Origin of the sequence: Microbacterium sp. LCT-H2, assembly GCF_001866135.1 — a bacterium.
Lineage (GTDB): Bacteria > Actinomycetota > Actinomycetes > Actinomycetales > Microbacteriaceae > Microbacterium.
Window position 1 is genome coordinate 623,175 of the sequence record NZ_MODW01000002.1, and the last position, 112,190, is coordinate 735,364.

Consider the following 112,190-nt stretch of genomic DNA (forward strand, 5'->3'; position numbering starts at 1 on the left):
ATGGCGGTGAGGGTGCGCAGCCAGGCGTCCACGTCTTCGCGGCGCACCAGAACGTCGCGGGAGACGCGGGCGTCCTCATCGGTCACCTCGGCGTCCGGATCGAACACCTGCAGCGACGCGCGCATCGTGCGGGCGTCGTGCAGGCGGCGATCGAGGAGATCCGCGCGGGTGGCCGACGCGAAGGCGACCGAAGCATCGTCGTCGTCCGGGTAGGCGTTCGGGGTGAGCCGTGCCACCCCGGGGTCATCCTGTTCGGTATCCCGGAGCAGTTCCATGAAGTCATCGACGAGCCGGGCCAGATGCATCCCCTCGATCGTGGCGACGGAGAGGGTGATCGGTGGGGTGTTCATACGGCCTTCCTGACGGTGGCCCAGAGCCCGTAGTCGTGCATCGCCTGCGCGTGCACCTCCATGGTCTCGCGGGGTCCGGTGGCCACGATCGCGTGTCCGTCGTGGTGGACGGCGAGCATGAGGCGGGTGGCATGCTCGCGGGTATAGCCGAAGTAGGTGCGGAAGACGCGGACGACGTAGCTCATCAGATTCACCGGATCGTTCCACACGACGACCTCCCAGGGCTCCAGGGGCGCAGCGGAGAGATCGGTGGCTTCATCGATCTCGGGAAGAGCGGTCGACACGGTCAGGCCCATCCGAGCTCGTGCAGGTGGGCGTCGTCGATGCCATGGAAGTGCGCGATCTCGTGGACGAGGGTGGTGTGGATCTCGTCGCGGAGTTCGTCGATGTCCTCGCATTGCGCGAGGTGCGGCTCCCGGTAGACGATGATGCGGTCGGGCAGCTCACCCATCCCGTACTGCGTGCGTTCCGGCAACGCGAGGCCGTCGTAGAGGCCGAGGAGATCCAGGCTCCCGTCCTCAGGACGGTCCTCCACGACGAACACGACGTTCTCGAGCTGCTCGACCATCTCGTCGGGCAGCTGGTCGAGCTCGTCGATCACGAGGGCCTCGAAGGCCGCGGCGTCCATGTCCATCCCCTCCAGCCTACGGGGGTGCGATGGGATCCTCAGTGCAGGAGGACGAGCAGCGCCGCGACGCCGATGAAGAGGCTTCCGAACACGGTGTTGAGGATCCGCTGGCCGCGCGGGGAGCGGGTGAGGCGCCGGAACGGGCGCGCCGCCGTGGCGAAGAACCCCCACATCACCAGGACGTCGACGACCACGACGGTGGCGACAAGAGCCAGATACTGGGGAAGCGGAGGCTGATCGAGCCGGATGAACTGCGGGATGAAGGCGAGGAAGAAGACGATCGCCTTGGGATTCAGCAGGTTCACCCAGAACCCGCGGCGCATCATCGACCAGTGGCTCTCCCGGGCATCCACCGGATCCGGCGCGTCGTCGAGCGCCGGAGCGGGGCGGGTCAGGATCAACCGGATGCCGAGGTACACGAGGTAGGCGGCTCCGGCGTATCGGATGAGGTTGAACAACACGTCCGAGCGCGAGACGAGGAGCCCGACGCCCGCGGCGACGATCACGACATGCACGATGAGCGCGATCTGCTGGCCGATGATGCCCCAGATCGATCGTTTCCAGCCCTGCGTGAGGGAGTTGGACATCGTGTTGATCGCGCCGGCCCCCGGCGTGAAGCTGATCACCACGGATGCGGTGAGAAGAGAGAACCAGACCGCCAGTGACACCAGGACAGTCTAGGGCCGCGGGAGAGGCGAAGAGGCTCGGACCAAACCGGTCCGAGCCTCTTCGAGCTGGGGTGAGTAACGGGGCTTGAACCCGCGACCTCCTGGACCACAACCAGGCGCTCTACCAACTGAGCTATACCCACCATGCGCCCGCCGAAACAGGCAACCCCACGAGTCTATTACATGTTGGAGGCGAACTCCGACACGGTGCGCGCGGCGATCTCCTTGGCGTCGTCGCTGGAAGGCCCCGGCTCGTCCACGAAGACAGCGTCCCGGTAGTACCGGAGCTCGCGGATGGACTCCAGGATGTCGGCCAGCGCGCGGTGGCCGCCGTCTTTCGCCGGAGCCTGGAAGAACACCCGGGGGTACCAGCGACGGGAGAGCTCCTTGATGCTGGACACGTCGACGTTCCGGTAGTGCAACCACTGGTCGACCTGCGGCATGTACTTCGCGAGGAACATCCGGTCGGTACCGATCGTGTTGCCGGCGAGAGGTGCGCGGCGCTCGAGCGGGACGAAGCGGCGGATGTAAGCCAGCGTCTGCTCCTCGGCCTCCTGGAGGGTGACTCCGTGCGGGATCTCGTCGATGAGCCCCGAGGTCTCGTGCATGGCGGTGACGAAGTCGTTCATGTGCGCGAGCGCGTCCGCGCTCGGACGGATGACGACCTGGAAGCCGGGGTCGAGCGGACGGAGCTCGAAGTCGGTCACCACCACGGCGATCTCGACGAGTTCGTCGACCGCGAGATCGAGACCCGTCATCTCGCAGTCGATCCAGACGAGGCGGTCGTTCTCCGAAGCAGTCACCATGTCGCCATCCTATCGACGGCCCCGACATCCAGCGGGGGAGCGCGGTACGGTAGAGACGTCCGCCTCCGTAGCTCAGGGGATAGAGCAGGAGCCTTCTAATCTCTTGGTCGCAGGTTCGAATCCTGCCGGGGGCGCAGGGAAATCCGGTCAAGACGACCGCTGTCAGCAGTGCCGCAGCGCGTCGACGGCGTCATCCGCGCGCCAGAACTCGCCGATCAGCCGGAAGCCGCCCGTCGCCAGGTGCAGCCGCTCCGCGCGGTAACGGAGGCCCAGAGGGTCGGCCACCACCCGCAGATGGCCGAGGACGTGATCGCGGCTGTCCTGGACACGCCACAGGTGATCGGCGGCACGGACGAGATGTTCTCGGCGCGATGCGAGCGGCGGTGCGGCGAGGGGCACTCCGGGAGCGGGTATCGAAGCGGTGGTGGCGGTCATGGTCTCTCCTTCCATGGTTCGAACGTACGACCGACCACCGACATTTGCCCGGGCCCCGGTATCCGCGGATGACCTGGCCTCTTCTGCACAATGCACCGCCGCTCGAGCCCGTCCACGGATCACGGGATCGCGTCCCCGCCACCTGCTCTGCGCGGTGCACGCTGGAGGGCATCCGGCCGCCGAGCCGGCAGCGAGAGGACGAACAGATGATCGACACCGTGACCGTCGTCGGGAGAGTCGCGACGGAGCCCACACCCGGGCGGACGAGCGCAGGAGTGCCTGTCACGAACTTCCGGCTGGCGAGCACGCACCGGCGCTTCGACGCTGCGAGCGGTTCGTGGGTGGACGCAGGGACCAACTGGTTCTCGATCGCGGCTTTCCGTCAGCTGGCGGAGCACGCGCGGGCATCGCTGCGGGTCGGGGACAGCGTCATCGTCTCCGGACGGCTCCGGGTGCGCCCGTGGGAGAGCAACGGGAAGCAGGGGACGAGCGTCGACATCGACGCGGACACGATCGGGCATGACCTCCGGTGGGGGACCACGGCATATCGGCCGAGCGCCAGGCCCTCACCGGCGGAGGAGGGGGAGAGCGGTGACCTCTCGACGGCGGATGATGAGGTGCGCGGCGCGTGGGATCAGCCAGCAGAGAGCGAGGCGGCTTAGACTCTGCTCGTGCTCCGATCGGTCCTCCCGCCCCGCGCTGCGGCGCTCGTGCTCGTCGCCGGTGTCTCGGCCGCCGTCCTCGCCGGATGCGCGCCGGAGCCCGCGGCCACGCCGACTCCCACGGTGACGGCCACCGCCGATCCGACGCCGTCCGCCGCTCCGGCTCTGGTGCCGGACGGGAGCGCCGAGGACAACCTCCCCGTCTTCACGGCGGTGGCGGAGCAGGTCTGGGGGACGGAGCAACGCGGGGAGGGGCGCGCGTACGTCGACGGTCTCGTCGCGGCGGGATTCGATCGGGACGCAATGCAGCTCACGCCGGACCAGTCCACGGTCGGGAATCCGGCGGAGAGCATCCAGTTCTCGGTCCGCTGGGGCGAGGAGGAGTGCCTCATCGGACAGGTCGGCCCCTCCACCGGTGCCGTCGTGACCACGGTCATGCCCCAGCTCGCCGGCGGGCGGTGCCTGGTGGGCGCGACGCGGCCGATCGACTGGTGACTCGCGTACACAGATAAGCCCACTCGCGGCCGGTAGGCTGGAGTGTCGATCTTCGACGCCAACAGAAGGAGCGGTTTTCGGTGGCTGAGTACATCTACTCCATGGTTCGTGCGCGCAAGGCGGTGGGCGAGAAGCTCATCCTGGACGACGTCACGATGGCGTTCCTGCCGGGCGCGAAGATCGGCATGGTCGGCCCCAACGGCGCCGGAAAGTCGACGATCCTCAAGATCATGGCCGGGCTCGACACCCCGTCCAACGGTGAGGCCAAGCTCTCGCCGGGGTACTCCGTCGGCATCCTCATGCAGGAGCCGGAACTCGACGAGTCGAAGACGGTCCTCGAGAACATCCAGGACGGCATCGCCATCAAGGCCAAGGTCGACCGGTTCAACGAGATCTCCGCGCTGATGGCCGATCCGGACGCCGACTTCGACGCACTCCTCGCGGAGATGGGGACGCTGCAGGAGGAGATCGACGCGGCGGACGGCTGGGACCTCGATTCCCAGCTCGAGCAGGCGATGGACGCCCTCCGCACCCCGCCCGGCGACGCGGCCATCGCTCCGCTCTCCGGTGGCGAGAAGCGCCGCGTGGCGCTGGCCAAGCTGCTGCTGCAGAAGCCCGACCTGCTGCTCCTCGACGAGCCCACCAACCACCTCGACGCGGAGAGCGTGCTCTGGCTCGAGCAGCACCTCCAGTCGTACAAGGGCGCCGTGATCGCCATCACCCACGACCGGTATTTCCTCGACCACGTGGCCGAGTGGATCGCCGAGGTCGACCGCGGACGCCTCATCGGCTACGAGGGCAACTACTCCACGTACCTGGAGAAGAAGGCCGAGCGCCTCGACATCCAGGGCAAGAAGGACGCCAAGCTCGCCAAGCGCCTGAAGGATGAGCTGGACTGGGTCCGCTCCAGCGCGAAGGGGCGGCAGACGAAGTCGAAGGCGCGTCTGGCACGGTACGAGGAGATGGCGGCCGAGGCGGAGCGGACGAGGAAGCTGGACTTCGAGGAGATCCAGATCCCCGCCGGTCCTCGACTCGGCAACGTGGTCATCGAGGCCAAGAACCTCAAAAAGGGCTTCGACGGCCGGTCGCTCATCGACGGTCTGAGCTTCAGCCTTCCGCCGAACGGCATCGTCGGCGTCATCGGCCCGAACGGCGTCGGAAAGACGACCCTGTTCAAGACCATCGTCGGGCTGGAGCCCCTGGACGGCGGCGATCTGAAGATCGGCGAGACCGTCAAGATCAGCTACGTCGACCAGTCGCGGTCGTCGATCGACCCGAACAAGACCCTGTGGGAGGTCGTCTCCGACGGCCTGGACTTCATCACGGTCGGCAAGACCGAGATCCCGTCCCGTGCCTACGTCTCGAAGTTCGGGTTCAAGGGCCCGGACCAGCAGAAGAAGGCCGGCGTGCTCTCCGGTGGTGAGCGCAACCGTCTGAACCTCGCGCTCACCCTCAAGGAGGGCGGCAACCTGCTCCTCCTCGATGAGCCGACCAACGACCTCGACGTCGAGACGCTGAGCTCCCTGGAGAACGCGCTGCTCGAGTTCCCCGGCTGCGCGGTGGTCATCACCCACGACCGGTGGTTCCTCGACCGGATCGCGACGCACATCCTCGCCTACGAGGGCACGGACGAGAAGCCCGACCAGTGGTACTGGTTCGAGGGCAACTTCGAGGCCTACGAGCAGAACAAGATCGAGCGTCTCGGCCCGGACGCGGCGAAGCCCCACCGGTCGACGCACCGCAAGCTCACCCGCGACTGAGGCGGCCATGAGCACCGACTCGCCGGGTTCCCGCCTGCACATCCCGATCCACCTCCGTTGGGGCGATCTGGATGCATTCAACCACGTCAACAACACCTCGATGCTCAAACTGCTCGAGGAGGCGCGCGTCCGCGCGTTCTGGCGTGCGGGGCCCGGCGAGGAAGCGCCGTCCACCGCTGTCCTCGACTCCGGGATCGAGGAAGGGATCCTGACGCTCATCGCGCGGCAGGAGATCGAGTACCTCGCTCCGGTTCCGTACCAGCGGCGCCCACTCGAGGTGCAGATGTGGTTCGGGAAGCTCGGCGGGTCCAGCGTCGAGGTCTGCTACGAGGTGCACAACGACCCCGCCGCCGAGCCGCGTGAGCTCTACGCGCGATCCACCGCGATCATCGTGCTCGTCGACGCGGGCACGGGACGGCCGACACGCCTGACGGCGGAGATGCGCGAGGCGTGGGAGCCGTACGTCGGCCCCTCCATCGAGTACGCACACCGCTGAGCACAGCGTCAGCGATCCTCAGGAACCCGGATCATGATCTCCTGAGCGACGCTCGCCACGAGCGTGCTCTCTCGGGTGTACACGCGCCCCGTCGCCAGACCGCGACCGCCGCGGGCGCTCGGCGACTCCTGCACGTAGAGGAGCCATTCGTCCACGCGCGCCGGACGGTGCCACCACATCGCGTGGTCCAGACTCGCGACCTTCAGCCCAGGGAGCGACCAGGACACCCCGTGGGCGCGCAGGATCGACTCCTGGATCGTCATGTCACTGAGGTAGGCGAGTGCGGCACGATGCAGCCGCTGGTCATCGGGGAGCGGGGCCCGAAGTCGCATCCACACCGCCTGCCGCGGAACCCTCTCGTCGTCGTTCGGCAGATAAAGCGGGGAGTCGACGTGCCGGATGTCGGCGGCACGCTCGCTCAGCATGCGCCGTGCGCCGCCGGCGAGGCCGGGCACACGGTCCTCATCGGGAGCGAGATCTTCCGGGACGGGCACACCGGCGGGCATCGGCTCGGCATGCTCCACCCCGGGGTCGGCATCCTGGAACGAGGCGATCATCGAGAAAATCGGCACCCCGTTCTGATACGCCTGGGTGCGGCGGGTGGAGAACGAACGTCCGTCGTGGATGCGGTCGACGGCGATGGTGATGCCCTGGCTCGCATCGCCGGGGCGGAGGAAGTAGCCGTGCATCGAGTGGACGGCGCGGTCCTCCGGGAGCGTGCGCTCCGCGGCCACGAGGGTCTGCGCGAGCACCTGTCCGCCGTAGATACGACCGCTCGGCATCGGGTGCGATGAGCCGGTGAAGATGTCCTCGGTGGTCCGCGCCTGGGTGGCGTCGAGGTCGAGGACGTCGAGAAGACGCTCCACGGTCTGGATGGCGTGCTCGTCGGCGCTCATGTGTTCCCCTCCGCGGCCCCGGGTCGCCGCTCGTTGGTAGTTTAGAACGCGTGACCCCTCAGCTCCTGCTCGCCGATCCGGACACGGCGAAGGATGTCCTCACGTTCACGGGCCGCGCGGCCCGGGTGTCCGACGAGGGTGTGCGTCTCCAGGCTCATCAGGGCGTCCTGGCGCTCACCACGGCGGTCCTCGCGCCTCAGGGGCTCTTCGATCAGACGCCGACGATCCTTGCCATGCGCATCGTCCGTGCCGACCCGGAGCTCGAGTGCGACCTCGTGATCGACGCCCTGAGCCCGACGGACGACCCGCAGCGCCTCGGGCTGCCGGAGACCGCTCTCTCGCCTGCGTGGGCCGGTGTCGCGCCGCCACGACAGGGATGGGCGCTGGAGTCGACGCTTCCCGCCTCCGTCGTCGCACAGCGCGCACAGTGGGGCATCTCCGCGGTCGCGCACGGCGCAGGACCGGGATCCGGCGAAGAGGCGGTGCGCGCGCTCCGCGCGGCGATCTGGGGAGAGCCGGACGACGACCTCGCCGGCCTGCCGCGAGGCGTCGCGTTCGCCGCAGACGCGCTCGGCTTCATCTCCGGCGAAGAGGATGTGCCCGTCACGCGTTCCGGTCGTTGGACGCGGCTCGCGTTCCGCCGCGGCCATGTGCTCGCGCGCGGTCCCGTGGCCTCCGGGCTGACCGGCGTGCGAGCCACCGGCACCCGGGCCTGACGCGGGCACGGGACCGGCGGGCAGCTCGGGATCAGCCGAGGGCAGCCGCTGCGCGTCCGGCCTGACGGCCGGAGAACAGGCACCCGCCGAGGAACGTGCCCTCCAGGGCTCGGTAGCCGTGCGCGCCTCCGCCGCCGAAGCCGCTGGCCTCGCCCGCGGCGAAGAGACCGGGAATCGGCGCGCCGCTTCCATCCAGGGCGCGACCGTCGAGATCCGTGTTGATCCCCCCGAGGGACTTCCTGGTGAGCACGTGCAGCTTGACGGCGATCAGCGGCCCGGCGGAGGGGTCCTGGAGCCGATGCGGGGCCGCGGTGCGGATGAGCTTGTCGCCGCGGTAGGCCCGCATCGAGCGCAGCATGCCGATCTGCGGGTCCTTGCTGAACTCGTTGACCATCTCCCGGTCGCGGGCGACCACCTCGCGGCGTACGGCGTCGATGTCCAGGAGCTCGCCCTCGGGGTGGGCCGCCATCTGCTCCAGCAGCGACTCCAGGTCGTTCTCGACGATGAAGTCCTCGCCCTCGTCGAGGAACGACTGCACGGGCCCCGTCGGCCCTTTCGCGAGGCGGGATTTGAGGAGCAGGGCCACGTCCTTCCCCGTGAGGTCCGGGTTCTGCTCGCTGCCGGACAGTGCGAACTCCTTCTCCACGATCTGCCGCGAGGTCACGAACCAGGAGTGGTCGTGGCCCGTCCGCCGCAGGTGCTCGAGCGTGCCGAGGGTATCGAAGCCGGGGAAGAGCGGCACCGGGAGCCGGTGTCCGGTCGCGTCGAGCCACAGTGACGAGGGCCCGGGCAGGATGCGGATGCCGTGCTGCGGCCACACCGGGTCCCAGTTCGTGATGCCTTCCACGTAGTGCCACATCCGGTCGCCGTTGATGAGGCGGGCTCCGGCGGCGGCGCTCACGCTCTGCATCGAGCCGTCGACATAGGCCGGCACGCCGGAGAGCATGTGCGCCGGGGGAGTGCCGAGGCGCGAGGGCCAGGCCGCGCGGACGAGGTCATGGTTTCCGCCGATGCCCCCGGAGGCCACGATCGTCGCCGTCGCGTCGATCTCGAACGCGCCGATCACGTCTCGGGACGAGGGGACGCCCCGGGCGGAGCCGTCCGACGCCAGCACGCTCCCGCGCGCACCGGTCACGCGTCCATCGGTGAGGATGAGTTCCTCGACGCGGTGTCGGGCGAGGACGGTGAGCCGTCCCTCGCGCTCTCCCTGCTCGACGGCGGCCGCGAACGGCGCGACGATCCCCGGCCCGGTGCCCCACGTGATGTGGAAGCGAGGGACCGAGTTCCCCGGACCGAGGGCGCCGTAGCCGCCGCGCTCGGCCCAGCCGACCACCGGGAAGAAGCCGACACCGCGGGCGCGGAGCCACGAGCGCTTCTCGCCGGCCGCGAACTCCAGGTAGGCCTCGGCCCAGCGCCGTGGCCACTCGTCCTCGGGGCGGTCGAATCCGGCGGTGCCGAACCAGTCCTGGGTCGCGAGCTCGAGCGAGTCGGTGATGCCGAGGCGGCGCTGTTCCGGAGAATCCACGAGGAACAGCCCGCCGAAGGACCACCACGCCTGCCCGCCCAGGTTCGTCCGCGGTTCCTGGTCCACGATGACGACCCGACGCCCGGCCTCGAGGGCCTCCGCGGCGGCGACGAGACCCGCCAACCCCCAACCGATCACCAGGACGTCTGCGGTCGGGGGTGTGGTCGTCATGGGGTCTCCGTTGATTCCTGACGTGAGCGGGTCTCCAGGGTCGTGCGCCCCTGGGGTGCCGTGCCGATGCCGGACGGCTCGAATGTGTTCACCATGGCATAGGCGGCGCGCTCCAGGTAGTCCCAGAGAGTGGTTTCGTGCAACGGGGACAACTGCGCCTCGTCCACGGCGGTGCGCATATGACGAAGCCAACGATCCCGGGCGTCGGGGTCGACCCGGAAGGGCATGTGACGCATCCGCAGGCGGGGATGACCGCGGGTCTCGCCGTAGGTGCTCGGGCCGCCCCAGTACTGCTCGAGGAACAGGAGCAGGCGCTCCTCGGCCGGACCGAGGTCCTCCTCCGGGTACATCGGCTTGAGCACGGGGTCGAGGGCCACCTCGCGATAGAACACCGAGACGATCCTCGCGAACGTCTCGCGCCCGCCGACCTCGTCGTAGAACGTCACTTGTCTGCACTCCCGTCGCCGCCGGTGTTCTTCTTGCGCCGCCAGATGCCGCGATCCGGGATGACGGGCACCCCGGTGACGGCGTTGGGGCGCGTCTTCGGCGGGTTGGCGCCCCGGACGCGGCGCGCACCCTCCAGTCCGGTGGGCACGACGTCCGCGAGACGCGGCACGTCGATCTCCTTCTCCAGCAGAGCGGCCCGGAGACGGCGTCGGAGCTCCTGCGCCACGTCGTCGCGCGCGTTCGCCCTGGTCTTGATGACGGCGCGCACCACGAGGGCGTCCCCGTCCACCGACTCCAGGCCCCACAGTTCCGGCTTCTCCACGATGCGGGTGCGCCACTTCGGGTCTTTCGCCAGGCCCTGCGCCGTCTCCAGCAGGATGTGCTCGACCTGTTCGAGGTCGGAATCCGGCGCCACACCGATGTCGACGATGGCACGTGCCCAGCCCTGCGACATGTTCCCGATCCGGGTCACTTCGCCGTTGCGCACGTACCAGAGGGTCCCGTTCACGTCCCGCACCTGGGTCACGCGCACACTGACGTACTCGACGACGCCGCTCGCCAGCCCGAGGTCGACGACGTCGCCGATGCCGATCTGGTCCTCGGCGACGAGGAAGATGCCGTTCAGCACGTCTTTGACGATGTTCTGGGCACCGAAACCGAGGCCGGCACCGACCGCCGCCGTGAGAAGGGTGAGCGATCCGAGGAGAGCATTGTCGATCGCGTTGACGATGAGGATGATCGCGATGATCACGAGCATCACGTTGACGATGTTCTGCAGGATGGTGCCGAGTGTGCGTGTGCGCTGGACCAGTCGCATGTCGGCCAACGGGGAGCGTTCCAGCGCCTGCGTGTCGTCGACGGCGGCCCTGTTCTTGGCGGTGTCGACGATGCGGTGCACGACCCGCCTGATCACCCGGCGCAGCACGAGCGCGATGAGGACGCAGGCGCCGATGATCAGGGCGATCTGGAGGAGCTTGCCGCCGACCTTGGTCAGCAGCGCGAGCATGTCCACCACCCACGGGGGGAGTTCGGCGGGCGTCGGCGTGGGGGTCGTCTCAGCGGATATCAGCATCGTCTCGATGGTACCGAGAGGGCCTCTGCGCCGGCTGGAAGAGCGGCGGCAGAGGCCCGTGTCGGTGGTGGAGGGTCAGTCCTCGGCGTCGCGGGACTGCGCGGCGAGGGCACGCTCCACGTCCGCGAGGTTCTCCAGCACGAGACGGCGCAGGGCGGGCGGCGCGTCCTGGTGCTCGGAGAGCCAGCCCCGCGTCGCGTCGCGCAGCGCGACGTCGGCGAGAGCGGTGGGGAAGAGCCCGACGATCAGGTACTGCGCGATCTGGTAGGTCCGCGACTCCCACACCGGCAGGAGCATGTCGAAGTACTGCGGCACGAAGGCGCCGAGCACCTCCGCACCCGCCGGATGGACGAAGCCGAGGGCAGCCGAGCGGACGATCGTGTTCGGGGCGTCGTCGCGCGCGATCAGCGCGTCCCAGGCCTCCTGCTTCGCGGCAGCGTCCGGAAGAGCGGCCCGCGCCTGCGCGGCGAACTCCGCACCCTTGGCGGTGTTGTCGGCGGCGAGCGCGGCGTCGATGGCACCGGCGTCGGTCGCGCCGATCGTCGCGAGGCCGACGAGGAGCTGCCAGCTCAGATCGGCGTCCACGTCGAGTCCGGGGAGCGTCTCTTCGCCCGAGCGCAGACGCCCGACGATTCCGGCGTGCTCCGGCGTCACCAGGTTGTTCGCGAAGGCGGTGACGAACTGGAGCTGGCTGTCGCTGCCGGCCTCCGCCGACTCGGCGAGTGCCCAGAGGCCATCCGCCACCTTCAGCCGTGCCGCTCCGCGCTCCGCCGGGGCGACGTACAGGGTCGCGGCCGTGCGCAGCTGCGCGAGGGTGGTGCGGACCGTGGTGGACTCGGTCTCCCGGCCGATGTTGCCGAGAACGAGGTCGATGTAGTCGGACGCCGCCGTCTCCGCGTCGCGGGTCTGGTCCCAGGCTGCTCCCCAGACGAGCGAGCGGGCGAGGGGATCGTGGATGTCGGCGAGGTGGGCGATCGCGGTCGCGAGCGACTTCTCGTCGAGACGGATCTTCGCGTACGCGAGGTCGTCGTCGTTGAGGAGGATGAGGTCGGGACGGTCGAGGCCCTGGAGCTCGGGGACCTCGGTGCGGTCGCCGTCCACGTCGACCTCGATGTGATGGGTGCGCGTGAGCGCGCCGTCCTGCAGCGAGTAGAAGCCGATGCCGAGACGGTGCGGACGGATGGTCGGGTAGTCGGCCGGAGCCGTCTGGGTGATGGCGAAGCGCGAGATCCTGCCGTTGTCGTCCTCGGCCACGACGGGCTCGAGGGTGTTCACACCGGCCGTCTCCAGCCACTTCTTCGACCACGTGCCGAGATCGCGGCCGCTCGTGGCCTCCAGCTCCGTCAGGAGGTCGCTGAGCTCGGTGTTGCCCCAGGAGTGTTTCTGGAAGTACTGCGAGACACCGGCGAAGAACGCCTCGATGCCGACCCACGCGGCGAGCTGTTTGAGGACCGAGCCGCCCTTGGCGTAGGTGATGCCGTCGAAGTTGACCTGCACGTCTTCGAGGTCGTTGATCTCGGCGACGATCGGGTGCGTGGAGGGGAGCTGGTCCTGGCGGTAGGCCCAGGTCTTCTCCATCGCGTTGAAGGTGGTCCAGGCCTCGGTCCACTCGGTCGCCTCGGCCGTCGCGATGGTGGACGCCCACTCCGCGAACGACTCGTTGAGCCAGAGGTCGTTCCACCACTTCATGGTGACGAGATCGCCGAACCACATGTGGGCGAGCTCGTGCAGGATCGTCACGACGCGACGCTCCTTGACGGCGTCGGTCACCTTGCTGCGGAAGACGTACGTCTCGGTGAACGTCACCGCTCCCGCGTTCTCCATCGCGCCGGCGTTGAACTCGGGGACGAAGAGCTGGTCGTACTTGGCGAACGGGTACGGCACGCCGAACTTGGACTCGAAGTAGGCGAAGCCCTCACGGGTCTTGTCGAAGATGTAGTCGGCGTCCAGGTGCTGCCAGAGGCTCTTGCGTCCGTAGACGCCGAGCGGGATCACGCGGCCCGAGGCGCTGGTGAGCTCCGAGAAGGTGGCCTCGTACGGTCCGGCGACGAGAGCCGTGATGTAGGAGGAGATCCGGGGCGTGGGCTCGAAGCCCCAGGTGGCCGAGACCCCATCGTCGTGGACGATGGGCTCCGGGGTGGGGGAGTTGGAGACGACCTTCCACTCCGCGGGGGCGGTCACCGTGAACTGGAAGGTGGCCTTGAGGTCGGGCTGCTCGAAGACGGCGAACACACGACGGGAGTCGGGCACCTCGAACTGCGAGTAGAGGTACACCTCGCCGTCCACCGGGTCGACGAAGCGGTGCAGGCCCTCGCCGGTGTTGGTGTAGAGGCAGTCGGCGTCGACGACGAGGACGTTCTCCTCCTGCAGCCCGGCGAGTGCGATCCGGGAGTCGGCGAAGACCTCGCGGGGGTCGAGCTGCTCTCCGTTGAGCGAGATCTCGCGCACGTCGCGGGCGATGAGGTCGATGAAGGTGAAGCTGTCGGGGGACGCGGAGAAGCGCACGACGCTCCGGGAGCCGAAGACCTCGGCGCCCTTGGTCAGATCGAGGGCGACCTCATAGGAGTGCGTGTCGACGACGTCGCGGCGCGCCTGCGCTTCGATTCGGGTGAGGTTCTCTCCAGGCAAAGCTGTACTCCCAGGGGTGAGGGGATGTAACCGGGGGTCGGCGCAGTTGGCGCCGACGGCAACCATGACAGCCTACGCCAGAGCGACGCGCGCGCCGTCGATCCTCACGAACCGGGGATAGTCACGGTCGTGCGGACGCTCGTCGTCCGCGGAGGTGGGAAGATGGAGGGGTGACCGCGATCGAGCCGAATGTCGTTCCCTTTGCCTCGCCCGCCGCTGCCGGCGGCGACCCCTATGTGACCACGCCCGTCGCCTACGACGCCATCCTCTTGGCGAGCTTCGGCGGCCCGGAGGGCCAGGAGGACGTGATCCCCTTCCTCCGGAACGTGACGCGCGGTCGCGGCATCCCGGACGAGCGGCTGGAGGAGGTCGCGCACCACTACCGTCACTTCGGCGGCGTGAGCCCGATCAACGGCCAGAACCGCGTGCTCAAGGAGGCGCTGGAGAAGGCGCTCGCGGCCCGGGGGATCGACCTCCCGGTGTACTGGGGCAACCGCAACTGGGGTCCGTACCTCGAGGACGTGCTGCCCGAGGCATCCGCCAACGGTCACACCACCCTCCTCGCGTTCGCCACGAGCGCGTACAGCTCGTTCTCGAGCTGCCGCCAGTACCGCGAGGACTTCGCCCGCGTACTGACCGACACCGGCCTCGGCGAGACGGTGACCATCGACAAGATCCGCCCCTTCTACGACCACCCCGGCTTCGTCGAGGCCTTCGAGGCGGGCGTGCGGGAGTCGGTGCAGGGTTACCTCGACCAGGGTTTCGCGCCGACCGAGATCCAGGTCCTCTTCTCCACGCACAGCATCCCGACCGCCGACGCCGAGCGCTCCGGCGCCCGCGACATCGACTGGGGCGAGGGCGGGGCCTACGCCGCGCAGCACCTCGCCGTGTCGGAGTGGACGATGGAGCAGGTGCGGGCGGCCGTCCCGGGAGCCGCCGGCGTGCCCTGGGAGCTCGTCTACCAGTCCCGTTCGGGCCCCGCGTCGCAGCCCTGGCTGGAGCCCGACGTCTGCGACGTGATCGCGGAGCTCCCGGCGCGCGGTCGCAAGGCGGTCATCGTGGTCCCCGTCGGCTTCATGAGCGACCATATGGAGGTCCTCTGGGATCTCGACACCGAGGCCGCCGAGGCCGCGGAGGAGGCGGGCCTCGCCTTCGTCCGCACGCCGACGCCCGGTGTCCGCGAGGCTTTCGTGGAGGGCATCGTCGACCTCATCGAGGAGCGCCTGCAGGGTCGCCCGAACGCGGAACGTCCGCACGTCACCGATCTGCCCGGCGCGTTCGACGTCTGCCGTCCCGGGTGCTGCGAGAACGTGCGCGCGGGGTTCAAGCCCGCGGCAGCCGGCATCGCCCCCTGAATCGCGGACAGAGCGGATCCTAGGATGGAGACCATGCGCATCCACATCGCCACCGATCACGCCGGACTCGAGTTCTCGACGCGGCTGCAGGAGCACCTCCGCACCGCAGGGCACGAGGTGATCGACCACGGTCCGGTGGAGTACGACGCGCTCGACGACTACCCGGCCTTCTGCATCCGGGCGGCGCAGGCCGTCGTCGTCGATCAGGCGACCGGGGTGCCGGCGCTCGGCGTCGTCTTCGGCGGCTCGGGCAACGGCGAGCAGATCGCGGCGAACAAGGTCGCCGGGGTCCGCGCGGCTCTCGTCTGGAACCTCTCGACGGCTGAGCTCGCGCGGGAGCACAACGATGCGAACGTCATCTCCATCGGCGCGCGTCAGCACACCTACGACGAGGTGACGGCATTCATCGACCGGTTCATCGCCACGCCGTTCTCCGGCGACGAGCGGCACGTCCGGCGCATCGGACAGATCGCCGATTTCGAGCGCGACGGCTCGCTCCTCCCGGACCCCCGGGCCTGACATGCCCGAGGGACATTCCGTCCACCGCATCGCGCGGCAGTTCGATCGCAACTTCGTCGGCAAGACGATGAGCGCCTCCAGCCCGCAGGGACGATTCGCCGAGGGCGCTGCCGTGCTCGACGGACGCCAGGCCGTGAGCGTGCAGGCCGTGGGCAAGCAGATGTTCCTCGAAGCGGAGGGCGACCTCTGGCTGCGCGTGCACCTCGGACTCTACGGTGCCTGGGACTTCGCGGGGGAGATCCTCGTCGACCCCACCATCGCGTCGGCCAACGGCCGGATGGGCCAGACCAATCAGCGCGGCACCGCTCTCGACGAGGCGATCCTCGACGACGCGGGGGAGAACTCCCTCGCCTCGATCGGGGCGCCGCGGCGCGCCAGGGTCCACGTGCGGATGTCCGAGCAGACCAAGGGGCTGACCGACGAGGTCGACGAATGGCCGCCGCCCGTGGTGGGTCAGGTGCGGCTGCGCCTCATGACCGACATCACGGTTGCCGACCTGCGCGGTCCCACCGCCTGCGTGTTGCAGACTCCCGAGGAGATGCTGGCGACGGTGGCCAAGCTCGGTCCCGATCCGCTCGTCGGCGATCCGGCGGAGAACGAAGAGCGGTTCGTCCGCGCCGTGCGGAAAAAGCCGACCCCGATCGCGCTGTTGCTGATGGACCAGGCGGTCGTCAGCGGCATCGGCAACGTGTACCGCGCCGAGATGCTCTACCGGCAGCGGCTGAACCCGCACACGCCCGGCCGCGACGTCCCGGAGGATGTCGTCAGGGCGCTCTGGCATGACTGGGTGCGATTGCTGGCCATCGGCGTGGAGACGGGTCAGATGATGACCATGGACGGGCTGTCTCCCGAGCAGTACCGCGCAGCGATGGCGAGCCGCGACGATCGTCACTGGGTCTACCACCGGGCCGGCCTGCCGTGCCGGGTCTGCAGGACAGAGATCGCGCTGGAGGAGATCGGCGCCCGCAAGCTGTACTGGTGCCCGCGCTGTCAGGCCTGAGGGCGGGATCCCCGGGGCTCCCGCCGCTCTAGGCTGGGATCCATGCGACAGAATCCGAGCTTCACGCTCGCCGATGTGGCCGAGATCCGCCGCGTCATCGACGCCAACCCGTGGGCGACGGTGGTGAGTGCGCCTGAGGACGGTCTGGTCGCCTCGCACTATGCCGTCCTCCTCGACGACGACCGCGATGATCTGACGGTCGTGGGGCACGTGGGCCGCCCGGACGACGCCATCCACGGCCTGGGGGAGCGGGAGATCCTGCTCGCCTTCCAGGGGCCGCACGGGTACGTCTCCCCGGGCTGGTACGGCGACGTTCCCGCGGTCCCGACCTGGAACTACACCGCGGTGCACCTGTCGGGCGTTCCCGAGATCCTCAGCACCGCGGAGAACCTCCGTGTGCTCGATGCCCTGGTCGCGCGGTTCGAGTCGCGGCTGCCCGACCCGCGCCTGATGTGGGAGCGTCCGAACGACGCGGCCTTCATCGAGAGACTCGAATCCGGAACGGTCGGCTTCCGCCTCACCCCGACGAAGGTCGTCGCCAAGCGGAGGCTGAGCCAGAACAAGCCCGCGGAGACCATCGAGGCGGTGATCGCGGCGCTGCGCGCCGAAGGGCCGTATGCGAACGCCGCCCTCGCCGCGGAGATGCGTCGTGCACAGGACGCACGGACGGGCGGAAGGGCGTGAGCGCCCTGGGAGTCGAGGTCGGAACGGTCCGTGCCGTCCGCCCCGTCGGTCCGGGGCGCGAGTTCCTGCTGGATGATGAGCCGGTCGACCTCCACCTCGCCGACGGACGCATCGTCGACATCGCGCCGACCGGGGCCCTGCCGGCGCGGGGCGAGGTCATCGAGGCCGACGGTGCCTGGGCGGTGCCCGGGCTCTGGGACAACCATGTGCACACTGTGCAGTGGGCCCTCGCCGCGGAGCGCGTGCCGCTCGGCGCGGCGGACTCGGCCGTCGGGGCCGCGAGGTTGATGCGCGACGCGCCCGTGCTGCCGGACGGCCGACGGATCGGCACGGGGTTCCGGGACGCGCTGTGGCCGGATCGGCCATCCGTGGCCGCGCTCGATGCCGAGACCGGCGTCGTGCCCACCTACCTGATCAATGCGGACGTGCACAGCGTCTGGCTGAACTCGGCGGCCCTGGCGCGCGAAGGCTTCCGCGGAGACGACGGTCTGCTCCGCGAGGAGGACGCGTTCGAGATCTCCCGGCGGCTCAATGCCGTCGATCCTGCCCACAGCGATGAGGCGGTCATCCGCGCGGGGGCGGCTGCCGCGGCACGGGGCGTGACCGGTCTGGTCGACTTCGACATGGCGTGGAACGCCGATGCCTGGCCGCGACGGATCCTCGCGGGCTTCGCCGCGCACCGTGTCGAGTTCGCGTTCTATCCGGTGGATCTCGATCGGGCCATCGCCGCGGGCCTCCGCACGGGGGAGCACCTCGCGGTATCGGATCCGACCGGGCTGGTCGGATCCCTCGTGCGGGTCGGGTCGCTCAAGGTCATCAGCGACGGCTCGCTCGGCACCCGTACCGCGGCGTGCTCACACTCCTACCCTGGCGACCCCGCGAACTACGGGGTGCTGACGGTGCCTCCGGAGGAGCTCACGGCGCTGCTGATCACGGCGGCGGGTGCGGGGATCGAGGTCGCCGTGCACGCGATCGGCGATCGCGCCGTGACGGCGGCCCTCGACGCGTTCGGCGCTTCCGGTTCCACGGGGTCGATGGAGCATGCGCAACTGGTGCGGCACGCCGACCTCGCCCGATTCGCCCGGCTCGGGGTACGCGCGAGCGTCCAGCCCCAGCATGCGGTGGACGACCGCGACCTCGTCGAGCACCACTGGGCGGAGCAGACCGCGATCGGCTACCCCCTCGCCTCGCTGCTGTCGGCGGGGGCGGAGGTGCGCTTCGGCTCCGATGCGCCGGTCGCCCCGCTCGACCCCTGGCACGCGATCTCCGCGGCGGTCTGGCGCACCGACGACGACCGGGCCGCCTGGCATCCCGAGGAGCGGCTGACGCTGGATCAGGCCCTCGACGCGAGTGTCCGCACGTCGCTCCGTCCCGGTCAGAGCGCGGACATCGTGATCCTCGGGAGTGATCCTCGCACTGCTGACGCGCCGGGGCTCCGGACGATGCCGGTCGCCACGACGCTGCTCGGCGGTCGCCTCACGCACGTCGCCTGAGGCGGCGCGCACACGACGAAGGGCGGCCCCGGACCGGAGCCGCCCTTCGTCGTGAACGTGGTGTCAGGCCGCGATGTGCGACACGAGGAACCAGCGGTCCTTCTCCAGCCCGCGCTGGATTTCGATCGCCACGTCCTGGCTCGTGAGGTCGACGTCGTCGAGGCCTTCCACGGCCGCCTTCACATCGACGAGGATCGCGTCGATGTCGGCGATCACGGCACGGATCAGCTCGTCCGACTGCGCGAAACCGGCGGGAACGCCGGTGGCGCCGGCCTTCTCGGCGACGGCGTTCACGCGCGCGTCGATCGGCAGGCCCAGAGCGACGATGCGCTCGGCCGCGGTGTCGGCGAAGTCACCCGCGTGGGCGACGATCGTGTCGAGCAGCTCGTGCACGCCGACGAAGTTGGCGCCGCGGACGTGCCAGTGCGCCTGCTTGCCGTTGACGGTCAGCGCCTGGAGGCCGAGGACGACGGGGGAGAGGAACTGCGCCGCACCGGCGGCCACAGTCGGGTCGATGGCGGTGGTGGAAACGGTCTGGGCCTTGCTCATCTTCTTGCTCCTCCGAATGAAGTTCTCTGTCTGACGAGTACAACGTTACTCAGGCTCAGGCATTCCGCAAGGAAGCTGAGGCTCCACTCACTTCCGCGTGATTCCGGGGGAGTGAGGGTAGTCTCGCCTCATGAGCATCGCTGCCGGAGCCTCCGTCCTCGCCCTCCCGGATCGCACCCCCGAGCTCGACGACACAGCCTTCGTCGCGGATGGCGCCCGCATCGTCGGCGCGGTGTCGCTCGGAGCCGGCGCCAGCGTCTGGTACAACGCGGTGCTTCGCGGAGACTCCTCGCCGATCGTCATCGGTGCTGGCAGCAACGTGCAGGACAACGTGTCGATCCACGTCGACGCCGGGCATCCCGTCCTCGTCGGGTCACGGGTGTCGATCGGGCACAACGCTGTCGTGCACGGCTGCACGATCGGTGACGGCTCTCTCATCGGGATGGGGGCCGTCGTCCTCAGCGGCGCCGTGATCGGAGAAGGCTGCCTGATCGCCGGCGGTGCGGTCGTGCTCGGTGGGACCGAGGTGCCGCCGGGGTCCCTGGTGGCAGGCGTTCCTGCGAAGGTGCGCAGGTCGCTCTCGGACGACGAACGCGCCTCACTACTGGCGAATGCCGCGATCTACCTGGAGCATGCGGCCACGCACACGCAGGCGAGCGAGGCGTGAGCCCTCGCCCCGCTAGGCTGGGGCGGTACGGGGCGGTGGCCAAGCTGGTTAAGGCAGTGGGCTCATAACCCAACGATCGTCGGTTCAAGTCCGACCCGCCCTACTACCCGTCGCGTCTGTCGTAATCGTCGCGGCGCTCTCCTGTCTCTCCTCTGGAGGTCTCGACGCCCGTCAGCCTCCGGATCGGAGCAAGAGCCATGACGACCACGAGTGGGCCGAACGCGGAGACGCGTCGTCGGATCGAGGACGTGGGGCAGCTCGCGGTGCGTCTCGCGGTCGCGGCGAGTTTCGCCCTCGCCGTCGCCGATCGGTTCGGGCTCCTCGGCGGCCCGGGGGCAGATGGTGTGTCGTGGGGATCGTGGACGATCTTCCGTGCGTACACGGCCCAGCTCATCCCGATCCCCGTCGACGTGGTGGTGGACACGGCGGCCGTGTCGGCGACGGCTCTGGAGACCGCCCTCGCTCTGTTGCTGGCCGTCGGGCTGTGGACCCGGATCGCGGCGGGAGTCGCCGCGCTGCTCACGGTGACGTTCGGCGTGACGATGCTCCTCTTCCTCGGACCGCTTGCACCGTTCCGATACCCGGTCTTCGTCTTCACGTCCGCCGCGATCCTGCTCGCCGGGCTGAAGCGCTACCGGTGGAGCATCGACGCGCTGCGAAAGGAGGTGCCGGGAGCGGGGAGAGACAACGATGCCCCCGGCACCAGGTAGACGGCGAATGCCTCTACAGACGGACGGACGCGTCGGAAGGGGAAGCGATCCGTCACAGGAGAGATGACGAGGTGACCGTTTCATGACGCCGTTTTCCGCAGGATCACGGCATATTGCGTGTGCCGCGAAGAACTCGTTCGGCCGAACCGCGTAACAGAATGCGCCGTTCTGCATCCCTTCCTGGGGACATCACTCGCGCGGAAGAAGCCATCCGCGCGAGTTCATCGATCATCTGGGGAGTCGAAAGTGCCAGTCATTCAGCATGCAATCAGATCGGGCGCGCGGGGAACGCGCCTGACGACGGTCGTGGGTGCTCTGCTCGCGATCTGTCTGGCGGCCCTTGCGGCCGTCATCGCGACGCCGGCTACGGCCCGCGCTGCGGAGGTGGCGGGGATCACCTCGTTGACCATCACCGAACCCACTGACCAGATCAAGGTCTGGGACCGGATCGCGTTCGAAGCGACCTGGGCGGTGCCGGACACGGCGACCGCGGGGGACACGTTCCGCCTCGCGTTTCCGACGAGCCCGAGCCTGACCGGGGTGCGGGATTCCTTCGCCCTGACGGCGCCGGACGGCCAGACCGTCGGAACCTGCGAGGTGTCGACCGGTGAGCTCGTGTGCACGCTCACGGACTACGTCGACAGCCACACCGACGTCAGCGGCACCCTGCACTTCCGTGCCAGGGCAGACGAGGAGACCACGCTGACGGAGATCCCGTTCACGACGGGCGGCGGGACCGTCGTTCCGGTCGACGTTCCCGGCGGGATCGGGCCGGTCCCGGAGTTCCCGGCGCCGACGACCCCGACCAAGTGGGGCGACGTGACGCTCAACGGTCGGAACATCGCGTGGGGTGTGAACATCCCGTCCTCCGCGTTGGCCGGGGAGACTCCGACGCTCACCGACACGTTCACGGCTGGCCTCGTGCTCGATCCCGCGTCCGTCACCGTGGCGTACGTACTCGCGAAGGACTGGGCGGGAGGCAAGTACACCGTGTCCACGGCGCTGCAGTCGGGCAGCGATTTCACCGTCACGGAGGTCAGCTCCGAGTCGTTCACGGTGACGGTGGACGCGCCGATCGTCGCCGACGCGATCTACGTGCTCCGTTACAAGACGGCTCTGCCCGCCGACGTCCGTCCCGGTGATGCGTTCCACAACACCGTGGCCGGCTCCCGGTGGGTCACCGAGAGCACACCGGTCATCTACTCCCAGGGCGGGGGAGATGGCGAAGGGGTGCTCCCGGTCGGCGGGTTCACCGTGACCAAGGAGGTCAAGGGTTCCGGCGCGGCTCTGGTCCCCGACGGTCGCGAGTTCCGGGTGGCCTACTCGTATCAGCGCGCAGGACAGACGGTGGAGGGCGAGCTCGCCTTGCGGTCTGGGGAGACCGATGGTCTGAAGGATCTGCCGGCGGGAACGGTCGTCACCTTGTCGGAGATCACACCGGAGGACGTCGACGGCGTGAGCTGGCAGGCGCCGGTCTTCTCCGGCGCGGGCGTGGCGATCACCGATGGCGGTGCCACCGTCACGATCGCACGGGGCACGACGGTCGCGGTGACGCTCACCAACCCGACGACGGTCACGCCGCCGCCGGTCGGGGGCTTCACGGTGACCAAGAAGGTCACGGGTCCGGGGACGTCCCTGGTTCCTGCGGACCAGACGTTCACCGTGGAGTACTCGTACGAGCTCGCGGAGCAGACCGTCACCGGTGAACTCACGCTCCGCGCCGGGAAGAGCGAGGGACTCGCGGATCTGCCGGCGGGAACAGTCGTCACGCTCCGCGAGAAGGCGCCAAGCGCCGTGGAGGACGTCACGTGGAAGAGCCCGCGCTTCAGCGGCGAAGGAGTCGACGTCCGCGACGGCGGCGCGACGCTCACGGTCGCCGAAGACGCGACGGTCGCGGTGGTCCTCACCAATGGGACCGCCGTCACTCCTCCCTCCCCTCCGGGTGGCGCTCTCGCCCTCACTGGATCCGAGGGACCCGCCGGCCCGCTCGCCCTGGGAGCGCTGCTGCTGCTTGTGGGACTGACAGCGCTCGGCGTTCGCCATCGGATGGCAGGTTCGCGCGCCGGTGATTGAGAGCTAGGAGAGGCCAGGCAGATCGATCACGCGACGATTTCTTCGTCGTCGCGTGATCGATCGTGCCATTCGGCGTCTCATGGTCATCGAGGAGTCTCCCTCGATGACCACGCCGACGCCGCAGCGCGTCGGAGAAAGGCATCTCTCATGAACAAGACGCTCATTGCCCGTGCCTCTGCCGCCTTCGGCGTCGCGGCCGCTCTCTCGCTCGGTGGAGCGGCGCTCGCTCCCGCCGCCCACGCGGAGGCGACCCCTGCGGACCCGGCCGTGTCGAAGCCGTTGAGCACGGGCGTGCTCGCGCAGCGCGTCGGGCCCGCCTGTCTCTTCTTCCAGTACACGTTCAACATGAGTCCGACCGATCCCCAGGTGGGGGACACCGTGACGTACACCATGCAGTTCCTCAACAACGGCGAGGTGGACTCCACGAAGAGCGCGCTCGCGTTCCGCCTGGACGGACTCCTCGACGACTCGACCTGGGCGGCGTCGACGCTGGAAGCGACCTCGGGCCGCCCTTCCGCGGCGGAGAACACCGTCACGTGGAACGGGCCGCTCGACGCCGGAGACGATGTCGAGCTGCGCTTCACCGGCGTGTGGACCGGCGAAGGCGATGGGCTCGCGTTCCCGCGGGTCGAGTCCTACGGCTACGCGAGGTGAGCGCGGGTCGGAGTCCTGTTTTCCACGGTATCCGCGGCGACGTGGCGCGCTCGTCGTCGAGAGGCTGAACAGACACCGACCGAAAGGCAGCCATGCAGCTCTCCACGGATTCCGAAGCGATCGTCCGCGCCACCGCCGACGTCGTCGCCACCCACGCCGACGAGATCACGACCTTGTTCTATCGGCGGATGTTCGAGGCGCATCCGGAACTGCTGAACGTCTTCAATCGCGCGCATCAGGCTCAGGGGGATCAGCCGAAGGCGCTGGCGGCGTCCGTCGTGGCGTTCGCCGTCCACCTCATCGATCCGGACGCGCCGGACTTCTCCCCGGTGATGCGACGTATCGCCCACCGCCACGTCTCGCTGGGGGTGTCGGCCCGGCAGTACACGATAGTGGGCCGCTACCTCCTGGCTGCTGTCGACGAGGTCCTCGGCGAGGCGGTCACCCCGGCTGTGCGCGCAGCCTGGGATGAGGTGTACTGGCTCTTCGGATGCTCGCTCATCGCGGAGGAGGCCCGCCTCTACGCGGAGGCGGGCACGGATACGGACCACCCGTGGCGGCCGCACCGCGTCGTGGAACGCGTGGAGGAGGCCCGCGACGCGATCTCCCTCGTGCTGGAGCCGGTCGACGGTCACATACTGCCCCATCGCACCGGGCAGTATGTGGCCGTGGCCGTCGACCTCCCGGACGGCACCCGCCAGCCCCGCCAGTACACGATCTCTTCCGCGAGCGGCAGTGCGGCGCTGCGCGTCACAGTGAAGCGCGTGCGTGGCTCGGACGGCGCACCGGACGGTCAGGTCTCCACCTGGCTACATGAGAACGCCCACGTGGGGACGGTGCTCGACGTCTCCCAGCCCGCCGGGGATCTGCTCCTCGACGATTCTGATGACGCGCTGGTCCTGATCTCGGCCGGAATCGGCATCACGCCGGTCGCAGCGATCGTGGACGATCTCGCGCAGCGGCGTCCCGATCGGCCGGTGCACCTGTTCCACGTGGACCGGGAGCCGGAGACCCACGCTCTCGTCGCCGACGTGCGCGACCGTGCGCAGCGATTGAACGACGTGCGCGCGCTGACCTGGTACTCGGCGAGCGAAGCGGAGGGCTCGGCGGTGCGCTCCGGCCGGATGGACCTGGCCGACGTCGAACTCCCGCAGACGGCGCGGGTGTTCCTGTGCGGGCCGCTGCCGTTCATGCAGGCGATTCGAGGTGCCCTCGTGGCACGAGGCATCGCGCCGGAGCGCATCGAGTACGAGGTCTTCGGTCCGGATCGCTGGGCTCGTCAGCCGAAGTCCGGCGCTGCGTGAGCCTGCGTCGAAAGCTCTGAGTGCGGCCGTGTCAAGCCCCTCCTCGAGCCCGCGGGGAACTGGCATGCTCCCCGAGAGCGGCACCGCGCCGCGGGAACGGGAGAGACTATGAGCATCGGCAGCGGAATCGCGCTCTTCGTCATCGGAGCGATCCTCGTGTTCGCGATCAACGTCGACGTGCCGTGGGTCGACCTGGACATGGTCGGCTACATCCTCATGGGGGCCGGCGTGATCATCTTCCTCATCGGCATCGTGCTGCTCGCCCGTCGGCGCCGCACGGAGACGGTGTCGCGGACGTACGTCGACCCGGCGACCGGGGAGCCCACGACCCGGCGGTCCGTCAGCTCGAGCTCCGACGAAGGGCTCTGAACGGACGCAGACGGAAAGGAGAAGGGCCGCGGGAGAACCCGCGGCCCTTCTCGTCAGACGACGTCCGCGCCTTCGAGATGTTCCTCGACGAGGGTGATACCCCCGCTCGAGTTCGCGGAATGCGCGAGCTCCTCGATCCAGCGACGGCTCAGCTCGGGCGTCTCGGCCTCGTCGAAGACGAACCGGAGCGGGATCGACGGGTGCAGCCACAGGGTGGAACGGCCGGGAGCGTCGCCCTCCGGATGGCGCCAGGAGAGCGTGAAGCTCTCGTTCCGCCGCAGCTTCGTGGCGATGACGACCTTGAGGTGCGCGAGCGCGCGGTCTTCGATCTGGATCGGCGTCTGGGTGTCGCCGTAGTACAGGCTGCCCATCGTCAGCCGACCTTCGCGGCGGGGGCTGCGGGAATGTTCATGGCGCTCCTTGGGAACGTGGGGGGAAGACGGCAGACCGCTCCCGGGGATACTTGGACTCTAGCCAATTTGCGCACGACATCGTGCGCATCAGGACGACGCGCCGTCCGGTGCGAACAGAGTATGCGCGCGGTGTCAGTCGGTCGTCACAGGGCGGTCAACACGGGCGGATTCCCGTACGCCTCGCGATACGCCACGGCGAAGCGGGAGACGTTGCTGAAACCCCACCGGCGCGCGACCGCGGACACCGACGCGCCCTTGCCGTGTCGCAGATCGCGGTGTGCGCCGTCGAGTCGGGCACGCCGCAGGGCCTCGTTCGGTGTCATGTCGAGCGCGCGGCGGAACGCGTATTGCAGGCCTCGGGTGGAGATGAAGGCCGCCGCCGCGATATCGTCCACCGTGATGGGCAGGTGCGCATTGTCCTCGATGAAGGCGAGAGCACGGCGCACCGAGGCCGGCGCCGCGGAGCGTTGGGCCGGACGGTGCAGCGACTCGCTGAACGTGGTGGGGAACGCCGACATGGTCAGCAGCAGGGCGTGGCGCTCGAGCTCGGCGGCGATGAGGGGGTCGGCGCCGTCCGGTCCGAACGAGCCGTCGATGTAGGAGAACATCCGCTCCCACCGTGCCCCGTCCTCCCGCGTGTGCGGAGCGAGCCCGGTGGCACGGAGCTCGAGGCGGTCGTCGCCAGTGATCTGCCTGATCGAGTCGCGGGCCGCCGCGCGATCGAACACGAGAGCACGGACGCGGGCGACCTGGTTCCACTTCGCCTCGACCCGGACGCCGTCCGTGAGCCACGGCTGACCGGCGTCGAGTCCTTGCCGGCCCGACCAGATCCGGGCGTCGGCGGCATCGACGCGACACACCAGCAGCTGATCCTCCGGCTCGGCACGGGAGTGCACCTGGGCCGCGAGTTGATAGCGGACGAGCGACATGGACGACGCCTCCACCGAGCGCCAGTCGAAGCGGAACCGGCGGGGGTCCACGTCCTGGAGGGTCGCCGAGGGCACGAACTGCTGCCAGGTGGACTCCACCTGCTCGATGTCCGTGGATGTGAACTGCACCGACATACTCCTTGCTGCGCCTCGTTCGGGGGTCCGGGGCTTCTTGGACACTAACCCACGCCACTGACAAGACGGTGGGGACGCCCCGGGGGTATCCACCGACCAGGCGGGAACGCCGAGGCCTCGTAGACTCGGACCATGAGTGTGCCTTCCCCCTATGCGGAGCGATTGAGCCGGATTCCGGTGCAGCGCCAGGAGGTGGAGGTGCGCGGCGGAACGACGGCGTACTGGGTCTACGGTCCGGACGACGCTGAGACGACCGTCATCGCGGTTCACGGCTTCCGGGGTGAGCACCACGGACTCGAGTCGGTCATCGCCTTCCTTCCGGAGCTCCGCGTGCTCGCGCCCGATCTGCCCGGATTCGGGGAGTCCGCGCCGCTGCCCGGTCGTCGTCACGACCTGCAGGAGTACGCGGGGTGGTTGACCGACTTCGCCGCAGCCACGGCGCCGGGTGCCGTCATCCTCGGCCATTCCTTCGGCTCCATCGTGAGCGCGGCCGCCGTCGCCGGGGGACTGGAGACGCCGCGGCTGATCCTCGTGAACCCCATCGGCGCGCCGGCGCTCGAGGGTCCGAAGGGGATCATGACCCGGCTCGCCGTGCTGTACTACGCACTCGGCGCCCAGCTCCCGCCGCGGATCGGGACTGCGCTCCTGCGGAATCGGGTGATCGTCCGCGTGATGAGCATGACCATGGCAAAGACGCGGGACCCGGAGCTGCGCCGGTTCATCCACGACCAGCACGACACCTACTTCTCGCGGTTCTCCGATCGTGACGTACTGCACGACGCCTTCGTCGCGAGCGTCTCGCACGACGTCAGGGAGTTCGCCCCGGCAATCGACGTGCCCACACTCCTCATCGCCGCCCAGCGCGACGACATCACCCCGATCGAGGCGGAGCGGAAGCTGGTGACGCTCTTCCCCGACGCGTCTCTTGTCGAGATCGCCCAGGTGGGTCACCTGATCCACTACGAGACCCCGGCCGAAGCGGCCGGGGCGATCCGTCGGTTCCTCAGGATTCCCGTCGCGCGAGGCCGATGAGCCCGGCCACCCGGAACGGGATCACCTCACCCATGGCGAGCGAAGTCTCGGTCCGCTCCACACCTTCGATCGAGAGGATCCGGGCGTCCGTGTCGAACAGATGACGGGCGTCGCGGCACGCGACACGCGCCAGCAGATCGATGGAGCCGCTCAGGCCGTGCGCCTGGACGACCTCCGGAATGCGCGCCAGCTCGTTGATGATGCGGGGGAGTTCGGTCTGCCGGACGCCGATGCTGACGAACGCCTGCAGCGGGAACCCCAGGACGTCGGGGGAGAAGGCGCGCTCGTAGGAGAGGAAGACGCCGCTCTGCTCCAGCCGGGCCATCCGCGCCTGGATGGTGTTGCGCGACAGGCCCATGCGCTCGGCGAGAGCGACGATCGTCACGCGCGGGTCGTCGGCGAGGGCGGCGAGAAGCTCGAGGTCGATCCGGTCCAGTCCAGGCATAGTGCCAAACCCTAGCAGCACGGCAGTGGAGAAAAATGAGCAACATGCTCAATCAGTATTGAGTTGCTTGAGCGAGGTGCTGACCGGACGTACCCTCAGACCATGCCGGTGATGACGCCGGCTCCATTGTGCGTCGCCCCACGAGGGCAGCCAGGGACGAGGAGGACGATGATGTCGCCGCAGACCACCCCCATCGCAGACACCGCCCAGGATCTGGAGCTCTCGGAGCGGATCCTCGATCCGGACGGGACGCGTGTCTCGAACGCCCGCCTCGACCCGTTCGTCGCCGATGTCGACGCCGCGCAGCTGCGCGCCCTCCATCGCGACATGGTCATCCTCCGCCGCATCGACGCCGAGGGCGTCGCGCTGCAGCGCCAGGGGCAGCTCGGGCTCTGGGCACCCTGCCAGGGCCAGGAGGCCACGCAGATCGGCACCGCCCGGGCCCTCGATCCCCAGGACTACGTCTTCCCGAGCTACCGCGAGACCGGCGTGATCTACGCCCGGGGCGCCGAGCCGGGCGACTACGTGCGCATGTGGCGCGGCGAGGAGGGGGCAGCGTACGATCCTGCAGCCCTACGGGTCGCTCCGCTGCAGATCATCATCGGCGCCCAGACCCTGCACGCGGTCGGCTACGCCCTCGGCATCCGGCACGAGAACGCGCCGGAGGTCGCCGTGACCTACTTCGGGGACGGGGCGACCAGTCAGGGGGACGTGAACGAGGCGATGATCTTCGCCGCGTCGTACCAGGCGCCGGTCGTGTTCGTCTGTCAGAACAACCACTGGGCCATCTCCGAGCCGGTCACGGTGCAGTCGCAGTATCCGATCGCGGGGCGTGCCCCCGGATTCGGGATCCCGAGCCTGCGCGTGGACGGCAACGACGTGCTCGCCTGCCTGGCCGCGATGCGCTGGGCGCTGGAGCACGCGCGCTCCGGAAAGGGGCCGGCGTACATCGAGGCGGTGACGTACCGGATGGGTCCGCACACCACCGCGGACGACCCCACCCGGTACCGGGACGAGGCCGAGCTGGAGTCCTGGCGGCGCCGCGACCCCATCGCACGCCTCGAGGCCTACCTCCGCGCCACCGGCGGCCTCACCGCAGAGCACGTCGCCGAGACGCAGGCGGCAGCGGACGCCGTCGCCAAGGAGATGCGGGCGACCTGCCTCGGCATGGTCACCCGTCCGCCCCTGGCGGTCTTCGACGGCGTCTACGCCGAGCCGCACACGGGGCTGGAGCGGCAGCGCGACGAGTACGCCGCCTATCTCGCGTCGTTCGAGGGCGAGGCGTGACCATGACCGAACTCACTCTCGGCAAGGCGCTCGGCGCCGGTCTCCGCCAGGCGATGCGCGACGACGAGAAGGTCGTGCTCCTGGGAGAGGACATCGGCAAGCTCGGCGGCGTCTTCCGGATCACGGACGGCCTCCTCGACGAGTTCGGGGCGGCCAGGGTCATCGACACCCCCCTCGCGGAGTCCGGGATCGTCGGCACGGCCGTCGGCCTCGCCTTCCGCGGCTACCGCCCGGTCGTCGAGATCCAGTTCGACGGGTTCGTCTACCCGGCCTTCGACCAGATCGTCTCCCAGGTCGCGAAGCTCCACTACCGCACCCAGGGGCGCGTGAAGATGCCGATCACCATACGGATCCCGTGGGCCGGTGGCATCGGTGCCGCGGAGCATCACTCCGAGTCTCCGGAGGCATACTTCGCGCACACCGCCGGCCTGCGGGTCGTCGCCGTCTCGAACCCGGAAGACGCCTATCGGAGCCTCCGGCAGGCGATCGCCTCGGACGACCCCGTCGTGTTCTTCGAGCCCAAGCGGCTCTATCACCACAAGGGCGAGGTCGATCTCGAAGCTCCGCTCGCGGACGCGCCGCCGATGGGACTCGCGCGGGTCGTGCGCTCCGGGACGGACGTCACGGTCCTCACCTACGGGGCCATGGTGAGCACCGCGCTGCAGGCGGCGGAGGCGGCGGAAGACGAGGGCGTCGCCCTGGAGGTCATCGACCTTCGTTCCCTCTCGCCGGTGGACTACGACTCGGTCGCCGCCTCGGTGCGGAAGACCGGCCGTGTGGTCGTGGCGCACGAGGCCTCCCGGGAAGCCGGACTCGCGGCGGAGGTCATCGCGAGCGTGACCGAACGCTGCTTCGAGTACCTGGAGTCCGCCCCGCTGCGGGTCACCGGCCACGACGTGCCCTACCCGCCGGCGAAGCTCGAGAAGTACCATCTGCCCGACCTCGACCGGATCCTCGATGCAGTCGACCGCGTGATGGATCGCCCGCACAGCCTGACGGGAGCAGACGCATGATCGCCGAATTCCGCCTTCCGGACCTCGGTGAAGGTCTCACCGAGGCCGAGGTCGTGCACTGGCTCGTCGCGCCCGGCGACAGCGTCACGCTGAACCAGACCCTCGCCGAGGTCGAGACCGCCAAGGCGGTCGTCGAGCTGCCGTCGCCCTATGAAGGCACGGTGTCGACCCTGCACGCGGACGCGGGAGAGACCGTCGCCGTGGGAGCACCGCTGATCGCCTTCGACATCGAGGGGGAGGATCCGCCCCCGACGCCGTCCGGTGGCGAGCAGGAGGCTTCCCCGGAGAAGGCGCAGCCGAACCTCGTGGGCTACGGAGCCGCCCCGACATCGAGTGGACGCCCCGCGCGCCGGGCGCGGCGCCGGAGTGCCGCCCAGGTGGCCTCGGCGGCCGACACCGCCGTTCTCGAGGCGGCCCCGCACGACGCGACGCCGTCGGTCGCGGTCGAGCCCATTCTGGAGCGACCACGGTCCACCCCTCCGGTGCGCGCCTACGCGAAACGACGGGGCGTCGACCTCGTCCTCGTCGCCGCGGAGATCGGTGACCGCGTGATCACGAGGGCAGACGTGGATGCGTACGCGGAGCGCATCGGAGCGGATCCGTCGCGGCCCGCCCGGGCGCCCGAGCGCGTGACCACCGCGGCATCCGGAACCCTTCCGCCCGCGGAGGGGAGGCCGCGGGAGACGCGCATCCCGATCCGCGGGGTCCGCAAGCACACGGCGGCGGCGATGGTGCAGAGCGCGTTCACCGCGCCGCACGTCACCGTCTTCCACACGGTCGATGTGACCGCGACCATGGAGATGCTGGCACGCCTCCGCGACGACCGAGCGCTCGCGGCGCATCGGATCGGCCCGCTCGCCGTCGTCGCGAAGGCGGTCTGCCTCGCCCTGCGCCGTGCTCCGGGCCTGAACGCGCGGTGGGATGAAGAGTCCGGGGAGATCGTCGAGTACGGCTTCGTCGACCTCGGCATCGCCGCCGCGACCGAGCGTGGTCTCATCGTGCCGATGATCCGGGACGCGGAGCGGATGAACCTGGTGGAGCTGTCCGCAGCGATCCGTGCGCTCGCAGAGACCGCGCGTGCGGGGAAGACCTCGCCGGCCGAACTGGCCGGAGGTACGTTCTCGCTGTCGAACATCGGGGTGTTCGGGGTGGATGCCGGAACACCGATCCTCCCGCCGGGGCAGTCCGGCATCCTCGCGGTCGGCGCCGTGCGTCGGCAGCCGTGGGAGTACCGCGGGGAGATCGCGCTGCGTCAGCTCATGACGCTGAGCCTGTCCTTCGACCACCGCCTCGTGGACGGGGCCGAGGGTGCGACGTTCCTCAAGGACGTGGCCGACATCCTCGAGGATCCGGGGCGGGCGATGCTGCTCAGCTAGCGGCGCGCAGCGCGGCCTCGGCCATCGCGACCAGCACGGTCGCGGTGGCCGTGTGTCGTCTCGTCGCGGCTCGTGTGCTGTGCGGGGTCGAGTTGATGAGACCGAAGCACGCCTGCACGCGCAGCCGCAGCTCGTCGCGGTCCAGGGGTTCCGGACGATCGAGGGCGGCGAGCGCATCCATCCAGAGCTCGATGTAGGCGCGCTGCAGGCGACGGACCTCGGCGCGGTCGTCGGCGTCGAGGAAGGCGAGGTCCCGGTCCTGCACCTGGATCACCTCGGCGTTGCCGAGCGCGAACTCGACGTGGAAGCGGATGAGTCCGCGCATCCGCTCGTCGGCTGCCGTCGTCTCCGCGGATACGCGTCGTCCGCCCGCGACGAGGTCCTGACTGACCTTGACGAGGACCGCACCGAGAAGGGCCTGCTTCCCGGCGAAGTGGCGGTACACCGCGGGCCCGGACACGCCGACGGCGGCACCGATGTCCTCCAGGCTCACGCCGCTGTACCCGCGCGCGGCGAAGAGTCGTGCCGCGGCATGCAGAAGCGCGTCGGAGCGTTCCGCCTTGGCGCGGTCGCGGGCGGTGGCGGGGCTTGTCATCTCAGTTAATCCTCGCTAACCTGAATCAACGGGTTAGTGAACACTAACCGAGAATGCATGCAGCGCGCCAGGTTCCCTCCCGGCGCGACGTGGGTCGAGGAGGACGTCACGATGCCGGCAACCCAGGAAGCGCTCGCCCAGCAACTCCGCGACCGTCTCGCCGCGGCAGCGCAGGGCGGGCCGTCCGCCTCCCGTGAGCGCCACGTCGCCCGCGGCAAGCTGCTGCCGCGCGACCGGGTGGCGCGCCTCCTCGACGAGGACAGTCCGTTCCTCGAGGTCGCGCCGCTCGCGGCCGACGGCCTGTACGACGGCGAGGCACCCGGGGCCGGTGTCATCGCCGGCATCGGCCTGGTCCACGGCCGGCACGTGATGGTGGTCTGCAACGACGCCACCGTGAAGGGCGGGACCTACTATCCGCTCACCGTGAAGAAGCATCTGCGGGCGCAGGAGATCGCCCTCGAGAACCGCCTGCCCTGCCTCTACCTCGTCGACTCGGGTGGCGCCTTCCTTCCCCGCCAGGATGAGGTGTTCCCGGATCGGGAGCACTTCGGACGCATCTTCTTCAACCAGGCGCGGCTGTCCGCGCAGGGCATCCCGCAGCTCGCGGCGGTCCTCGGCTCGTGCACGGCCGGAGGCGCCTACGTTCCGGCGATGAGCGACGAGACCGTCATCGTCCGTGGACAGGGCACGATCTTCCTGGGCGGGCCGCCGCTGGTGAAGGCGGCGATCGGCGAGGTGGTCACGGCGGAGGAGCTCGGGGGAGGGGAGCTGCATGCCCGTCGCAGCGGCGTCGTGGATCACCTGGCCGACGACGACGAGCACGCCCTAGAGATCCTCCGCGACATCGTCGCCACGCTGCCGCCGCCGCTCGCCCCGGCCTGGGACGTCGGGGAGACTCGCGCTCCGGCGGAGCTCGGCTCCCTGTACGACGTGGTCCCCGTGGACGTCAACGCCGCGTACGACGTGCGCGAGGTCATCTCACGCCTTGTCGACAGCGACACCTTCCATGAGTTCAAGGCCGAGTACGGCACCACACTGGTGACGGGTTTCGCGCGGCTGCACGGCCACCCCGTGGGCATCGTCGCGAACAACGGCGTGCTGTTCAGCGAGTCGGCGCTCAAGGGCGCGCACTTCATCGAGCTCTGCGATCAGCGGGGCATCCCCCTGCTCTTCCTGCAGAACATCACCGGGTTCATGGTCGGGTCCGACGCGGAAGCCGGCGGCATCGCGAAGGACGGGGCGAAGATGGTCACGGCCGTCGCGACCACCCGCGTCCCGAAGCTGACCGTCATCATCGGCGGCTCCTTCGGAGCAGGCAACTACTCGATGTGCGGACGTGCCTACTCTCCGCGGTTCCTCTGGACCTGGCCCGCGAGTCGGATCTCGGTCATGGGCGGAGCACAGGCCGCCTCGGTACTCGCCACCGTGAAGGACGACCAACTGTCGGCGCGCGGCGAGTCCTGGACCCCGGAGGAGCGGATGGCGTTCGAGGAGCCGATCCGGGCGCAGTACGAGGAGCAGGGCGAGCCGTACTACGCGACCGCGCGGCTGTGGGACGACGGCATCGTCGACCCGGAGCAGACCCGCGACCTCCTGGGCCTCGCTCTGGACGTCGTCGCCCGCAGCCCCCTGCCCGAGCCGCGCTTCGGCGTCTTCCGGATGTGAGCCCCATGTCGTACTCGCCTTCCTTCTCGTTCTCCTCGGTCCTCGTCGCGAACCGAGGGGAGATCGCCCGCCGGATCATCCGAACCCTCCGCGACCTCGGCATCCGCAGCATCGCGGTCTACAGTGACGCGGACGCGGACGCGCCGCACGTCCGCGAGGCGGATGCCGCCGTGCGGATCGGTCCGGCACCGGCGGGGGAGTCCTACCTCGACATCGACGCCGTCATCACGGCGGCTCGCGCCTCGGGGGCGGAGGCCGTCCACCCCGGGTACGGATTCCTCTCCGAGAGCGTCGGGCTCGCACAGGCGTGTGCGGAGAGCGGCATCGTCTTCATCGGCCCCACCGTGGAGGCCCTGCAGATCATGGGCGACAAGGCGCGAGCCCGTGAGCACGTGAGCCGCAGCGGCGTACCCGTGGTGCCGGGCTTCGACGCGCGCGGGCTGTCCGACGCGGAGATCCGTGAGGAGGCCGAGGCGGTCGGATTCCCCCTCCTCGTGAAGCCGAGCGCTGGCGGGGGCGGGAAGGGCATGGAGGTCGTCGCCGACAGCGCCGGTCTTCCCGGCGCCCTCGGATCCGCCCGACGCGTCGCGGCATCCGCCTTCGGCGACGATGCGCTCATCCTGGAGCGTCTCATCCGCCGACCGCGTCACATCGAGGTGCAGGTGTTCGGCGATGCGCACGGCACCGTCGTGGCGCTCGGGGAGCGCGAGTGCACGCTCCAGCGTCGTCACCAGAAGGTGATCGAGGAGGCGCCGTCCGCCGGGATCCCGCCCGCGACCCGCGACCGGCTGCTCGCGGCGGCCGTGCGCGCCGCGGAGAGCGTCGCCTACGTCGGAGCCGGCACCGTGGAGTTCCTCGTCGACGCGGACGCCCCGGAGGATGCCTTCTTCATCGAGATGAACACCCGGCTGCAGGTGGAGCATCCGGTGACCGAGGAGGTCACCGGACTCGACCTCGTCGCGCTGCAGCTCCGCATGGCCGATGGACAGCCGCTCGACGTCGAGCCCCGGACGACCGGCCATGCCGTGGAGGCGCGGGTGTACGCCGAGTCGCCGGAACGCGGGTTCCTCCCCTCGACGGGGACCGTGCTGCTCTTCGAGGCGCCTCCGGGCGTCCGGGTGGATGCGGCCGTCGAGTCCGGGAGCGTGGTGAGCGGGTTCTACGACCCCATGATCGCGAAGGTCATCGCGTGGGCGGAAGACAGGGAGACGGCCTTGCAGCGCCTGGACGACGCTCTCGCCCGCACCGTGGTGCTCGGCGTGGAGACCAACATCGCGTTCCTGCGCGGGCTCCTCCAGGATCGCCGGGTGCGCGAGGGAGACCTCGACACCGGCCTCATCGAGACCCTGCTCCCGCTCACACCGACGCCCCCGTCGGCAGCGCAGGTCGCTGCGGCCGCCCGCGTGGTGCAGAACCGCCCCGAGGCGTTCACCGCGCGCGCGGGAGCCGGCCCGCTGTGGTGGAGCCTCCCGGGATGGCGTCTCGGGGCCGCGCCGCACGCCCCCGAACCCGCCGCCCTGCTCACCGACGACGACGAGATCGTGCGCGCGACGCCGCCCCTGATGCGCTCCGAGCGGGTGCACGCGGCCCGCGACGCGGAGGGCGCGGTATGGGTCAGCGAGGGAGGACGGACGCTGCGGCTGCGCCCCCTGGACCGCCGCGGCCGGATGCGCAGGCGCCTCGCCGCTGCGGAACGCGAGGCCAGGGCCACGGAACCCGAGGCTCGCGCGCCCATGCCCGGCGGCGTCGTGGCCGTTCACGTCGAGGACGGGGCGGCGGTCCGGGCGGGAGCGCCCCTCGTCGCGATCGAGGCGATGAAGATGGAGCACCCCGTGCTCGCGCCGCACGACGGCGTGGTGCGGCTGCTGGTCGCGGTCGGCGACCAGGTGCGGCGCGACCAACCGGTCGCCCGCGTGACGATGGCGGAGGAGGACCGATGATGCACGATCTCACCGAGGAGGAGCGCGAGCTCGCCGCGATGGTACGCGAGTTCGCCGACACGGTCGTCGCGCCGCAGTCGTACGAGGCCGATCGCACACACACGCTCTCCATGGACGTCGTGCGGCAGATGGGAGAGCTCGGCCTCTTCGGACTGCCCTTCCCCGAGGAGTACGGCGGGCAGGGCGGCGACTACATGGCGCTCGGCCTCGCCATCGAAGCCCTGGGGCGCGTCGACCAGTCGATCGCGATCACCCTGGAGGCGGGGGTGAGCCTCGGAGCCATGCCCGTCTTCCGCTTCGGCACCGAGGAGCAGAAGCGCGAGCTGCTGCCGGATCTCCTCGCCGGTCGCGCCCTGGCAGGGTTCGGGCTCACGGAACCCGAGGCGGGAAGCGATGCGGGGGCGACGCGGACGACCGCGCGGCTCGACGGCGACGAGTGGGTGATCGACGGCTCCAAGCAGTTCATCACCAACTCGGGCACTCCGATCACCCGGTTCGTGACGGTCACCGCGGTCACCGGCCAGAGCGAGGGGCGCAAGGAGATCTCGACCATCATCGTCCCGAACGGAACCCCGGGATTCACGGTCGAACCGCCCTACGACAAGGTGGGGTGGAACGCGTCGGACACCCATCCGCTGACGTTCGACGGAGTGCGGGTGCCGGCGAGCAATCTCCTCGGCGAGCGGGGGAGCGGGTTCCGCAACTTCCTCAGCATCCTGGACGAGGGCCGCATCGCGATCGCCGCTCTGTCGACCGGCGCGGCGGAGGGGTGCCTGGAGGCGGCGGTCGAGTATGCCAAGAGCCGCACCATCTTCGGCAGCGCCCTCAGCACGCGGCAGAACGCCCAGTTCACGCTGGCGCGGATGAGGGCGCGCGTGCATACCGCGCGGCTCGCGTGGCACCATGCCGCGCGTCTCCGTGACGCCGGAGAGGCGTTCGCCGAGCAGGCGGCGATCGCCAAGCTCGTCGCGGGCGAGGCAGCGATGGACAACGCCCGTGACGCGACGCAGATCTTCGGCGGCAACGGGTTCATGAACGAGTTCCCGGTGGCGCGCCACTACCGTGACTCCAAGATCCTCGAGATCGGCGAGGGGACTACGGAGGTCCAGCTCCTCGTGATCGCCAGGGCGCTCGGGCTCGCCCGGTAGCGTGGAGGCATGACCATGCGCGAGATCGTGCAGCGCGGACTGTACTACGAGGAGTTCGAGACCGACGTCCGGTACGTGCACCGCCCCGGTCGCACGGCTACGGAGGCGGATAACGTCCTCTTTACGACGCTGACGATGAACACCCAGGCGCTGCATCTGGACGCCGCGTTCGCGGATGCCCAGGAGCCCTTCCACGCGCGCCTCATGAACTCCCTGTGGACGCTGTCGACGATGGTGGGCTCCTCCGTCGCCCAGCTCACGCAGGGAACGCTGGTGGCGCAGCTCGGCCTCGGCGACATCGCCTTCCCGCATCCGTTGTTCGCCGGGGACACGCTCACGACCGAGAGCGTCGTCGTCGACAAGCGGCTCTCGTCGTCCCGCCCCGGCCAGGGCATCGTGCAGATCGCGCACACCGGACGCAATCAGGACGGCACCGTGGTCGCGACCGCCGTCCGCACGGTGCTGGTGCGCTGCCGGCCGGAGGAGGACGCCGCATGACCTTCGACCTCGGCCCTGCCCTGCTGTTCTGCCCGGCGGACCGCCCGGAGCGCTTCGCGAAGGCCCAGGAACGGGCGGATGCCGTGATCCTCGATCTGGAGGACGCCGTGCTGCCGGAGGCGAAGAACGAGGCCCGCGAGAACATCGTCGCCGCGGACCTCGACCCCGCGCGCGTCATCGTACGGGTGAACGCCCCGGACTCCGCTGCCTTCGCGGACGATCTCGAGGCCCTGGCGCGGTCACCCTTCCGGACCGTGATGGTCGCGAAGACGGAGAGCGCGGTGAGCCTGGACGCCTTCGACACAGGCTTTACCCTGCTCGCGCTGTGCGAGACGGCGCGCGGGATCCATGCGGCGCCCGACATCGCCGCGCATCCGGCGGTCGCCGGACTGATGTGGGGCGCGGAGGATCTGGTGGCCTCCCTCGGCGGCACCTCGTCGCGGAACGCGGAGGGCGGCTACCGCGACATCGCGCGCTACGCCCGTTCCCGGGTGCTGCTGGAAGCCGGTGCGCACGGGAAGGCGGCGATCGACGCCGTGCACGTCGACATCGGCGATACCGCGGGGCTGGAGCGGGAGGCGGAGGATGCGGCGGCGTCGGGGTTCCGCGCGACGGCATGCATCCATCCGAGTCAGGTCGCGGTCATCCGGGCGGCATATGCCCCGGACGCCGAGACCGTGGCATGGGCGCGCGAGGTGCTCGCCGCTGCGGCGCAGGAGCGCGGTGTGTTCCGCTTCCGGGGACGCATGGTGGACGAGCCCGTTCTGCGGCACGCGCGCGCCGTGGTCTCCCGCGCCCGCTGAGGTCCGGTCAGAGGACGGGCGTCTCCTCCAGCAGCCGGAGGTAGCCGGGCGCGGCGACGAACCGGTGCGCGGAGCCGTTGCGCAGCACTTCGCCGTCCCGGGGGAGCGTGCCGCCGGAGACGTGGTCGATGACGGCGCGGATGACGCCGCCGTGGGTCACGACGAGCACCGACTCCGCCTGCGGCGCCGACCTCCGCCGGGCGTCCCGCGCGATCCGGTGCAGCGCGGCGATGGCGCGCACGCCGACCTCGTGCAGCGACTCCGCGCCCGGGACCTCCGCGTGCCAGTCGCCGTAGGTGGAGATGTAGTCGGGGACGAGCATGCCCTCCCCGTCGCCGAACTCCCGCTCCCGGATGTCGGGGACCACGCCGGCGATCTCCAGACCCAGGCGCTCGGCGATGATGCCGGCGGTCTCGCTCGCCCGCACGAGCGGGCTCGTGTAGACGGCATGGTGCGTCGTGCCGGCTAGCTTCTCTGCCGCCCATCGGGCGTCCTCGCGGCCCGTCTCGTTCAAGGGGATGTCGGTCGACCCTTGGATGCGACGGGCGAGGTTCCAGTCGGTCTGACCGTGGCGGATGAGGGTGAGATAGGTCACGAGAGCATCTCCTGGAGGGCGGGGAGCACGTCGCTGGTGCCGGCGGCGATGGTGACATCGGCCCAGGCGTCCGCGCGGGTCGGCTCGCGATTGACGATGATCAGAGGGATGCCGCGCCGACGCGCACGGTTCACGAGGCGCACGCCGGAGTTCACGACGAGAGAGGAGCCGGCCACGATGAGCGCCTCGCTGGAGCGCAGCAACGACTCCGCGGCACGGAAGCGGTCCTGCGGCACATACTCTCCGAAGAACACCACGTCCGGCTTGAGCATGCCCTCGCAGACGGTGCAGGTCGGGACGAGGAAGCCCTCGGTGCTCTCCGGGAGGACGTCGCCGTCCGGCGCCAGCGCCACGTTCTCCGGGACGGTGATCCAGGGGTTGCGCTCCTCGATCTGCACGGCGATGTCGCGACGGTCGAACACCTGGCCGCAGTGCAGGCAGAGCACGCGGCGCATGGTCCCGTGCACCTCGATGACGTGCGAGCTGCCCGCGCGGAGGTGCAGCCCGTCGACGTTCTGCGTGATGACGCCCGAGACCACGCCTCTGGACTCCATCTCCGCCAGGGCGTGGTGGCCGGGATTGGGCGCGGCCTGCGCGAACGCCCGCCAGCCGAGATGCCCGCCGACCCAGTAGCGGCGCCGCGCGGCCTCGTCTCCGAGGTAGGTCTGGATCGTCATGGGGTTGCTGCGCGTGCGCGCCCCCTCGCCCCGGTAGGCGGGGATGCCCGAGTCGGTCGAGATGCCGGCCCCGGTGAGGAGGGCGATCCGCTTGCCGCGCAGCAGGGTGGCGGCGTGGGAGAGCTCTGCCGACGGCTCAGCGGTGTTCGTCACGCTCACAGGACCTCCTCGATCGAGTCTACGGGGCGTGGGGTGGGCGAGAGCCGGGCTGGCAGAGTGGAGCGGTGGACCTCCAGCATGTGACCGACATCGACGACCCGCGGCTGGACGACTACCGCGGTCTCACCGACACCGCCCTCCGCGCCGTCCGCGAGCCCGCCGAGGGACTCTACATCGCCGAGACCGCCAAGGTGATCGAGCGCGCGCTGGCCGCCGGGCACGAACCCCGATCGGTGCTGGTCTCGGCCCGGCGCGTCGACGAGGTGCGGCGCATCCTGGGGGAGCGTGCCGTTCCGGTGCTCGTGGTCCCGGACGAGGTCGCGGAACAGGTCACCGGCTATCAGGTCCACCGCGGGGCCCTCGCCGCCATGCGCCGTCCGGCTCTGGCTCCGGTCGCCGATGTGGTGCGCGACGCACGGCTGGTGCTGGTGCTGGAGGACCTCGGCGATCACACCAACGTCGGCGCCGCCTTCCGCGCCGCCGCCGGCCTGGGGGCGGATGCGGTGCTCGTGTCGGCGCGCTGTGCCGATCCGCTCTATCGGCGCAGCGTGGGGGTGAGCATGGGGACCGTGTTCCAGGTGCCGTGGACCCGGATCGACGAGTGGTCGACGGCGGTCTCGGATCTCCGTGAGCAGGGCTTCGACATCGCTGCCCTCGCGCTCAGCGATACAGCCGTGGATCTCCGGCTGTTTGCGGCACAGCGGCCCGCGAAGGTGGCGCTGCTCTTCGGAGCCGAAGGCGACGGTCTCACGCGGACCGCCCTCGACAGCGCGGACACCGTGGTCACCATTCCGATGGCCGGCGGCGTGGATTCGCTCAACGTCGCCTCGGCCGCCGCCGTGGCGCTGTGGGCACTCGCTCCTGCGGAGTGAGAGTGCGCGTCACTCCTTGCCGGGCAGGATGACCGGGGAGGGCTCAGGGCGCTTGGCAGCGATGTGGTCGCCGGAGGACTGGTGGCGCAGCCGGCGGAGCACCCAGGGCACGAGGTGCTCGCGGGCCCAGCCGAGGTCTTCGCTGCGGGCGGCACGCCAGGTCCGCAGCGGCAGGGGCTCGGGCTGCATGGCCTCGAGGTCGTTCGGCACGTTGAGGGCGCGGAGCACCATCCGCGCGACCTCGTGGTGGCCGAGCGCGTTGTAGTGCAGACGATCGTCGTCGAAGAATCGCGCATCCTGCACGACCTTCAGTGCCCACTGGTCCGCGACGATGCAGTCGTGGCGCTCGGCGATCGCGCGGACGTTCTCGTTGTAGATCGCGACCTTGCCGCGGAAGGGACGGAACACGGGCGTGAACCCCGTGTCGATGCCGGTGAACACGACGACGGCCGCGCCGGTGGACGACAGGCGCGCCACCGCGTCCTCGAGCTGGGCGGCGATGGCGTCCGGGTCGGTGCCGGGGCGGATGACGTCGTTCCCGCCGGCGCAGATCGAGATGAGGTCGGGGCGCAGCGCGACCGCGGGCTCCACCTGGTCGGCGACGATCTGCGCGATGAGCTTTCCTCGGACGGCGAGGTTGGCATAGGCGAAGTCGTCGACCTGCTGGGCGAGCACCTCGGCGACGCGATCGGCCCAGCCGCGGTGGCCCCCGGGGGCCGCCGGGTCCGGGTCGCCGATGCCCTCGGTGAACGAGTCGCCGATCGCGACGAACCGCCGCCAGGGGTGCGGGGTCTCGTTCGCGACGTACGGGGTCCTGGTCGATTCCTGATCGCTCATCCGGCTCTCCTTCGCGAAGGCGTGCGCGCACGATGATGACCGCCGCGCAGTGACCGAGCCTACCCGTGCCGGTGCTTTCGAGGGGGGACGCGCGCGGCGTCGCGGTGGATGCCCCGGTGTCGGTGGGAGCGATTATCGTGGAGTCGATGCTCTCTCCGTCCTTCCCTCAGCGCGCCCCGTGGGGAACGGCGAACAAGCTGCGGGCATGGCAGCAGGAGGCTCTGGACGCATACTTCCAGGCCGACCAGCGTGACTTCCTCGTGGCCGCCACACCGGGCGCCGGCAAGACCACGTTCGCCCTCACCCTCGCGGTCGAGCTGATGCGCATGGGCGAGGTGAACAGGGTCATCGTCGTGGCCCCCACGGAGCACCTGAAGACCCAGTGGGCCGACGCCGCCGCCCGCGTCCACATCCGTCTCGACCCGCGCTTCCGCAACAGCGATTGGGCTCCGGCGCGGCAGTATCACGGGGTCGTGGTGACGTATGCGCAGGTCGCCGCGAAGTCGTCGGTGCATCGCCACCTCACCGAGGACGCGAAGACCCTGGTGATCCTCGATGAGGTGCACCACGGCGGTGATGCCCTGAGCTGGGGCGACGCGATCCGCGATGCCTACGGACCGGCGAAGCGCCGACTGCTCCTCTCGGGCACGCCGTTCCGGAGCGACACGGCGCCGATCCCGTTCGTGGAGTACCTCCCGGACGAGACCGGAGCCCGGGTCTCCAGCACCGACTACGCCTACGGGTACGGCCGCGCTCTCGCGGACGGCGTCGTCCGTCCCGTGCTCTTCCACATGTACGCGGGGAAGATGCGCTGGCGGACGAGCGCCGGCGACGAGCTCGAGACCCATCTCGGGCAGGACAACACGAAGGATGTCACCTCGCAGGCCTGGCGCACGGCCCTCGACCCCGAGGGCGACTGGATGCCGGCCGTTCTCTCCGCCGCCGACCGCCGCCTCACCGAGATCCGGCACCACATCCCCGATGCCGGCGGGCTCGTGCTGGCCACGGATCAGACCGTCGCCAGGGCCTACGCCAAGATCCTGCACAGCATCACGCGCGAGCAGCCGACGATCGTGCTCTCCGATGACGCCACCGCGTCCGAGCGGATCGAGAAGTTCTCGGAGGGCACCGCCCGGTGGATGGTCGCGGTGCGCATGGTGTCGGAGGGCGTCGACGTGCCGCGGCTCGCGGTCGGCGTCTACGCGACCTCGTCGTCCACCCCGCTGTTCTTCGCCCAGGCCATCGGCCGCTTCGTGCGCGCCCGTCGTCGCGGAGAGGCGGCGAGCGTCTTCCTCCCCCACGTCCCCGTGCTGATGAAGCTCGCGAACGAGATGGAGAAGCAGCGCGACCATGCGCTCGACCGCCAGTCCAAGGACGATGACGGCCTCGACGACTCGCTGCTGGAGAGCGCGAACCGCGAGGACGAGGCCTCCGACGCACTGACCCAGGAGTTCAGCTACCAGGCGATCTCCTCCGTCGCCCACTTCGACCGGATGGTGTTCGACGGCAAGGAGTTCGGTCAGCTCGCCGAGCCGAACACGCCCGAGGAGGAGGAGTTCATCGGCTTCCCCGGCCTGCTCGAACCCGAGCACGTGCACGAGCTCCTCATGCAGCGGCAGGCCCGCCAGTCCCGGCATCGCGAGGTCCGGGAGGCCCAGGCCGAGCCGACGCAGACCACGACGCTGCCCGCACCGCTGCACCGCACCCTGCGCGAGCAGCGCCAGCTCCTGAACAGCCTGGTGGGCCTCTACGCACGGCAGTCCGGCCAGCCGCACGGTGCCGTCCACGCCGAACTCCGTCGCATCTGCGGCGGCCCGGCGGTGGCGCAGGCGACCGTGACGCAGCTGCAGTCGCGCATCGACGTGCTGCGCAAACGCGTCCGCTCCTGAGGGCGGTCTCGGCGCCGCTTCGGATCCCCGAAATGCTGGCAATCCGTGCCAGGACGCGGCCTGCGCGACACCCCGCGGATAGCGTGGAACGGTTGCCCGGACGCCGGGCACCGTGACACCTGGAGGTTCCATGACCGCCCCTGCCGCAGCCGATTCCACGGCCGCCGACCGTCGGCGCTGGGCTCGCTATCTCGTCGAGGAACGAGCGGAGGGCGCCGTCTATCAGCGACTGGCCGCTCGCCGGTCGGGGGAGGAACGGGCGATCCTGCTCGGACTCGCCGAGGCCGAGCGCCGGCACGAGAAGCACTGGCTCGATCTGCTGGGGGGCGAACCGACGCGCCTGCCGCGGGCGGGGGTCCGCTCCCGCCTCCTGGGGTGGATGGCCGGACGCTTCGGCTCGATCTTCGTCCTCGCCCTCGCCCAGAGCGCCGAGGCCCGCTCCCCGTATGACGCCGAGCGCTGGGCCACTCCGGCCATGCGCGCTGATGAGAAGGTCCACCACGAGGTCGTCCGCGGTCTCGCCGCGCGGGGCCGTCGTCGCCTCTCGGGCTCCTTCCGCGCGGCCGTCTTCGGGGCGAACGACGGCCTCGTCAGCAACCTGGCCCTGGTCCTCGGGATCGGCGCCACCGGCGTGAGCTCGGGCTTCGTGCTGTTCAGCGGCATCGCGGGTCTCCTCGCGGGCGCACTGTCGATGGGGGCGGGGGAGTTCGTGTCCGTGCGGTCGCAGCGGGAACTCCTCACGGCCACCGAGGCGAACGAGGACGCCGCGGCGGCCGCGGCCGACCTCGACATCGACGAGAACGAGCTCGCGCTCGTGTACCGCGCCCGAGGGATGGACCAGGGCGAATCCCTGGCCAGGGCCCGCCGTATCGTCCAGGCCGCCCAGGAGGGCGTCCGCCGGGCCGCCACGGGGCCGGTGGCCGTCCAGGGCGGGGACGCGCACGAGGTCGTCGGCAGCGACTGGACGGCGGCCATCTCCAGCTTCCTCCTCTTCGCCTCCGGCGCGATCATCCCCGTCCTGCCCTGGATCTTCGGCATGGAGGGCACCGCGGCGATCGTGCTCGCGCTCGTGCTCGTCGGCATCGCGCTGCTCAGCACCGGTGCGATGGTCGGCGTGCTCTCTGGGGGCCCGCCCCTGCGTCGCGCCCTGCGGCAGCTCGCCATCGGCTTCGGTGCGGCGGCGGTGACCTACGCGCTGGGTCTGCTCTTCGGCGTCGGCGCGGTGTGAAGGCGGTGCGGTCCCGCCTCGCGCGGGACCGCACCGGAGCACCGTGGCCGCTGCGGGAACGATGAAGGCCCCGGATCCGTGGATCCGGGGCCTTCGCTCTCTGTGCGCGGAGGGGGACTTGAACCCCCACGCCCTATCGGGCACTAGCACCTCAAGCTAGCGCGTCTACCATTCCGCCACCCGCGCAGGTGTTGGATTTGATCGTTGCCGACCGAAGAATGAGATTAGCACGTTCTCGGAGGCGTCTCGAACCGAGCGTGACGCCCGGGCGTGGCACGCGGTTTCGATAGCCTGAGTCCATGACCGATTCCTCCCTGCCGGAGGTCGCCCGCGTCGCGAGCGACCTCATCCGCTTCGACACCTCCAACTACGGCGGCGGCAACGCGAAGGGGGAGCGGGAGGCCGCCGAGTACGTCGGCGCGTACCTGCAGGAGCTGGGGCTCGAGGTCGAGTACTACGAGCCCATCCCGCGGCGGACGAACGTCATGGCCCGGGTCCCCGGCCGTGATCGCACCAAGCCTGCCCTCGTCGTGCACGGTCATTTGGACGTCGTCCCCGCGGTCGCCGAGGACTGGACGGTGGACCCGTTCGCCGGCACCGTGCAGGACGGCATGCTGTGGGGCCGTGGCGCGGTGGACATGAAGAACATGGACGCGATGATCCTCACCGCCGTGGCCGACATCCTGCGCGCGGGGGAGCAGCCGGAGCGCGACCTCGTCCTGGCGTTCTTCGCCGACGAGGAGAACGGCGGGGTCGAGGGCTCCGCGCTCGTCGTGAAGGACCGGCCGGAGTGGTTCGCCGGCGCGACGGCTGCGATCAGCGAGGTCGGCGGCTACTCGATCTCGGTCGACGATCGTCGGGCGTACCTGCTGCAGGTGGGGGAGAAGGCCCTGATCTGGATCCGCCTCGTCGCCACCGGTCGGGCAGGACACGGCAGCCGCCTGCACGAGGACAACGCGGTCACGAAGCTCGCCGAGGCCGTCGCCGCCATCGGCCGCACCCGGTGGCCGGTCCGGCTCACGCCGACCACGGAGGCGCTGCTCGAGGGTTTGAGCGCGTTGAGCGGCCGGAGCGCAGACGACCCCGACGCCCTCGCCGCCGCGGCCGGTCCGGCCGAGGCCTTCCTGCGATCGACGTTCCGCACGACCACCAACCCGACGGCCCTCACCGCCGGCTACAAGCACAACGTCATCCCGGAGCGCGCCGAGGCGCTGATCGACGTCCGAGTGATCCCCGGGACCGAGGATGACGTCCTCTCCGAGCTCCAGCGCATCGTGGGCGACGACATCCGGATCGAGACCGTGGTGCGCGACATCGGCATGGAGACGCCGTTCGCAGGGGAGCTCGTCGACGCGATGGTGGCGGCGCTGGGGCGGCACGACCCCGGCGTGCCGGTCATCCCGTACCTCCTGGGGGCCGGAACGGACAACAAGGCGCTGGCTACTCTCGGCATCACCGGTTACGGCTTCGCCCCGCTGCGTCTGCCCGCCGATCTCGACTTCACCGGGATGTTCCACGGAGTCGACGAGCGTGTGCCCGTAGACTCACTTGTCTTCGGTCAGCAGGTGCTGGCCGATCTGCTGCGCACGTACTGAGCGGTCTCCACGCGCTCCGTGCCGTCCCGAAAGACGAAGGCCTCTCCATGCACCTGCTCGAAGCACTGATCCTGGGAATCGTCCAGGGCCTCACCGAGTTCCTGCCGATCTCATCCAGCGCCCATCTGCGTGTCGTCGGGACGTTCCTGCCCTCCGGGGAGGACCCGGGTGCGGCGTTCACCGCCATCACGCAGATCGGCACCGAGGCCGCGGTCGTCGTGTTCTTCTGGCGGGACATCGTCCGCATCATCTCCCAGTGGTTCCGGTCCCTCTCCGGCAAGGTGCCGCGGAATGATCCGGACGCACGCATGGGCTGGCTCATCATCATCGGCAGCATCCCCATCGTGCTGCTCGGGCTCCTGTTCCAGGACCAGATCGAGACCGTCTTCCGCTCGCTCTGGATCGTGGCGATCATGCTCATCGTGTTCGGCATCCTCCTGGGAATCGCCGATCACGTCGGTGCCAAGCGCCGCAAGCTCGACGACCTGACCTACCCGCACGGCATCGCCTTCGGTCTCGCGCAGGCGCTCGCCCTCATCCCCGGTGTGTCGCGATCCGGTGGCACGATCACCATGGGTCTCTTCCTCGGCTATGAGCGCGCCGCCGCCGCCCGCTACGCCTTCCTGCTGGCGATCCCGGCCGTGTTCGGCAGCGGCTTCTACCAGCTGTTCAAGAGCTGGGGCGAGCCGTCCTTCTTCTCGCTCGGCGACACCGTGGCCGCGACGGGTGTCGCCTTCGTCGTCGCGCTGGGCGTGATCGCGTTCTTCATGAACTGGATCTCGAAGCGCAGCTTCCTGCCGTTCGTGATCTACCGGATCCTGCTCGGCGGCGTGCTGCTCGTGCTGCTCGCGATGGGCGTGATCCCGGCGTCCGCCTGATCAGCGCTTGCGGTCGCCCCGGCCGTCGTCGCGACGCCGCAGGTAGCGCTCGAACGCCTGGGCGATCGCGTCCCCGGACGCGTCGGGGGAGTCCCACGTGTCCCGCGTGCGCTCCAGCTGCCGGATGTACTCCGCCATGTCCTCGTCCTCGGATGCGGCGGCATCGATCGACGCCTCCCAGGCCGCGGCTTCCGTGCGGAGGTGCCGGCGGTCGACATCCACCCCTGTCAGCTCCTCGAGACGGTCGAGGAGGGCCAGGGTGACCTTCGGGGACGGAGCTGCCGAGGCCACGTAGTGCGGGACGCTCGCCCAGAGGCTCACGGAGGGGATACCCGCGTTCTCAGCGAAGTGCTCGAGCACGGTGAGGATGCCGACGGGGCCTTCGTACACCGAGCGCTCCAGGGCGTGGGCCTCCCGGACCTGCTCGTTCTGGCTCGACGCGAAGATCGAGATCGGGCGGGTGTGCGGGACATCGGAGAGCATCGCGCCGAGGGTCACGAACCCCGTGATGTCGTCGCGCAGCGCGACATCGATGAATTCGGACGCGAACGCCTGCCAGGTGCGAGCGGGCTCGGCGCCGGTGAGGAGCCAGAACTCGGGGCCGGGGCCCGGGTCTCGCGGGCGCCACAGCCCCGCCTCCGGCCAGGTCATCTGGCGACGGCCCTCGGCGTCGAGGCGCGTCGCAGGACGGGTGTACTGGTAGTCGAAGTAGAGTTCCGGATCGACCGAGTGCACGAGGTCGTAGCCGCCGGCCGCCTGCAAAGCGCCGACGGCTCCGGTGGCGGCCTCACCGGCATCGTTCCATCCGTCGAAGGCGGCGATGATGATGCGCGAACCGAGAACGTCCATGCCGTGCTCCCTTCGAGGTCGTGGTTCTGGTCCCCCCAGGCTAGCCCGCGTCGAGGGGATGTGGGCGGGCCCGGCTAGCATGGGTTCAGTGAGCAACAAGCCCCGCGCGGTCCTCTGGGACATGGATGGAACACTCGTCGACACCGAGCCGTACTGGATGGCGGCCGAGACCGCTCTGGTGGAGTCGTTCGGCGGCACCTGGTCCCATGAGGACGCCCTGCAGCTCGTGGGCAGCGGCCTGATCGACAGCGCGATCATCCTCCAGGGCGCGGGGGTCGACATGGCTCCCGAGACGATCGTCTCGCACCTCACGACCGCCGTGCAGGAGTCGCTGCGGACCCAGGGCGTCCCCTTCCGACCGGGCGCCCAGGAGCTTCTCCGCGACCTCCGCGCCGCCGGGATCCCGACCGGACTGGTGACGATGTCGCTGCGCCGGATGGCGCTCGACGTGGTCGGGCTGATCGAGTTCGAGGCGTTCGACATCGTCGTCGCCGGAGACGACGTCGACAACCCCAAGCCGCACCCCGAGCCGTACCTTCAGGCCGCGGCACTCCTCGATGTGGACATCGACGACGTCGTGGTCATCGAGGACTCGCCGACCGGTCTTCGCGCTGGTCTCGCTTCCGGAGCCCTGACGATCGGCGTCCCGCACATCGTCCCGCTCGACGGCCTGGGCGCTCACGAGCTCTGGGCGACCCTCGACGGCCGGGGCGCGGCCGACCTCGTGGAGCTCTTCGGATCCCGCGCCGCGATCACGGAGGCCACTCGATGACGACCCCTACCGCTCCGCGCCCCAGCGGCCCCTTCCGCGAGGGTGATCGTGTGCAGCTCACCGGCCCGAAGGGCCGCCTGCACACTGTCACGCTCCGCGAAGACGGCGAGCTGCACACCCACCATGGCGTCCTCCGCCACCGTGACCTCATCGGCCTTCCCGACGGCTCGGTCGTGGCCAACAGCTCGGGGCACGAGTACCTGGCGCTCCGACCGCTGCTGCGCGACTTCGCGATGTCGATGCCCCGCGGCGCCGCGATCGTCTACCCGAAGGACGCCGCGCAGATCGTCATGCAGGCCGACATCTTCCCGGGAGCCACCGTCGTCGAGGCGGGTGTCGGGTCCGGCGCCCTGTCCCTGTCGCTCCTGCGGGCCGTCGGCTCGACGGGACGTCTGCTCTCCTTCGAGCGCCGAGAGGACTTCGCCGAGGTGGCGCAGGCGAACGTCGAGACCTTCTTCGGGGAGCGGCCCGACTCGTGGCGCGTCGTCGTCGGAGACCTCGTCGCCGCGCTGCCCGCGGAAGTCGAGCCCGGCACCGTCGACCGGGTGGTGCTCGACATGCTCGCGCCGTGGGAGTGCATCGAGGCGGTCGCGGAGGCGCTGACCCCCGGCGGTGTCGTGCTCTGCTACATCGCCACCGCCACGCAGCTCTCCCGTGTCGCCGAGTTCATCCGCGGTACCGGGCTGTTCACCGACCCGGAGGCGTCGGAGACGATGGTGCGCGGCTGGCATGTCGAGGGACTGGCCGTCCGTCCGGATCACCGGATGGTCGCCCACACCGGCTTCCTCCTCACGGCTCGCCGGCTCGCCCCGGGCGCCGTGGCTCCGTCGGTGAAGCGTCGCGCTTCGAAGAGCAGCTACAGCGACGAGGATGTGGAGCTGTGGACACCGGGTGCGGTCGGCGATCGCGAGATCACCGACAAGAACCTCCGCAAGCGCGCCCGCGAAGCAGGGAAAGCCGCCGAAGGCGCGCGGTTGGCGGCGGCATCGCGCGAATCCGACCACCCGACGGAATAGACTGGAGCGCGTGCGTAAAACGTCCGCCGTTCTGGCCTCCCTCAGCCTCGCCGCGCTCGCCTTGACGGGATGCAGCGTGACCTCTTCGTCCGCCGATGCCACGTGCGATCGCGACGGACACGCCAACGGCATCGACAGTGCCGTCACGGTCAGCGGCGAGGTCGGCTCCGAGCCCGAGGTGGAGATCTTCGCACCGGTGCGTCTCACGGAGACGTCCTACGCCGACGCGGTCACGGGGGACGGGCGTGCGCTCGTGGATGACGCCCAGCCGCTCATCGCGCAGATCTCGATCTACAACGGCGCGACCGGCGAGCAGATCTTCCAGACGACGTACGACGAGGAGGACACCCGCCCGTCGACGATCGGCTCCTGGGCCACGCAGTCTCCTGGGCTCGCCGATGTCCTGGAGTGCGCGACGGGTGGCACGCGCATCGTGGCGGGTCTGACTCCGGAGGACTTCGGCGAGGCGAACCTCGGTGGCTTCGGCATGGGCGAGGACGACATCGCGGTGTTCGTGATCGATATCGTCGACGCCTTTCTCCCGAAGGCCGAAGGCACGCTGCAGTTCAATGACGCGCAGGGCATGCCGACCGTGGTGCGCGCCGACGACGGCACCCCGGGCATCATCATCCCCGACAGCGCCGCCCCGGAGGAACAGGTCGTCCAGACGCTGATCCGCGGAGACGGCGAGAAGCTGACCGACGAGCAGACGGCGCTCGTCCACTTCACCGCGGTGAGCTGGGACGACAAGTCCGTCCTGCAGAGCACGTGGGGACAGTCCGCCACCGACAGCATCCGCCAGATCGCCGCCCCGGTGGCCGACGCGCTGGTGGGCAAGCCGGTCGGCTCCCAGGTCCTCGTCGTCCTGCCGAAGACCGAGAGCTCCGCCGCGATGGCCGTCGTGGTCGACATCCTCGGCGTGTCCCCGGTCTCCGCACCCTGATGGCTGCCCGGATCCCTGCCGAAGAGCGCCTGACGAACCTCGTCGTGGCGCTGATGGCGACGGAGATCGGGCTCACCAAGCAGCAGATCCTCGACAACGTCTCCGGCTATCGCCAGCGCGCCGATGCAGGGACGCGCTCGGATGCTCTGGAGAAGATGTTCGAGCGGGACAAGGACGAGCTGCGCGCTCTCGGCGTCCCGATCGAGACGATCGGTGACGCCGCCGACCCGAACGACCTGCGGGAGGCCCGATACCGCATTCCGCAAGCGGAATACGACCTGCCAGGAGACATCGAGTTCTCTCCTGCGGAGCTGGCCGTGCTCCGCCTCGCCGGTAGCGTCTGGAGTGCGGAGTCCGTCTCGGGAGACGCGCAGTCCGGCGTCCGGAAGATCCGCGCCCTGGGCATCGACGGCGATGAGCCGATCATCGGCTTCGCGCCGCGGATCACCGCACGCGACGCTGCTTTCGCGCCTTTGCAGGACGCGATCGAACGCCGCAGGGTGGTCTCCTTCGACTATCTGAAGCCGGGAGAGGACGCGCCCCGGCGCCGGCGTATCCGTCCGCTCGCGTTGGTGGACTATGAAGCGCGCTGGCATGTCTACGGGGTAGACGTCGACATCGAGGAGGACCGGACGTTCCTGCTCAGCCGCATCGTCGGCGACGTCGTCGTGAGTGCGACCACGTTCGACGCGGCGTTGCGGGAGGGCGCGGGGGAGCGGGCGTTGAGCGGCCTCGAGCGTGTCGCCGCCGAGAACTCAGCGCTGCTGGAGGTCACCCCCGGTACCGAAGCGGCACTGCGCCTGGGCCGGCGTGCGACACCCGCCGCCCAGGGCATCCATGTGCCCTTCGTCGATCTGCACATCCTGGCGGACGAGCTGGCTTCCTATGGACCCGAAGTCCGCGTGGTCGAGCCCGCACCGCTCAGGGACGCGGTGATCAGCCGTCTGCGCGCGGTGGCCGAGGCCCACACCGATGCGGAGGTGTCGGCATGAGCGCCGCTCCCAAGCCTCTTCTCGCCGCAGAACGGGTCCGCCTCTACCTCACCCTCGTCCCGTATCTGCTCGAGCACGGACAGGTCTCGCTCGCGGAGGCCGCCGAGGAGTTCGGGGTGACCCCGCGGGAGATGCGGGCGATGGTCGAGAAGCTGACCGTCATCGGCCTTCCCGGCGAGGCGGGCTACTGGCAGCAGCCGCAGGAGATGTTCGACATCAACTGGGACCTCCTCGACCTCGAGGACGTCATCGAGATCACGAACGACGTGGCCCTGCGTCGGGTGCCGCGTTTCACGGCGCGTGAGGCCGCGGCCCTGCTCGCAGGCCTGCAGATGGTCGCCGCCGTGCCCGCCGTATCCGACTCCGGGCTCGTGGCCGGCCTCATCTCCAAGCTCTCGCGGGGAGCCGCTGACGCCCCGGCCGACGTCGTCGTCGCCCCGACCGCGGTGGACGAGGTGCGCGAGGTCGTCTCTCGCGGCCTGCAGAAGGGCGTGGCCGTCTCGTTCACCTACCAGGCTCCCGACGCGGCCCCGATGACCCGGACCGTGGATCCCGTGCAGATCCTCATCACGAACGGACAGTGGTACCTGCAGGGCTGGTGCCACATGCGCGAGGCGATGCGCACGTTCCATCTCGACCGTGTCAGCGCGCCGACCCTGACCGACATCCCCAGCACGCACGGCGGCGACCGGGTGCCGGAGGCGTTCGCGGGGCTGGAGGAGGAGCGCGAGGTCACCGTCCGCGTCCCGGAGCGCCTCGCGCCGCTGCTCAGCGGTTTCGTGCCCACGGAGACGCTCCGCATCGGCGACGGGATGGTGACGACGCAGCTCCACCTCGCGGACCCCCGCGGCATCAAACGGCTCGCGGCCCGTTTCGGCGGTGCGATGGAGGTCACGGATCCGGGGATCGCGCGGACCGCCACCCGGGAGTGGGCTGCCGCCGGACTCGCGCTCTACCACCGGCCAGATGCCGAGGTTTGATCTGTAGACTGGGCGGAAAGCCCCCCTACGACGGGATTGTCGATATGTTCGCTGGAATGCAAGGCTGGCACCTGCTCATCGTGCTGGCCGTTATCCTCCTCCTCTTCGGCGCTGCCAAGCTGCCGGCTCTCGCGAAGAGCATGGGCCAATCGGCCCGCGTCTTCAAGGGTGAGATGAAGGCCATGAAGGAAGAAGACGCGGTTCGTGCCGAGTCGGCTCCCGCGGAGCCGACGACGGTGAAGGACTCGGGCACCGACCCTGAGACTCCGCCTCGCGCCTGACCGGCCGTGGCAGCCATCGAACCGACCGTGATGCCGACGGCGGATCGGGATCGGCGGATGTCGCTGGGCGCACATCTCGTCGAACTGCGCAAGCGCCTCATGTACGCGGCGATCGCTCTGGTCGTCGGCATGGTCGTGGCGTTCATCATCGCGGACCCGGTCATCCATTTCATCACCGGTCCGATCCGTATCATCTCGGAACAGCGCGGTGATGACTTCAGCGCCTTGAACTTCGCGACAGTGACGTCCGCGTTCGACATGCGTATGCGCATCGCCTTCACGATCGGCCTGTTCCTCTCCGCACCTGTCTGGCTGTGGCAGATCTGGGCCTTCATCATGCCCGGCCTCACCCGCAAGGAGATCCGTTACACCGTCGGCTTCGTCGTCGCCGCAGTGCCGCTGTTCTTCGCAGGCTGCTATCTCGGGGTGCAGATCATGCCGCACGTCATCGAGCTCATGTGGAGCTTCACCCCGGAGGGCGGCACCAACTTCTACTCCGCCCAGGAGTACTACGACTTCGTGTTCAAGCTGATGATCGTCATCGGCATCTCGTTCGTCCTTCCCGTCTTCCTCGTGGCACTCAACCTCGCCGGGGTGATGTCGGGTCGCGCGATCCTCAAGGGGTGGCGGGTGGCGATCCTCATCGCGACGATCTTCGCCGCGCTGGCGACCCCGGCCGCGGACGTGGTGAGCATGCTCATGCTGGCCGGCATCCTCATCGTCCTCTTCTTCGCAGCGGCAGGACTGTCGCTCCTCTTCGACCGACGCAAGCGCAAGCGGGACACCGCCGCTGGACTCGTCCCGGACGCCACATGAGTTCGCCGTCCGAGCGATATGCGCAGGCGCAGGAGAGTGCGGCGCATCCGGAGACGGCAGCTTTCGCGGCGCGCCAGCGCTTCCAGCTCGACCCGTTCCAGCTCGCCGGATGCCACGCGCTGGAGAACGGTCGCAGCGTACTCGTGGCGGCCCCCACCGGCGCCGGGAAGACCATCGTGGGGGAGTTCGCCATCCACCTGGCGATGCGGACCGCGACGGACAAAGCCTTCTACACCACGCCGATGAAGGCGCTCTCCAACCAGAAGTTCCGCGAACTCGTCGATGTCTACGGTGCGGACGACGTCGGTCTGCTGACGGGCGACACCAACATCAACGGCAACGCCCGCATCGTGGTCATGACCACCGAGGTCCTGCGGAACATGATCTATGCCGACTCCGCGGCGCTGCGCGACCTGCGCTACGTCGTGATGGACGAGGTGCACTATCTGGCCGACCGCTTCCGGGGAGCCGTGTGGGAAGAGGTCATCATCCACCTCCCGCCCCGTGTGCGCCTGGTGTCGCTGAGCGCGACGGTGTCGAACGCCGAGGAGTTCGGCGACTGGCTCGACACGGTTCGCGGTGACACCGAGGTCATCGTCTCCGAGATCCGTCCGGTGCCGTTGGAGCAGCACGTGCTCGTGCGTGACGACCTGCTGCCGCTCTTCGACGATCGTGCCGGCATCGCCACGGCACAGGTGAACCAGGAGCTCATGCGCATCCGGTCGTTCACCGGCTCCACATACGAGAGCAACCGCCAGGCGCAGTCGTATCGCAGCAACCGGCACGCCGGGCGGCAGGCCCCTCGTCCGCCTCGGGGCGGACGCCGCCCCGTGCGCGCCGCGAACGCGCGCCGGATCGAGCGCATGGACCGTCCCGATGTGGTCGAGCTCCTGGCGCGATCGAACCTTCTTCCCGCCATCTTCTTCATCTTCAGCCGCGTGGGCTGCGACGCGGCGGTCCAGCAGGTGCGGCGGTCCGGTCTCCGTCTGACCTCGTCGGAGGAGCGGGCCGAGATCCGGGCCATCGTCGAGGAGCGCACCCGCACACTCCAGGACGAAGACCTCGGGGTGCTCGGCTACTGGGACTGGCTGGACAACCTCGAACGGGGCGTGGCCGCCCATCATGCCGGCCTCCTGCCCGCCTTCAAGGAGGTCGTCGAAGACCTCTTCCAGAGGAAGCTGCTCAAGGTCGTCTTCGCGACCGAGACGCTGGCCCTCGGCATCAACATGCCGGCGCGGACGGTGGTCCTCGAGAAGATGGAGAAGTTCAACGGAGAGGCTCGAGTCGCGATCACCTCCGGTGAGTACACGCAGCTCACGGGCCGCGCCGGGCGCCGCGGCATCGACGTCGAGGGGCACGCGGTCGTGCAGTGGAGCGAGGGCATGGACCCGCAGGCCGTCGCCGCCCTCGCGTCGCGGCGGACCTATCCGCTCAACTCCAGCTTCCGGCCGACGTACAACATGGCCGTCAACCTGATCGATCTCTTCGGGCAGACCAGAGCCCGGCAGATCCTGGAGTCGTCGTTCGCCCAGTTCCAGGCGGACCGCGCGGTGGTCGGACTCGCCCGACAGGTGCGGGAGGCCGAGGAGTCGCTGACCGGCTACCAGTCGGCGATGGCGTGCGAGCACGGCGACTTCCCGGAGTACGCCGCCATCCGCCGCGAGCTGAGCGACCTCGAGAAGAAGAACCGGCAGGACACCCAGGCCCCGCGCGCTGCTCGGGACAAGCGGATGAAACGGATCCAGACGCTCCGGACGCGGATGCAGCGCCACCCCTCTCACCGGTGCCCCGACCGCGAGAAGCACGCCCGGTGGGCCGAGCGCTACTGGAAGCTCAAGCGCCAGACCGATCGCACGCGCCGTCAGATCGAGACCAGGACCGGCACGGTGGCCCGCGTCTTCGACCGTGTCGTCGAGGTGCTGGAGACGCTGGACTACGTCCGTCGCGGCGAGGATGGGATGCACCTGACCGATGCCGGGCGCACGATGCGGCGGATCTACGGTGAGCGCGACCTGCTCGTGGCCGAATCGCTGCGTCAGGGCCTCTGGAAGGGGCTGGATGCGCCGTCGCTGGCCGCGATGGCATGCTGCCTCGTGTACGAGCCGCGCCGCGACGAAGCGAATGCAGGGGAGCGGGGCCTCCCGAGGGGCGCCTTCCGAGCGGCCTACGAGAAGACGACCGCGCTGTGGGCTGAGCTCGACGACCTGGAGCAGGACCACCAGTTGCCGGGAAGCGAGCCCCTGGCGGCCGGGCTCGCGGGTGCGATGCACGCCTGGGCGCGCGGCGGGATGCTCGATCGTGTCCTGATCGATGCCGACATGGCGGCCGGCGACTTCGTGCGGTGGGCGAAGCAGACCATCGACCTCCTGGATCAGTTGTCCATCGTCGCGGAGGACGCCGCGCTCGCACGCACTGCCCGGGCTGCCCTCGACGGTGTGCGCCGTGGCATCGTCGCCTACTCCTCGATGTGAGATCCACCCGCATGACCGAAACCTCCGTCCGTCGACGCGCCCTCCTGCCCCTGTGGGCCGCCGTTCCCGTGGCCGCACTGGCTGCGCTGCTCATGGACCTCGCGTTTCCCGAGGCCGCGGTCTGGATCCTGGCCTTCCCGGCCACGGGGCTTCTGCTTCTCGCGCTGATCGGCCGACGGGCCGGCGGAGCACTGCTCGTGGGGCTGGTCTACGGCATCGTGTTCTTCGCTGTGCTCGTGTCCTGGACCTCGCGGTACCTCGGGCCACTGCCGTGGGCCACCCTGAGCGTCGTCGAGGGCGTCCTCACGGCCGTCGCGCTGATCCCCCTGACCCTCGCGTACCGCTGGCTGCCCCGCGCCTGGCCGGGCACCGCAGGGCGTCTGCTGACCCTCCCGGCCGTGATCGCTGCGCTCTGGGTCGGGCGGGAGCTGTTCCTCGGCTGGTGGCCGTACGGCGGCTTCCCCTGGGCCCGCCTCGGGATGAGCCAGGCCGAGAGCCCCCTCGCCGCGCTGTCCTCCTGGGTCGGCGTGAGCGGGCTGAGCTTCCTGATGGTGTTCCTCGTCGCGATGGTGATCGAGATCGTGCGCCTGGGACTGTGGCGGCGACCGGTCGCCCTGCTCGCGCCTGCTGCCCTCGTCCTGGTCCTCTTCTTCACGCCGCTCTTCCCGACGACGCCGTCCGGATCGATGCGCATCGCCGCGGTGCAGGGGAACGGGCCGACCGGCTACTTCGACGAGCGCGAGCCCTTCGCCGTGATCCAGGCACAGACGGAGGCGACCGAGCCGCTGTACGGCGACGACGTCGACCTGCTCGTGTGGCCAGAGGGCGGGCTCGATACGGATCCCTTCGCGAACTCCGCCATCGCACGACGGATGACTCTGGTGTCGAACCGCATCGACGCGCCGCTGCTCGCCAACGCCGCCACCGGCCGCGGGAACCTCTACTACAACACCTCGATGCTCTGGCTGCCGGACGGCACAGCGCCGCAGAAGCACGACAAGCGTCATCCCGTGCCCTTCGGCGAGTATGTGCCGGATCGCGCGTTCTTCAACGCTCTCGCGCCCGATCTCATCGGACTGATCCAGCGCGAGTACACCCCGGGGGCGAACCCGCCAATCGTCGAGGTCGACGATGTGCGGGTCGGCCTGGCAATCTGCTTCGACGTCATCTACGACGACGTCATCACCGAGGGCCTTTACGGCGGCGCCGAGGTACTGGTCTTCCAGACGAACAACGCCGACTTCCGCGGCACCGATGAGAATCTCCAGCAGCTCTCGTTCGCGCGGATGCGCGCGATCGAGACGGGCCGGAGCGTCGTCAACATCTCCACGGTCGGCACGAGCCAGGTCATCCTCCCGGACGGGCGGACGGTCACGAGCCTGGACGCGGATGAGGCCGGAGCGATGCTCGAGGATGTCGAGCTCCACTCCGGCCTCACGGCGGGAATCGTCCTGGGCCCCTGGCTGCAGCAGGTGCTGCTGTGGGGCGGGCTGGGCGCACTCGGTCTCGGGTGGTGGCGCGCCCGTCGGCGCTAGGCGCCGATCTTCTCGCGGGTGGGATCCTCCCCGGCACCGCGCCGGGCTCGGATGTAGGCGAGACGCTCCTCGAGAAGCTCCTCCAGCTCCGCACGGGTGCGACGCTCCATGAGCATGTCCCAGTGCGTGCGAGCGGCCTTCTCGTCGGTGGCCTCGAGGGTGACGGCCTCGCCGTCGACCTTCAGGCGGGCTTCCGCGCCGCAGGAACGGCACTCCCAGGTCTGAGGCGGTTCGGCATCGGCAGCGAACATGAGCGTGGTGTCGTGTCCGCAGGTGTCACAGGTGTAGGTGGTCTCACGGCGCTCCATGAAAACGACGCCCTCTTCGCTCTGTAGGCTCTGGGCGCCGAGTCGGATGCCGCGCAGGCTGCGATCTGCCATTGTGTGGTCCTCTCGTCGCTGTCAGGTATAACGTTCGAGCCTGTGCGCTTCATCCACGTCGGGACGTTCTCCGCGGTATTCACAGGGGAATCCCAGCGCCGGAGGATAATGGGGGCTCAGGGCTTCCGGAGCGTGGCGACGGCGAGGTCGGCGCGATCGGTCACGATGCCGTCCACGCCGGCGTCCACGAGGCGGCGCATGTCGTCCGCGTCGTTCACGGTCCAGACGTGGACCTCGGTGCCGGCCCGGTGGGCGGCGCGGAGGAGCGCCGGCGTCAGCACTCGGATCGCCCCATGACGCTCGGGGATCTGCAGGGCGTCGATCTCCCGGAGCGCTCTGGCGGGGGAGAGGCGCACGGCGGAGAGCGCACGCACCGCCGCGATCGTCCGACTCCCGCCGGAGGTGGCGGGACGGAGCCCGGTGCCGGTCTGCCGTACGGCCTCCAGCGTCGCCCGCCGGTTGGCATCCGAGAAGCTGGTGACGAGGACACGATGGGTGTGCGCCGCGAGGATGGGGCCCAGCGGCGCCGCGGCGGCCAGTGTCTTCACGTCGATGTTGAACCGGGTCTCCGGGAAGGCGGAGAGCGCCTCGGCCACCGTGAGCAGACCGCCGTGCTCGGCGAACAGGGCGGTCAGCTCCCGCGTCCTGACCTCGTGCACAGCGCGCGGATCGTGAACCAGACGGCGCAGGTCGTGATCGTGGAAGAGCACGACGTCGCCGTCCGCGGTGACCTGGCAGTCCGTCTCGATGTACTCGGCCCCCGCGGCATGGGCGGCGGCGAAGGCGGCCGCGGTGTTCTCCCAGACGCCGGACTCCCGCCCCTCGGCGGTCACGAGACCCCGATGGGCCAGGATGCGGGGCTGCTCGGCCTTGACGAAGTACGGGTGGGTCACGCGCCCGCGGGGGGAGTGGTCGACCCGGGTCCGACCTTCGGGGTGAAGGCGGTGCCGATGCCCTTGAGCGCCTCGGTCAGCTCGCTCGGGATGATCCAGAGCTTGCTGGACGGGCTCTCGCTGATCTTCGGGAGCATCTGCAGATACTGGTACGCGAGGAGCTTGTCGTCCGGCGCGCCCTGGTGGATCGCGGAGAAGACGCTCTGGATCGCCTCCGCCTCACCCTGGGCGCGGAGGACGGCGGCCTGCTTGTCCCCCTCGGCGCGGAGGATCTCCGCCTGACGGAGGCCTTCCGCTTCGAGGATCGCGGACTGTTTCGTGCCCTCGGCGGTCAGGATCGCGGCACGGCGGTCCCGCTCGGCGCGCATCTGCTTCTCCATGGAGTCCTGGATGGACACGGGCGGGTCGATCGCCTTGAGCTCGACGCGGCCCACGCGGATGCCCCATTTGCCGGTCGCCTCGTCCAGGACGACGCGGAGCTGCCCGTTGATGTTGTCACGGCTCGTCAGCGCCTCTTCGAGGTTCAGACCGCCCACGACGTTACGGAGAGTCGTCGTGGTGAGCTGTTCCACGGCGCCGAGGTAGTTCGCGATCTCGTAGGTGGCCGCGCGCGCGTCGGTGACCTGGAAGTAGACGACGGTGTCGATGGAGACGACCAGGTTGTCCTCGGTGATCACGGGCTGCGGCGGGAACGACACCACCTGTTCGCGCATGTCGATCAGCGGCCGCAGGCGGTCGATGAACGGCACGAGGATGTTGAGCCCGGGGGAGAGGGTCTTGTGATAGCGGCCGAGCCGCTCGACCACTCCCGCGGTCGCCTGCGGGATGATGCGGATAGCCCGCGCGATCGTGACGATCACGAAGATGATGACCGCGATCACCAGGATCCAGATGATCACGGTCGGGATGATCGATGCGTCGTCCACGCGTGCTCCTAGTCGTTGAGGGGTCGGACGATGGCGGTCGCGCCGTTGATCGCGCTGACGGCGACAGGCGCCCCCGCGGGGATCGCCATCGGGGTGGTCGTTCGGGCGGTCCAGGTGTCGCCGTTCGCGAGCTTCGCCTGACCGGAGATCTGCGTGATCTCGCTGAGCGCGATGCCCCGCAGGTCGACGAGCGCCTCCACGTTCGAGCGTGTGGGGTCGGCGCCGCGGTGAAGGCGCCGCAGGAGCGGCGGCCGCAGGAAGAGGATAAAGAGGGCGGATGCCAAGGCGGCGATGAGGATCTGGATCCAGACCGGGAGCCCGACGAAGTCGGTGACGAGTCCGATCACACTGCCGAAGCTCAGCATCAGGAAGGTGAAGTCGAGGGAGAGCATCTCGATGACGAGGAAGACCGCGATGAGGACCAGCCATCCGATCCATGCCCAGTGGTCGATGAACGTGACGAACGTCGAGAAGTTGTCCATGCGGCCTCCTTTGCCGTCAACGTACCACGCGCGGCGGCAGCCGACCGGCCGCCACTGCGCCCCTTGGTAATCTGTGAGAGCCGTGCGCTCACGGCGTTCCACGCACCATGAGGAGTCACCCGTGACCGACGTTCTTCCCGCAGGATCCCTCGACGGCAAGGTGGCCCTCGTCACCGGCTCATCGCGGGGGATCGGCGCCGACACCGTGCGATACCTCGCCGAGGCCGGCGCCGACGTCGTCATCAACTACCGGAACAAGGCCCCGCGCGCGGAGAAGCTCGCCGCGCAGCTGCGCGAGCTCGGCCGCCGGGCGCTCGTCGTCGGCGCGGACCTCACCGACCCCGCGTCCGTGGCCGAGATGTTCGACGCCGTCCGCGCCGAGTACGGACGCCTCGACGTTCTCGTCCTGAACGCCTCGGGCGGCATGGAGTCGGGGATGGCCGAGGACTACGCCCTGAAGCTCAACCGCGACGCGCAGCTCAACGTCCTCGACGCCGCGACGCCGCTGCTGTCGGATGGCGCACGCGTCGTGTTCGTCACCAGCCACCAGGCGCACTTCATCCGCACGACGCCGACGATGCCGGAGTACGAACCCGTCGCGCTGTCGAAGCGGGCCGGTGAGGACGCGCTGCGGGAGCTCATCCCCGGTCTCGCGGAGAAGGGGATCGGCTTCACGGTCGTCTCCGGCGACATGATCGAGGGCACGATCACCGCGACGCTGCTCGAGCGCGCGAACCCCGGTGCCATCGCCGAGCGCCGCGAGTCCGCCGGGCGCCTCTACAACGTGTCCGAGTTCGCCGCCGAGGTCGCTAAGGCCGCGATCGACCCCATCCCCGCGGACAACACCCGCCTCGTCGGCGACGTGAGCGCGTTCGCCGCGGAATAGCCGTCAGACGCGAGACGCCCCGGACCCGCTGCTGCAGGTCCGGGGCGTCTCGCGTGTGCGGATCAGACGGCGGCAGCACCCGTGGTGAAGGCCTTCTCGTCCTTGCCGAGCGTGATCGCGCGGATGATCTGCACGATGCCGAGCACGACGAGCGAGATGCCCAGGAGCAGCCAGAGCGCGAATCCGGCGATGACCGGCGAGAAGAGGACGATGATTCCGGCGATGATGCTGAGGATCGCGTAGATCAGCGTCCAGACCCGCGATCCGTCGCTGCCGAGCAGCGAGAGTGCCACGACACCATCGACGATCCAGCTCACGCCGATGAAGATCACGACGACCAGCGCCAGGGTGGCGGCGGCGACATTCAGGTTGAAGAACGCGATGACGCCGGCGACGATGTAGAGCAGGCCGAGCACGATGTGTCCGACGCGCGACCAACCGCCCTTCGCGCGGGAGAAGATGCCGAGGCCGATGTACACGACTCCCGCGACGATCAGGTAGGACGCGAAGATCGCCGTCACGATGACGGCGGACTTCACCGGCCAGACCAGCAGCGCGATGCCCGCGAGCAGCGCGAGAACGCCGGAGACCGCGAGAGCGACGCGGATGGATTTGAAGAACGACTTCGTTTCAGCGAGTGCTTCAGACATGGCGGTGAACCCCTTCTGAGAAAATCCTGTGAGGATGCCCCCAGGGTAGCGCCGGATCTCCGACAGGCGGGGGAGGAGGGCCTCCGCGCGTCGCGGATGGTCATTCCGCGTCTTCCGGGGTCATGGCAGGATCGTCACGTGACACCGGTGGATGAGGCTCGCCTGCGGGAGCTGGTCGTGATGCGGAAGGTCCGCGACCGCATCGACCGCGAGTACGCGAAGCCCTTGGACGTCGAGGCTCTGGCGCGGGGCGTGCACCTGTCGGCCGGCCATCTCAGCCGGCGGTTTCGCGAGACGTACGGCGAATCCCCGTACTCGTATCTGATGACCCGCCGCATCGAACGCGCCATGGCACTGCTGCGTCGCGGCGACCTCACCGTCACCGAGGTGTGCTTCGCCGTGGGCTGCTCCTCGCTGGGAACCTTCAGCACCCGGTTCTCGGAACTGGTGGGTGTCTCACCCCGCGTGTACCGTGAACGCGCCGCCGACGTCGAGGGCATCCCGTCGTTCCAGGCCAAGCAGGTCACCCGACCGATCAGGAATCGAGAAGCGCCGCGCCCCGAGGCGCACCTAACGTGAGCATCATGAAGATCCGCATCCATTACGCCTTCCTCCCGCACACCGACGCCGAGGCAGCCCTCGGCTTCTATCGCGACGCCCTCGGCTTCGAGGTGCGCAACGACGTCGGGTACGACGGCCTGCGCTGGCTCACGGTCGGCCCGGCCGGCCAGCCCGAGACCTCGATCGTGCTCCATCCGCCGGCCACCGACCCCGGCATCACCGACGCGGAGCGGCAGACCATCCTGGAGCTCATCGCGAAGGGCAGCTACGGCGCGCTGACTCTGGCGAGCGACGACCTGGACGCCCTGTTCGACCGGCTGGTCGCTGTCGGCGCCGATGTCGTCCAGGAGCCGATGGACCAGCCCTACGGCGTCCGCGACTGCGCCTTCCGCGATCCCGCCGGCAACCTGCTCCGTATCAATCAGGCCGCCTGACGGCCCCACCACCACGAAGGACGCCGCATGACCGCTGCCGAGCACCCCGCGGACACCCACGACCTCATCCGCGTCCAGGGCGCGCGAGAGAACAACCTCAAGGACGTGAGCGTCGACATCCCGAAGCGACGTCTGACGGTCTTCACCGGAGTCTCCGGGTCGGGGAAGAGCTCTCTCGTCTTCGACACGATCGCCGCCGAGTCGCGTCGGATGATCGACGAGACGTACAGCGCGTTCGTGCAGGGGTTCATGCCGTCTGTGCCGCGGCCCGACGTCGACGTGCTGGAAGGGCTCACCACGGCGATCATCGTGGACCAGGAGCGTCTCGGCGCGAACCCGCGGTCGACCGTCGGCACCGTGACGGATGCCAACGCCATGCTCCGCATCCTGTTCAGCAAGCTGGGCCAGCCCTACATCGGCGGCCCGACGGCGTTCTCCTTCAACATCCCGACGCAGAAGGCCAGCGGCGTCATGACCGGGCCGGGTGGCGAGAAGAAGATCGTGAAGGACGCGATCTACCTCGGCGGCATGTGCCCGCGCTGCGAGGGCAGGGGAGTGGTGTCCGACCTCGACCTGTCGCAGATCGTCGATGAGTCGAAGTCCCTCGACGAGGGCGCGATCATGGTGCCCGGGTACACCGCCGACGGCTGGATGGTGAAGGGGTTCTCGCAGTCCGGGTTCTATCCGGGGGACAAGCCCATCTCGTCGTTCACAGAAAAGCAGCGTCACCTCTTCCTCTACGGAGAGGTCACGAAGGTCAAGATCTCCGGCATCAACATGACCTACGAGGGCCTGATCCCGAAGATCACGAAGTCCATGCTCTCGAAGGACCTCGACGCGCTCCAGCCGCACATCCGCGCGTTCGTCGAGCGCGTTGCCACCTTCGCGGTGTGCCCGGAGTGCGACGGCACCCGGCTCACCGAGGGCGCACGGTCGTCGAAGATCGACGGCGTGAGCATCGCCGACGCGTGCCGCATGCAGGTGACGGATCTCGCCACGTGGGTCCGCGGCCTGGATCTCCCGGGAGCCGGGCCGCTGCTCCAGGCGCTGAGTGCCAACCTCGACGCCTTCGTGACCCTCGGCCTGGGGTATCTGAGCCTGGATCGACCGTCGGGCACGCTGTCCGGGGGAGAGGCGCAGCGGATCAAGATGCTGCGCCATCTCGGCTCCTCGTTGACTGACGTCACGTATGTCTTCGACGAGCCGACGATCGGGCTGCACCCGCACGACATCGAGCGGATGAACGGCCTGCTGCTCCGCCTTCGCGACAAGGGGAACACGGTGCTCGTCGTCGAGCACAAGCCGGAGACCATCATGATCGGCGACCATGTCGTGGATCTGGGTCCGGGTGCCGGAAGCGCCGGGGGAGAGGTCTGCTATCAGGGGAGCGTCAAGGGTCTCACGGCCAGTGGAACGCTGACGGGGCAGCACCTCGACGACCGTGCACAGCTCAAGGACGCCGTGCGTGACCGCACCGGCGCGATCGAGGTGCGCGGCGCATCCACGAACAACCTCCAGAACGTGGACGTCGACATCCCGACCGGCGTCCTGACCGTCGTCACCGGTGTCGCCGGCTCCGGTAAGAGCTCGCTCATCCACGGTTCGGTGACCGGACGCGAGGGCGTGGTGGCGATCGATCAATCCGCCATCAAGGGCTCACGTCGCAGCAACCCCGCGACCTACACGGGGCTGCTCGAGCCCATCCGCAAGGCCTTCGCGAAGGCGAACGGCGTGAAGCCCGCCCTGTTCAGCGCGAACTCCGAGGGCGCCTGTCCTACGTGCAAGGGTGCCGGTGTCATCATCACCGAGCTCGGGTTCATGGACACGATCGAGACACCCTGTGAGGACTGCGGTGGTAAGCGCTTCCAGGCGGCGGTGCTGGAGTACAAGCTCGGCGGGAAGGACATCACCGAGGTGCTCGACCTTCCGGTGTCTGAAGCCCGTGTGTTCTTCAGCGAGGGTGACGCGAAGCTCCCGGCTGCGGCCGCCATCCTCGGACGCCTGGAAGACGTGGGGCTCGGCTACCTGTCGCTCGGACAGCCGTTGTCGACTCTGTCGGGCGGAGAGCGCCAGCGCATCAAGCTCGCGATCCAGATGGGTGAGAAGGGCGACGTCTACGTGCTGGACGAGCCGACGACGGGTCTGCATCTCGCCGACGTCGACACGATCCTCGGTCTGCTGGATCGACTTGTCGATGCGGGCAAGACGGTGGTCGTGATCGAGCATCATCAGGCCGTCATGGCACACGCCGACTGGATCATCGACGTCGGACCGGGAGCCGGCCATGACGGCGGTCGCATCGTGTTCGAGGGAACGCCCGCCGAGCTCGTCGCAGACGGGTCGACGCTGACGGGCGAACATCTCGCGGCGTACGTCAACGCATGACCGAGGGCCACGGTGGCGACTTTCCCGCCCTCTCTCGTCCCGCAGATCCCTGATACGGATTATCCGATAATGCACATTATGTCAGCTTGAGAACAGAACGCTACCGCGACCATCTCCCCGTCATCCCTCGAACGCCCACCCCATGATCGCCTGCTGCACGCTCTTCAGGTGACGTTTGAACTCGTAGCCCACGAACGCGGGATGGTTGGCGGCAGCGACCGAAACCTCACGCCCGCGGACGAACGGCGGGCACGGCGCGAAACGAACACCGTCAGGGGCGCTGTCCAGGAGATCCGCAGTGATCCGATAGGGCGCCATGGCCGCACTGTGCTCCCCCGGCCCATCTGTGATGATCACGTCGGCCTCCTGCACGGCATCGCTGAGATCCTCCTTCCACGGCAGCGCGGGTGTGCGGACCTTCTCCGGGCAGGCCTGCACGACATCGATTCCGAACGCCCGATGGGCTTCCTCCCAGGCTCGACCGATGTTGCCGTCTGGTCCCACTACGAGGACTCGGAGTGAGCGGACATCCGTCTCGCGCGAGAGCGCGAAGAGATCGGACAGCACCTCGCAGGGGTGGTTCGCGTCGGTCATCGCGTTGACCACCGGGAGAATCCCAGGGGCAGCCAGCTCACGAAGCACTTGGAGATCGGCATGCCGGACGACGAGGAGTTCGACCCACGCTGACAGGTATCCGACGATGTCAACCGCGTCCTCGACGGTGTCGAGCGCCTCCGGAGGGAAGACGATCGGCTGCAAACCCATCTCCGCAGCGCCGCGTTCGAACGAGACACGCGTCCGCAGGCTCGAGGAAGGGAAGAACAGCGCGGCCGCGCCGTCCCTCCTCGCTAGGGTTCCCGCTTCGATCCGCGCGGCGCGCGCGAAGATCTCCCTCAGATCGTCCCAGGTGAGTTCGGTCAATGAGAGAAGGTGGCGCACTCCCCTGTTGTCGCGGACGGCTCCAGCCTCATGACGTCGTGAAGATCTCTTGCGCCCGCGCAACGATGTCTTCCACTCGCGCTTGGAGGAACGGGCCGGGACACTCCGTTCCCGACCACGTCTCCTGGTGGGTGATGACGTGTACTCCGGGGCTCCGGTGAAATCGAGCGTCTCCACCGCCACGGACCGCCAGTTCCAGTCCGCGCCGGTGGACGACGGCTTCGCTCCCGGGCGGATGGTCTCGATGACCGAGCCGTCGTGCCGAAGATAGAAGGTGGGAGCCGATGATCTCCTGTTGCAGCGGGAGAAGAAGTCCAACTGGTCCGTTGTCGTGCCGGTGTGGTGGATGATGAAGCGGTCGATGACCGGACTCACGGTTCGACGTTCGCTGCCCGCGATGCCCCGGTCTGCGCGAACCGTGGGGTGGGCGCAGTCCTCGAAACCGAGCGGTACCTCGAGACCTGTGACCGCGCGGTCGTAGACCGGCTCGTACTCGGACAGTCCTCGGGGGTTGTCGGGGCGTCCGGTGACGTCTGCCTCTCCCCCGGAGCTCGTGGAGAGCCAGATGCCGACGCCGGTCACCGCGACGCCGGTTCCGGCAGCGATGAGGAATCCCCGCCGCGTGTGCGTCGGGACGTGCTCATCGGCGTCCCGTGCTCCCGGGCCCTCCGGATGCTGACCCTCCCTGCCCGTGCTCACGCGGCCTGGTCGTCGTCTCGGGGTGCGCGGAACCCACCCCGCCGGCGTCGCCGTGGCCAGACGAAATGCGCGACCGAGAAGGCGAGGACCGACCACGAGATGACGAACACCCACCACGCGAGTGCCGCTCCCCCGCTAACGCTCGCCAGCACGACCGACACGATGCAGGCGCCGAGTCCGACGACGACCCCGACGACGGTGAGCTCGCCGTGGGCGAGCCACCGCGCGCGCAGCGCCGAGACGAGGCGAAGGGGCAGACCGATCACCAGCGCGGTGACGATCGACACGACGGATAGCACGACGGCGATGATGCTCGCCCCGGTGAAGGACGTCACCCCGTCGTACTCTTCCGCAACTCCGAGCGCGAGGAAGAAAGCCACGATGAACAGGAAGAAGCCACCGACGAAGAACTGGCCAAGGATGAGCGAGGCGGTCGAATCGTCGGCTCCCCGAAAGCCCCCGCGTTTCCGCAGGTCTGCCGGGATGCGGCGAGGGGAGGTCATGTCGCGATCCTACGAGATGGGATGCGCGCGTCGGTCACAATGATCGGCGGAACGTGATCATCGGCTCGCCCCCGAGCGGATGATCCGCCGGGCCCGAAGTGGCCCGAAACCCGAGGGCCTCGTACAGGCGGACGGCTGGGTTCCCTCGACGCACGGCCAACTCCATCGCCGACCGCCCTCGTCGCCGGGAAGAGTCGATGGCATCGGTCAACAACGCCCGCCCGATCCCCTGCCCGGTCTTCCCCGGTGCGACCGCGATTCGCTCCAGTACCGCCGTCATCGGCTCGCCGACTTTCCCGACAGTCACCGCGAACCCCGAAAAGGGATGGTCGACGATGGCGAACCTGATGAGCGGACGACCGAAGACGCCACGTGTCCTTTCGCCGACCGCGTGGCTGTCGACTTCTCCGTCTCGTGCGAGGAGAGCACGGACCCACAGTTGGACACATCGGTCCACATCGTCAGGGAGCGTGCCGCTCACGATGACCCCGTCCGGCACCGCCGCCACCCTCCCCTCGGCGCGGGAACTCTGGCTGAGCGTCCTGACGGTCAGGATGTTTCGACCGTGGACGGAGGACGGGCGTTCCCGTCCGGATTCGACGAAGCCGAGCTTCTCGAGCACGCGCCGGGACGGGAGGTTCCATTCCCAGACGCCGGCCCAGACGCGGCCGATTCCCACCCCAGCTGCCCATGCCACGACAGCCTGGGCAGCTTCGGTGGCATGCCCCCGATTGTGCTCGGCACGGAGCAGCTCGAACGCGAGCTCCGGCTCATCGCCAACGCCGTCACCGCCGTAGACGAGACCGCAGTACCCGATCGGATCCCCGGTGTCGGTCCGTTCCACGGTGAGCAGCGACGACTTCTCGGCATCGCGGATCTGCGCTCGGATGTCGTCCACGTCGGGGCGACCGTCCGGGTCGAGCCGCCGGTGCGCGGGGACTCGTTCGTCACGTTCGGTCCACAGGTGCCGGAACACGGTAGCGTCCTCGATCGCCTGCCTGCGCAGGCGGAGGCGCGACGTCTCCATTTCCGGGATGCGCGGCGGGTGACTCATCCTCGCAGTCTGGCACTCATCCGCCCCGCGCTGTGTTCTGCAGCGCCTAGTGGGAGGACCAGACGCCGAGCTCGTTGCCGCTCGGGTCGGCGAAGTGAAGGCGCCGGCCACCGGGGAACGCATACGGCTCCTGCAGGATCCGGCCGCCGGCGTCCTGGATCGTCTCCCTCGTCGCATCGAGATCGTCGGAGTAGAGCAGCACGAGCGGACCGCCGACGGGTCGCGGCGCGTCCGCGAGCAGGAGTCCGCCGACCTCGCTCCCGTCTCCGCGGGGCGAGAGGATTCCCGCATAGCCGGGCCCGTAGTCCCGGAAGCTCCACCCGAAGGCGGTCGTGAAGAAGCGCTTCGCCACGTCGAGGTCCGTGACGACGAGCTCGACGTAGTCGAGGGCATGGTGCTGCGAGGAGGCGGTCATGCGGGCACTCTAGCCACGGCGTCGGACATCGCCGGTCAGGAGTAGCGTGGAAGGGTGCCTCAGGTCTCCCACTCGCCCGTCTCCACGCCGGGGTGGCGGGCCTGGGCGATCTGGTCCGTCGGCGTCGCGGCCTACGTTCTCGCCATCACCAACCGCACGTCTCTCGGCGCCGTCGGCGTCGAGGCCGCCGACCGCTTCCAGGCGGATGCCTCCACGCTCGCGCTGTTCGCGGTCGTGCAGCTCGCCGTCTACGGGGGGATGCAGATCCCGGTGGGGGTCCTCCTCGATCGCTTCGGATCCCGTCCGATCATCACGGCGGGGATGCTGCTCATGGCGGCCGGACAGCTCACCATGGCCCTGTCCCCCAGCATCGGCATCGCGATCGTCGCGCGTGTCCTCCTCGGAGCCGGTGACGCCGCGGTCTTCCCCGCCGTGCTGCGACTGGTCGCCACGTGGTTCCCCGCGCAGCGCGGCCCTGTCATGGTCCAGTTCACCGGGATCATCGGGCAGGCCGGACAGCTGATCGCGCTGGTGCCGGTCGCTGCCCTGCTGCACGCCACCACCTGGTCGATCACGTTCGGCAGCATCGCCGGTCTCGGCCTGCTCTTCACGATCCTCGTGTGGCTCATCGTGCGCAACAACCCCGCGGAGAGCGGTCCCGACGTGTCGGTGAACACGGACACCGGAGTCGTGCGTGTCGTGACGTCGGCGATCGACACGGGCGTCGGCATCCGGGCGGCCTGGGCGCATCCCGGCACACGGCTCGCGTTCTGGTCGCACTTCACCACCCCGTTTGCCGGCACGGTGTTCGTGCTGCTGTGGGGCATGCCGTTCCTCACGGCCGGCGAGGGCCTGACCACCGCCCACGCGGCGGGGATCATCTCGATCTACGTGGTCGCGGGCATGATCCTCGGCCCGATCATCGGCGATCTCTCCCGCCGCCTGCCGAACCACCGCTCCCTCGCCCTCGTCCTTCCCGCCGTCGGCGTGCAGATGGCCGCGTGGATCGCGGTCATCGCCCTCCCCGGCCCCGCCCCGGACTGGCTGCTCTGGGTCCTCGCGATCGCTCTGGCGACCGGGGGCCCCGCGTCGATGATCGCCTTCGACCACGCGCGCACGCACAATCCCGTGCATCGCCTCAGCACGGCCACCGGCGTGACGAACGCGGGCGGCTTCATCGCGGCCCTGATCGCCGTGTTCGTGATCGGTCTCCTCCTCGACGCCCAGGGCGCCGGCACCCCGGACACCTACACGCTCGGCGCGTTCCGTGTCGCGTTCCTCACTCTGATCCCGCTCTGGGTCCTCGGAGTCGTGTTCATCCTGATCGAACGCAAGCGGACGCGGATCCGCATGGGGCTGGATCCCGAGCGGCGTCGCTGAGCGCCCATAGGATGAGGCTTGGCCTCCGCTCCCCCGTCGACCGCCGCCCTCCCGCGCGCCCGAGACGGCCGCACGAGGCCGCCGTTGACGGCGGGACTGCTCGCCGGACTGATCCTCGGCGCACTGTGGATCGTCTCCGGCGCCATCGCCCGACTGACCGGTTCCGACATCGTGCTGACGCGGTTGCTGAGCTTCGCCGGTATCGGATCGCTGCAGAGTCATGCCTGGCTGCTCCCCGGTGCGTGGGGCGTCCTCGTGCTGACGGTGCCGGCCGCCGTGCTGTGCAGCGTCGTCTGGGTCGTGGGACGGGGTGCGCAGGGTGTCGGCCGGGCTCCCGCGGTCGTCGAGTCCGCGCCGGACACCGCCTACTGGGGATTCGCCTGGGGCTGGATCCCCGCCTGGGCGTTCTCGCGCAGGGCCGGTGAGGAATCTGCGCGGCGGTGGTCCCCGCGCCTTCTCGGCGTCACCGTCGCGAGCGTGGTCGCTCTCGTCGTCGTCGGGAGCCTTCGTCGATCCGGCGGCCGTGGGCGATCCGGTACCGGAGCGGGCCCCGGGGGCCTCGACTCCCCAACTCCCCGCGGACGCCTGCACTCCCGACCGGGCCACGCTGCTACTCGGAACGGCCGACGGGGCCACGGGGCACCGTGCCCAGAGCATCCGTCTGATGAACATCAGCGAGGAGCCGTGCGTGGTCGAGGGGTATCCCGACATCGCCTTCGCCGACCAGAACGGGCATGCGCTCGACGTCGAGGTGCGACCCGGTTCGTCCTTCCTGGCCACCGACCCCGGCTCCGCGCCCGTCACCGTGCTGCCCCAGGGCGAGGCGACCGCGGTGATCGGATGGGACGCGAATGCCACGGACGGCGCTCTCGTGGCGCGTGCGTTGCACGCCTCGCTGCTCCCCGGGTACGACCGCGGTTCGTGGCCGGTCGAACTCGACATCGTGTCGGGCTCCGAGGTCGCGATCACCGTCTGGCACCTCGGCGCCGCACCCGCCGCGCCGTGACGGCACTCCGCGCCGTCAGCGCAGCAGGTGCTGGACCGTCTCCACGATCAACTCGACGCTGACGCGCTCCGGCACCTCCGCGTCACCCGCCTCGAACTCGGCGAGCTCCACGCCGCGGACGTCGGCGGCCGGGATCGCGGCGAACAGCGCGGCCACCTGGTGCGGCAGCAGACCGTCGCCGACCCGATAGGCCGCGGGGATGTAGCCGGGCTCCAGGACATCCCAGTCGACATGGATCCACACCGGTCGACCGGCGATAAGAGCGCTCAGCCGCTCCGGCGTGCTCTCCGCAGGGCTGAGGACGGTCACTCCCGCGCCGGCGAGGAGCTCTCCCTCGGCGGGGTCGATGTCGCGGCCGCCGACGACGATGACCTGCCGCGGGTCGATGCCCGCCCCGTGGCCGCTGTCCCACAGCCCGCAGGCGGCGGCGAGGACCATGCCACCGAGGTAGCCGGAGTCGGTGGTGTCCGGCGTGTTGAAGTCGCCATGCGCATCGATCCAGAGCACCACCGCGTCGGGGTGGTGCTCGGCGACGCTCGGCAGCGTTCCGAGGCTCGCCGCACACGTGTTCGTCACGAGGAGCGGCGTCATCTCCCCCATGATCGCCTCCTGCACGGCGGCACGGAGGCCCGTGAGCGTGTCCGAGGCCTCGGGCAGCGCGACCGACCAGTCGTCGAGCCGACCGGGCTCCGGAGTGCCGACCACGACGGGCTCCCGCCGGAGAAGCGAGGACAGGGCGTCGGCGACGCGGCGCGCCCCGACGAGGGCTCCGTCCGTGCGGTCGGCGACGCGACCCTGGTTGAGGATGAGCGCGAAGGGCCTGGTCATCCGCTCAGTCTCCCACCCGGCACAGATCACGGCCAAAACCGCCGCACCCGGCTTGCACTAACGCCGGCGCGGCGTCCATCCCGACGGGAGCCCTCCGTCGACGAAGGCGCGGTCCCTGTCCGCTGCTGCCGACCAGCCCTGCGCCTCCTCCTCGGTGTCGAAGGCGCCGCGGGCCACGCGGAAGCCGACGTCCTCGTGGTGCATGCGCGGCGCTCCCCCACGGCGGACCGAGGCGCGGACGCTCCAGGCGTCGTCGGCGAACCCGCCGCCCCGGAAGAGCCGGTAGTCGTCGTACCGCGCGGGGTCGAGGAGATCCCAGCACCATTCCCACACGTTCCCGAGCGTGTCGAAGAGCCCGTGCAGGTTCGGGAGCTTCCCGCCCACGTCCTGCGGCGTGCCGACTCCGTCGGCAGCCGTCCAGGCGGCCTCCGCCAGCGGCGCGTAATGCGGCCCGGTGGAACCGGCGCGGCAGGCGTACTCCCACTCGGCCTCGGTCGGCAGGCGGTAGCCGTCCGCTGTAGTGTCCCAGGCCACATCCTCACCCTCGAAGTGGTAGACGGGATCGAGCCCCTCCCACTCCGAGGCGGCGTTGCAGAAGTGGATGGCCCGCAGCCAGCTCACGTCGGCGACCGGGCGACGAGGATGCCGTGACGGGGTGCCCAAGACCTCGGTGACCTGTTCTTCGGTCACCGGGAAGACACCGAGGGCGAAGGGTTCGAGTTCCACGGTGCGGCGCGTGCGTCGCCGGGCGTCGTGCAGCGTCACCGTGCCGGCGGCGAGACGGACGAGCTCGATATCGCTCATGCGCGGGGTACGGCGACGCTCACGCCGGAGTCCGTTCGACCCAGGTGGGGTACTTCGCTGCGCGGCCGTCTCCCGACGAGGTCCTCGTCACGCGTCGACGCACCCAGGGCCCGACGAACTCCCGGTAGTAGGCCAGACCCGCGGGGCCGGCGGTCCAGCGATCGAGCGGCGCCCACCAGGCTGCCGGCGGCTCGAAGCCGAGTCCGTGCAGCACGCGGGCCGCGACGCGATGGTGTCCGGCCGCGTTCATGTGAAGCCGGTCCTCCGACCAGTACGCGGGCTTCGAGAGCTCCGTGTCCGGCCAGTTGAGCGCGCGGATCACGTCGGGGCGGTCCTCGATCCGCCGCAGGACCGCCTCGGAGAGCAGGTCGCCACGCCGCTGCACGAGGGAGCCCATCGGAAGCTGCCCGCTGGGGTTGGCGCCGGAGAGCAGGATCATCGTCACGCCCTCCTCGTCGCACCGTCGCAGGACCCGGCTGAACGCATCGGCGATGTGCTCCACGTCGGTCCGCGGCCGCAGCATGTCGTTGCCGCCACCGTTGAACGACAGGTGCGTGGGACGCAGGGCCAGCGCGGGTTCGAGCTGCTCCTCGACGATCGGCCAGGCCAGCTTCCCCCGGATCGCCAGGTTCGCGTACTGGATGGGGTGCCCCGCGGCATCCGCCCATCCCTGAGCGGCGATGTCGGCCCAGCCGCGCTCGCGCCCATCGGGGAGCACATCGCCCACGCCTTCGGTGAAGGAGTCGCCTATCGCGACGAAACGTACATCAGCCACGCGCCCAGCCTATTCCCGGTCCCGGACGTCACCGGTCGTCCAGCGCCGCTCCGCTCCGGTCGACGAGTCCCCACGCGGCGGCCGCCGCGACGAGGAAGCAGGCCGCGAACACGACGAACAGCAGAGGAGCGCCGCCGGCGACGAGGAGGACAGGAACGGCGAGGGGCGCCACGATGGAGGCGATGCGTCCGACCCCCGCGGCCCAGCCCGCCCCGGTGCCGCGCAGCGAGGTCGGGTAGATCTCAGGCGTCACCGCGTACAGCGCGCCCCACGCGCCGAGGGTGAAGAACGACAGGGCCATGCCGGCGCCGATGATCATCGGCACGGTCGTGGCGGTGCCGAAGACGACGGCCGAGGCGGTCGCCCCCAGGAGGAAGACCGACAGCGTGATGCGTCGTCCCCACACCTCGATGAGCCAGGCCGCCACGGCGTAGCCCGGGAGCTGCGCGAGCGTGATGATGAGGGTGAAGCCGAACGAACGGACGAGGTCGAATCCGGCGTCGACGAGGATGCTGGGGATCCAGATGAAGGCCCCGTAGTAGGCGAAGTTCACAGCCAGCCACACGAGCCAGAGGCAGGCCGTCCGCACCCGGAACTCCGCGTTCCAGAGGGTCGTGAGCCGGGCCCGCGCCGTCTTCGCGATCGCCCGCGACGCCGGCTCCTTCCGAAGAGGCGGGGTGTACTCGACCCCCGCATCGGCTTCGAACGCCGCCACGATGCGATCGGCTTCCGCGATGCGTCCGCGGGACGCCAGCCAGCGCGGCGACTCGGGCAGACCCCACCGCACGACGAGCGCGTAGACCGCGGGGATCGCGCCGAGTGCGAAGGCCCACCGCCAGCCTGCCTCGGAGGCGGGGATGACGAAGTACCCGATGAGCGCGGAGGCGGTCCAGCCGACGGCCCAGAACGCTTCCAGGATGACGATCAGCCGTCCCCGGATGCGCGCGGGGGCGAACTCACTCACGTAGGTCGAGGCGACCGGCAGCTCCGCCCCGAGCCCGAGGCCGACGAAGAAACGCAGCACGAGCAGGGCCGCCACTGACCCGACCAGAGCACTCGCTCCGGTGGCCACGCCGTAGATGAGCAGCGTGAGGGCGAAAACCTGCCGGCGGCCGAAGCGGTCAGCGAGAAGACCGCCGAGGGTCGCACCGACCGCCATGCCGACGAAGCCGAGCGAGGCGATCCAGCCGGCCTCCCCCTTGGAGATGCCCCACTGCTGTGTGAGCGCCGCGATGATGAAGGAGATGAGCCCCACGTCCATCGCGTCCAGGGCCCAGCCCACGCCGGACCCGGTGAGCAGGCGCAGGTGTCGGCGGGTGAACGGAAGGACGTCGAGGCGCTCGGCGAGCGACGTGCGGCTCGGCAGGGCGGTATCGGCCATGATTCTCATCGTAGGGCCGTCCCGTCCCGCCGAGCCGCGAGATGACGCCGGCTCAGTCGCCGTCGGCGAGGAGCTTCCGCACCCGAGGGATCACCTCGGTGCCGTACAGCTCGATGCTGCGCATCATCGACTCGTGCGAGAGGGTGCCCGTCGCGTACTTGAGGTCGAAGCGGCCGAGCCCGAGGGTCGTGATCGTGTCGGCGATCTTCGCCGCAACACGCTCGGGCGAGCCGGCGTAGAGGGAGCCCTCGGGACCGATGTCGTTCTGGAACCGCGCACGGCTGTAGGGCGGCCAGCCGCGCTCACGACCGATGGTGTTGTTCATCGCCTCGAAGCCCGGGTAGGCCTCGTCCCATGCCTCCGCGTCGGTGGGCGCGATGTGACCGGGCGAGTGCACGGCCACCGGGTGCGCCGTCGTCCCGAAGGAGGCGACCGAGCGGTGGTACAGGTCGACGAACGGCTTGAACCGCCCGGCCGGGCCGCCGATGATCGCCAGCATCAGGCCGAGACCGTGACGCGCGACACGCACGACGGACTCAGGACTCCCGCCGACGCCGACCCACGTGCGCAGACCCTTCTCGGTCTTCGGGAACACGTCCGCGTTGTCGAGCGACGGCCGCAGCGACCCGGACCACGTCACGGGCTGTTCCTTGAGGAGCTCGACGAACAGCTCCAGCTTCTCCTCGAAGAGCCGGTCGTAGTCGCGCAGGTCGTAGCCGAACAGCGGGAAGGACTCGATGAACGAACCGCGCCCGAGCACGACCTCCGCCCGCCCTCCGGACAGGGCGTCGAGGGTCGAGAAACGCTCGAACACGCGCACCGGGTCGTCCGAGGACAGGACGGTCACGGCGGTGCCCAGCCGGATCCGCTCGGTACGGGCGGCGATCGCCGCGAGCACCATCTCCGGTGAGGACACCGCGAACTCGCGCCGATGGTGCTCCCCCACGCCGAAGAAGTCCACGCCGACCGTATCGGCCAGCTCCGCCTGGGCGACGACGTTCCGGATGGTCTGCGCGCCGCTGAGCAGCTCGCCGTCCTGATCCCGGGTGATGTCGCCGAACGTGTCCAGCCCGAATTCGATGTCCATGTCACACCTTCCTATTCAGGTGAATGGAACGCGCGGACTCGAGCCGGCATTCCCATCACCGAGGGAGCAGCGCGCTCCGCAGCGTGTCCAGTCCGACGCCGCCCAGATCGAGGGCGCGCTTGTGGAAGCCCGTGAAGCTGAACGCGTCGCCCTCCGCCTGCTGGACGGCGTCGCGGACCTGCTCCCAGATGCGCTGACCAACCTTGTACGACGGCGCCTGACCCGGCCAGCCGAGGTACCGGTTGACCTCGAACTGCACGAACTGGTCCGACATGTTGACGTTGCGACGGAGGAAGTCGAGCGCGTAGTCGGCATCCCAGACGCCGTCACCGTCGAGACGGGGCTTGCCGAGGTGCACGCCGATGTCGAGGACCACGCGCGCCGCCCGCATCCGCTGCCCGTCCAGCATGCCGAGGCGATCCGCCGGGTCGTCCAGGTAACCGAGCTGCTCCATCAGTCTCTCCGCATACAGCGCCCAGCCCTCCGCGTGACCGGAGGTGCCGGCGAGCAGCCGTCGCCACGAGTTGAGCTCGGCGCGGTTGTACACGGCCTGGGCGATCTGCAGGTGATGCCCCGGCACGCCCTCGTGATACACGGTGGTGAGCTCACGCCACGTGTCGAACTCGGTGACGCCCTCGGGGACCGACCACCACATGCGGCCGGGACGGGAGAAGTCGTCGGTGGGGCCGGTGTAGTAGATCCCGCCCTCCTGCGTCGGCGCGATCATGCACTCCAGGGTGCGGATGGCCTCCGGGATGTCGAAGTGCGAGGCGCCGAGCTCGGCGACCGCGCGGTCGCTGGTCTCCTGCATCCACCGCTGAAGCGCCTCGGTGCCGACGAGCTTGCGGGCGGGGTCGGACTCCAGATGCGCGACGGCCTCTTCGACGGAGGCGCCGGGGAGGATCTCGTTCGCGATCGCCGTCTGCTCGGCCACCATGCGGGCGAGCTCTTCGCGACCCCACTCGTAGGTCTCGTCGAGGTCGATGGTGGCGCCGAGGAATCGGCGAGAGTTGAGGGCGTACAGTTCGCGCCCCACGGCGTCCGTCTCACCGGCCTCGGGTGCGAGCTCCTCGGCCAGGAAGCGCCGCAGCTCGCCGTAGGCGACTCGGGCGGCCGCGGAGTTGTCGGCCAGCGTGCGGGCGAGCGAGGCGGGAAGCTGTCCCTCCTGCGGGTCGGCGTGCGCGACGAAGGCGGCGAAGAACCCGTCGTCGGCGATGTAGCGGTCGATCTGTGTCGCGACCTCCGCGACCTGGCGGCGCGCGGGAGTAACCCCCTCGGCGATGCCCAGGCGGAGCGTCTCGATGTACCCGCGCAACGCCGCGGGCACGGCGGAGAGTCGGGTGGAGACGACCTCCCAGTCCTCGACCGTCGCGGTGGGCATCAGGTCGAAGGCGGAGCGGACGTCCTGCGCGGCGGAGGCGATGACGTTCAGATCGCGCAGGTGCCACTTCGCGTCGTGCAGCTCGAGGTCGAGGCGGAGCTCGGCACTGAGGTCGGTCTTGGTGACCTCGTCGATCGCGTCGACGGGCTCCAGCGCCGAGAGCTTGTCGAGCGTGGCCCGCGTCGCCGCGGCGATCTCCTCATGACCTTCCGGGCTCAGATCGCCGAACCGGTCGTTGACCTCGGAGCGGCCGATGTAGGTGCCGAGAGTCGGCGCCAGAACGGCGATCGTGTCGACCCATTCATCGGCGACCTTGTCGATGGCGGAGGGGGTGCGGGGTGCTGAAGTCATACCTTCCAGCCTAATCCCCGCCCCCGGCGGCCACCGGGATCAGTGCGCGGCTTCGTTCCAGTCCCGACCGCGGCCCACCTGCACGTCGAGCGGCACGGAGAGCTGAGCGGCATCCCCCATCCGCGTGCGGACGATCTGCTCCACCGCATCCCACTCCCCTGCCGCGACCTCGACGACGAGTTCGTCGTGGATCTGCAGCAGCACCCGCGACTCCAGCTTCGCGGCGTGGAGGTCGTCGTGGATGTGGAACAGCGCGATCTTCATGATGTCGGCCGCGCTCCCCTGGATCGGGGCGTTCAGCGCCGCACGCTCGGCGTTCTCCCGCAGCACACGGTTGGGGCTCGCGAGGTCGGGGAACGGCCGCCGACGCCCGAAGATCGTCTCGGTGTAGCCGACCTCCTTCGCCTTCATCACCGAGGCCCGCAGGTAGTCGCGGACCGCGCCGAACCGTGCGAAGTACTCCACCATGAGCTGCTTGGCCTCGGACTGCTCGATGCGCAGCTGCTTGGACAGCCCGAACGCGGAGAGGCCGTAGACGAGGCCGTACGACATCGCCTTCACCTTGGTGCGCATCGCCGGCGTGACCTCGGAGGGATCGACCCCGAACACGCGGGCGCCGACGAAGCGGTGCAAGTCTTCACCGCTGTTGAAGGCCTCGATCAGTCCCTCGTCGCCCGAGAGGTGCGCCATGATGCGCATCTCGATCTGCGAGTAGTCGGCGGTGAGCAGGGTCTCGTACCCCTCGCCGACCTCGAAGGCGCTGCGGATGCGCCGCGACTCCTCGGTGCGGACCGGGATGTTCTGGAGGTTCGGGTCGGTGCTCGACAGGCGCCCCGTCTGACTGCCGGTCTGCACATAGGTCGTGTGCACCCGGTGGTCTTCGCGGATCGCGGTGTCGAGGGACTCGATGATCTGCCGCAGCTTCGTCGCCTCACGGTGCTGCAGCAGCAGGCTCAGGAACGGGTGCGGGTGCGACTCCTGGAGGTCGGCGAGCACTGCGGCATCTGTCGAGTACCCGGTCTTCGTCTTGCGCGTCTTCGGAAGCTGCAGGTCTTCGAACAGCACCTCCTGGAGCTGTTTCGGGGACCCGAGGTTGAACTCGCGACCGACGACCGCGAACGCCTCCTGGGCCAGGGCATCCGCCCGCGTCGCGAGCTCCGCCGAGAACGTCGACAGCACCTCGTGCGACACGGCGACGCCCGCGAGCTCCATGTCGGCGAGCGTGCGGAGCGTCGGCAGCTCGATGTCGCGGAGCACCGCATCCACCGGCTCCGGCAGATCGTTCCGCAGCGCCTCGGCCACGCGCAGGATGAACCACGCCTCCTGCGACGGGGTGGCGCCCTCGGTCTCCGGCACGAGTTGCGACGGATCAGCCTCGGGGAGCTTCTCCCCCAGGTAGCGCTGGACGAGGTCGGACAGCGTCTTGTCCGGGAAGCTGGGGCGCAGCAGCCAGCCCGCGAGACTCGTGTCGTAGGCGAGCCCGCCCAGACGGATGCCCTGACGGAGCAGCGCCTTCACCTGCGGCTTGGCATCGTGCAGCACCTTCGGCGCGTCGGACTCCAGCCACGTACGCAGCGCCGCGGCCGCCTCCTCCGACCAGTCGAGCTCGCGCAGCTCGCTCCCGGTGGCGACACCGACGCGCGCCGGTGCGCCCGACTGGACCACGACCCGGAGAGCGACGTCTCCGTCCTGCGCCGCGGCCCAGGTGGCCAGATCCGGGGCGGACACCTGTGCCGGCGTGGGCATCTCGACGACGGAGGCCGGGTCGTCGGCAACCTCGCCCGCACCGACGGCCTCGAAGACCCGGGGCAGCAGCGTGCGGAACTCCAGCCGGGCGAAGATGTCGCGGACGGCCTCGGCGTCGATCGGGGCGACCGCGAGGTCGGCCGGTGCGACCGGCAGCTCCACGTCGGTCAGCAGGCGGTTGAGCTTGCGGTTGCGGCGGACGTCTTCGATGTGGTCGCGGAGGTTGCCGCCGACCACGCCCTTGATCTCACCGGCACGCTCGAGCAGCTCGTCGAGGGAGCCGAACTGCGTGAGCCACTTGACGGCCGTCTTCTCCCCCACCTTCGGCACGCCGGGGAGGTTGTCGCTGGTCTCACCCACGAGGGCGGCGATGTCGGGGTACTGCTCGGGACGGACGCCGTAGCGCTCCTGCACGGTCGCCGGGTCATAGCGCTTGAGCTGCGAGACACCCTGCACGGACGGATACAGCAGCGTGACGTCGTCGGTGACGAGCTGGATGGTGTCGCGGTCTCCCGAGACCACGAGCACGTCGTAGCCCTGGGCCGCCCCCTGCGTGGAGAGGGTGGCGAGGATGTCGTCGGCCTCGATGCCCTCCTGCGTCAGCACGGGGATCGACATGGCGGCGAGGCAGTCCTGCAGCAGCGGGATCTGGCCCTTGAACTCCTGCGGCGTCTCGGACCGGGTGGCCTTGTACTCCGGGTACTCGTCGGTGCGGAACGAGTGACGGGAGGTGTCGAACGCGATCGCGAGGTGCGTGGGCTGCTCGGCCTTGATCAGGTTGACCAGCATGGACAGGAACCCGTAGATGGCGTTCGTGTGCTGGTTGTCCTTGGTGGTGAAGTTGTCGACCGGGAGGGCGAAGAAGGCCCGGTAGGCGAGCGAGTGGCCGTCGACGACCATGAGGGTAGGCTTTGCGGAGTCCGTCACCCTGTCAGCCTAACGAGGAGCACGGACACCCGCAGAGGAGGATGCATGAGCGAGGTCGCCACCAGCGAAGGACTCGAGTGGGCGGCCGCCCGCGGCATGGGAGCCCTGGCCGAGAAGATGGGCATGGAGTTCGTCGAGTTCGGCGTCGATCGGTGCGTGGCGACGATGCCGGTGGAGGGTAACACCCAGCCGGTCGGTCTCATGCACGGCGGCGCCTACGTCGTGCTCGGCGAATCACTCGGCTCGATGGCGGCTAATCTGCATGCGGGAGCGGGCCGTCTGGCGGTCGGCGTCGACATCAACGCCACACACACCCGGTCGGCCACCTCGGGCGTGGTCACCGGAGTCTGCACGCCCGTGCACCTGGGGCGCAGCATCACGGTGCACGAGATCGTCGTGACCGACGATCAGGGCCGGCGCTGCTCGACGATCCGCATCACCAACATGATCAAGGACGCTCCCGCCGCGGACTGAGCGGCTCCTCCAGCAGCAGCTGGAACAGGATGTGGTCCTGCCACTCCCCCGCGATCCGCAGGTACTTCGGGGCGATGCCGATGCGCTCGAAGCCGGTGGCGGCGAGGACCCGCTGCGAGGCGACGTTGTGCAGCAGCGTCGACGCCTGGAGGCGGTGCAGCCGCAGCTCGTCCCGCGCGTGCTCCGCCACGAGGGCGACCGCGCGCCCGGCGAGCCCGCGGCGCAGTCGGGTGGAATCGATCCAGTACCCGAGATCGGCGCTCCAGAACGCGCCGCGCACGATCGTGTTGAGGTTGACCCGGCCGCGGATCTCGCCGTCGTCCGAGAGGATCACGAACCGGGAGCTCCGGCCGAGCGCGGCTTCCGCGACGCACTGCTGTGCGTTCTGCTCCTGCCACTCCTCGGTGAAGAACGCCTCGGAGCGCACCGGCTCCCAGGGGGCGAGATGCTCCCTGTTGGCCCGGTACGCGCGCGCGAGCGCGGCCCCGTCGCCGGCGCGGACCGGCCGCAGAACGTGCTCTGCGTCCAGCCGGAGCACCGGATGCCCTACTTCTTGGGAGCGAGCTGTTCGATGATCGCCTTGGCGACGTCCTGCATCGTCAGGCGACGGTCCATCGACGCCTTCTGGATCCAGCGGAACGCCTCGGGCTCGCTCAGGCCCATCTTCTCGTTGAGCAGGCCCTTGGCCCGATCGACGAGCTTGCGGGTCTCGAAGCGCTCGACCATGTCGGCGACCTCGGCCTCGAGGGTGATGATCTGCTCGTGGCGGGCCAGGGCGATCTCGATCGCGGGGAGGAGGTCGTTCGGGGTGAAGGGCTTCACGACGTAGGCCAGGGCTCCGGCCTCGCTCGCCCGCTCCACGAGCTCCTTCTGGCTGAACGCGGTCAGCAGCACGACGGGGGCGATGTTGCCCTTGTGGAGCTTCTCGGCAGCGCTGATGCCGTCGAGCTGGGGCATCTTCACGTCCATGATGACGAGGTCGGGACGCAGCTCGGTGGCGAGGGCCACCGCCGTCTCGCCGTCGCCGGCCTCGCCGACGACATCGAAGCCGTTGTCGCGGAGGATCTCGACGATGTCGAGACGGATCAGCGATTCGTCTTCGGCGACGACGACGCGTCGGGGTGCGGATGCCGTGGGCTGCTCAGCCTGTTCTTGCTCGGTCACCCCTCCATCCTAACGGAGAGGTCCCCGCCACCGGCTGAAGACGGCGGGCACGCGGGGAACCCTCCCTCGTCTGCGCTACAGTCGAAGTCGCGAGACACGGGCCGGCGTGGCGGAATGGCAGACGCGGAGCACTCAAAATGCTTTGTCCGAGAGGGCGTGTGGGTTCGAGTCCCACCGCCGGCACCAGTATCGCGAGCCCCTCGCCCCGTCACTCGGCGAGGGCGGCGAGTTCGGCCATCACGCGGGGGTGGGCGAGGATGCGGAAGTGTCCGCCCGTCTCCAGGACGACGTTCTTGGCACCGGGCAGCTCGCTCCCCTCCGGGATGTGCGGATCGAACGCGGCGTAGATCGAGACGATGCGCGCGTTCACGTCGAGCTCCCGCCCCAGCGCGACGATCGAGGGGTCGTCGGGCGCGAACGCCCGCAGCACCCGACCGGGCAGGAGCCGCGCATATCGGGAGCCGCCGAACGGCGTCGCGATGGCGAGCATGCCACGGATCCGCGCCCCCTCCGGGCCGGTCATTACCAGCTTCCCGGCGAGACCGCCCTTGCTGTGGGCGACGAGGAACACGCCGGAGAGGTCGTGCGCGCGCAGGTAGTCGGCCACCTGATCGGCCTCATCCTGCACCGGGAACTGGTTGCGGCGCAGCGCATCCACGACATGGACCGGATGACCCCTCTCGTGCAGCGCGACGATGAGCGGCTCCAGGAAGCGCCAGGTCTCGTAGACACCGGCGAGCACCACGATGGGGGCGCGGTCTCCGGTGGCGAAGTCGTCCGCCTGGTCACGGCCGAAGAACGAGCGGACCTGCCAGAACCCCGCGTAGGCGTAGTCCGCAGCCCACCAGCCCAGGATCCTCAGGACGCTGATCGTGCCCTCCCCCGTCGGATGGGTGCGGCCGGCACCGCCGTCGGCCATGCTCCCGTCGTGTGGGCCAGGATCGCGGACGCCACCGCCCGGGGCGCGGACTGCTGCGCGACATGATGATGACCGGGGATCTCCACCAATCGCGAGACGGCCGCCGCGTCGCGCAGCCGCCGGCACCACGCGCGTCCGGCGATCGGATCGTCGCTCCCCCGGACGACGAGCACCGGCACGGTCAGAGCCGCAACCCTCTCCTCCAGGGGATACGCGAGCATGTGCCGGACCTGACGGAGATACCACCGCACGCCGCAGCGCAGATAGTCGGTGAAGACGACGGCGTTGATCGCAGGGGTCTCACCGAACGTATCGAGGGCCAGTGCCTGGGCCTGGGCGCGGAGAGTCCGGTGGGCGTCATCGGCGACGGGACCGATCGTCACGACGGTCCGGACGTACTCGGGATGCCGCAGCGCCGTCTCCACGGCCCACTGCACACCCATCGAGTGCCCGACGAGCACGACCCTGTCGTCGTCGAGGCTCGCCACCACCTGAGCCAGGCCCGCCGCCATCTGCGGGATGGAGACGTCGAACCGGGGCTTCGGCAGGCCGCCGAAGCCCGGCAGGTCGACGGAGACCACCCGGGTCGTATCGGCGAGCACGGCGTGCAGCCGCGACAGGTACCGGTGCGACATCCCGATCCCGTGCACGAGGACCACGGTCGGAGCGGTGCTGCCGGCGGGCCGCGGACTCTCCAGGATGCGGAACGTCAGCCCGGAGGTGACGAGGAGACGACGGAGGACCATGGCAGCACGCTAACCGAGACCGCCGCCCCCGGCCGAGAGGCTTGACGCCCCGGCCCGGAGATGACAGAGAGGGGCGAGGCCGAAGCCCCACCCCTCTCGGAACGCCCTGCGTCAGACGCCGGCCTTGTAGATCGGCGCGGCGCCACGGAGCGCATCGCCGACCTTGTGCACGCGCAGGTCGTTCGTGGATCCGATGATCCCGGGAGGGGAACCGGAGATGACGACGACCTTGTCCCCCTCGACGGCGAGGCCGTTCCCGAGGAGGTACTCGTCGACCTGGTGGTACATGAGGTCGGTGTGCTGCACCATGTCAACGAGCGTGGAGCGCAGGCCCCAGGTGAGCGCCATCCGACGACGGATGCCCGGCTCCGGCGTGAAGGCCAGCATCGGGATGCGGGAGCGCAGGCGGGACAGACGGCGCGCCGAGTCGCCCGACTGCGTGAAGACGCACAGGAACTTGGCGTCCACGAACTCCGCGACCTCGAGGGCCGCGAGCGTGATGGCCCCACCCTGCGTGCGCGGCTTCGTGGTGAGCGGCAGGATGCGCTCCAGACCGTGCTCCTCCGTCGACTCGATGATCCGGGCCATCGTCTCGACGACGACGACCGGGTAGTCGCCCACGCTGGTCTCGCCGGAGAGCATGACCGCGTCGGCACCGTCGAGGACGGCGTTGGCGACGTCGGAGGTCTCGGCGCGGGTCGGCACCGGGCTGTTGATCATCGACTCGAGCATCTGCGTCGCCACGATCACGGGCTTGGCGTTGCGACGGGCCAGCTCGACGGCGCGCTTCTGCACGATCGGGACGGCTTCGAGCGGCAGCTCCACGCCGAGGTCGCCACGGGCGACCATGATGCCGTCGAACGCGTCGACGATCTCTTCGAGCGCGTCGACGGCCTGCGGCTTCTCGATCTTGGCGATGACCGGGACGCGGACGCCCTCCTCCGCCATGATCTCGTGCACGCGGGTCACGTCCGAGGCGTTGCGCACGAACGACAGCGCGATGAGGTCGGCACCGGTCCGGAGGCCCCAGCGGAGGTCCTCCTCGTCCTTCTCGCTGAGCGCGGGGACGTTGACGGCGACGCCGGGCAGGTTGATGCCCTTGTTGTTCGAGACGGCGCCGGCGACGACGACGCGCGTGGTGACGGTCACGCCGTCGGTCTCGACGACCTCGACGCGCACCTTGCCGTCGTCGATCAGCAGGAAGTCGCCGGGCTTGACGTCCTGAGGAAGGCCCTTGAACGTCGTGCCGCAGATCTCCTTGTTGCCGATGATGTCCTCGGTGGTGATCTTGAAGATGTCGCCCTTGGCGAGCTCGTACGGGCCGTCCTCGAACCGGCCCAGACGGATCTTCGGACCCTGGAGGTCCACGAGGATGGCGACGGCACGACCGGAGTCCTCCGCCGCACGGCGCACGTTCGCGTAGTTGTTCTCGTGCACGGAGTAGTCACCGTGGCTGAGGTTCAGTCGGGCGACGTCCACACCCGCATCGATCAGTGCGCGCACCGTCTCATACGTGGAAGTGGCGGGGCCCAGGGTGGCGACGATTTTCGCGCGTCTCAACATGTCTCCAGGGTAGAAGTGGGGGATTACAAACAGGCGACACTGCCGGCCTCAGCCTACGCGGGCTGGAGGCCGATCGCGACATCGCTCGGGCGCACCGGCTCCGGCAGCACGGTGGTGCCCATGAGGAAGCGGTCGACGTTCGCCGCCGCCGCCCGGCCCTCCGCGATCGCCCAGACGATGAGCGACTGCCCGCGTCCCGCGTCCCCGGCGACGAACACGCCGGGGATCGACGACTCGTAGCTCGCGGCGCGACGGAAGGCGCCGCGCTCGGTCACCTCCGGCCGGGTGTCCTCGGTGTAGCCGTCCTGCTCCGGTCCGGTGAAGCCCATCGCGATGAGCACCAGGTCGGCCGGGATCTCCCGCTCCGTACCGCTCTTGGGCACGCGGCGACCGTCGATGTACTCGGTCTCGGCCACGCGCAGCGCGCGGACCTCGCCGACGTCGTTCGACAGGAACTCCACGGTCGAGGCGAGGAAGACCCGCTCTCCGCCCTCCTCGTGAGCCGAGGCCACCTCGAAGATCGTAGGCATCATCGGCCACGGCTGGTGATCCGGCCGCGTCTCGCTCGGCTGCTTGCCGATGGCGAGGTTGGTGACGCTGAGCGCGCCCTGGCGGTGCGCGGTGCCGATGCAGTCGGCGCCCGTGTCGCCGCCGCCGATGACGATGACGTGCTTGCCCTCGGCGGTGATCTGGTCCGGGACGGTGTCGCCGGCGACCGCGTGGTTCGACTCGACGAGGTACTCCATCGCGAAGTGGACGCCGTCGAGGTCGCGACCGGGGATCGGCAGGTCGCGCGGGACCGTGGCGCCGGTGGCGATGACGACCGCGTCGTACCGGGCGCGCAGGTCGGCCCAGGAGATGTCCTTGCCGATCTCGACGCCGGCACGGAACCGCGTGCCCTCCTCCTGCATCTGGCGCAGGCGCGCTTCGAGCTGGCTCTTCTCCATCTTGAAGTCCGGGATGCCGTAGCGCAGCAGGCCGCCGATGCGGTCGTCACGCTCGAAGACGGCGACGGTGTGGCCGGCGCGGGTGAGCTGCTGGGCGGCGGCGAGACCGGCGGGGCCCGAGCCCACGACGGCCACGGTCTTGCCCGTCAGACGCTCCGGCGGCTCCGGCTCGACCCAGCCCTTGGCGAAGGCCTCGTCGATGATGGAGACCTCGATCTGCTTGATCGTCACGGCCGGCTGGTTGATGCCGAGGACGCACGAGCTCTCGCACGGCGCCGGGCAGAGTCGTCCCGTGAACTCCGGGAAGTTGTTCGTCGCGTGCAGCCGCTCGATCGCCGCGCGCCCCTCCCCGCGCCAGGTGAGGTCGTTCCACTCCGGGATGAGGTTGCCCAGGGGGCAGCCGGAGTGGCAGAAGGGCACGCCGCAGTCCATGCAGCGACTGGCCTGGCGACGGAGCACCGCCTTGTCGCCGGGCTCGTACACCTCTTTCCAGTCCATGATGCGCACGGGCACCGGACGGCGAGCGGGAAGTTCCCGCTCGGTCACCTTCAGAAAGCCTTTGGGGTCAGCCACCGGTCACCTCCAGGATGCGGTTCCAGACGATGTCGCCGTCGGGGTCGATCCCCTCGGCCAGTGCCTCCTCGCGCATGCTGCGCACGGCGGCGAAGTCGCGCGGGAGCACCTTCACGAACTCCGCCGCGCTGGCGTCGAAGTCCTCCAGCAGGGCGGAGGCGCGCGGCGATGCCGTGCGCTCCACGTGCTCCACGAGCAGCCCGCGCAGCACTTCGAGATCGGCGCGGTCCAGCGGCTCCAGCCGGAGCTCGCCGCTGCCGAGCGACTGCGCGTTGACCTTCGCGGTGTCCAGAGCGTGCACGTAGGCCACTCCCCCGGACATGCCGGCCCCGAAGTTGCGGCCGGTCGATCCGAGGATCACCGCGAGGCCGCCGGTCATGTACTCGAGCGCGTGGTCGCCCACGCCCTCGACCACCGCGGTCGCACCGGAGTTCCGGACGAGGAAGCGCTCGCCCACCACGCCGGAGATGAACATGGTGCCGGATGTGGCGCCGTACCCGATCACGTTGCCCGCGATGACGTTCTCGTGCGGGGCGATCGCGGAGCCACGGGGCGGCCGGATCGTGATGTCCCCACCGGAGAGGCCCTTGCCGACGTAGTCGTTCGCGTCGCCCTCCAGCCGGAGGATGATGCCCGGCGGAAGGAACGCCCCGAGCGACTGCCCGGCCGTGCCGGTGAGGGTGACGTCGATCGTCTCCTTCGGCAGTCCGGTGGCGCCGTGGCGCGAGGTCACCTGATGGCCGAGCATCGTGCCGACCGCGCGCTCGGTGTTGGCGATCGGGAGCTCCGCCATGACGGGCTCTCCGTTCAGCAGCGCCGCCTTCGCGATGTCGATGAGCTGCACGTCGAAGTGCTTGTCGAGTTCGTGGTCCTGGGCGCGGCCGCTGCGACGCGGCTCGCCGGCCGGGAACGCCGGTCCCTCCAGCACCGGGCTGAGGTCGAGCCCCTCGGCCTTCCAATGCGCGATCGCCGCGTTCGTCTCCAGGAGCTCGGTGCGACCGACGATCTCGTCGATCGAACGGTAGCCGAGCTCGGCGAGCAGCTCGCGCACCTCCTCGGCGATGAACTCCATGAAGTTCACGACGAACTCGGGCTTGCCGGTGAACCGGTCGCGCAGGACGGGGTTCTGCGTGGCGACGCCCACCGGACAGGTGTCGAGGTGGCAGACGCGCATCATGATGCAGCCGCTGACCACGAGGGGCGCGGTGGCGAAGCCGAACTCCTCGGCACCGAGCAGGGCGCCGATGATGACGTCCCGTCCGGTCTTGAGCTGCCCGTCGACCTGCACGACGACGCGGTCGCGCATGCCGTTGAGCATGAGCGTCTGCTGCGTCTCCGCGAGCCCGAGCTCCCATGGCGTTCCGGCGTGCTTCAGCGAGTTCAGCGGGCTGGCGCCCGTACCGCCGTCGTGACCGGACACGAGGATGACATCGCTGAGCGCCTTGGCGACACCGGCCGAGACCGCGCCGATGCCGGACTGGCTGACGAGCTTCGTGTGGATGCGCGCCTCGGGGTTGGCCCGCTTCAGGTCGAAGATGAGCTGCTTGAGGTCTTCGATCGAGTAGATGTCGTGATGCGGTGGCGGCGAGATGAGGCCGACCCCTGCAGTGGCGTGCCGGGTCCGCGCGACCCACGGGTAGACCTTGGTGGGCGGGAGCTGGCCGCCCTCACCGGGCTTGGCGCCCTGGGCGAGCTTGATCTGGATGTCGTCGGCCTCGGTGAGGTAGAGGCTCGTGACGCCGAATCGACCGGAGGCCACCTGCTTGATCGCACTGCGCCGCTCGGGGTCGACGAGACGGTCGGGGTCTTCCCCACCTTCCCCCGTGTTCGACTTGCCGCCGATCCGGTTCATCGCGATCGCGAGCGTCTCGTGCGCCTCCTTGGAGATGGAGCCGTAGCTCATCGCCCCCGTGGAGAAGCGCTTGACGATCGCCGAGACGGGCTCGACCTCGTCCAGCGGCACGGGCTTGCGCGTGCCGGTCCGCAGCGAGAACAGGCCGCGCAGCGTCTTCAGCTCCGCCGCCTGGTCGTCGACGAGCTTCGTGTACTCGCGGAAGATGTCGTAACGGCGGGTCCGCGTGGAGTGCTGCAGCTTGAACACCGTCTCCGGGTTGAAGAGGTGCGGAGAGCCGTCGCGGCGCCACTGGTACTCGCCACCGGTCCACAGCCGCTCATGGGCACGGGCCGCGGCATCCTCCGGGTAGGCGTAGTCATGGCGGGCCTGGTTCTCGGCGAAGATCTCCTCGATCCCGATTCCGCCGAGCTTCGACTCGGTACGCGTGAAGTAGGCGTCGATGAACTCCTGGCTGAGGCCGACCGCCTCGAACACCTGCGCGCCCGCATAGGAGGACACCGTCGAGATGCCCATCTTCGACATGATCTTCAGCACGCCCTTGCCGAGCGCGTAGATGAGGTTCTTCACGGCCTTCTCCGGGGAGATGCCCGTGATGTAGCCGGTCCGCACGAGGTGCTCGACCGTCTCCATGGCGAGGTAGGGATTGATCGCGGAAGCACCGTAGCCGATGAGCGTCGCGACGTGGTGCACCTCGCGCACGTCGCCGGCCTCGACGATCAGACCGACCTTCATCCGGTTCTCGCGCCGGATGAGGTGGTGGTGGATGGCCGACACCATGAGCAGCGACGGGATCGGGACGAGATCCTTGTTCGAGTCGCGGTCGGACAGGATGATGAACTCCGCGCCGTCCTCGATGGCCTGATCGACCTCGGCGCACATCTCGGTGAGGCGTTCGGCGAGGGTGTGGGGTCCTGCGTCGAAGTGGTAGAGGCCGCGGATCGTGGCGCTCGAACGCCCGGGCAGGGCCTTGTCGATGTGCCGGATCTTCGCCAGCTCGTCGTTGTCGATGACCGGGAAGTCGAGCGACACCGTGCGCGTGTGCTCCGGACCCCAGGTCAGCAGATTGACCTCAGGTCCCAGACCGAGCTTGAGGCTCGTGACGACCTCTTCGCGGATCGAGTCGAGCGGCGGGTTGGTCACCTGCGCGAACTGCTGCGTGAAGTAGTCGAAGAGCAGCCGCGGGCGCTTGCTGAGCACGGCGATCGGTGTGTCCGATCCCATCGCGCCCAGCGGCTCGACACCCGTCTGGCCCATCGGGGTGAGGAGGATGCGGACCTCCTCCTCCGTGTACCCGAAGGTGCGCTGCCGCCGGGTGATGGAGGCCGGCGGGTGCACGATGTGCTCGCGCTCGGGGAGGTCGGCCAGGCGGACGGAACCGGCGTCGAGCCACTCCTGCCACGGGTGCATCGTCGCGAGATCGTGCTTGATCTCCTCGTCCTCGACGATCCGGCGCTGGGCTGTGTCGATGAGGAACATCTTGCCGGGCTGCAGCCGGCCGCGGCGCTTGATGCGCTCCGGCTCGAAGTGCAGCACGCCGGTCTCGGAGCCGATGACGACGAGCCCGTCGGTGGTCTCCGTCCAGCGTCCGGGGCGCAGGCCGTTGCGGTCGAGGGTCGCGCCGACGAGCGTGCCGTCGGTGAAGATGAGGGCGGCCGGGCCGTCCCACGGCTCCATCTGGTTGGAGTGGTACTCGTAGAACGCGCGCAGCTCCGGCGAGATGTCGGCCTGCTTCTCGTAGGCCTCCGGCACCATCATCATGATCGCGTGCGGCAGGCTGCGGCCGGTGAGGGTGAGCAGCTCCAGCACCTCGTCGAACGAGGCGGAGTCGCTGGCGCCGTCGGTGCAGATGGGCAGCAGGGGCGAGATGTCGCCGAGGAGCTCGGACTCGAGCTGCGACTGGCGGGCGCGCATCCAGTTGCGGTTGCCGCCGACGGTGTTGATCTCGCCGTTGTGGGCCAGCATCCGCAGCGGCTGCGCGAGCGGCCACGACGGAAACGTGTTCGTCGAGTACCGCGAGTGAACGACGGCGAGCTCTGAGGCGAAGCGCTCGTCCTGCAGATCCGGGTAGAACGGCTCGAGCTGGAGCGTGGTGACCATGCCCTTGTAGCCGAGCGTGCGGCTGGACAGGGAGACGAAGTAGGCGCCGAGCTCGTGGCCCGCCCGCTTGCGGAGGCGATAGGCGACGCGATCGAGCGCGATGCCGGTCAGCGGCGCATCGGCCAGGGTGGCGCCGCCGGCGCTCACGAAGAGCTGCTCGAAGGCCGGACGGGCCTCGTCGGCGAGCTTGCCGAGGTTCTCGTTGGCCGTGGGGACCTCGCGCCAGCCGAGGACGCGGAGCCCCTCCGCGCGGGCGATCTTCTCGATCCCGGCCTTCTGCTGGCGGCGCTCGCTCGAATCGCGAGGAAGGAAGGCCAGCCCGGCCGCATACTCCCCCACGGGCGGCAGTTCGAAGCCGGTGACCGCGCGGAGGAACTCGTCCGGCATCTGGGTGAGGATGCCGGCTCCGTCCCCGGTGCCCGCGTCGGACCCGATGGCCCCGCGGTGCTCCAGGTTGCGCAGGGCCTCGAGGGCCAGCGCGATGATGTCGTGCCCGGCTTCGCCGCGCAGCGTTGCGACCATGGCCAGGCCGCAGGCGTCCTTTTCAAACGCCGGGTTGTACATGCCCTGCTTCGGGGGGTATGCGCCGGAGGCGCCGTAAGGGGGCTGGAAGTACACCAGTTACCGTCCTCAGATCTTCAGTGAAACCCGGGGACGTCGTCGGCCCGCTCGTTCAGTGCAATGGTTCTCCCGCCGCGAGTCGGCGTTATCGGGAGCCGTCCCCGCTCGAGGGAGCAGCGCTTGTGGCAGTGGCTCCGGCGGCGACTTCTTCGGCCGGAGGCTCGCTCACGTCCACGAAATCAGAGGGATTGTCCTGCGATTGTACATCAGCGTCCACGTCCTTCCGTCCGCGGCCCGGCTGGTACGGCGAGGGCTCGAGACCGGGGTGACGGCGCGTCTGCACCACGAGGATGACGAGGCCGAGGACCACGCCGATGATGGCGGCCCAGACGTTGCTGCGCAGGCCCAGGATGATCTCGCTCGGGTCGATGCGGATCGACTCCCACAGGATGCGTCCGGCGCTGTACCAGATGAGGTAGATCGCGAAGAGACGACCCCACTGGAAGAACAGCTTCCGGCCGAGCCACAGCAGCACGAGGACGCCGAGGCCGTTCCAGATGACCTCGTACAGGAAGGTCGGGTGGAAGAGGGTGCCCTCGGGGAGACCGGGAGGGAAGGCCGAGTTGTCGGACGGGATCTCCAGTCCCCACGGCAGGTCGGTCGGCAGGCCGTAGAGCTCCTTGTTGAACCAGTTACCGAACCGGCCCATCGCCTGCGCGAGGAGCAGTCCGGGAGCCAGCGCGTCCGCGAACGTCCAGAAGCGGATGCCCGTCCACCGGCAGCCCAGGTAGGCGCCGACGGCACCGCCGATGAGCGCACCGAAGATCGCGATGCCACCCTCCCAGATCGCCCAGACCGAGCCCGGTTCGAACGGGTTCCAGGTGTTCTTGCCCTCGCCGAAGTAGAAGTTCGGGTGGGTGAGCACGTGGAAGATGCGCGCGCCGATGATGGCGAGCGGCACCGCGAGAATGGAGATGTCGATGACCACCCACGGCTCTGCGCCGCGCTTGGTGAGACGGTGGTTCGTCATCAGCACGGCGACGATGATGCCGGCGATGATGCACAGCGCGTAGAAGTGGATCCGGAGCGGGCCGAGATCGATGTACGAGACGGACGGGCTCGGGATGCTGGCGAGCACGCCGGTGGCGGTGCTGTGGAGCGCGGAGGACATGAGTGCGATCCTACTTCTCTGAGGCGAAGCGCGCCGACGCGGTGCCGGCGGCCAGGGTTCGGGTGACGTCGGCGAGGGCCGGCACGCCGCCGTCGCGGAGGGCGCGGACGAGCGCGGTGCCCACGATGGCCCCGTCGGCATACTCGGACACGCCCGCGATCTGCTCCGGCGTCGAGATGCCGATGCCGACGCAGGCGCGGCGGGCGCCGTGGTCGCGGAGCCGCGACACGAGGGTGCGCGCCGCACGGTCGAGCTCGGCCCGCTCCCCCGTGATGCCCATGGTCGAGACGGTGTAGACGAAGCCCGTCGAGGACCGCACGACGAGGTCGAGGCGCTCGTCAGACGAGGTCGGAGCCGCGAGGAAGACCCGGTCGAGACCGAGCCGCTCGCTGGCCGCCATCCACTCGCCTGCGGCCTCCGGGGTGATGTCCGGGGTGATCAGACCCGCGCCGCCCGCGGCGAGCAGGTCCTCGGCATACCGGTCCACCCCGTACTGCAGCACCGGGTTCCAGTAGGTCATCACGAGGACGGGGACGTCGGTGGCAGCGGTGATCGCACGGATCGCCGTGAAGAGGTCCTTCATCCGGAAGCCCGCAGCGAGGGCCTTGGTCGTCGCCTCCTGGATGATGGCGCCGTCCATGACGGGATCGCTGTAGGGCGGGCCGAGCTCGATGATGTCCACGCCGTTCTCGGCGAGGGCGATCGCGGCCTGGATGCTGGTCTCCAGGTCGGGGAAGCCGACGGGCAGGTAGCCGACGAAGGCGCTGCGGCCGGCGTCGTGCGCACGCTGGATGGCCTGTTCGACGCGGCTCACAGCTGCGGCTCTCCCTTCGAGGCCGCGTCCTCGGCGGCGCTCTCGTCGGACACGTCGTGCGCGAGGGCGTCCTCGTCGTAGAGCTCGAAGTAGCGGGCGGCGGTGTCCATGTCCTTGTCGCCGCGACCGGAGAGGCAGATCGCGATCAGGCCGTCGGAGCCGAGCTCGCGGCCGATCCGCAGCGCGCCGGCGAGGGCATGGGCCGACTCGATGGCGGGGATGATCCCCTCGGTCCGGCTGAGCAGCCGCAGGGCCTGCATCGCTTCGTCGTCGGTGGCCGGGACGTACTCGGCGCGACCGATGTCGGCCAGCCAGGAGTGCTCAGGGCCCACGCCCGGGTAGTCGAGACCCGCGGAGATCGAGTGCGATTCGACCGTCTGGCCGTCTTCGTCCTGCAGCACGTACGTCTTCGCGCCGTGCAGCACGCCGGGCCGACCGCGCTCGATGGAGGCGGCGTGCTTGTCGGTGTCGACGCCGTCGCCCGCCGCCTCCACGCCGTACAACCGCACGCCCTCGTCGTCCAGGAACGCATCGAACATGCCGATCGCGTTGGACCCGCCACCGACACAGGCGACGACGGCGTCCGGGAGCCGGCCGACCTCGTCGAGGATCTGGGCGCGGGCCTCCTCCCCGATGATCTTCTGGAAGTCGCGGACCATCGCCGGGAACGGGTGCGGGCCCGCGGCGGTGCCGAAGATGTAGTTGGTGGTCTCGACCGAGGCCACCCAATCGCGGTAGGCGTCGTTGATCGCGTCCTTCAACGTGCGCGATCCGGAAGTCACCGCGACGACCTCGGCGCCCAGCAGACGCATGCGGGCGACGTTCAGCGCCTGCCGCTCGGTGTCGACCTCGCCCATGTAGATGGTGCAGTCCAGCCCGAACAGCGCCGCAGCGGTCGCCGTCGCGACGCCGTGCTGCCCCGCTCCGGTCTCGGCGATGACCCGAGTCTTGCCGAGGCGCTTGGTGAGCAGGGCCTGGCCCAGCACGTTGTTGATCTTGTGCGAACCGGTGTGGTTGAGGTCCTCGCGCTTGAGGAAGACCCGCGCGCCGCCCGCGTGCTCGGCGAACCGGGGCACCTCGGTGAGCGCGGAGGGGCGCCCGGCATAGGACGACAGCAGATGGGCGAGCTCGGCTCGGAACTCCGGGTCGGCGATGGCCTCCTCGTACGCGACGGTGAGCTCGTCGATCGCGGCGACCAGGGATTCCGGCATGTACCGTCCTCCGAACTCGCCGAAGAACGGACCGTGCTGGTCGCGCAGACTCACTTCGCCTCCAGGAAGCTCTCGAGAGTGGCGACCGGGTCTCCGGTCACCAGGGCCTCCCCGATCAACACGACATCGGCACCGACCGAACGGTAGTGCGCGACGTCGGCCGGGGTGAGCACCGCGGACTCCGCGATCTTGATCGCCGAGTCGGGGATGCGGCCCACGAGCCGGCCGAACAGATCGCGGTCGAGCTCGAGGGTCTTGAGATTGCGGGCGTTCACGCCGATCAGGGCGGCGCCGAGATCGATCGCGGCGTCCAGCTCGTCCGCGGAGTGGGTCTCCACGAGCGGGGTCATGCCGAGCTCGAGGATGAACCCGTACAGGTCGCGGAGGACGTCGGGCTCCAGGCCCGCGACGATCAGGAGCACGAGATCGGCACCCGCGGCACGGGCCTCCAGCACCTGGTACCGGGTGGCGATGAAGTCCTTCCGGAGAACCGGCAGTGAGACCCGGGCGGTGACCGCCTCCAGATCGGCCAGACTGCCGCCGAAGCGGCGCTCCTCCGTGAGGACGCTGATCGCGGAGGCGCCGCCGGTCTCGTAGAGCGCGGCCTGGTGCGCGGGATCCGGGATCTCCGCGAGGGCACCGCGGGACGGACTCGCCCGCTTCACCTCGGCGATGATCTTCACCCGGTCGGCGGGAGCGAGGAACGACAGCGCGTCCTTCGCCGCGGGGCGCGCGAGGGCGTCACGCTCCACGACCGAGAGCGGACGGGACTCGGAACGACGCTCGGCGTCTGCGACAGCGCCGGCCGTCAGGTCGGCGAGGACCACTAGTGCGCCTTCGGAGCGTACTTGGGACCCTTCACGCCGTATCCCGCCTTCGCGAGCACCCAGCCGACGATCGCCCCGATCGGGATCAGCGCGGCGGAGATCCACACCAGGGTCGGCTGCTCGAAGCAGAACGCGACGGTCGCGGCGGCGAAGCCGACGAGCATGATCACGACGGCGGTCCAGGCCGCAGGCGAGTGTCCGTGGCCGGGGTCAGCGATCGGGTTGGTCATGTTCTCCTCCGGGGGACGACGTGGGATCTGGATTCAGTCTATCGGGGTCAGCGTGTCGGGTCGGACCCGCGGGACAGCTCGTCCCAGGAATCGACCGCGTCGACGGGACCATCATGCCGCGCCTCGGCGGGCGTGTCGGTGCGGTAGCGCCGACCGCCGACCTTCCAGCGTCGCCAGGTCGTCAGCACGAGGACCGCGGCCGCGAGCAGGATCGCCCAGCCGACGAGGGCGAGGTACGGCCAGGCCGACGGCACGATGCTCGCCGCGACCTCGTGGACGGCTCCGGTCCCGGCGAGCCCGGTCGTCTCGGTGACCGTCGCGGCCACGGCGCCGTACGCATCGCCGAGGAGCAGCTGCAACGTGGACCACCCCAGGAACAGCGCCGCCGCGGCAGCCAGCACACCGAAGACGATGCGCACGGCACGGCCGGCGATCGCGAGTGCTGCACCGAGGGCGAGCACGGCGAGGCTCAGCGGGGCGAGCAGCACGAGGGCGGAGGCACCAGGGACGAGGATGTCCTCCCCCGCATCCGCGCGCTGCACGGTGAACCAGGTCTGCGTGGAGGAGATGATGCCGATGGCGCCGGCCAGCAGGAACCCCGTCACGGAGAGGGAGCGGCCGCGCTGCGCGATGCTCACGAGGCGCTCACCCCGTCGACGGCGTCCAGGTCGGTGGTGTCGAAGCACGTCCGCGTGCCGGTATGGCATGCGGGGCCGGTCTGGTCGACGAGGAGCAGGAGCGCATCCCCGTCGCAGTCGAGCCGGGCCTCCCGCACGACCTGGATGTGGCCGGACGTGTCACCCTTGCGCCAGTACTCCTGGCGGGAGCGGGACCAGTAGGTCGCACGACCGGAGGTGAGCGTGCGGCGCAGCGCCTCGGCGTCCACCCACGCGAGCATGAGCACCTCGCGCGAATCCCACTGCTGCACGATGATCGGGGCGAGCCCGTCGGCGTTGAAGGCGACCTGTGCGATGCGGTCGTCGACGGAGACCTCGTCCTGCTTCGGCGTATCGGTCATCGGACGAGCACTCCTTCCGCGCGCAGCGCGTCCTTCACATCGCCGACGGTCAGAGCCCCGGTGTGGAACACGCTCGCCGCGAGCACCGCGTCGGCTCCCGCTTTGATGGCCGGTGCGAAGTCGGTCGCCCGCCCTGCACCGCCGGAGGCGATCACCGGGATCGGCGCCACCTCGCGCATGAGGCGGACGAGCTCGAGATCGAAGCCGTCGCGGGTGCCGTCGGCGTCGATCGAGTTCACGAGCAGCTCCCCCGCGCCGCGCTCGGACGCCTCGCGCGCCCAGTCGAGCGCATCCAGCGTGGTCTGCGTACGGCCTCCGTGCGTGGTGACGACGAAGCCGGATCGCGTGGTGTCGGCGCGCTTGACGTCGAGCGAGAGCACGAGCACCTGGGCACCGAAGCGATCCGCGATCTCGCCGATGAGCTCAGGACGGGCGATCGCCGCGGAGTTCACGCCGACCTTGTCCGCACCGACCGCGAGGAGCCGCGCGACGTCGTCGACGCTGCGCACCCCGCCGCCCACCGTCAGCGGCACGAAGACCTGCTCCGCGGTGCGCTGCACGACGTCGTAGGTCGTGGCCCGCGCATCCACCGTCGCGGTGACGTCCAGGAACGTGATCTCGTCGGCGCCCTGGGCGGCGTAGTGGCGGGCGAGCTCGACCGGATCGCCCATGTCGCGGAGGTTCTCGAAGTTGACGCCCTTGACGACGCGGCCGTCCGCGACGTCCAGGCAGGGGATGACGCGACTCGCGAGGGTCATCAGAGCCTCGCCGCGTGGATCGCGGTGACCAGGATGGCCCGGGCGCCGAGGGCGTAGAGGTCGTCCATCACCTGGTTGACGCGACGCCGCGGGATCATCACGCGGACCGCCACCCAGGACGGATCGCGGAGCGGCGAGATCGTCGCGGACTCCCGGCCGGGGGCGATGGCCACGGCCTGATCGACCAGCTCGGTGGGGAGGTCGTAGTCGAGGAGCACGTAGCGGCGCGCCACCATCACGCCGCGGAGTCGGCGCAGCAGCGTCTCCACGCCGTCGGCCTCACCGGGACGGCTGATGAGCACGGCCTCGGACTCCAGGATCACGGGGCCGAAGATCTCCAGCCCGGCCTGCCGGAGCGTGGTCCCGGTGGACACGACGTCGGCGACCGCGTCGGCGACGCCGAGGCGTACCGCGGACTCCACGGCACCGTCGAGCTGCACGAGCTCGGCGTTCACGCCCTGGTCGCGGAGGAAGGATCCCACCAGACCCGGATAGGCGGAGGCGACGCGGACGCCGTCGAGGTCCTGGACGGAGGTGAAGCGTCCGGGAGGACCGGCGAAGCGGAACGTGGACGCCCCGAAACCGAGCTGCTCGATCTCGCGCGCCGGCTGCTGCACGTCGAGGAGGAGATCACGACCGGTGATCCCCACATCGAGGGCGCCGGAGGCCACATAGGTGGCGATGTCGCGCGGGCGGAGGAAGAAGAACTCGACGTCGTTCTCGGCGTCGATGACATGCAGGGTCTTGGGGTCGCGGCGGCCGGCGTAGCCCGCCTCCGCGAGCATCTCGGCGGCGGTCTCGGAGAGCGAGCCCTTGTTGGGAACGGCGATGCGCAGCATGAACGGCTTTCAGTTCGAAGGAGTGGGACCGGAGCGCATCACAGATGTCGGTAGACGTCCTGCAGGGAGAGGCCCTTCGCGAGCATCATCACCTGCAGGTGGTAGAGGAGCTGGGAGATCTCCTCGGCGGCAGCGGCATCCGACTCGTACTCTGCCGCCATCCAGACCTCGGCGGCCTCTTCGACGATCTTCTTGCCGATCGCATGCACGCCGCCGTCGAGCTCCGCCACGGTGCCCGATCCCTCGGGTCGGGTCTCGGCCTTGACGCTGAGCTCGGCGAACAGCTCGTCGAAAGTCTTCACCCCTCCAGGCTACCGGCTCGCGCGAGGTCCCTGAGCCGGGTGACGGCCGCCTCCACGTCGTCCGCACCGTAGACCGCGGATCCGGCGACGAAGGTGTCGGCTCCCGCTTCGGCCGCCTGGGCGATCGTCGCGGCGGAGATGCCGCCGTCGACCTGGAGCCAGACGGACGAGCCTCGACGCCGTGCCTCCGCGGACAGCGCCTGCAGCTTCGGCATGGTCTCGGGCAGGAAGCCCTGTCCGCCAAACCCCGGCTCGACGGTCATCACGAGGATCTGGTCGAACTCGTCCAGCAGGTCGAAGAGTCCCTCGACAGGAGTCGCGGGCTTGACCGCGACCCCGGCACGGGCGCCGATGTCGCGCAGCCGCCGCGCGAGAGCCACCGGCTCCCCCGCCGCCTCCAGGTGGAAGGTCACGCTCGCGGCGCCCAGCTCGGCGTAGCCCGGGGCCCAGCGATCCGGATCCGTGATCATGAGATGCACGTCCAGCGGGACCGGGCTGGTCTCCTGGATGCGCTGGACCATCTGCGGGCCGAACGTGAGGTTCGGGACGAAGTGGTTGTCCATGACGTCGACGTGCGCGAAGTCGGCCGTCGCGATGCGGGCGAGCTCCGCCTGCATGTTGACGAAGTCGGCGGCGAGGATGCTGGGGTTGATGCGCGGGGCGCGGGGCAGATCCATGGTCTCAACCTTCCTTCGGGGCGTCTGTCGCCTCCAGCGGTCGCTGCAGGAGTGCGAGGAACATCGCATCGGTGCCGTGCCGATGCGGCCAGAGCTGAGCGCTGCCCGTCTGCGCCCGCCCGTCGTCGGCGAGATCGATCGGCGACTGCGCCACGCCGTGCAGCACCGCACGCGCATCGAGCTCGACGAGCTTCGGCCGGATGCGCCGCACCTCCTCGACCACCGCCGTGGTCTCCGCGAGATGGGGAGAACAGGTGACGTACGCGACGACGCCTCCCGGTGCGAGAGCGTCCGCAGCCGCCGTGAGCAGGCCGACCTGCAGCGGCACGAGCTCGGCGACGTCTGCCGGGGACTTGCGCCATCGGGCCTCCGGGCGCCGACGGAGGGCGCCGAGGCCGGTGCAGGGCGCGTCCACGAGGATCCGATCGAACGCGTCCGGCCGCTCGGCCGCCAGCTCCCGGCCGTCCCGCTCGTGCACGGTGACCTCGCCCGGAACGGCGCGCAGGGCGTTGCGCACGAGCCGGGCGCGGGTGGGCACCACCTCGTTGGCTTCCAGGACGGCGTCGTTCTGCCGGGCGACGGCAGCGAGCAGGGCGGTCTTCCCGCCGGGGCCCGCGCAGAGATCGAGCCACCGCTCCCCTGTGCGCAGCGGCGTCGCCGTGGTCAGCGCGAGCGCGACGAGCTGAGACCCCTCGTCCTGCACCCGGACCGCGCCATCGGAGGCGGTCAACGCGAGGCGCGGATCGCCTCCCGGAGACGCGAACGCCGTGGCGGCGTATGGCCGGCGCGGCTCCTGGGGCTTTGCCAGACCGGGAAGGGCGACGAGCGTGACCTCGGGCGAGACGTTGTCGGCCTCCAGCAGGGCGTCCAGTTCCTCGACCCGCCCCTCAGCGGCGAGGGCGCGCCGCAGCGCCCGGATGATCCAGACCGGGTGCGCGGCGCGGAGGGCCAGGCGTTCGTCGTCCGATCGCGCTGCCGCCTCGATGCGCGCGAGCCACTCGCCCGGCGATTCGCGGGCGATCCGCCGGAGCACCGCATTGGCGAAGCTCGACGCCCCGCGTCCCGCCGTGAGGGCCACGAGGTTCACCGATTCGTTCACGGCCGCGTGCGAGGCCACCCGTGTCGCGAGAAGCTGATGCACCGCGAGCCGGAGGGCGTCGAGCACCACCGGGTCGATCGCGTCGGCGGAGCGGTCGGCCGCGGCGGCGATGATCGCGTCGTACGTGCCCCGGCGCCGGAGAGTGCCGTAGGTCAACTCAGTCGCGAGAGCCGCGTCCTGCGGGTTCAGGCCCGTCTCGGCGATCGCGGTCGGGAGGAGCAGGTTGGCGTAGGCGTCGGAGTCCGACACCGCCCTGAGCACGTCGTAGGCCACGCGGCGCGCCGGCTGGACCGACCGGTTCGGGCCGCGGCCGCCTCCGTTCCGGGCCCGGCCGTCGTGCTGCCGACCCGAGCCGGGGCGCCGTCCGTCGTTCGCGTTCACGAGCCGGCCACCGGAGTCGCGCCCTGCAGGCCCCGCCACCAGTCCGCGGCGTTCATGGGGCCCTTGCCCGCGGGCTGCAGCCGGGTGACCGCCAGCGGCGCGGTGGCCGTCCCGATGAGGACCTCCGCTCGCGTGCCCGCCATGGCGCCCGACGACAGATCCTCCGCCTCGGCACCGGCGGGTCGTGCCTCGAGGATCTTGAGCCGCTGACCGTCGATCGTCGTGTGCGCTCCCGGCTCCGGCGTGACTCCGCGGAACCGGGCGTACACGGCGTCGAACGGCTCGCGGAAGTCGAGGAGACCGTCTTCGAGCGTCAGCTTGCCGGCGAACGTCGGCTCGCCCTCCTGCGGCACGGCGCGGGCGCTGCCGTCCGCGATCGCAGCGACCACGTCGGCGGTGAGAGCGGCGCCGTCGAGTGCCAGGGCCTCCAGCGCCTCCCCCGCCGTTGATGTGCCCGGGAGTTCGACGGCACGCAGCGCGAACACGTCGCCGGCATCGAGCTCGGGGACGAGCTGGAAGACGCTCGCACCGAGGACCGGATCTCCGGCGATCAGGGCGCGCTGCACCGGAGCGGCACCGCGCCACGCCGGCAGCAGCGAGAAGTGCAGGTTGATCCACCCGGCCTCCGGCGTGGACAGCAGCGGCTCACGGACGAGCCCTCCGTACGCGACGATCACGCCGAGCTCCGGGCGCAGGGCCGCGATCTCGGTCGTCACCGCCTCGTCCAGCCGGGCAGCGTGGATGACCGGCAGGCCGAGCTCAACCGCAGCCTGAGCGACCGGCGACGGGGTCAGCACACGCTTGCGCCCGAGGGGGGCGTCCGGGCGCGTCACCACGGCGACGATGTCGTGCTCGGCGGCGAGGCGTCGCAGAGTGGGGACCGCGGCGGCGGGAGTGCCGGCGAAGACGAGGCGCATGAAGGTTCTCCGGAAGGGTCAGAGTTCTGGATCGAGGATATCGAGGCGGACCGAGAGCGTGCTGCGGGCGGCCTTGGTGCGGCCTCGGCGGCCGCTCACCGCCTCGGCCACGACGGCAGCACGGAGGGTGGTCGCGACGCGGCTCCCCGCGCCGTAGTCGAAGCGCACGAGAGCACGGACCCGCGGCGGAACGTCATCGGACTCGACGGGGACGGGGCCGAGCACCGCGTCCGCGGGCAGGGAGAGTTCGGACAGCGCCTCCAGGGCGCGAGCGACGGCGGCCGCTGACCCTTCCACGAGCGCGACCCGCGCGGTCGGGGGCATGTGCAGCGGTGCGCGGTGCTCCAGCTCCGTGCGCGCGTAGGCGGCCTGGTTCCAGGTGGCCAGCGCTCTGGCGACGGCGCCGTCGACGCCGACGAGGTGGACCGGAGCGCCGGGGGCGGCCAGGGCGGCGGCATTCGACCACCACCGCAGACACGCTTCGCCGATGCGCAGATCCGGCGCCTGCAGCATCCGCGGGCCGTCGAGCAGGACGACGGCCCGGTAGCCGCCTTCCGCGAGCGGCTCGGCGCCACGAGTGGCGACCACGAGGGCTGGACGCGCATCGACGCGCTCCACCGGGTGACTGCCGTCGGCGACGATGACGCGGACACCGGGGAAGGCGCGGCCCAGCTCATCGGCTGTCCGTTCGCTTCCCGACGAGGCGAGTCGGAGACGGGTCGAGGAACACGCCGGGCACGTCCATGCCCTGGCACCGCGCCCGCACCACCCGCAGACCGGGACCGCGCCGCGATGGCGGGCGCCGAGGGGGCCGCCGCAGTGCGGGCATCGGGCGGGAGCTCGGCAGTCGGCGCAGACGAGCGACGGCGCGAAGCCGGGCCGCGAGACCTGGATGAGCACCGGCCCGTCCGCGGCCGCGTTCCGGGCGGCGAGGAAGGCCGACGATGGCATGCGCTGCGGCGTCGGCTGCTCCATCTCCTGGGGAGTGCTGAGCACGACACGCGGGAGCACGCGCCGGGTCGCGCGGATATCCCGCAGCCAGCCGTGCACGACGAGCCGCTCGACCTCGGTCGTCCGCGTATGACCGGCGAAGAGCAGGGCCGAGCCCTCCGCCTCCTGTCGCAGCAGCGCCGCGTCCCGGGCGTGGACGTAGGGTGCGAGCGGCTCGCCCAGCAGACTGTCGCCGTCGTCCCACAGCGCCACGAGACCGGCGACGACGGGGGCGTACACGGCGGACCTGTTCCCGACGACGATGCAGGGCGCGTCCTCGAGCGTGCGCAGGAAGGAGCGGTAGCGATCCGGGTTGGTCTGTCGCGAGTCGTACCGTGCGATCGCCTCCGCGGGGACGAACCCGTCGAGGGCGGCCAGCAGCCGATCGAGGTCACGGTGGTCAGGCACGACGAGGATGCTCGACTTCCCGGCCGCGAGCGTCGTGGCCGCGGCGGCGGCGAGCATCCGCGCCCAGCCCGGCATGTCGTCGGTGAGCTGCGGGATGGCCTCGACGGCCGCACGACCGCTCTCGTCGAGCACCGCCTGCAGTCCGTCATAGAGTGCGACGACGGACGCGGCCTCGTCGTGAGCCTCGGGTTCGAGCAGCGGCGTCGGGGCGTCGGCGGTCCAGGCTTTCTCGACCCGCACCTGCCGCTTCGGGATCACCAGCCGCAGCACGTCGGACGCCGACCCTGCCGCGCGATCCGCGACGCGCCGCGCCAGTCGGTACAGGCGATCCGGCAGCACGGGGATGTCCGACACGATGCTCTCGACCTCGGAGAGCGGCCGATCGGCGTCGTCCTCCACGCTCAGCTCCACCACGAATCCGTCGACCACGCGCCCCGCGGTCCGCAGGGGCACGCGCACGCGGACCCCGGGCTCGATGTCACCGAGCTCCGGCGGGAGGGCGTAGTCGAACAGGCGGTCGAGCTGCGGCAGCGGCGACTCGAGGAGCACCCGGGCGATGCGCCGGCTCTCCGGAGAGATCAGCACCGCAGGCCCCTCAGAGCCCGGCAGCGCGCCGCAGCTCCTCGGCCCGGTCCGTCCGCTCCCATGTGAAGTCCGGCAGCTCCCGGCCGAAGTGCCCGTACGCGGCCGTCTGCGCGTAGATCGGACGCAGGAGGTCGAGCTGCTCGATGATGGCCTGCGGCCGGAGGTCGAACACCTCGTCGATGGCCCGGGTGATGACCTCGTCGGACACCCGTCCGGTGCCGAACGTCTCCACGTACAGGCCGACCGGTCGCGCGACGCCGATCGCGTAGGCGACCTGCACCTCGAGGCGGTCGGCGAGACCCGCGGCGACCGCGTTCTTGGCGACCCAGCGGGTCGCGTACGCGCCCGAGCGGTCGACCTTCGACGGGTCCTTGCCGCTGAAGGCACCACCGCCGTGCCGTGCGGCGCCGCCGTACGTGTCGATGATGATCTTGCGACCGGTGAGCCCGGCGTCGCCCTTGGGACCGCCGGTGACGAAGGGGCCCGCCGGGTTGATGTAGTAGGTGACGTCGTCGAGGTCGAGGCCCGTCGTGGCGAGGACCGGGTCGATGACGTGCTCGCGGATCTGCGCCTTGAGGTCGTCCTGGGCGATGTCCGGGTTGTGCTGGGTGGACAGCACGACGGCGTCGACGGTCTTCGGGGTGAAGCCGTCGTAGCCGAGGGTGACCTGCGTCTTCCCGTCCGGGCGCAGGAAGGGCAGCAGCCCGCTGCGGCGCACCTCCGTCAGCCGCTCGGCGATGCGGTGCGCGGTCCATGCGGCCATCGGCATGAGCTGCGGGGTCTCGTTGGTGGCGAACCCGAACATGATGCCCTGGTCTCCGGCGCCGAGACCGTCGAGCGGATCCACAGACGAGCCGTCACGGTGCTCCTGAGCGTTGTCGACGCCGTGGGCGATGTCGGTGGACTGCTCCCCCACCGAGACGCTGACGCCGCAGGAGTCGCCGTCGAAGCCGGTGTCGGAGGAGGTGTAGCCGATGCCGTTCACGACCTGGCGGACGATCGTCGGGATGTCGACGTAGGCGTCGGTCCGGATCTCCCCCGCCACGTGGACGAGGCCGGTCGTGACGAGCGTCTCGACCGCGACCCGGGAACCGGGATCCTTCGCGAGGAGCCCGTCGAGGATGCTGTCCGAGATCTGGTCGCAGATCTTGTCCGGATGCCCTTCAGTGACGGACTCGGACGTGAACAGACGCAGCGCGCTCATCGATGCTCCAGAACGGGGACGGACGGTGGGAGGGTGTGGCACCCATTCTGGACCGCGCCACCGACGTGGGGGCGGCGCGGTCGTCGAGTTACTCCGCGTGACGCAGGCGGAGCTTGTCCTCGTTGATCTCGTGCAGGGCGATGGTGAGCGGCTTGTCCTCGACCGAGGAGTCGACGAGCGGGCCCACGTTGTCGAAGAGGTTCCCCTCGTGCAGGTCGGAGTAGTAGTCGTTGATCTGACGAGCGCGCTTGGCGGCGTAGATCACGAGCTCGTACTTGGAGTCGACGCGCTCCAGCAGGTTGTCGATGGGGGGATCGATGATGCCGTTGTTGCGTCCGGCCATGGGTGGACCTCCTGATCAGGCGACGGGATTCGCCGCGAAGACGATGCTGCGGGCCCGCGACCCTTCGACGGACTCGGGGACGGGCGTGGTGCTCGACCCCGGAAACGGGTCAGCGCGCAGAGCTTGTAGACAAGTCTACGACCTCGCGAGCGGCGGTGGCGACGTCCTCGTTCACGATGAGGTGGTCGAACTCGTTCTGCGCCGCCAGCTCGACCTTCGCGGTGCGCAGTCGGCGGCTCCGTTCCTCGGCGTCCTCGGTGCCGCGCCCGACCAGCCGGTGCACCAGCTCATCCCAGCTCGGCGGCAGGAGGAAGATGAGCGTCGCGGACGGCTCGGCCTCGCGTACCTGGCGCGCGCCCTGGAGGTCGATCTCCAGCAGGACGGTCTTCCCCTCGGCCAGGGCGGCGTCGATAGGGGCGCGCGGAGTGCCGTAGCGGGAGCGATTGTGCACCACCGCGTACTCCAGCAGCTCACCGTCGGCGATCAGACGGTCGAACTCGGCGTCGTCGACGAAGTAGTAGTGCACGCCGTCGATCTCGCCGGGGCGCGGTGGTCGGGTGGTGGCCGACACGGACAGGTGGATCTCGGGGTTGTTCTCGCGGATGTGCGCGGCGACCGTCCCCTTGCCCACCGCCGTGGGGCCGGCGAGGACGAGGAGCCGGCTGCGCGCCCCGCGCGGCGTCGACACCGGGAAGCGCTCGTCCAGCCACTCCTCCAGCACCCGTCGCTGCCGCGCCCCGAGACCGCCGAGCCGCTTGACGGGCGAGATGTGCAGCTGCTCCAGCACGCGGTCGCGCTTTCCCGCGCCGATCGCCGGAAGGGCGAGGAGGAAGTCGGTGATGCGCATGGACCCCTCGACCGAGTCGGGGTCCTCCGTCGCGCGATGCAGCACAGACTGCGGGGTGACGACGCGCATCGTCAGGTCGCGCTTCACCGAGGCTCTGGCGCGTCGTCTCTCGACGGCGCGGCGCGCCGCGGCGGCCCTGTCGACCTCGGGGACGGTGCGGCGTTCCTCAGCCACGGCTGACCTCTCGATACTGGGCGGCACGGTCGGCGATCGTCTCGGCGAGGGCCGCCGGGCCCGCGGAGAGGAGGCTGCGGCTCTCGCTCGCGATCACCGAGGCGGCCTGAGGGCCGAAGCGGCGGGCGAGATCCGCGGGAGTGGCGCCCTGCGCGCCGAAGCCGGGGGCGAGGATCGGGGCGACCGGCGCGAACGGCGCGATGCCGGCCTGTTCCTGGTCCACCGTGGCACCGATGACGAAGCCGAAACTGCCCCACTCCCCCGCGGGCGTCGCGTCGGCGTTCCGACGCGACACCTCGGCGATGACGGCGGCGGAGACGGTCTCGCCGTCCGCGGTCGTCGCCTGCTGCAGCGCGGTCGCCTCGGGGTTGCTCGTCGCGGCCAGGACGAAGAGCCCCTTGCCGTGCTCCTCGGCCAGGGCGAACGCGCCCTCCAGCGCTCCGACGCCGAGGTACGGATTCGCCGTCAGCGCATCGGCCTCCAGCGGCGCGCCGGTGGGCAGCCACGCCTGGGCGTAGTCCGTCATCGTCGACCCGATGTCGCCGCGCTTGGCGTCCGCGATCACGAGCAGTCCGGCCGCCCGCGCGGCGGCGAGCACATCCTCCAGCGCGGCGAACCCGGCCGCGCCGTATCGCTCGAAGAACGACACCTGCGGCTTGACGATCCCGACGCGACCGGCGGCCGCCTCGACGGTACGGAGCCCGAACTCACGGACTCCGGCGGCATCGGGCGGCAGCCCCCACGCCGCCAGCAGAGCGGCGTGGGGGTCGATGCCGACGCAGAGCGGGCCGTGCGCCTCGAGGGCCGTGCGAGCCCGCTCGCCGAAGCGTGCCGTCATACCGCGGCCATCCGGTCCTGCGCGTACTCCTGCAGGCTCTTGACCTGGAAGCCCTCGTGCGCGGCGTCCATCCCGCTCACCGCTGCACCGAGCACGGCGATGGTCGTGAAGAGCGCCTTGTCGGCGGCCACCGCGGCGGCGCGGATCTCGTAGCCGTCCGCGCGAGCAGCGCCACCCGACGGGGTGTTCACGACGATGTCGATCTCCCCGTCGTTGATGAGGTCGACGATGTTCCGGGCGCCGGACTCCTGGGTCTCGCTGTACTTCTCCACCACCGTGACCGCGATGCCGTTGCGGGACAGGATCTCCGCGGTGCCCTCGGTCGCAACGATCGTGAAGCCGAGCTGCTGGAGGCGGTGCGCCGGGAGGATCACCGCGCGCTTGTCGGAGTCGGCGACCGAGATGAACACGGTGCCCGAGGTCGGCATGCCGCCGTAGGCAGCCGCCTGCGACTTCGCGAACGCGGTCGGGAAGTCGCGGTCGATGCCCATGACCTCGCCGGTCGAGCGCATCTCCGGGCCCAGGACCGAGTCGACCGTCTTGCCGTCGGCGGTGCGGAACCGCTTGAAGGGCAGCACGGCCTCCTTGACCGAGACCGGGGCGTCCAGCGGGACGCGTGAGCCGTCCTGCTCGGGCAGCATCCCCTCGGCGCGGAGCTCGGCGATGGTGGAGCCGGCCATGATGCGGCTGGCGGCCTTCGCCATCGGGATGCCCAGCGCCTTCGAGACGAACGGCACCGTGCGGCTGGCCCGGGGGTTGGCCTCGATGACGTAGAGGACGCCGGCGCTGATCGCGAACTGCACGTTCAGCAGACCGCGCACGCCGACGCCCTGCGCGATGGCGAGGGTGGCCTCGCGGACGCGGTCCACGTCGCTGCGGCCGAGCGAGACCGGCGGCAGCGTGCAGCTCGAGTCACCGGAGTGGATGCCGGCTTCCTCCAGGTGCTCCATGACGCCGCCAATGAAGAGATCGGTGCCGTCGTACAGGGCGTCCACGTCGAGCTCGATCGCGTCGTCGAGGAAGCGGTCGACCAGGAGCGGCTTGCCCTCCTCGATCACGACCTCCCCGGCCGTCCGCACGAAGTAGTCGCGCAGCGCATCGGTGCCGTAGACGATCTCCATGCCGCGTCCGCCGAGCACGAAGCTCGGGCGCACGAGCACCGGGTAGCCGATCTCCTCGGCGATGCGCACCGCGCCTTCCACGTCGATCGCCGTGCCGTTGCGGGGCGCGAGGAGTCCGGCCTCATCGAGCAGGCGCGAGAACAGCTCGCGCTCCTCGGCCAGGTCGATGGCCTCCGGACTCGTCCCCAGGACCGTGTAGCCGGCCGCCTCGATGCCCTTCGCGAGCCCGAGCGGGGTCTGGCCGCCGAGCTGGCAGACGACGCCGAGGATGGTGCCGCTCGCCGCCTCCGCGTCCAGGACCTCCAGCACGTCTTCGAGCGTCAGCGGCTCGAAGTACAGCCGGTCGGACGTGTCGTAGTCGGTCGACACGGTCTCCGGGTTGCAGTTGATCATCACGGTCTCGAAGCCCGCGTCAGACAGCGCGAACGAGGCGTGCACGCAGGAGTAGTCGAACTCGACGCCCTGACCGATGCGGTTCGGGCCGGAGCCGATGATGACGACCTTGGTGCGGTCGGACGGCGCGACCTCGGTCTCGGCGTCGTAGCTCGAGTAGTGGTACGGCGTCAGCGCGGGGAACTCACCTGCACACGTGTCGACCGTCTTGTAGACGGGGCGGATGCCGAGACCGTGGCGCACGCCGCGGATCTCGGCCTCGCTCTCGCCGCGGAGCTGGGCGATCTGCGCGTCGGAGAAGCCGTGCTCCTTGGCGTAGCGCAGCGTCGCGTCGTCCAGCTCGCCGGCGGTGCGGACGACTTCGGCGACCTCGTTGATGAGGACGATCTGGTCGAGGAACCAGGGGTCGATGGCCGTGGCCTCGAACGCCTGCTCGATGGTCGCGCCCTTGCGCAGCGCCTGCTGCAGGGTGACGATCCGGCCGTCGGTCGGCGTCTTCGCGATCTCGAGCAGTTCCTCGACGCTGCGCGGCTCCTCGCCCCAGTGGAAGCTGGAGCCCCGCTTCTCGAGCGACCGCAGCGCCTTCTGCAGGGCGGTGGCGTAGTTGCGGCCGATGGCCATCGCCTCGCCGACCGACTTCATGGTCGTGGTGAGGGTGGCGTCGGCGGCCGGGAACTTCTCGAACGCGAAGCGCGGGACCTTGACGACGACGTAGTCGAGCGTCGGCTCGAAGCTCGCCGGGGTCACGCCGGTGATGTCGTTCGGGATCTCGTCGAGGCGGTAGCCGAGGGCGAGCTTGGCCGCGAGCTTGGCGATCGGGAAGCCGGTGGCCTTCGACGCCAGGGCGCTCGACCGGGAGACGCGCGGGTTCATCTCGATGACGATGATGCGCCCGTTCTCGGGGTTGACCGCGAACTGGATGTTGCAGCCACCGGTGTCCACGCCCACGGCGCGGATGATGTCGATGCCGATGTCGCGGAGCTTCTGGTACTCGCGGTCGGTCAGGGTCAGCGCCGGTGCCACCGTGATCGAATCGCCGGTGTGCACGCCGACCGGGTCGACGTTCTCGATGGAGCAGACGACCACCGTGTTGTCGGCGGTGTCGCGCATGAGCTCGAGCTCGTACTCCTTCCAGCCGAGGATCGACTCCTCCAGGAGCACCTCGGTCGTCGGCGAGTCGCGCAGGCCGGCGCCGCCGATACGGCGCAGGTCCTCCTCGTCGTAGGCGAAGCCGGAACCCAGCCCGCCCATGGTGAAGGACGGACGAACCACGAGCGGGTAGCCCAGCTGCTCGGCGCCGGCGAGGAGATCGTCCATGGTGTGGGCGATGACGCTCTTGGCGACGTCCGCGCCCGCCTCGAGGACGAGCTCCTTGAAGACCTGACGGTCCTCGCCCTTCTTGATGGCGTCCACCTTCGCGCCGATGAGCTCGACGTCGTACTTCTCGAGGATCCCCTGCTCGTGCAGGGCCATCGCGGCGTTCAGCGCCGTCTGACCACCGAGCGTCGGCAGGATCGCGTCGGGCTTCTCCTTCGCGATGATCGTCTCGATCACCGCGGGGGTGATCGGCTCGATGTAGGTCGCGTCGGCGAAGTCGGGGTCGGTCATGATCGTCGCAGGGTTGGAGTTGACGAGGATGACCCGGACGCCCTCCTCACGGAGGACGCGGCACGCCTGTGTGCCGGAGTAGTCGAACTCGCAGGCCTGGCCGATGACGATCGGGCCGGAGCCGATGACGAGGACGGAGTGGATGTCGTCGCGCTTGGGCATTACTGTGCGTCCTTCTTGTTCGCGATGACCATGTCGCGGAAGCGGTCGAAGAGGTAGTTGGCGTCGTGCGGTCCGGCCGCGGCCTCGGGGTGGTACTGCACCGAGAAGGCGGGGATGTCGAGGGCGCGCAGGCCCTCCACGACGTTGTCGTTGAGGCCGACGTGGCTGACCTCGACCTTGCCGTAGCCGTGCGGGCTGTCGAAGGAGCCCTCCAGGGGCGCCTCCACGGCGAAGCCGTGGTTGTGCGCGGTGATCTCCACCTTGCCCGTCTGCTTGTCCAGCACGGGCTGGTTGATGCCGCGGTGGCCGAACGGTAGCTTGTACGTGCCGAGCCCCAGGGCCCGGCCGAGGAGCTGGTTGCCGAAGCAGATCCCGAAGAAGGGCAGCCCGTCGTCGAGGACCGCGCGCAGCAGCTCGACGTGGTCGCCCGACGCCGCGGGGTCGCCGGGACCGTTCGAGTAGAAGACGGCCACCGGCTCGATGGCCCGGATCTCGTCGATGCTGACGTCCTGCGGGAGGACGTGCACGTCAAAGCCGCGGGCGGCGAGGTTGTCGATCGTCGCCTGCTTCACGCCGAGGTCGAGCACGGCGAGGTTGCCGATGCGCTCCCCCACCGCCGGGGTGACGGTCGCGGTCTCGACCGAGACCTGGGCCGAGAGGTTGAGGCCGGTCATCTCCGGAGCCTCGCGGACGATGCGCAGCTGCTCCTCCGGGTCGAGCTCCGCCTCCGCACCCGAGAAGATGCCGCCGCGCATGGAGCCGGCGGAGCGGATGTGCCGGGTGACCGCGCGGGTGTCGACGCCGCTGATGCCGACGATGCCGTCTTCGACGAGGACCTCGTCGAGGGAGGCGTTCGCGCGCCAGTTCGAGACGACGCGCGAGGGGTCGCGCACGATGTAGCCGGCGACCCAGATGCGGCGCGACTCGGTGTCCTCGTCGTTCATGCCGGTGTTGCCGATGTGCGGGGCGGTCTGCAGGACGATCTGCCCGGCGTAGGACGGGTCGGTGATGGTCTCCTGGTATCCCGACATGCCGGTGGCGAACACGACCTCGCCGAGAGTGCGCCCGCGCGCGCCGTAGGCACGTCCGCGGTGTCGGGTGCCGTCCTCCAGGACGAGGACGGCGGGGTCGGGAAGGCGGGCCGTGGAGGCCTGCGGGGAGGAAGTCGAGAGGGTCATGACGAAGCTCCTGTGTCAGGGGCGGCGGGGATGAGCCGCTGCAGGTCGGAGATGAGGGTCGGGAGGTCGCCGCCGGTGAGGCGCACATAGCTGTCGACGACGGTCGTGTCGTCGACGTGCCACGAGATGCGCACGAGCCCGCCGGGCTCCACGACGCGATCGATGGTGACGGTCGCACGGTCGACGGAGACGAGGCGGTCGGCGGCGAGGAAGACGGTGGGGGCACCGTCCAGGGCCAGCGCGATGCCGCGGTCGGTCACGGCCAGCTCACCGCGTGCGCGGAACGCCAGCGGGGTGATCGCGAGCCGTTCGAGTGGCTGCTCGTGCCGGGTGGTGGACACGTAGAGCACCTCGTCGCGGCGCGTCACCTCCGCGTGCTCCGGCACCCCGAGCGGGGCCGTGTACGCGGCATCGCGCCGCACTCGTCGTCGCCAGGCGAACAGCATCGAGAGCAGGATCAGCAGCGCGACGGCGATGATGATCGCGACCGCGAGGTCCCGTGTGCTCATGCGCCGAGCTCCTCGACG

Annotated in this window: 111 protein-coding genes, 5 tRNA genes and 1 pseudogene (2 of these 117 cut by a window edge); 50 read left to right on the forward strand and 67 right to left on the reverse strand. The window is 69.9% G+C overall.

Going from position 1 to position 112,190, the window contains the following annotated elements; all coding sequences use genetic code 11:
• The 6 genes from BK819_RS07375 to orn all read right to left on the reverse strand — a co-directional run.
• On the reverse strand, positions 1–350 hold the 5' portion of the coding sequence (locus tag BK819_RS07375) for a DUF2017 family protein (RefSeq protein WP_071328555.1). It extends 148 nt beyond the left edge of the window; 350 of the gene's 498 nt are visible here — the first part of the coding sequence; the start codon lies at positions 348–350; the stop codon falls past the left edge of the window.
• The gene (clpS, locus tag BK819_RS07380; RefSeq protein WP_071328556.1) at positions 347–646 is read right to left on the reverse strand and encodes an ATP-dependent Clp protease adapter ClpS; all 300 of its coding nucleotides are present in this window, start codon (positions 644–646) and stop codon (positions 347–349) included. Before clpS ends, BK819_RS07375 begins: the two co-directional genes overlap by 4 nt.
• On the reverse strand, positions 637–984 hold the full coding sequence (locus tag BK819_RS07385; RefSeq protein WP_025103385.1) for a metallopeptidase family protein: 348 nt from the start codon (positions 982–984) through the stop codon (positions 637–639). Before BK819_RS07385 ends, clpS begins: the two co-directional genes overlap by 10 nt.
• A gap of 32 nt (positions 985–1,016) precedes the next feature.
• Positions 1,017–1,646, reverse strand: a complete 630-nt coding sequence (locus tag BK819_RS07390; RefSeq protein WP_060922772.1) for a LysE family transporter — start codon at positions 1,644–1,646, stop codon at positions 1,017–1,019.
• 67 nt (positions 1,647–1,713) lie between these two features.
• Positions 1,714–1,789 (reverse strand) — tRNA-His (locus tag BK819_RS07395).
• A gap of 36 nt (positions 1,790–1,825) precedes the next feature.
• Positions 1,826–2,452, reverse strand: a complete 627-nt coding sequence (orn, locus tag BK819_RS07400) for an oligoribonuclease (RefSeq protein WP_071328557.1) — start codon at positions 2,450–2,452, stop codon at positions 1,826–1,828.
• A 61-nt stretch (positions 2,453–2,513) separates the two neighbouring features.
• Between orn and BK819_RS07405 the strand changes: the two genes are divergently transcribed.
• A tRNA-Arg gene (locus tag BK819_RS07405) sits at positions 2,514–2,586 on the forward strand.
• Positions 2,587–2,614: 28 nt separating this feature from the next.
• On the opposite strand, the gene BK819_RS07410 is transcribed toward BK819_RS07405, so the two are convergent.
• Positions 2,615–2,887 (reverse strand): hypothetical protein, encoded by a 273-nt coding sequence (locus BK819_RS07410; protein ID WP_083391696.1) that lies wholly within the window; start codon positions 2,885–2,887, stop codon positions 2,615–2,617.
• A gap of 206 nt (positions 2,888–3,093) precedes the next feature.
• Here BK819_RS07410 and BK819_RS07415 point away from each other — a divergent pair, with 206 nt between their 5' ends.
• From BK819_RS07415 to BK819_RS07430, 4 genes are all read left to right on the forward strand, one after another.
• Positions 3,094–3,549: a single-stranded DNA-binding protein gene (locus BK819_RS07415; protein ID WP_083391697.1), complete on the forward strand. Its 456-nt coding sequence runs from the start codon at positions 3,094–3,096 to the stop codon at positions 3,547–3,549.
• Positions 3,550–3,558: 9 nt separating this feature from the next.
• Positions 3,559–4,044, forward strand: coding sequence for a hypothetical protein (locus tag BK819_RS16780; RefSeq protein ID WP_071328558.1), 486 nt, complete (start codon positions 3,559–3,561; stop codon positions 4,042–4,044).
• Positions 4,045–4,124: 80 nt separating this feature from the next.
• A complete protein-coding gene (gene ettA, locus BK819_RS07425) occupies positions 4,125–5,804 on the forward strand; it encodes an energy-dependent translational throttle protein EttA (protein ID WP_025103391.1) in 1,680 nt (559 codons plus the stop codon).
• A gap of 7 nt (positions 5,805–5,811) precedes the next feature.
• Positions 5,812–6,300 carry a thioesterase family protein gene (locus BK819_RS07430; RefSeq protein ID WP_025103392.1) on the forward strand — a complete coding sequence of 163 codons (489 nt, stop codon included), beginning with the start codon at positions 5,812–5,814 and terminating at the stop codon, positions 6,298–6,300.
• Between the two features lie 8 nt (positions 6,301–6,308).
• Here the strand turns inward: BK819_RS07430 and BK819_RS07435 are convergent, their stop codons facing one another.
• Positions 6,309–7,196 carry an acyl-CoA thioesterase II gene (locus tag BK819_RS07435; protein ID WP_071328559.1) on the reverse strand — a complete coding sequence of 296 codons (888 nt, stop codon included), beginning with the start codon at positions 7,194–7,196 and terminating at the stop codon, positions 6,309–6,311.
• A 50-nt stretch (positions 7,197–7,246) separates the two neighbouring features.
• Here BK819_RS07435 and BK819_RS07440 point away from each other — a divergent pair, with 50 nt between their 5' ends.
• Positions 7,247–7,912 (forward strand): hypothetical protein, encoded by a 666-nt coding sequence (locus BK819_RS07440; protein ID WP_071328560.1) that lies wholly within the window; start codon positions 7,247–7,249, stop codon positions 7,910–7,912.
• Between the two features lie 31 nt (positions 7,913–7,943).
• Here the strand turns inward: BK819_RS07440 and BK819_RS07445 are convergent, their stop codons facing one another.
• From BK819_RS07445 to pepN, 4 genes are all read right to left on the reverse strand, one after another.
• On the reverse strand, positions 7,944–9,608 hold the full coding sequence (locus tag BK819_RS07445; RefSeq protein WP_071328561.1) for an FAD-binding dehydrogenase: 1,665 nt from the start codon (positions 9,606–9,608) through the stop codon (positions 7,944–7,946).
• Positions 9,605–10,054 (reverse strand): globin, encoded by a 450-nt coding sequence (locus BK819_RS07450; RefSeq protein WP_071328562.1) that lies wholly within the window; start codon positions 10,052–10,054, stop codon positions 9,605–9,607. The genes BK819_RS07445 and BK819_RS07450 overlap by 4 nt, the downstream gene beginning before the upstream one ends.
• On the reverse strand, positions 10,051–11,127 hold the full coding sequence (locus BK819_RS07455) for a mechanosensitive ion channel family protein (protein WP_071328563.1): 1,077 nt from the start codon (positions 11,125–11,127) through the stop codon (positions 10,051–10,053). Before BK819_RS07455 ends, BK819_RS07450 begins: the two co-directional genes overlap by 4 nt.
• A gap of 75 nt (positions 11,128–11,202) precedes the next feature.
• Positions 11,203–13,755 (reverse strand): aminopeptidase N, encoded by a 2,553-nt coding sequence (gene pepN / locus BK819_RS07460; protein WP_071328564.1) that lies wholly within the window; start codon positions 13,753–13,755, stop codon positions 11,203–11,205.
• Between the two features lie 170 nt (positions 13,756–13,925).
• Here pepN and BK819_RS07465 point away from each other — a divergent pair, with 170 nt between their 5' ends.
• Genes BK819_RS07465 through BK819_RS07485 form a run of 5 tightly spaced genes read left to right on the forward strand, consistent with a single transcriptional unit; the run spans position 13,926 to position 18,806 of the window.
• Positions 13,926–15,110 carry a ferrochelatase gene (locus tag BK819_RS07465; protein WP_071328565.1) on the forward strand — a complete coding sequence of 395 codons (1,185 nt, stop codon included), beginning with the start codon at positions 13,926–13,928 and terminating at the stop codon, positions 15,108–15,110.
• A 33-nt stretch (positions 15,111–15,143) separates the two neighbouring features.
• Positions 15,144–15,629, forward strand: coding sequence for a ribose-5-phosphate isomerase (locus BK819_RS07470; RefSeq protein WP_071328761.1), 486 nt, complete (start codon positions 15,144–15,146; stop codon positions 15,627–15,629).
• 1 nt (position 15,630) lies between these two features.
• Positions 15,631–16,629 (forward strand): Fpg/Nei family DNA glycosylase, encoded by a 999-nt coding sequence (locus BK819_RS07475; RefSeq protein ID WP_071328566.1) that lies wholly within the window; start codon positions 15,631–15,633, stop codon positions 16,627–16,629.
• Positions 16,630–16,671: 42 nt separating this feature from the next.
• Positions 16,672–17,313 (forward strand): FMN-binding negative transcriptional regulator, encoded by a 642-nt coding sequence (locus BK819_RS07480; protein ID WP_071328567.1) that lies wholly within the window; start codon positions 16,672–16,674, stop codon positions 17,311–17,313.
• Entirely contained in the window at positions 17,310–18,806 is a 1,497-nt protein-coding gene (locus tag BK819_RS07485) for an amidohydrolase (protein WP_071328568.1), read from the forward strand. The genes BK819_RS07480 and BK819_RS07485 overlap by 4 nt, the downstream gene beginning before the upstream one ends.
• A 63-nt stretch (positions 18,807–18,869) precedes the next feature.
• Here BK819_RS07485 and BK819_RS07490 read toward each other — a convergent pair whose 3' ends face one another.
• Positions 18,870–19,355, reverse strand: coding sequence for a Dps family protein (locus tag BK819_RS07490; protein ID WP_071328569.1), 486 nt, complete (start codon positions 19,353–19,355; stop codon positions 18,870–18,872).
• 130 nt (positions 19,356–19,485) lie between these two features.
• Between BK819_RS07490 and BK819_RS07495 the strand changes: the two genes are divergently transcribed.
• The 8 genes and pseudogenes from BK819_RS07495 (at position 19,486) to BK819_RS07525 (ending at position 25,132) form a co-directional block, all read left to right on the forward strand.
• The gene (locus tag BK819_RS07495; protein ID WP_071328570.1) at positions 19,486–20,022 is read left to right on the forward strand and encodes a gamma carbonic anhydrase family protein; all 537 of its coding nucleotides are present in this window, start codon (positions 19,486–19,488) and stop codon (positions 20,020–20,022) included.
• Between the two features lie 29 nt (positions 20,023–20,051).
• Positions 20,052–20,125: transfer RNA gene (locus tag BK819_RS07500), tRNA-Ile, on the forward strand.
• 94 nt (positions 20,126–20,219) lie between these two features.
• Positions 20,220–20,732, forward strand: a complete 513-nt coding sequence (locus BK819_RS07505; protein WP_071328571.1) for a hypothetical protein — start codon at positions 20,220–20,222, stop codon at positions 20,730–20,732.
• A 306-nt stretch (positions 20,733–21,038) separates the two neighbouring features.
• Positions 21,039–22,805 carry a DUF5979 domain-containing protein gene (locus BK819_RS07510; protein ID WP_071328572.1) on the forward strand — a complete coding sequence of 589 codons (1,767 nt, stop codon included), beginning with the start codon at positions 21,039–21,041 and terminating at the stop codon, positions 22,803–22,805.
• A 147-nt stretch (positions 22,806–22,952) separates the two neighbouring features.
• On the forward strand, positions 22,953–23,459 hold the full coding sequence (locus tag BK819_RS07515) for a hypothetical protein (RefSeq protein WP_071328573.1): 507 nt from the start codon (positions 22,953–22,955) through the stop codon (positions 23,457–23,459).
• An 89-nt stretch (positions 23,460–23,548) separates the two neighbouring features.
• Positions 23,549–23,926: pseudogene (locus BK819_RS17100) on the forward strand (globin domain-containing protein); the annotation flags it as partial.
• A 144-nt stretch (positions 23,927–24,070) separates the two neighbouring features.
• Entirely contained in the window at positions 24,071–24,763 is a 693-nt protein-coding gene (locus tag BK819_RS17105) for an FAD-binding oxidoreductase (RefSeq protein ID WP_371259837.1), read from the forward strand.
• A 108-nt stretch (positions 24,764–24,871) separates the two neighbouring features.
• A complete protein-coding gene (locus BK819_RS07525) occupies positions 24,872–25,132 on the forward strand; it encodes a DUF6458 family protein (protein ID WP_071328575.1) in 261 nt (86 codons plus the stop codon).
• A gap of 53 nt (positions 25,133–25,185) precedes the next feature.
• On the opposite strand, the gene BK819_RS07530 is transcribed toward BK819_RS07525, so the two are convergent.
• The gene (locus tag BK819_RS07530) at positions 25,186–25,503 is read right to left on the reverse strand and encodes a hypothetical protein (protein ID WP_060921991.1); all 318 of its coding nucleotides are present in this window, start codon (positions 25,501–25,503) and stop codon (positions 25,186–25,188) included.
• 185 nt (positions 25,504–25,688) lie between these two features.
• Positions 25,689–26,603: a helix-turn-helix transcriptional regulator gene (locus BK819_RS07535; RefSeq protein WP_071328762.1), complete on the reverse strand. Its 915-nt coding sequence runs from the start codon at positions 26,601–26,603 to the stop codon at positions 25,689–25,691.
• Between the two features lie 138 nt (positions 26,604–26,741).
• On the opposite strand from BK819_RS07535, the gene BK819_RS07540 reads away from it, so the two are divergent.
• Positions 26,742–27,641 carry an alpha/beta fold hydrolase gene (locus tag BK819_RS07540; protein ID WP_071328576.1) on the forward strand — a complete coding sequence of 300 codons (900 nt, stop codon included), beginning with the start codon at positions 26,742–26,744 and terminating at the stop codon, positions 27,639–27,641.
• On the opposite strand, the gene BK819_RS07545 is transcribed toward BK819_RS07540, so the two are convergent.
• Positions 27,613–28,086: an Lrp/AsnC family transcriptional regulator gene (locus tag BK819_RS07545; protein ID WP_071328577.1), complete on the reverse strand. Its 474-nt coding sequence runs from the start codon at positions 28,084–28,086 to the stop codon at positions 27,613–27,615. The genes BK819_RS07540 and BK819_RS07545 overlap by 29 nt on opposite strands.
• A gap of 171 nt (positions 28,087–28,257) precedes the next feature.
• Between BK819_RS07545 and pdhA the strand changes: the two genes are divergently transcribed.
• The 3 genes from pdhA to BK819_RS07560 are packed head-to-tail and all read left to right on the forward strand — an operon-like array spanning position 28,258 to position 31,762.
• Positions 28,258–29,373: a pyruvate dehydrogenase (acetyl-transferring) E1 component subunit alpha gene (gene pdhA / locus BK819_RS07550; protein WP_071328763.1), complete on the forward strand. Its 1,116-nt coding sequence runs from the start codon at positions 28,258–28,260 to the stop codon at positions 29,371–29,373.
• 2 nt (positions 29,374–29,375) lie between these two features.
• Entirely contained in the window at positions 29,376–30,386 is a 1,011-nt protein-coding gene (locus tag BK819_RS07555; protein WP_071328578.1) for an alpha-ketoacid dehydrogenase subunit beta, read from the forward strand.
• Complete coding sequence (locus BK819_RS07560; protein ID WP_071328579.1) at positions 30,383–31,762, forward strand: dihydrolipoamide acetyltransferase family protein; 1,380 nt, start codon at positions 30,383–30,385, stop codon at positions 31,760–31,762. The genes BK819_RS07555 and BK819_RS07560 overlap by 4 nt, the downstream gene beginning before the upstream one ends.
• Here the strand turns inward: BK819_RS07560 and BK819_RS07565 are convergent.
• Positions 31,755–32,357, reverse strand: a complete 603-nt coding sequence (locus tag BK819_RS07565) for a TetR/AcrR family transcriptional regulator (RefSeq protein WP_071328580.1) — start codon at positions 32,355–32,357, stop codon at positions 31,755–31,757. The two genes, BK819_RS07560 and BK819_RS07565, sit on opposite strands and share 8 nt — an antisense overlap.
• 111 nt (positions 32,358–32,468) lie before the next feature.
• On the opposite strand from BK819_RS07565, the gene BK819_RS07570 reads away from it, so the two are divergent.
• Genes BK819_RS07570 through BK819_RS07590 form a run of 5 tightly spaced genes read left to right on the forward strand, consistent with a single transcriptional unit; the run spans position 32,469 to position 38,411 of the window.
• Positions 32,469–34,022: a carboxyl transferase domain-containing protein gene (locus BK819_RS07570; RefSeq protein WP_071328764.1), complete on the forward strand. Its 1,554-nt coding sequence runs from the start codon at positions 32,469–32,471 to the stop codon at positions 34,020–34,022.
• Positions 34,023–34,027: 5 nt separating this feature from the next.
• Entirely contained in the window at positions 34,028–35,962 is a 1,935-nt protein-coding gene (locus tag BK819_RS07575; protein ID WP_071328581.1) for a biotin carboxylase N-terminal domain-containing protein, read from the forward strand.
• Positions 35,962–37,110 (forward strand): acyl-CoA dehydrogenase family protein, encoded by a 1,149-nt coding sequence (locus tag BK819_RS07580; protein WP_305728802.1) that lies wholly within the window; start codon positions 35,962–35,964, stop codon positions 37,108–37,110. The genes BK819_RS07575 and BK819_RS07580 overlap by 1 nt, the downstream gene beginning before the upstream one ends.
• A 9-nt stretch (positions 37,111–37,119) precedes the next feature.
• Positions 37,120–37,608 carry a MaoC family dehydratase gene (locus BK819_RS07585; protein WP_071328583.1) on the forward strand — a complete coding sequence of 163 codons (489 nt, stop codon included), beginning with the start codon at positions 37,120–37,122 and terminating at the stop codon, positions 37,606–37,608.
• A complete protein-coding gene (locus BK819_RS07590) occupies positions 37,605–38,411 on the forward strand; it encodes a CoA ester lyase (RefSeq protein WP_071328584.1) in 807 nt (268 codons plus the stop codon). The genes BK819_RS07585 and BK819_RS07590 overlap by 4 nt, the downstream gene beginning before the upstream one ends.
• Positions 38,412–38,418: 7 nt before the next feature.
• Here BK819_RS07590 and BK819_RS07595 read toward each other — a convergent pair whose 3' ends face one another.
• Positions 38,419–39,006, reverse strand: coding sequence for a histidine phosphatase family protein (locus tag BK819_RS07595; protein ID WP_060922608.1), 588 nt, complete (start codon positions 39,004–39,006; stop codon positions 38,419–38,421).
• Positions 39,003–39,842 (reverse strand): Sir2 family NAD-dependent protein deacetylase, encoded by an 840-nt coding sequence (locus BK819_RS07600; protein ID WP_071328585.1) that lies wholly within the window; start codon positions 39,840–39,842, stop codon positions 39,003–39,005. The genes BK819_RS07595 and BK819_RS07600 overlap by 4 nt, the downstream gene beginning before the upstream one ends.
• Positions 39,843–39,907: 65 nt before the next feature.
• On the opposite strand from BK819_RS07600, the gene BK819_RS07605 reads away from it, so the two are divergent.
• Positions 39,908–40,714 carry an RNA methyltransferase gene (locus BK819_RS07605; RefSeq protein WP_071328586.1) on the forward strand — a complete coding sequence of 269 codons (807 nt, stop codon included), beginning with the start codon at positions 39,908–39,910 and terminating at the stop codon, positions 40,712–40,714.
• A gap of 9 nt (positions 40,715–40,723) precedes the next feature.
• Here BK819_RS07605 and BK819_RS07610 read toward each other — a convergent pair whose 3' ends face one another.
• A complete protein-coding gene (locus BK819_RS07610; RefSeq protein ID WP_025103427.1) occupies positions 40,724–41,551 on the reverse strand; it encodes an SGNH/GDSL hydrolase family protein in 828 nt (275 codons plus the stop codon).
• A gap of 146 nt (positions 41,552–41,697) precedes the next feature.
• Here BK819_RS07610 and BK819_RS07615 point away from each other — a divergent pair, with 146 nt between their 5' ends.
• Both BK819_RS07615 and BK819_RS07620 read left to right on the forward strand, forming a co-directional pair.
• Positions 41,698–43,440, forward strand: a complete 1,743-nt coding sequence (locus BK819_RS07615) for a DEAD/DEAH box helicase (RefSeq protein ID WP_071328765.1) — start codon at positions 41,698–41,700, stop codon at positions 43,438–43,440.
• 130 nt (positions 43,441–43,570) lie between these two features.
• Entirely contained in the window at positions 43,571–44,668 is a 1,098-nt protein-coding gene (locus BK819_RS07620; protein ID WP_071328587.1) for a VIT1/CCC1 family protein, read from the forward strand.
• A gap of 103 nt (positions 44,669–44,771) precedes the next feature.
• On the opposite strand, the gene BK819_RS07625 is transcribed toward BK819_RS07620, so the two are convergent.
• Positions 44,772–44,854: transfer RNA gene (locus BK819_RS07625), tRNA-Leu, on the reverse strand.
• Between the two features lie 113 nt (positions 44,855–44,967).
• Here BK819_RS07625 and BK819_RS07630 point away from each other — a divergent pair.
• Both BK819_RS07630 and BK819_RS07635 read left to right on the forward strand, forming a co-directional pair.
• The gene (locus BK819_RS07630) at positions 44,968–46,263 is read left to right on the forward strand and encodes a M20/M25/M40 family metallo-hydrolase (protein WP_071328588.1); all 1,296 of its coding nucleotides are present in this window, start codon (positions 44,968–44,970) and stop codon (positions 46,261–46,263) included.
• A gap of 47 nt (positions 46,264–46,310) precedes the next feature.
• A complete protein-coding gene (locus BK819_RS07635; protein ID WP_071328589.1) occupies positions 46,311–47,141 on the forward strand; it encodes an undecaprenyl-diphosphate phosphatase in 831 nt (276 codons plus the stop codon).
• Here BK819_RS07635 and BK819_RS07640 read toward each other — a convergent pair whose 3' ends face one another.
• Positions 47,142–47,990: a PAC2 family protein gene (locus tag BK819_RS07640; protein ID WP_060922601.1), complete on the reverse strand. Its 849-nt coding sequence runs from the start codon at positions 47,988–47,990 to the stop codon at positions 47,142–47,144.
• A gap of 88 nt (positions 47,991–48,078) precedes the next feature.
• On the opposite strand from BK819_RS07640, the gene BK819_RS07645 reads away from it, so the two are divergent.
• The 9 genes from BK819_RS07645 to lnt are packed head-to-tail and all read left to right on the forward strand — an operon-like array spanning position 48,079 to position 57,796.
• Positions 48,079–48,762 (forward strand): HAD family hydrolase, encoded by a 684-nt coding sequence (locus tag BK819_RS07645; protein ID WP_371259828.1) that lies wholly within the window; start codon positions 48,079–48,081, stop codon positions 48,760–48,762.
• Entirely contained in the window at positions 48,759–49,778 is a 1,020-nt protein-coding gene (locus tag BK819_RS07650) for a tRNA (adenine-N1)-methyltransferase (protein ID WP_071328590.1), read from the forward strand. The genes BK819_RS07645 and BK819_RS07650 overlap by 4 nt, the downstream gene beginning before the upstream one ends.
• Positions 49,779–49,788: 10 nt before the next feature.
• The gene (locus BK819_RS07655; protein WP_071328591.1) at positions 49,789–50,721 is read left to right on the forward strand and encodes a hypothetical protein; all 933 of its coding nucleotides are present in this window, start codon (positions 49,789–49,791) and stop codon (positions 50,719–50,721) included.
• The gene (locus BK819_RS07660; protein ID WP_071328592.1) at positions 50,721–51,713 is read left to right on the forward strand and encodes a YafY family protein; all 993 of its coding nucleotides are present in this window, start codon (positions 50,721–50,723) and stop codon (positions 51,711–51,713) included. The genes BK819_RS07655 and BK819_RS07660 overlap by 1 nt, the downstream gene beginning before the upstream one ends.
• A complete protein-coding gene (locus BK819_RS07665) occupies positions 51,710–52,693 on the forward strand; it encodes a YafY family protein (RefSeq protein WP_071328593.1) in 984 nt (327 codons plus the stop codon). Before BK819_RS07660 ends, BK819_RS07665 begins: the two co-directional genes overlap by 4 nt.
• Positions 52,694–52,737: 44 nt before the next feature.
• Positions 52,738–52,974: a twin-arginine translocase TatA/TatE family subunit gene (gene tatA / locus BK819_RS07670; RefSeq protein WP_025103438.1), complete on the forward strand. Its 237-nt coding sequence runs from the start codon at positions 52,738–52,740 to the stop codon at positions 52,972–52,974.
• A 57-nt stretch (positions 52,975–53,031) separates the two neighbouring features.
• On the forward strand, positions 53,032–53,790 hold the full coding sequence (tatC, locus tag BK819_RS07675) for a twin-arginine translocase subunit TatC (protein ID WP_025103439.1): 759 nt from the start codon (positions 53,032–53,034) through the stop codon (positions 53,788–53,790).
• The gene (locus BK819_RS07680) at positions 53,787–56,261 is read left to right on the forward strand and encodes an RNA helicase (RefSeq protein WP_071328594.1); all 2,475 of its coding nucleotides are present in this window, start codon (positions 53,787–53,789) and stop codon (positions 56,259–56,261) included. The genes tatC and BK819_RS07680 overlap by 4 nt, the downstream gene beginning before the upstream one ends.
• Before the next feature lie 11 nt (positions 56,262–56,272).
• Entirely contained in the window at positions 56,273–57,796 is a 1,524-nt protein-coding gene (lnt, locus tag BK819_RS07685; RefSeq protein ID WP_071328595.1) for an apolipoprotein N-acyltransferase, read from the forward strand.
• Here the strand turns inward: lnt and BK819_RS07690 are convergent.
• The 4 genes from BK819_RS07690 to BK819_RS07705 form a co-directional block, all read right to left on the reverse strand.
• Positions 57,793–58,176, reverse strand: a complete 384-nt coding sequence (locus BK819_RS07690; protein ID WP_060921636.1) for an RNA polymerase-binding protein RbpA — start codon at positions 58,174–58,176, stop codon at positions 57,793–57,795. The genes lnt and BK819_RS07690 overlap by 4 nt on opposite strands.
• 116 nt (positions 58,177–58,292) lie before the next feature.
• Positions 58,293–59,069: a glycerophosphodiester phosphodiesterase family protein gene (locus tag BK819_RS07695; protein ID WP_071328596.1), complete on the reverse strand. Its 777-nt coding sequence runs from the start codon at positions 59,067–59,069 to the stop codon at positions 58,293–58,295.
• The gene (locus BK819_RS07700; protein WP_071328597.1) at positions 59,066–59,995 is read right to left on the reverse strand and encodes an SPFH domain-containing protein; all 930 of its coding nucleotides are present in this window, start codon (positions 59,993–59,995) and stop codon (positions 59,066–59,068) included. The genes BK819_RS07695 and BK819_RS07700 overlap by 4 nt, the downstream gene beginning before the upstream one ends.
• Before the next feature lie 8 nt (positions 59,996–60,003).
• Positions 60,004–60,477, reverse strand: coding sequence for an NfeD family protein (locus BK819_RS07705; RefSeq protein WP_025103445.1), 474 nt, complete (start codon positions 60,475–60,477; stop codon positions 60,004–60,006).
• A 121-nt stretch (positions 60,478–60,598) separates the two neighbouring features.
• On the opposite strand from BK819_RS07705, the gene BK819_RS07710 reads away from it, so the two are divergent.
• Positions 60,599–61,363 carry an SDR family oxidoreductase gene (locus BK819_RS07710; protein ID WP_071328598.1) on the forward strand — a complete coding sequence of 255 codons (765 nt, stop codon included), beginning with the start codon at positions 60,599–60,601 and terminating at the stop codon, positions 61,361–61,363.
• 62 nt (positions 61,364–61,425) lie between these two features.
• Here BK819_RS07710 and BK819_RS07715 read toward each other — a convergent pair whose 3' ends face one another.
• Positions 61,426–62,013: an HdeD family acid-resistance protein gene (locus BK819_RS07715; protein WP_025103447.1), complete on the reverse strand. Its 588-nt coding sequence runs from the start codon at positions 62,011–62,013 to the stop codon at positions 61,426–61,428.
• Between the two features lie 180 nt (positions 62,014–62,193).
• Here BK819_RS07715 and BK819_RS07720 point away from each other — a divergent pair, with 180 nt between their 5' ends.
• The 3 genes from BK819_RS07720 to BK819_RS07730 are packed head-to-tail and all read left to right on the forward strand — an operon-like array spanning position 62,194 to position 65,393.
• Entirely contained in the window at positions 62,194–62,592 is a 399-nt protein-coding gene (locus BK819_RS07720; RefSeq protein WP_071328767.1) for a helix-turn-helix transcriptional regulator, read from the forward strand.
• Positions 62,593–62,597: 5 nt separating this feature from the next.
• Positions 62,598–63,008, forward strand: a complete 411-nt coding sequence (locus BK819_RS07725; RefSeq protein WP_071328768.1) for a VOC family protein — start codon at positions 62,598–62,600, stop codon at positions 63,006–63,008.
• 27 nt (positions 63,009–63,035) lie between these two features.
• Positions 63,036–65,393 (forward strand): excinuclease ABC subunit UvrA, encoded by a 2,358-nt coding sequence (locus BK819_RS07730; protein WP_071328599.1) that lies wholly within the window; start codon positions 63,036–63,038, stop codon positions 65,391–65,393.
• Positions 65,394–65,513: 120 nt separating this feature from the next.
• Here BK819_RS07730 and BK819_RS07735 read toward each other — a convergent pair whose 3' ends face one another.
• From BK819_RS07735 to BK819_RS07750, 4 genes are all read right to left on the reverse strand, one after another.
• Entirely contained in the window at positions 65,514–66,332 is an 819-nt protein-coding gene (locus BK819_RS07735; RefSeq protein WP_071328769.1) for an ornithine carbamoyltransferase, read from the reverse strand.
• Positions 66,333–67,027: 695 nt separating this feature from the next.
• Positions 67,028–67,534, reverse strand: a complete 507-nt coding sequence (locus BK819_RS07740) for a hypothetical protein (RefSeq protein ID WP_071328600.1) — start codon at positions 67,532–67,534, stop codon at positions 67,028–67,030.
• Positions 67,535–67,568: 34 nt separating this feature from the next.
• Positions 67,569–68,711, reverse strand: coding sequence for a GNAT family N-acetyltransferase (locus tag BK819_RS16350; RefSeq protein ID WP_371259829.1), 1,143 nt, complete (start codon positions 68,709–68,711; stop codon positions 67,569–67,571).
• Entirely contained in the window at positions 68,635–69,003 is a 369-nt protein-coding gene (locus BK819_RS07750) for a VOC family protein (RefSeq protein ID WP_071328601.1), read from the reverse strand. The genes BK819_RS16350 and BK819_RS07750 overlap by 77 nt, the downstream gene beginning before the upstream one ends.
• A gap of 54 nt (positions 69,004–69,057) precedes the next feature.
• Between BK819_RS07750 and BK819_RS07755 the strand changes: the two genes are divergently transcribed.
• Together BK819_RS07755 and BK819_RS16355 are read left to right on the forward strand one after the other, a co-directional pair.
• Positions 69,058–70,383, forward strand: a complete 1,326-nt coding sequence (locus BK819_RS07755) for a nitrate/nitrite transporter (RefSeq protein WP_071328602.1) — start codon at positions 69,058–69,060, stop codon at positions 70,381–70,383.
• A 523-nt stretch (positions 70,384–70,906) separates the two neighbouring features.
• On the forward strand, positions 70,907–71,389 hold the full coding sequence (locus BK819_RS16355) for a DUF4232 domain-containing protein (RefSeq protein WP_256209419.1): 483 nt from the start codon (positions 70,907–70,909) through the stop codon (positions 71,387–71,389).
• A gap of 15 nt (positions 71,390–71,404) precedes the next feature.
• Here the strand turns inward: BK819_RS16355 and BK819_RS07765 are convergent, their stop codons facing one another.
• The 7 genes from BK819_RS07765 to polA are packed head-to-tail and all read right to left on the reverse strand — an operon-like array spanning position 71,405 to position 80,669.
• Positions 71,405–72,217, reverse strand: coding sequence for an arginase family protein (locus BK819_RS07765; protein WP_071328604.1), 813 nt, complete (start codon positions 72,215–72,217; stop codon positions 71,405–71,407).
• A 57-nt stretch (positions 72,218–72,274) separates the two neighbouring features.
• Complete coding sequence (locus BK819_RS07770) at positions 72,275–73,021, reverse strand: SUMF1/EgtB/PvdO family nonheme iron enzyme (RefSeq protein ID WP_071328605.1); 747 nt, start codon at positions 73,019–73,021, stop codon at positions 72,275–72,277.
• 19 nt (positions 73,022–73,040) lie between these two features.
• On the reverse strand, positions 73,041–73,796 hold the full coding sequence (locus BK819_RS07775) for an SGNH/GDSL hydrolase family protein (RefSeq protein WP_071328606.1): 756 nt from the start codon (positions 73,794–73,796) through the stop codon (positions 73,041–73,043).
• Positions 73,797–73,824: 28 nt separating this feature from the next.
• Complete coding sequence (locus BK819_RS07780) at positions 73,825–75,177, reverse strand: MFS transporter (RefSeq protein WP_071328607.1); 1,353 nt, start codon at positions 75,175–75,177, stop codon at positions 73,825–73,827.
• A gap of 52 nt (positions 75,178–75,229) precedes the next feature.
• Complete coding sequence (locus BK819_RS07785) at positions 75,230–76,264, reverse strand: LLM class flavin-dependent oxidoreductase (RefSeq protein ID WP_071328608.1); 1,035 nt, start codon at positions 76,262–76,264, stop codon at positions 75,230–75,232.
• 55 nt (positions 76,265–76,319) lie between these two features.
• Positions 76,320–77,996, reverse strand: coding sequence for a DUF885 domain-containing protein (locus BK819_RS07790; RefSeq protein WP_071328609.1), 1,677 nt, complete (start codon positions 77,994–77,996; stop codon positions 76,320–76,322).
• Between the two features lie 39 nt (positions 77,997–78,035).
• Complete coding sequence (gene polA, locus BK819_RS07795; protein WP_071328610.1) at positions 78,036–80,669, reverse strand: DNA polymerase I; 2,634 nt, start codon at positions 80,667–80,669, stop codon at positions 78,036–78,038.
• A 45-nt stretch (positions 80,670–80,714) separates the two neighbouring features.
• Between polA and BK819_RS07800 the strand changes: the two genes are divergently transcribed.
• Positions 80,715–81,143, forward strand: coding sequence for a hotdog fold thioesterase (locus tag BK819_RS07800; protein WP_071328611.1), 429 nt, complete (start codon positions 80,715–80,717; stop codon positions 81,141–81,143).
• Here BK819_RS07800 and BK819_RS07805 read toward each other — a convergent pair.
• Positions 81,118–81,681 (reverse strand): GNAT family N-acetyltransferase, encoded by a 564-nt coding sequence (locus BK819_RS07805; protein WP_071328612.1) that lies wholly within the window; start codon positions 81,679–81,681, stop codon positions 81,118–81,120. The two genes, BK819_RS07800 and BK819_RS07805, sit on opposite strands and share 26 nt — an antisense overlap.
• Before the next feature lie 8 nt (positions 81,682–81,689).
• Positions 81,690–82,307 carry an ANTAR domain-containing response regulator gene (locus BK819_RS07810; RefSeq protein ID WP_025103469.1) on the reverse strand — a complete coding sequence of 206 codons (618 nt, stop codon included), beginning with the start codon at positions 82,305–82,307 and terminating at the stop codon, positions 81,690–81,692.
• Between the two features lie 100 nt (positions 82,308–82,407).
• On the opposite strand from BK819_RS07810, the gene BK819_RS07815 reads away from it, so the two are divergent.
• A tRNA-Leu gene (locus tag BK819_RS07815) sits at positions 82,408–82,493 on the forward strand.
• A gap of 22 nt (positions 82,494–82,515) precedes the next feature.
• Here the strand turns inward: BK819_RS07815 and BK819_RS07820 are convergent.
• The 27 genes from BK819_RS07820 to BK819_RS07950 form a co-directional block, all read right to left on the reverse strand.
• Positions 82,516–83,226 (reverse strand): triacylglycerol lipase, encoded by a 711-nt coding sequence (locus BK819_RS07820; protein ID WP_071328613.1) that lies wholly within the window; start codon positions 83,224–83,226, stop codon positions 82,516–82,518.
• Positions 83,166–83,972 carry an alpha/beta fold hydrolase gene (locus BK819_RS07825; protein ID WP_071328614.1) on the reverse strand — a complete coding sequence of 269 codons (807 nt, stop codon included), beginning with the start codon at positions 83,970–83,972 and terminating at the stop codon, positions 83,166–83,168. The genes BK819_RS07820 and BK819_RS07825 overlap by 61 nt, the downstream gene beginning before the upstream one ends.
• Before the next feature lie 111 nt (positions 83,973–84,083).
• Entirely contained in the window at positions 84,084–85,532 is a 1,449-nt protein-coding gene (pyk, locus tag BK819_RS07830; protein WP_025103472.1) for a pyruvate kinase, read from the reverse strand.
• Between the two features lie 56 nt (positions 85,533–85,588).
• Positions 85,589–87,055 carry a glutamate synthase subunit beta gene (locus BK819_RS07835; protein WP_025103473.1) on the reverse strand — a complete coding sequence of 489 codons (1,467 nt, stop codon included), beginning with the start codon at positions 87,053–87,055 and terminating at the stop codon, positions 85,589–85,591.
• On the reverse strand, positions 87,048–91,571 hold the full coding sequence (gene gltB / locus BK819_RS07840; RefSeq protein ID WP_143049266.1) for a glutamate synthase large subunit: 4,524 nt from the start codon (positions 91,569–91,571) through the stop codon (positions 87,048–87,050). Before gltB ends, BK819_RS07835 begins: the two co-directional genes overlap by 8 nt.
• A gap of 142 nt (positions 91,572–91,713) precedes the next feature.
• Positions 91,714–92,739 carry a prolipoprotein diacylglyceryl transferase gene (gene lgt / locus BK819_RS07845; protein ID WP_071328616.1) on the reverse strand — a complete coding sequence of 342 codons (1,026 nt, stop codon included), beginning with the start codon at positions 92,737–92,739 and terminating at the stop codon, positions 91,714–91,716.
• Positions 92,740–92,749: 10 nt separating this feature from the next.
• Complete coding sequence (gene trpA, locus BK819_RS07850) at positions 92,750–93,553, reverse strand: tryptophan synthase subunit alpha (protein WP_071328617.1); 804 nt, start codon at positions 93,551–93,553, stop codon at positions 92,750–92,752.
• Entirely contained in the window at positions 93,550–94,818 is a 1,269-nt protein-coding gene (gene trpB, locus BK819_RS07855) for a tryptophan synthase subunit beta (RefSeq protein ID WP_071328618.1), read from the reverse strand. The genes trpA and trpB overlap by 4 nt, the downstream gene beginning before the upstream one ends.
• The gene (trpC, locus tag BK819_RS07860) at positions 94,815–95,591 is read right to left on the reverse strand and encodes an indole-3-glycerol phosphate synthase TrpC (RefSeq protein ID WP_071328619.1); all 777 of its coding nucleotides are present in this window, start codon (positions 95,589–95,591) and stop codon (positions 94,815–94,817) included. Before trpC ends, trpB begins: the two co-directional genes overlap by 4 nt.
• On the reverse strand, positions 95,591–95,821 hold the full coding sequence (locus BK819_RS07865) for an HGxxPAAW family protein (RefSeq protein ID WP_071328620.1): 231 nt from the start codon (positions 95,819–95,821) through the stop codon (positions 95,591–95,593). The genes trpC and BK819_RS07865 overlap by 1 nt, the downstream gene beginning before the upstream one ends.
• A 47-nt stretch (positions 95,822–95,868) precedes the next feature.
• Positions 95,869–96,459 (reverse strand): Trp biosynthesis-associated membrane protein, encoded by a 591-nt coding sequence (locus tag BK819_RS07870; RefSeq protein ID WP_071328621.1) that lies wholly within the window; start codon positions 96,457–96,459, stop codon positions 95,869–95,871.
• Positions 96,456–96,839, reverse strand: a complete 384-nt coding sequence (gene hisI / locus BK819_RS07875; protein ID WP_062634521.1) for a phosphoribosyl-AMP cyclohydrolase — start codon at positions 96,837–96,839, stop codon at positions 96,456–96,458. Before hisI ends, BK819_RS07870 begins: the two co-directional genes overlap by 4 nt.
• Positions 96,836–97,597, reverse strand: a complete 762-nt coding sequence (hisF, locus tag BK819_RS07880; protein WP_071328622.1) for an imidazole glycerol phosphate synthase subunit HisF — start codon at positions 97,595–97,597, stop codon at positions 96,836–96,838. The genes hisI and hisF overlap by 4 nt, the downstream gene beginning before the upstream one ends.
• Positions 97,597–98,436, reverse strand: a complete 840-nt coding sequence (hisG, locus tag BK819_RS07885) for an ATP phosphoribosyltransferase (protein WP_071328623.1) — start codon at positions 98,434–98,436, stop codon at positions 97,597–97,599. Before hisG ends, hisF begins: the two co-directional genes overlap by 1 nt.
• A 38-nt stretch (positions 98,437–98,474) precedes the next feature.
• Positions 98,475–98,738 carry a phosphoribosyl-ATP diphosphatase gene (locus BK819_RS07890; protein ID WP_071328624.1) on the reverse strand — a complete coding sequence of 88 codons (264 nt, stop codon included), beginning with the start codon at positions 98,736–98,738 and terminating at the stop codon, positions 98,475–98,477.
• Entirely contained in the window at positions 98,735–99,415 is a 681-nt protein-coding gene (gene rpe / locus BK819_RS07895; RefSeq protein ID WP_071328625.1) for a ribulose-phosphate 3-epimerase, read from the reverse strand. The genes BK819_RS07890 and rpe overlap by 4 nt, the downstream gene beginning before the upstream one ends.
• A gap of 4 nt (positions 99,416–99,419) precedes the next feature.
• A complete protein-coding gene (locus tag BK819_RS07900; RefSeq protein ID WP_071328770.1) occupies positions 99,420–100,787 on the reverse strand; it encodes an RsmB/NOP family class I SAM-dependent RNA methyltransferase in 1,368 nt (455 codons plus the stop codon).
• Positions 100,788–100,891: 104 nt separating this feature from the next.
• Positions 100,892–101,812, reverse strand: coding sequence for a methionyl-tRNA formyltransferase (gene fmt, locus BK819_RS07905; protein WP_071328626.1), 921 nt, complete (start codon positions 101,810–101,812; stop codon positions 100,892–100,894).
• A gap of 18 nt (positions 101,813–101,830) precedes the next feature.
• Positions 101,831–103,789, reverse strand: coding sequence for a hypothetical protein (locus BK819_RS07910; protein ID WP_083391720.1), 1,959 nt, complete (start codon positions 103,787–103,789; stop codon positions 101,831–101,833).
• Positions 103,790–103,805: 16 nt separating this feature from the next.
• Entirely contained in the window at positions 103,806–104,999 is a 1,194-nt protein-coding gene (gene metK / locus BK819_RS07915) for a methionine adenosyltransferase (RefSeq protein ID WP_071328627.1), read from the reverse strand.
• 88 nt (positions 105,000–105,087) lie between these two features.
• Positions 105,088–105,342 carry a DNA-directed RNA polymerase subunit omega gene (gene rpoZ / locus BK819_RS07920; protein ID WP_025103490.1) on the reverse strand — a complete coding sequence of 85 codons (255 nt, stop codon included), beginning with the start codon at positions 105,340–105,342 and terminating at the stop codon, positions 105,088–105,090.
• A 109-nt stretch (positions 105,343–105,451) separates the two neighbouring features.
• On the reverse strand, positions 105,452–106,363 hold the full coding sequence (gene gmk / locus BK819_RS07925; protein WP_071328628.1) for a guanylate kinase: 912 nt from the start codon (positions 106,361–106,363) through the stop codon (positions 105,452–105,454).
• Positions 106,356–107,201: an orotidine-5'-phosphate decarboxylase gene (pyrF, locus tag BK819_RS07930; RefSeq protein ID WP_071328629.1), complete on the reverse strand. Its 846-nt coding sequence runs from the start codon at positions 107,199–107,201 to the stop codon at positions 106,356–106,358. Before pyrF ends, gmk begins: the two co-directional genes overlap by 8 nt.
• Entirely contained in the window at positions 107,198–110,485 is a 3,288-nt protein-coding gene (gene carB / locus BK819_RS07935; RefSeq protein ID WP_071328630.1) for a carbamoyl-phosphate synthase large subunit, read from the reverse strand. The genes pyrF and carB overlap by 4 nt, the downstream gene beginning before the upstream one ends.
• Positions 110,485–111,663, reverse strand: a complete 1,179-nt coding sequence (carA, locus tag BK819_RS07940; RefSeq protein ID WP_071328631.1) for a glutamine-hydrolyzing carbamoyl-phosphate synthase small subunit — start codon at positions 111,661–111,663, stop codon at positions 110,485–110,487. Before carA ends, carB begins: the two co-directional genes overlap by 1 nt.
• Complete coding sequence (locus tag BK819_RS07945; RefSeq protein WP_071328632.1) at positions 111,660–112,172, reverse strand: hypothetical protein; 513 nt, start codon at positions 112,170–112,172, stop codon at positions 111,660–111,662. The genes carA and BK819_RS07945 overlap by 4 nt, the downstream gene beginning before the upstream one ends.
• On the reverse strand, positions 112,169–112,190 hold the 3' end of the coding sequence (locus BK819_RS07950; protein WP_071328633.1) for a dihydroorotase. Its footprint extends 1,283 nt past the window's final position; the window shows 22 of its 1,305 coding nt (coding positions 1,284–1,305); its start codon lies off the right edge, out of view — the gene reads right to left on this strand; the stop codon is at positions 112,169–112,171. The genes BK819_RS07945 and BK819_RS07950 overlap by 4 nt, the downstream gene beginning before the upstream one ends.

What these genes read in the sequence shown, in the direction of transcription:
- clpS (WP_071328556.1), bottom strand. Translation starts at nt 646, where the DNA reads ATGGGCCTGACCGTGTCGACCGCTCTTCCCGAGATCGATGAAGCCACC.
- BK819_RS07385 (WP_025103385.1), bottom strand. Translation starts at nt 984, where the DNA reads ATGGACATGGACGCCGCGGCCTTCGAGGCCCTCGTGATCGACGAGCTC.
- orn (WP_071328557.1), bottom strand. Translation starts at nt 2,452, where the DNA reads ATGGTGACTGCTTCGGAGAACGACCGCCTCGTCTGGATCGACTGCGAG.
- BK819_RS07410 (WP_083391696.1), bottom strand. Translation starts at nt 2,887, where the DNA reads ATGACCGCCACCACCGCTTCGATACCCGCTCCCGGAGTGCCCCTCGCC.
- BK819_RS07415 (WP_083391697.1), top strand. Translation starts at nt 3,094, where the DNA reads ATGATCGACACCGTGACCGTCGTCGGGAGAGTCGCGACGGAGCCCACA.
- BK819_RS07430 (WP_025103392.1), top strand. Translation starts at nt 5,812, where the DNA reads ATGAGCACCGACTCGCCGGGTTCCCGCCTGCACATCCCGATCCACCTC.
- BK819_RS07435 (WP_071328559.1), bottom strand. Translation starts at nt 7,196, where the DNA reads ATGAGCGCCGACGAGCACGCCATCCAGACCGTGGAGCGTCTTCTCGAC.
- BK819_RS07445 (WP_071328561.1), bottom strand. Translation starts at nt 9,608, where the DNA reads ATGACGACCACACCCCCGACCGCAGACGTCCTGGTGATCGGTTGGGGG.
- BK819_RS07455 (WP_071328563.1), bottom strand. Translation starts at nt 11,127, where the DNA reads ATGCTGATATCCGCTGAGACGACCCCCACGCCGACGCCCGCCGAACTC.
- BK819_RS07470 (WP_071328761.1), top strand. Translation starts at nt 15,144, where the DNA reads ATGCGCATCCACATCGCCACCGATCACGCCGGACTCGAGTTCTCGACG.
- BK819_RS07475 (WP_071328566.1), top strand. Translation starts at nt 15,631, where the DNA reads ATGCCCGAGGGACATTCCGTCCACCGCATCGCGCGGCAGTTCGATCGC.
- BK819_RS07480 (WP_071328567.1), top strand. Translation starts at nt 16,672, where the DNA reads ATGCGACAGAATCCGAGCTTCACGCTCGCCGATGTGGCCGAGATCCGC.
- BK819_RS07490 (WP_071328569.1), bottom strand. Translation starts at nt 19,355, where the DNA reads ATGAGCAAGGCCCAGACCGTTTCCACCACCGCCATCGACCCGACTGTG.
- BK819_RS07495 (WP_071328570.1), top strand. Translation starts at nt 19,486, where the DNA reads ATGAGCATCGCTGCCGGAGCCTCCGTCCTCGCCCTCCCGGATCGCACC.
- BK819_RS07505 (WP_071328571.1), top strand. Translation starts at nt 20,220, where the DNA reads ATGACGACCACGAGTGGGCCGAACGCGGAGACGCGTCGTCGGATCGAG.
- BK819_RS07515 (WP_071328573.1), top strand. Translation starts at nt 22,953, where the DNA reads ATGAACAAGACGCTCATTGCCCGTGCCTCTGCCGCCTTCGGCGTCGCG.
- BK819_RS07525 (WP_071328575.1), top strand. Translation starts at nt 24,872, where the DNA reads ATGAGCATCGGCAGCGGAATCGCGCTCTTCGTCATCGGAGCGATCCTC.
- BK819_RS07530 (WP_060921991.1), bottom strand. Translation starts at nt 25,503, where the DNA reads ATGGGCAGCCTGTACTACGGCGACACCCAGACGCCGATCCAGATCGAA.
- BK819_RS07540 (WP_071328576.1), top strand. Translation starts at nt 26,742, where the DNA reads ATGAGTGTGCCTTCCCCCTATGCGGAGCGATTGAGCCGGATTCCGGTG.
- BK819_RS07545 (WP_071328577.1), bottom strand. Translation starts at nt 28,086, where the DNA reads ATGCCTGGACTGGACCGGATCGACCTCGAGCTTCTCGCCGCCCTCGCC.
- pdhA (WP_071328763.1), top strand. Translation starts at nt 28,258, where the DNA reads ATGTCGCCGCAGACCACCCCCATCGCAGACACCGCCCAGGATCTGGAG.
- BK819_RS07555 (WP_071328578.1), top strand. Translation starts at nt 29,376, where the DNA reads ATGACCGAACTCACTCTCGGCAAGGCGCTCGGCGCCGGTCTCCGCCAG.
- BK819_RS07560 (WP_071328579.1), top strand. Translation starts at nt 30,383, where the DNA reads ATGATCGCCGAATTCCGCCTTCCGGACCTCGGTGAAGGTCTCACCGAG.
- BK819_RS07565 (WP_071328580.1), bottom strand. Translation starts at nt 32,357, where the DNA reads ATGACAAGCCCCGCCACCGCCCGCGACCGCGCCAAGGCGGAACGCTCC.
- BK819_RS07570 (WP_071328764.1), top strand. Translation starts at nt 32,469, where the DNA reads ATGCCGGCAACCCAGGAAGCGCTCGCCCAGCAACTCCGCGACCGTCTC.
- BK819_RS07575 (WP_071328581.1), top strand. Translation starts at nt 34,028, where the DNA reads ATGTCGTACTCGCCTTCCTTCTCGTTCTCCTCGGTCCTCGTCGCGAAC.
- BK819_RS07580 (WP_305728802.1), top strand. Translation starts at nt 35,962, where the DNA reads ATGCACGATCTCACCGAGGAGGAGCGCGAGCTCGCCGCGATGGTACGC.
- BK819_RS07585 (WP_071328583.1), top strand. Translation starts at nt 37,120, where the DNA reads ATGACCATGCGCGAGATCGTGCAGCGCGGACTGTACTACGAGGAGTTC.
- BK819_RS07590 (WP_071328584.1), top strand. Translation starts at nt 37,605, where the DNA reads ATGACCTTCGACCTCGGCCCTGCCCTGCTGTTCTGCCCGGCGGACCGC.
- BK819_RS07610 (WP_025103427.1), bottom strand. Translation starts at nt 41,551, where the DNA reads ATGAGCGATCAGGAATCGACCAGGACCCCGTACGTCGCGAACGAGACC.
- BK819_RS07615 (WP_071328765.1), top strand. Translation starts at nt 41,698, where the DNA reads ATGCTCTCTCCGTCCTTCCCTCAGCGCGCCCCGTGGGGAACGGCGAAC.
- BK819_RS07620 (WP_071328587.1), top strand. Translation starts at nt 43,571, where the DNA reads ATGACCGCCCCTGCCGCAGCCGATTCCACGGCCGCCGACCGTCGGCGC.
- BK819_RS07630 (WP_071328588.1), top strand. Translation starts at nt 44,968, where the DNA reads ATGACCGATTCCTCCCTGCCGGAGGTCGCCCGCGTCGCGAGCGACCTC.
- BK819_RS07635 (WP_071328589.1), top strand. Translation starts at nt 46,311, where the DNA reads ATGCACCTGCTCGAAGCACTGATCCTGGGAATCGTCCAGGGCCTCACC.
- BK819_RS07640 (WP_060922601.1), bottom strand. Translation starts at nt 47,990, where the DNA reads ATGGACGTTCTCGGTTCGCGCATCATCATCGCCGCCTTCGACGGATGG.
- BK819_RS07650 (WP_071328590.1), top strand. Translation starts at nt 48,759, where the DNA reads ATGACGACCCCTACCGCTCCGCGCCCCAGCGGCCCCTTCCGCGAGGGT.
- BK819_RS07660 (WP_071328592.1), top strand. Translation starts at nt 50,721, where the DNA reads ATGGCTGCCCGGATCCCTGCCGAAGAGCGCCTGACGAACCTCGTCGTG.
- BK819_RS07665 (WP_071328593.1), top strand. Translation starts at nt 51,710, where the DNA reads ATGAGCGCCGCTCCCAAGCCTCTTCTCGCCGCAGAACGGGTCCGCCTC.
- tatA (WP_025103438.1), top strand. Translation starts at nt 52,738, where the DNA reads ATGTTCGCTGGAATGCAAGGCTGGCACCTGCTCATCGTGCTGGCCGTT.
- tatC (WP_025103439.1), top strand. Translation starts at nt 53,032, where the DNA reads ATGTCGCTGGGCGCACATCTCGTCGAACTGCGCAAGCGCCTCATGTAC.
- BK819_RS07680 (WP_071328594.1), top strand. Translation starts at nt 53,787, where the DNA reads ATGAGTTCGCCGTCCGAGCGATATGCGCAGGCGCAGGAGAGTGCGGCG.
- lnt (WP_071328595.1), top strand. Translation starts at nt 56,273, where the DNA reads ATGACCGAAACCTCCGTCCGTCGACGCGCCCTCCTGCCCCTGTGGGCC.
- BK819_RS07690 (WP_060921636.1), bottom strand. Translation starts at nt 58,176, where the DNA reads ATGGCAGATCGCAGCCTGCGCGGCATCCGACTCGGCGCCCAGAGCCTA.
- BK819_RS07705 (WP_025103445.1), bottom strand. Translation starts at nt 60,477, where the DNA reads ATGGACAACTTCTCGACGTTCGTCACGTTCATCGACCACTGGGCATGG.
- BK819_RS07715 (WP_025103447.1), bottom strand. Translation starts at nt 62,013, where the DNA reads ATGTCTGAAGCACTCGCTGAAACGAAGTCGTTCTTCAAATCCATCCGC.
- BK819_RS07720 (WP_071328767.1), top strand. Translation starts at nt 62,194, where the DNA reads ATGCGGAAGGTCCGCGACCGCATCGACCGCGAGTACGCGAAGCCCTTG.
- BK819_RS07725 (WP_071328768.1), top strand. Translation starts at nt 62,598, where the DNA reads ATGAAGATCCGCATCCATTACGCCTTCCTCCCGCACACCGACGCCGAG.
- BK819_RS07730 (WP_071328599.1), top strand. Translation starts at nt 63,036, where the DNA reads ATGACCGCTGCCGAGCACCCCGCGGACACCCACGACCTCATCCGCGTC.
- BK819_RS07740 (WP_071328600.1), bottom strand. Translation starts at nt 67,534, where the DNA reads ATGACCTCCCCTCGCCGCATCCCGGCAGACCTGCGGAAACGCGGGGGC.
- BK819_RS16350 (WP_371259829.1), bottom strand. Translation starts at nt 68,711, where the DNA reads ATGCGTTCCCCGGTGGCCGGCGCCTTCACTTCGCCGACCCGAGCGGCA.
- BK819_RS07750 (WP_071328601.1), bottom strand. Translation starts at nt 69,003, where the DNA reads ATGACCGCCTCCTCGCAGCACCATGCCCTCGACTACGTCGAGCTCGTC.
- BK819_RS07765 (WP_071328604.1), bottom strand. Translation starts at nt 72,217, where the DNA reads ATGACCAGGCCCTTCGCGCTCATCCTCAACCAGGGTCGCGTCGCCGAC.
- BK819_RS07770 (WP_071328605.1), bottom strand. Translation starts at nt 73,021, where the DNA reads ATGAGCGATATCGAGCTCGTCCGTCTCGCCGCCGGCACGGTGACGCTG.
- BK819_RS07780 (WP_071328607.1), bottom strand. Translation starts at nt 75,177, where the DNA reads ATGGCCGATACCGCCCTGCCGAGCCGCACGTCGCTCGCCGAGCGCCTC.
- BK819_RS07785 (WP_071328608.1), bottom strand. Translation starts at nt 76,264, where the DNA reads ATGGACATCGAATTCGGGCTGGACACGTTCGGCGACATCACCCGGGAT.
- BK819_RS07790 (WP_071328609.1), bottom strand. Translation starts at nt 77,996, where the DNA reads ATGACTTCAGCACCCCGCACCCCCTCCGCCATCGACAAGGTCGCCGAT.
- BK819_RS07800 (WP_071328611.1), top strand. Translation starts at nt 80,715, where the DNA reads ATGAGCGAGGTCGCCACCAGCGAAGGACTCGAGTGGGCGGCCGCCCGC.
- BK819_RS07820 (WP_071328613.1), bottom strand. Translation starts at nt 83,226, where the DNA reads ATGGCCGACGGCGGTGCCGGCCGCACCCATCCGACGGGGGAGGGCACG.
- BK819_RS07825 (WP_071328614.1), bottom strand. Translation starts at nt 83,972, where the DNA reads ATGGTCCTCCGTCGTCTCCTCGTCACCTCCGGGCTGACGTTCCGCATC.
- gltB (WP_143049266.1), bottom strand. Translation starts at nt 91,571, where the DNA reads ATGTACAACCCGGCGTTTGAAAAGGACGCCTGCGGCCTGGCCATGGTC.
- lgt (WP_071328616.1), bottom strand. Translation starts at nt 92,739, where the DNA reads ATGTCCTCCGCGCTCCACAGCACCGCCACCGGCGTGCTCGCCAGCATC.
- BK819_RS07865 (WP_071328620.1), bottom strand. Translation starts at nt 95,821, where the DNA reads ATGACCAACCCGATCGCTGACCCCGGCCACGGACACTCGCCTGCGGCC.
- hisI (WP_062634521.1), bottom strand. Translation starts at nt 96,839, where the DNA reads ATGACCGATACGCCGAAGCAGGACGAGGTCTCCGTCGACGACCGCATC.
- hisF (WP_071328622.1), bottom strand. Translation starts at nt 97,597, where the DNA reads ATGACCCTCGCGAGTCGCGTCATCCCCTGCCTGGACGTCGCGGACGGC.
- hisG (WP_071328623.1), bottom strand. Translation starts at nt 98,436, where the DNA reads ATGCTGCGCATCGCCGTTCCCAACAAGGGCTCGCTCTCCGAGACCGCC.
- rpe (WP_071328625.1), bottom strand. Translation starts at nt 99,415, where the DNA reads ATGGATCTGCCCCGCGCCCCGCGCATCAACCCCAGCATCCTCGCCGCC.
- fmt (WP_071328626.1), bottom strand. Translation starts at nt 101,812, where the DNA reads ATGCGCCTCGTCTTCGCCGGCACTCCCGCCGCCGCGGTCCCCACTCTG.
- metK (WP_071328627.1), bottom strand. Translation starts at nt 104,999, where the DNA reads ATGAGCGCGCTGCGTCTGTTCACGTCCGAGTCCGTCACTGAAGGGCAT.
- rpoZ (WP_025103490.1), bottom strand. Translation starts at nt 105,342, where the DNA reads ATGGCCGGACGCAACAACGGCATCATCGATCCCCCCATCGACAACCTG.
- pyrF (WP_071328629.1), bottom strand. Translation starts at nt 107,201, where the DNA reads ATGACGGCACGCTTCGGCGAGCGGGCTCGCACGGCCCTCGAGGCGCAC.
- carB (WP_071328630.1), bottom strand. Translation starts at nt 110,485, where the DNA reads ATGCCCAAGCGCGACGACATCCACTCCGTCCTCGTCATCGGCTCCGGC.
- carA (WP_071328631.1), bottom strand. Translation starts at nt 111,663, where the DNA reads ATGACCCTCTCGACTTCCTCCCCGCAGGCCTCCACGGCCCGCCTTCCC.
- BK819_RS07945 (WP_071328632.1), bottom strand. Translation starts at nt 112,172, where the DNA reads ATGAGCACACGGGACCTCGCGGTCGCGATCATCATCGCCGTCGCGCTG.